This window comes from Pedobacter sp. Bi27 (assembly GCF_918698255.1).
Taxonomy (GTDB): domain Bacteria; phylum Bacteroidota; class Bacteroidia; order Sphingobacteriales; family Sphingobacteriaceae; genus Pedobacter.
On record NZ_CAKKMW010000003.1, the window covers coordinates 807,400 to 908,772 of the forward strand.

Genomic DNA, 101,373 nt, shown 5'->3' on the forward strand with positions numbered 1-101,373 from the left:
ACTTTTAATAAGGCACAAGATGCATTGCCAAAAATGTGGAGTAGTAAACAGGCCATAAGCATTGCTGATTTTGATAAGGATGGAGATTTGGATGTTTTTGTTGGCGGTATGAGTAAACCGGGATCTTTCCCCCTCTGCAGTAAAAGTTATTTATTACGTAACGAATCAAAAGGTGGAGCGGTAAAGTTTATTGATGTAACCAAAGAACTCGCTCCTGAATTGGAGTACGCGGGTATGGTTGCTACCGCTTTGTGGCAGGATTTGAACACTGATGGATACCCAGAGCTGTTAATTGGCGGTGATTGGATGCCATTAAAGAAATTCAAAAATGATAAGGGGGCTTTAAAATATGATAAAGATTCTGGACTAGAAAACTCAGATGGTATGTGGAGTAAAATTGTACCAATGGATGTAAACAAGGACGGGGCAATGGATTTTATTGTTGGCAACTGTGGTTTAAACAATCAATTTAAAGCCAATAGTAAGCAGCCGGTAACAGTTTATGCAGGTGATTTTAATAATGATGGCGTATTAGATCCAGTGATGTGTTATTACATTCAAGGGCAAAATTATCCGATGGCTTCTAGAGATGAACTACTTGATCAGATGGTTCAATTAAAAAAACGGTTTTTAAATTATGCCTCTTATGCTGATATCACAATAGAACAATTATTTACACCAGAGCAGTTGAGTAAAAGTCAAAAATTTTATTGTAAGCAATTGGAAACCTCCATTTTATTGAATGATGGAACTGGAAAATTTACAATTAAGGTACTTCCAATTGAAGCACAATTTTCGAGAACATGGGGCGTGGTTGTAGATGATTTTAATAAGGACGGGAAAGAGGATATTCTTTTGTCGGGAAATTTTTATCCATATCGGGTTCAGCTTGGTCAGACAGATGCAGGTTTGGGCTTACTTTTGGTCGGAAATGGAAAGGGCGATTTTAAAGCGGTGTCCCCTTATGATTCAGGATTGTATATAGATGGCGACGTTAGGAATATGATTGAGATTAAGGGAGCAATCAAAAAAATTATAGTTGTTAAAAATAATGATAAGGTCCAGCTTTTAAAAACTACTAATTAAAACCAGCATCATGAAGATATATCTGTTTTTGTTTATTTTCTGTATTTCAATCAGTGCTAGTGCTCAGTGGCGTAAAAGCGAAAATGATCCTTTACCACTGCACAGATCGCAAAAGGTACTTTCTGATATCATTGTGAGTGATATATTTTCTCCGCCGGTTGCGAGTAGAATTTTTGTTTATGCAAACATTGCTGCATACGAGATTCAGGCGAAAGACAATAGTCAGTTTCAATCTCTAAAAGGACAGTTGAATAGCTTTAATGGCATTCCAAATGCAGATAAAAAGCAAATTAGTTATTCTGTCGCCGCAACTTATGCCTATTGGCAGATTGCAAAACGACTTGTTTTCTCTGATCAAGTGGCTTTAGATAGCCTAAACAGTATACTATTATGGTATAAAGTAAAAGGATATCCCGATACTATTGTTCAAAATTCTATTTTATACGGTAAAAAGGTGTCTGATTCTGTTTTAAAATGGGTTGATCAGGATTATTATAAAGAGACGCGTAAATTAAGACGATACAGCATTGTAAAAAAAGAAGGCAACTGGGCACCTACTCCCCCTGGTTATATGGCAACTGTAGAGCCTTATTGGAATAGAATAAGGCCTCTTGTAATGAAAACAGCTGATCAATTTAAACCTTCACCTCCTCCCCCTTACAGTAAAGATAAAAATAGTGCTTTTTATATCAATGCAAATGAAGTTTACACGGTTGGTAAAAATCTAAATCAAAAGCAATTAGATATAGCGAAATTTTGGGATTGTAACCCTTTCTTTTTAAATGTAAATGGGCATATGAACTATGCTACGAAAAAGATATCACCAGGAGCACACTGGATTTCGATAGCTGGCATTGCCTGCAAACTAAAAAGCTTTAACTACGTTCAAAGTAGTCGTGCTTATACATCTACCTGTATTGCATTATTTGATGCCTTTATCAGCTGTTGGGATGAGAAATACAGGAGCAATTATATTCGCCCGGAAACATTTATTGATGCAAATATCGATGAAAATTGGCGGCCAATTTTGCAAACACCTCCATTTCCCGAATACCCGAGTGGGCATAGCGTTGCTTCAACATCTGCAGCCTATGTGTTAACCAAAATATTTGGCGATAATTTTAAGTTTCAAGACAATACTGAGACTGATTTCGGATTACCGGTGCGAAGCTTCACTTCTTTTAATCAAGCTGCTAACGAAGCCGCTCTTAGTAGACTTTACGGCGGTATACATTACAGACCAGCCATTGAAAATGGTCAGATTCAAGGTAGGAATATCGGAGCATATCAGACCGAAAAAATTATAATGAAAAAAGATTAAGTTAAAAACAGAATAACAATGAAAATAAAATACCTCCTAGTACTTGTTTTAATTGCTTTGGCTAAGTTTTCAAGTGCCCAAAGAAACGACATACTAAAAGAATCATCAGATTACGAGTGGCCAACAGATCTAACTGTTAAGCAAAAACTCGATACCTGGCAGGATAAAAAGTTTGGAATGATTATCCATTGGGGGCTTTATGCTGTTCCAGGGATTATCGAATCTTGGTCAATCTGTTCTGAAGATTGGATCGATAGAGACAGTACCATTAAATACGAAGACTATAAAAAATGGTATTGGGGCCTTAATGAAAAATTTAACCCAACAAAATTCAATCCTGAGCAATGGGCCAAAGCAGGTAAAAGTGCAGGAATGAAATATTTGGTGTTTACCACCAAACATCACGATGGCTTTGCTATGTTCGATACCAAACAATCTGATTTTAGCATTGCAAAAGGTCCTTTTTCAACCAATGCCAAAAAAGACGTAGCTAAATATGTGTTCGATGCTTTCCGTAAGGAAAATTTTATGATCGGTGCTTATTTTTCTAAACCCGATTGGCATTCTCAATACTATTGGTGGGATAAATATGCCACTGCAGATAGAAATAACAATTACGACATCAGAAAGAATGAATGGCGGTGGAATATGTTCAAAAGTTATACCCAGAACCAGATTGGAGAGTTAATGAACAATTACGGAAGCATTGATATTTTATGGTTAGATGGTGGATGGGTCCGTCCACGGGCTAGCGTAAATAAAGAAGTACTTTCTTGGGGAGCACCTATTCCTGATTGGAGTCAGGATATTGATATGCCGAAAATTGCAGCTGATGCTAGAAAAGCACAACCTGGTTTAATTGTAGTGGATAGAACGGTACACGGCCAGTTTGAAAACTACCAAACCCCTGAACAAAAAATCCCTGAAAATCAGTTGGAGTATCCATGGGAAAGCTGTATGACGTTAGGCGGAGCCTGGGGTTTTGTACCCAACGATCAGTATAAATCGGCAGGAGAAGTGGTTCATAAATTAGTAGAAATAGTAGCCAAAGGCGGAAGTTTGCTTTTAGGTATTGGGCCTAAAGCTGATGGAACGCTGCCTGATCATGTGATTACAAGATTGGATGAAATTGGTAAGTGGACCAGTAAGAATGGTGTTGCCATATACGGAACAAGGATTACCAAAAACTACCATGATGGACAGAACTGGTTTACGCAAAGTAAAGACGGTAAAACTATTTACGGCATCAGTTTAATCGGCAATACGCCAAACAAAGAAATTTCATGGCAGGGGAGTATTCCTAAAAAAGGAAGTCTCATTACCATTTTAAGTACCAACCAAAAGGTAAAATGGACATTGAAAGATGGCAAAGCACACTTCGATTTTCCTAAAACAGAGGAGAAAATAGCCCTGACTTTTTCTTTTACGCCCGAAACTAAATAGCAATGCCGAAACCGAGAAGACACCTATATTTATTGCCTGCATTATTTTTCTGTAGTAGCCTTTTTGCTCAAGTTAAAGGGCAATCTTTACCCTATAAAAATCCGAAATTAAGTGTCGATTTGAGGGTAAAAGACCTCATTTCGAGAATGACACCGGAAGAGAAATTCTGGCAGTTATTTATGATTCCTGGAGATGTTACAACTGAAAATAAGACACAATTTAAAAACGGTATTTTTGGTTTGCAGGTAAGTGCTGCTGCCCAGGGAAGTGGTAATGCACAACAAATGTTAACCTATAATACCTCTGAAGATGGACTTTCTCTGGCTAAAAAAGTAAATGAAATTCAAAAATTTTTTGTTGAGGAAACCCGTTTGGGCATTCCCATCATTCCATTTGATGAGGCTTTACACGGTTTGGTTAGGCAAGGTGCTACTGCTTTTCCACAATCAATTGGTTTAGCTGCAAGTTTCGATACTACTTTAGTAGCCAAAATTGGTACCGCTATTGCCAATGAGGCAAGGGCACGCGGTTTGAGAGATCTTTTGGCGCCTGTAATCAATATGGCTACAGATGTAAGATGGGGCAGGGTAGAAGAAACCTATGGAGAAGACCCTTATCTAACAACTGTAATAGGGCATGCTTTTATGAATGCCATAGAAAGGCAGAATATCATTGTTACCCCAAAACATTTTATTGCCAATGTTGGCGATGGCGGGCGGGATAGCTACCCGATAGAGATGGATAAACATTTTTTAGAAGAAATCCACTTTCCAGCATTTAAAGATGGGGTTAAAAATATAGGTATCCGTTCATTAATGACTTCCTATAACAGCGTTTTTGGTACTCCGGCAACCTCAAATAAATGGCTGCTCACCACTAAACTAAAAACAGAATGGGGTTTTAAAGGTTTCGTAATTTCTGATGCAGGTGCAGTTGGAGGTGCCAATGTATTACATTTTACAGCTAAAGATTATAAAGATGCTACGGCGCAATCGATTAATGCCGGCCTTGATGTAATCTTCCAGGTAGATTATAATCATTATAAACTTTTTCTGCCCGCATTTTTAGATGGTGGCATTCCCAAATCGAGAATAGATGATGCATTGTCAAGGGTGCTGAAAGCTAAATTCGAGCTGGGGCTGTTTGAACATCCTTACGTGGATGAAAGTATTGCTGAAAAGATGCTAAGCGATCAAAGTAATCACAATCTCGCCAAAGAGGCCGCTTTAAAATCTTTTGTGCTCCTGAAAAATGATAACAACACGCTTCCTTTAAAAAGTGAAAAGCAGATCTTACTGGTAGGGGAAGATGCAATTGAAGCCAGATTAGGTGGCTACAGCGGTACCGGAAACAATAAGATAAATATATTGGAGGGCTTAAAAAATGCCGTATCCAATAACGTTAAGGTTAATTATGTAAAGGGCAGTAGCCGGGAACTGCAATCTTATATTCCGGTAGATAGCCAGTTTCTTTCTGCCAATCAGAAAGCAGGATTAATAGGAAACTATTACAAAGGGCTTCAGTTCTCAGGGAAACCCGTTAAAGAAGTAAATGATAAGGCGGTTAATTTCAGTTGGACATTGTACCCGCCAGACGAGCAGCTCCAATTGGATGATTATTCGGTAAGGTGGGCCGGTAAAATTAAGGTGCCACAAAATGTTGATGTTAATATCGGATTGGAGGGAAACGATGGTTACCGATTATACCTGGATAACCAGTTACTTATCGATAATTGGGATAAAAAATCATTCAATACGAAAACCGTTCCATTTCATTTCGAGAAAAATAAGGAGTATGCAATTAAGGTCGAATTTTATGAGCCTAAAGGCAATGGTAAAATCAAACTGATCTGGGATTATAATATCAAGAAATCAAACGAAATAGCCGATGCAGTTGCTGCGGCAAAAAATAACGATGCAATTGTATTTGTTGCAGGTATAAAAGAAGGGGAGTTTTTAGATCGGGCGATGTTAAACCTGCCTGGTAATCAAGAAATGCTACTGGAGGAACTCGCAAAAACCGGGAAACCTATTATTGTGGTATTAACCGGTGGAAGTGCCATTAATATGCAGCCTTGGTTAAATAAAGTAAATGCAGTTTTAGATGTTTGGTACCCAGGCGAAGCAGGCGGTAGCGCCATTGCAGATGTACTACTTGGCAAGGTAAATCCATCAGGTAAACTTCCAATTACTTACCCGATAGATGAATCACAGTTACCGTTGGTTTACAACCATAAACCTACGGGAAGAGGCGATGATTATAACAACTTAAGCGGCGAACCACTTTTTCCATTTGGATATGGATTAAGTTATACCAACTTTTCTTACCACAATTTGAAGTTTAACCGTAAAAGTATTGCTAAAAATGAAAACGCTAATTTAAGCTTCGAGCTTAAAAATACGGGCAATTACGATGGTGAAGAAGTGGTGCAGTTGTATATGAGACCTTTGTTGAGCAAATTGGCGCAGCCAGTTCTTGCATTGAGGGCTTTTCAGAGGGTACATTTAAAGGTTGGCGAAACAAAGGTAATTTCATTCAAACTGGATAAAGAGGTGCTGCAAACACTCAATATCAATAATGTATGGGAAGTAGCTCCTGGGGAATATAGGATTATGATCGGATCATCAAGTAAATCACTTTATTTAAAAGATAACTTAACTGTTAAGCCTTAAAAAAATACATCCTATGGTATAAACAATATCATTAATAGTTGCCGCAAATTCTGGTTAAATCTGCGGCTTTTTTTATTCTAATCCGTGTTTTCTTACGTCCGTCCTCCTGAATTTATTTCAGGATCTATTGAAGCGGTAGAATGACGAACTCACCTAAGTGTCTTTGCCGCGGAAACACGGAAAACATGAAATTTTTATTCGGCTGCCATCCTGAGGGTTAATTTATTCTATAAAAATCAATATAAATGACATAGAAGTTCAAGGAGATAGTCTCCCCCTAGTTTTCGTCATTTCGAGCGGAGTGCAACGCAGTCGAGAAATCTGCCTAGATAGATCTCTCCATTTCGCTGCGCTCCAGTCGAGATGACGATCATTCTATTGGAGTCTGCCAAGTAACGTAGCCGAAGGATCTTTAAGGAAAAATAGAATTGCTACATCCAACTCTGCGAACTTCGTGCTTTCTTCTCAGCGCCCTTTGCGGTTAAATGAAGTTATTTTAATTCTTCTATCCCTAACTTCACTGCAAGTTCATTCAGATCCTTCACCACAACATCAATGATCGGAATACCGCTGATTTTCCTTTCCTGCTCAAATTCATGTTCAGGTTCGCCAGGGATGATTACCTTTTTATCAGGATCTATTGTTTTTGCACTTTTAAAGCGTTCTATCCAATTATCTAAATGATCTTTGAAGTCTGCAGCTGGTCTGAAACCATCTACGCGCATAGCGCCTAAAAAGTGGCCAAGTCCTTCGCCAACCGGATTGGCCGATGGTTCTAAGAAAGCCACAAAAGGAGGCACCCAAGGGCCATAATTCGCGCCAGATAACACCGCTGATAAAATATCGACCGTAGCACTCAATCCATAACCTTTATGACTGCCATGATCTTTATCGCTGCCCAAAGGAAGGAGCGAACCGCCGTTTTTTAATTCGTTCGGATCAGTAGAGTTTTCTCCGTTTTTGTCCTGAACCCAGCCATCTGGGATACTTTTATTTGCCCTCTGGGCAATTTCCAGTTTTCCGTTTGCTGCCGCTGCTGTGGCCATATCTACAATTACCGGTGGGTATTTCCCTGCTGGGAAAGCATAACACATGGGGTTTGTACCCAATAAACGTTCGTTAGCATAAGTAGGGGCTACCAAAGGGCTTGCATTGGTCATACTGATTCCGATCATATCCTTTTCTACCGCCATTAAACCATGGTAACCTGCAATACCGAAGTGATTGGAATTTTTAACCGATACCCATCCGCTACCGTATTTTTCTGCTTTTTCTATAGCAACTTTCATGGCAAATGGTGCAACCACTAAGCCTAAACCTGCATCGCCATCTACAGTGGCAGTAGTAGGTGTTTCATGTACGATTTTAATATTGGGTGTCGCATTTATTCTTTTCTTTTCCCAAAGGCGTACATAACCGCTTAAACGGGCAACGCCATGCGAGTCGATTCCACGTAAATCTGAACGGATTAATACATCGGTTGCTAAATCGGCATGCTCATCAGAACAGCCCATTTTTTTAAAAACGCTAAAGGTAAAAGCTCTAAGATTGGTTTCTGTAAAAGTGATGAAGTTCATTTTTTATTTTTTGTCGTCATTGCGAGGCACGAAGCAATCCTACGACTATCGCTAAACTAGGTGCATTAAGATTGCTTCGTGCCTCGCAATGACGGATTATCTAATAATTACGGCAATAAAACAGTAAAATCGCCTCCCAGTGGTTCGAAGTTTTCTATGCATGAGGAAAGAAAATCTTCTCCATAATTTACATACATGGGTGCAATATTTAAGGTTCTTTCCTGAAGTGCTCCATTCGGAAAAAGTCTTTTCTTTACATTATCAATCTGCAGCAATGCCGTTTCATGTTTCCTTTTCTCTCCGCGGAATAGTTTCTTCTCCAGGTTAGCCAATAAATGATTGGTCCGCTGTTTTGCTGTATCTGTTGATACAGAAAGCGTTTTATCTATTTTATAGGCATTTAGCTTAATTTGATCGAAAATGCTGTTAATGGCCCTGGTTTCATCAGCTAAGCTCAATTGGGCAGTTGTATTTCGCTTTACCCAAATGTTTTTTAACGCTTCAACTGGTAAAAATATATCTTCTAAAGAAAAACCTAAGTGGTATAAATTCTGCGCACTGCGTTTATCAATCAATAAAGCTGAGTTACGAAGCAATAAAACCGGGAAATCAACTTTATAAAAGTCGAAATTTGCCTTTAACTGCATCCAGTAAGCTACTTCTGCACCGCCACCTATGTAAGCAATGTTTGGCAAAATCACTTCCTGGTACATGGGCCGCATTACTACATTCGGACTAAAACGCTCGGGATATGATTCGATTTCGGCTTTTAGTTCCGTTTCCGTAAAACTAATGTCTGTATGATTTACAATGTATTTTCCTTTTTCGAAGATCAAACGCTCACGCAGATTGTCGATAAGGTAAAAGAAATTAATATCACGGCCATTCACCTGGGTTTTATAGCCTAAGTCCTCCAGATTTTTCGAACTATTTTCAATATTTTTTGCACTATTATGCTGAATGATATCTTCGGTAATGATATCCGCGAATTGCTTTTTTAGTTGTGTATCATCAGCATTCACAATCACCAGGCCATATTTCTCGAACAAGTTATTTACTAGGAACCTGGTGGCATCGGCTAAATTATCGTGTTGTAAATAGGCCTGTTCTACCAATTTGGCAATTCGTTTTCCGTTTTTAGAGATCCCAAGGTATCCTTTATAAGCCGTTACTGCTGCGGCAACGGTTTTGGTGCTTAGTCTTCCGGTGGCGCCATTGGTTTGCTGTATCCAACTGATGTTCTTTTCATCAACACTTACATGGTTAATTTCATCAAAATCGTGATCCTCTGTTGCCATCCAATAAACCGGAACAAAATTTTTATCGGGATGTGCCATTTTTAACTCGATGGCTAAATTAATGGTGGTTACAATTTTGTAAATAAAATAAAGTGGACCAGTAAATAAATTCAATTGGTGGCCCGTTGTAACCGTAAAGGTGTTCGCTGAACCTAAAAGTTCTATGTTTTTGGTAACCGATTTATTGGGCTGTAAATGTTGGTATTGATCTTGTAAAACCTGAACTAAAGTTTCTCTATTGCCTAAAAAATTTCTATGCTCAATTGCTTTGGCTAAGCCCTCCATATCAGGACGATAGCTATAAAAAGCTTTAAGCTGATTTTCGTCGTTAATATAATCTAAAACCAGTTTTGAAAATGATCCGGTTTCCTGATATGAGATATATTTTGCCTGCATGATGTGCGAAAGTAATGCAATTTAAGGATAATCGTAAAGTCGCGCCACTATTTTACAATTGTTAAATAATTTTTTGCCACGCCCACCTTGCCATCAAGGTCATTAAGTTAAGAGTTTTTAACCACAGATGGACACAAATAAACACAGATGTTTATATCTGTGTGCATCCTAATTTATCTGTGGTTAAATTGTGTTTACCCATGAGCATGGCATAACTAAGGACATTGGCCTTGCTCTTCGGGCACGGAAGCACAGAAACTCCATATGGTTGCCCTCCTGAGCGGAGTCGAAGGATCTTTAGGATACAAAATAATTAAAGATTGCTTTCTATCGCGCCAACTTTTTCGCGGTACAAATCAATCGGGCTATCTAAAAGTACTGCAATTACGGTTAATTCGGGATCTAGTTTGTCTTTAGGCACCGGAATGTAAACAATGCCCGGTATTTTGCTCCAATACAGTTTGTTATAAATTTCGTGTGGTAGCATGGTACCTTCACCCACAATCCTGATCCTGCTGATGTTGTTTTTTAAACCTTTAATGGCAATTGGCCCGGTTGGCGTGCCTTCTACAAATAAGTAAAGGGTTTGTTTATCTGCAGAAAGGACCGTATTGCCTTGGTAATGTCCTGACGGAATTCCCCCCGTTGTTTTGTATAGCGCCTCTGCATTTTTGATTACCCAGTTGCTAATATTTTGATCTGCGTTTTTAATTCCAGGGTTAAAGTCTAAGCCATCAGCAGTTAAACCTGTATTTTGAAATACATTTATACCTGCATTTAAGTTAATGGCCAGCCTGTTCAGATTTAAGTTGGTTAAACCCCGTTGTTTGGGCGCAGCATATAAGTCTGCCAGCGAAAGGGTTTTCTGTTTGTCTTCAACGAGCTGAATAGGGCCGTTTAATGATACTTTTAGAACGGTTACATCGCTGTCAAAATCTGCTTCCTTAAAATTAAGGAGATAATCTGTTTCATTTAGCTTAATTGTATATGGCTGTGCTTTGCTGCCAACTACTTCAATGTTGTTTATTTTTGATTTTATACCTGATAGTAAAATCCCGTTTTCGGTTTTGTAATCGAGATACAGGTACAGTACATCTTTGTTTTTGGATAAGGTAGTTTTACCGATAATATGCCCATCTGGGATCCCTGCCTGTGTATCATAAATGGCCTCTGCATGTTTCTTGGTCCAGCGGCCTAAATCTTTTAAAATTTTAACCTGTTCTGGCGCAATGGTTCCATCTGCTTTTGGTCCAATATCAAGCAATAAGTTACCGCCCATGCTGAAACAATCAACCAGGGTGCGGATGATCATGTTTGATGATTTATAATGATTGTCATAAGGCTGATAGCCCCACGAATCATTCATGGTGTAACAAAGTTCCCATTCTGGTGAGTTTGGTTTTACAACGGGAACACCTTGCTCCGGTGTATCATAATCGCCATGTCCGTTTAAGCGAGAGTTGATAATGATATTTTGATTTACCTTGCGTAAGTTCGATAGTATATTTTTGGCCTGCCATTCTTCTCCCGTATGCTCCCAATCGCCATCAAACCATACCAGATCAGGATTATATTTGGCCGAAAGTTCGTTTAACTGCCCTTGAAAATAATTTTGGAATTTTTTAAAGCGTAAAGGATCCTGTTTATAATCATAACGTTTCCTGTCGCGGGTAAAACCATCATAATCCGGGTAGCTCCAATCAGGTAAAGAAAAATATAGCCCTGTTTTAAGCCCCGATTTTTTAAGTTCGGCCACAAATGGAGTGATTAAATCTTTTTTAGCAGTACTATTTTTTAATGTGGTAGTGGCTAAGGGAGCTTTACTATCCCAAAGGGCCACGCCGTCATGGTGTTTGGTCGTAATTACCGCATATTTAGCACCGCTTTCTTTAATTAAGTTTACCCATTCTTCCGGTTTGTACTTTGCAGCGGTAAAACCATCAAGCTGTTTCATGTATGCATCATGATTGATGTAGTTGTTAAAAAACGACCACGATTCGGAAATTCCATTAACTGAATAAATACCCCAATGGATGAAAATACCCAGTTTGGCATCAGCAAACCATTGCATTTTTTGATCAGAAATTTTTTGTTGAGCAGAAAGCCTGCTGTTGATGAATAGTGAAAATAAAATGATGAAAAACTTTAAATAACGCATGATCGTGTTTAGTATATCTAAACGTTAAATATAATGTTTTATAGCTGTTTTTTAAACAAAAATTGGCTGTGAAGTCAGATGTTACCATCTGACTGGAGATTGATTTAGTAAGAAAATTTGTAAATAAGTATTATCATCTGAGTGAAAGGTAACTATAGAAGCACTAAATTAAGAATTCGGTTAGAGGTCAGCTGGTAACATCTGACATCACATATATCTGTTGATGCGACACCGGACAGATATACTAATAGATTTCCCGACTGCGTTGCACTTCTATCATTGACGTTGTTTAACAAGACGCTATTAATCAGCGTTTTAATCGATTTTGCGTTTCCGTCCAGCTAGGCCATAGCACCGTATCCCCGTTCTACTTAAATCCGGCATAACAAATTTTTCGGACTGCACTGTTCTAGCTGTACAACTGACTTCAAAAGAAAAATTTTCAGCCGGCATTTTTTGTTTCTTTTTGATGCCAAAAAGAAAGAGCCCTTCGGCGGCGGCGAGCCGAGGCAAGACCACGCCTTAGGGCAAAAGAAATCAATTAAACGTCACTCATATTGATTTTTATATAATAAATTATCCCTCAAAATGACGTCACCCCTTCACAACAAAATTTACCCATAAAAAAAGCCGCCCTGAATAATCAGAACGGCTGTAAAATATTTGGTTTAGTGATTTACCATTTTTTTCTTCGTTCGCCACTGCCACCTTCACGGTTTCCGCCTTCTCTGCGTGGACCTCCGGTGTTGCCACCTTTGTCATCACGGCTACGTCCAGAGAAATCTCTGAAACCGCCACCACTGTTCCCACCTTCACGTCTTCCGCTACCACCGCCAGATTTTCTATCACCTCCGCCACGATAACCGCCGCCGCCGCCGCTTCTGCGTTCACCGCCGAAACCACCGCTACGTCTTTCACCGCCACCGCGTCTTTCGCCAGCACCTTCACCACGACCGCCGTCTCCGCTTTTCTCGATCCGTACCTGACGACCGTTAAACTCAACAGATTTAAAGCCTTCAAAAACTTTGTCAGCTACATCGTCTTCCACTTCAAAGAAAGAGAAAACACCTTTTAAATCGATTTTACCAACGCTTTTGCCACCAATTTTACCGTTGTTACAGATAAATGATAACATATCGCCACGGGTAAACTCATCTACAGAACCTAAGTTGATGAACAAACGGGTGTAACCTTCGCTACCACGTCCACGTCCGGCACCTCTTTCGCCTCTGTCTGCACCACGATCATCGCCAACTGCAGCATTTAAATCAGGAGCTTTAGAGTAGTAATCCAAGAAACGGTTAAATTCTAATGAAGCAAAACGTTTAATTACATCTTCTTTTGATAAATCAGCAAATTCATCCATAATACGTGGAATGTACTGATCAATTTGTTCGTTGTTAACTTCTACATTGTGTACTTTATGTACCAAAGAGAACAATTGTTTTTCACAAACATCAAATCCTGTAGGAAGCTCAGCTTTGGTAAATTGTTTACCAATAATGCGCTCTAACTGACGGATTTTTCCAACTTCTTTAGAGTTGATGATACAGATAGAGATACCAGTTTTACCAGCACGGCCTGTACGGCCAGAACGGTGGGTATAACTTTCAATTTCATCAGGTAAAGAATAGTTGATTACGTGTGTTACATTGTTTACATCGATACCACGTGCGGCAACATCAGTAGCAATTAACAACTGCATGTTACGCTCACGGAAACGTTGCATTACTTTATCACGTTGTTGTTGCGATAAATCGCCGTGCAAAGCATCAGCATTGTAACCATCTTTAATTAAGTGCTCGGCAACATCTTGTGTATCCAATTTGGTTTTACAAAATACTACGGCAAAAATTTCAGGGTTAAAATCTACAATACGTTTTAAGGCAGCATATTTATCACGTGCACGAACAATGTAATATTCGTGTTCGATGTTTACGTTACCTGTATTTTTTGTGCCCATGGTTAATTCAACAGGGTTATCCATATAGTTTTTAGCTATACGGCGAACTTCTGCAGGCATAGTAGCCGAGAATAACCAGGTTTTTTTGTCATCAGGAGTAGTTGATAAAATGTCGTTAATGTCGTCCTGGAAACCCATGTTCAACATCTCGTCAGCTTCATCAAGCACAACATATTTAACTGAAGAAAAATCAATGGCTTTACGGCCAATGATGTCCAACATACGGCCGGGCGTGGCCACTACGATCTGAACGCCTTGGCGTATTTCGCGTAGTTGTTGCATAATGTTCGCACCACCGTAAACGGCAACAACGTGGGCATTAGCAACGTTTTTAGAAAAGTTTTTAAGGTCGTTAGCGATTTGCAAGCATAACTCACGGGTAGGGCATAAAATCAATGCCTGTGGTTTATTAACTTTAAAATCGATTAGTTCTAACAGCGGCAAACCAAATGCGGCTGTTTTTCCTGTTCCTGTTTGGGCCAAACCAACAAAATCATTAGTGCCTTCTAACAGTACAGGAATACTTTGCTCCTGAATAGGTGTTGGAGTTTCAAATCCAAGATCCTTTACGGCATTAACGACGTCATCACTTATCCCCAATAATTGAAATGGGTTTGTCATTCGTCTTTTTATTTTTAATTGAGCCGCAAAGGTAAGGTTAATATTTCGTATTTCACAGATAATCAAGTAAATAGTTTTTTAAGCTAAATATTTGAAAATAAGGAAGTAACAGTAGATGTAAGATGGATGATGGAAAAGGTAGGATGTAGCAGGTTTAAATTGAGGTCGTGATTGCAATAAGAACATGTGTTTTTTGTTTTGAAAGCGGCTGCAGTTGTGCTTAGGTTACCTCAGTCCCGTTTTCTGTTTCAATCTTTTTCAAACCTTTCAGGTTTTAAAAAGGATTTTCACGCCAACCGGGTTTAGGTTGCTGGGGTAATGCAGCTATTTACGTTTGTATTTAAACAGCCAATGGGGCAGTTCGTCAGTTAAAATTGCAGGAGCGAAAATATCGTTGTGAGCCAGATCGTCGAACTCCCAGAACCTGATCTTGTTGTTATGGCTTAGTTCTTTAAAAAACTGCTCATCGCTGTTGAAGGGGTTTTCAGTATCCATATTTCCGTGGATCAACCAAATTGGAATGTTCGTGAGTGTTTTTACTTTGTCGAATTGCGGTATGCCGGAAATGCTTATACCTGCAGCGAATAAATCAGGCTTTAACGATAAGGCATTGATCACCGAAGATGCCCCCATCGAAAAACCGATGAGGTAAATCCTTTTCTCATCAATATTTAAAGTGTTTTTTAAGCTATCAATCAGCTGTAATGCGGTTGTTAAACACGGCTGTGGTACAGAGGTAAGTACATTTCTGCTTTGGTCCATCATGTAATTTGACGATCGCGAAGGGAACTGCGGTGCCAAAATAAAAGCTTGGTATTTCGCCTGTATCTCATCCGTAGCAAATAATTTTGCTAAAATACCCAGTTGGCTGCTATTGTCGTTTCCAACCGCGTTTGATCCATGAAATACAATTACCAATGGAAGTTTTCTGTTCGTACTTTTTGGTTTTAGTAAGCGGTATACAATTGGTGTATTACCAGCGCCTTTGAATGATCCTTTCGTAAAAATATCGGTATTTAAACCTTTTATTTCGGCTATTCTCTGTTTAAGGGAGATCGAATCGACACTTTTAGCGATTTTGGTTTTTCCGAAAGTACGGATGCTTTTATTGCACGATAAGATTCCGCAAAGCAAAACCACCGAACAGATGTAGTTAACCGCATAATTTATTTTAATCGGCATAGAGAGAGGTAATTTTCTGTTAAAATTAAAGAACTAGCGCAACCTTTCAGCCGAGCATATCAATCTTTCATCCTTGTTAATGCCGAAGATGGCAAGAATCAAAAATAAAATAGCGAGTGCGGGCATAGCAGTTACACCAAATACAAAACCGGCAATTAGTAATAATGGTCAGCTTGCAATCCTCTTTTGAGCACTTCTACTTTTAAGTTGAAAATGTTTGCAAAGCAGATTAGTGCCGAAAAATATTTAAAATTAATATTAGATAAATAGCTTTAATCAAACTATTTTGTTTTAGGAGGCGTTAACGAGCCATAATCAGTGCGGTTTCTAAATAGGCCAGGGTATCCTGAGCTGTCAATTTGGAAACTATATCATCTGCAATATCGTTAAATGCAATCCCCGATTGTTTTGAAGTGGCTCCGCGTTTTAGCAAAAAAACTGTTCTCGAAAATGAAAATTTATCGTAATCCCCACGGGCAACCTTTACTTCCTGCGTAATAAAGTTGTATCCATTCTGAGCTGTGATAGGAGTTACTGGAGCCCGGTATTTAAAAATCTGATCAATGAGTTCATTGTTGGTTAATACGGTTTTTGGAGAGTAGAACAAAATTAAATCTCCGTCTTTTACTACCGAATAGTTTACATTTCCGCCAATTGTTGCCATATCGTTAGTTGAAAAAAACAAACTGCTGCCATCTGCAACGTAATGATCTGGTACAATAAAGTTGCTTTCGTTTTTAATAAACTGCTTAATTATATTTTGATCTTTTATTTCACCGTTCGCCGTAAATAAACGTGTTTCTGATTTTTTAACCAGATTTTCTGTTTGTAGCATTAATGGGAAATTTATTTCAGATTTGCTTCCGCCTTTTTTGCACGAAAAGAGTAAACAGATAAAAAGAACGGTAAATGTATTTCTGTAAGTCATAAGCGAATTATCTTAACCTTTCGGCCGAGCGGATTAATCTTTCATCTTTATTGATGCCAAAGATAGCCAGTACAACGAATAAAATAGCTAAGGCAGGCAAATATGCTCCAACACCAAAACTAGCACCTTCAATACCGCCAGGTAGTTTTTTAGCATAAACACTGCACCAAAAAGCAAAACCTCCAATTAGTATGATCGAAATAACGGCAATCCGTTTTTGAAAACTTCTCTTTTTATAGTTGAAGATATTCATTAAACAAATAAATGCAACAGCTATGTTGGTAATAATTAAAGGTAGAAAAGATTGAACTTTAAGACTTATGCCTGCTTTAATAGTTAAAGTTTGGTATAGCCCGGTAGTGTATACCGCTGATTCTGTTCCTGCAGCATCTTTTGTGGCGATAGGTAAAAATAACATTAAAGTCAAAGTTAATGCCGCTAAAAAAAACCAGATCGATTGTATTCTTTGTATCATGAATGTAAATGTATAGGAACAAATCTAGCCTTTTTTGAGAAAAGAAAGAAAGATTAAAGTTTCCAGATAGGAGCAGAAATTGATAAGGAGCATGAATTACAATTTTCATCAATATTTTCCGTCGAACCCGAAACCCCTAACTCCAAACGCTCAGCGCCAAACGCGCTATTCACCCCTTTGCCCTTAAATAGTACTTATATGTCGCTTTGGGTAAAAAAGGTATTACATCCAACTGTTCTGCGATGGTGGTCTTTTAAATCGGTTAACTTTGATAAACCATACCAATAAAACGATTTATGCCAAAAAACTTACTTTTTCTAATTTTCCTGCTTGCTGCAACAAACACCTTTGCGCAAGATACCCTTAAATTTGAGCAGGCATTAACGGTAGCCAGTGGTAGCCGTTATGGCCGCGAAGCTGTTTATACCGATTTACTGGCCTGGCAAATGGCAAATGGAAAATTGCAGAGGCCGACGGAAAATGGTGCGTTTTCAGCAGGCAAAGATGGTCAAAAAGTATTATGGAAAGCAATTAAAGCAGATGCTAATGGCCGTTTTAGTGCATTCTCCAGAAGATCTTTTCAGACTACAAATAATCCTTTCCTAAATCCAGGGAGCATAGATAGAGGTTCTGATTATATCTATATTACTTACACTTCCCCAAAAGAACAGACGGCAATTTTAAATGTAATTGGAGGCAATAGTTTGTTTTTCAATGGTACCCCACATATGGGCGATCCCTATGCATCGGCTTATATGAATATTCCGGTTCAATTAAAAAAAGGTGTAAACGAACTTTTTGTAAGAGGTGCCAGCATATTGCCTATGATCATTATTAATGCTAAAAAGTTACTCATCCATACAGACGACGTTACTTTACCGAACATTGTGATCAATCGGGCAAATGGTGTACTAAAAGGGGCATTAACGGTAAGTAATTCTTCTTTGAAAGATGTTAACGGTTTGCATATCAAAACTGTTTTAAATGGTAAACAGCAGGAAGTGGCCATTTCGCGCATCGCCAAACTGAGCATGAGGAAGGTGATTTTTGAGTTAGATGCAAGTACCATAACCACACCAGGTAATTATAATCTCGAAATACAACTCTTACAGAACAAAACAAATGTGGAACAGAAAACGATTGTAATTGAAGCTTTAGCCAATTCATCAAGCTATAAACAGACTTTTATCAGTAAAATTGATGGCAGCTTGCAGTATTTCGCAGTTACCCCACAGCTTAACGGCTGGAAACCAAATTCAGCATTGTTTCTGTCGGTCCACGGTGCCGGTGTAGAAGCCATTGGTCAGGCAAAAGCCTATAAATCTAAAGATTGGGGAACGGTAGTTGCAGCCACTAACCGCAGGCCACGTGGTTTTAATTGGGAAGATTGGGGTAGACAGGATGCTTTAGAAGCGTTGGCGTTGGCAAAGGATCAGTTTAAACCAAACGATAAACAGATTTACCTGACCGGCCATTCTATGGGTGGACATGGTACCTGGTTTTTAGGTGCCACTTACCCCGATAAATGGGCTGCTATTGCACCTGCCGCAGGTTATGCTTCGCTTAAAGATTACGGTTCTGCCGATGGGAAAATCCCTGATAGTAGTAAAAATATGGTCGAAAGGATGTTGTTAAGGGCTGGCAACCAGAGCGATGTTCCGAAATTAGTGACTAATTACACACCATTAGGCGTTTATGTTTTGCATGGCGATGCGGATAGGGTAGTGCCTGTTAGTTATGCAAGGCAAATGAAGAAATTACTTGCTGGTTTTCATGCCGATTTTAGTTATTATGAATATCCAGGCGGCGAGCACTGGTTCGGTGACCAAAGTGTAGACTGGCCACCTATTTTTAGTTTTTTTAAGTGGCATACTATTGCTGCCGATTCTGCTGTAAACCGCATCGATTTTACCACATCTAGTCCCGGAATTTCGTCTACTTATCGCTGGGCTACTATTTATCAGCAAACGCAGCCTTTACAATATAGTCGCATCATTTTAACAAGAGACAGGAAGCTATCAACCATTGTTGGTAAAACCGAGAACGTTGCGCTTTTAAAATTGGCTTTAACAGATTTTGCTGTAAAAACACCCATAAAAATTACTTTAGATAGTTTAACAGTTATTAATTATACCACACAAAGCGTTAATGATACCCTGTTTTTAGAGAAAAATAACGATGCGTGGCAAATCATCACTAAAATTGATAAAAGAGATAAAAACCCTTTACGATATGGCACATTTAAAGAAGCTTTTAATCATAAAATGGTTTTTGTGGTTGGAACAAACGGTTCTGCTGAAGTCAATCTGGCTAATTTAAATAAAGCCAAATACGATGCTGAAAGTTGGTATTACCGGGGTAATGGAGCTATTGATACCATTATGGATAAAGAATTTTCAGCATCAAAATACCAGGGGCGTAATATTATTTTATATGGAAACTCCGAAAATAATACAGCCTGGAATAAATTACTTAAAGATTGTCCTATACAAGTAAGCAATTCGCAAATAACAACGAAACAACATGTGTTGAAAGGCGATGATTTAGCCGCATATTACATTTGGCCTCAACACGACAATAAATTATTGATAGGCGTAGTAGCCAGTACTGGAGTAAAAGGGATGAAAGCGGCTTATGCCAACCAGTATTTTGCCGGAGGTAGTGGTTTCCCTGATTTTATGATTTTTTCATCTGAGTTACCAAAAGAAGGAAGCAAAGGCATTAAGCTGGCCGGTTTTTACAATAATAAATGGCAGTTTGACGAGAAAAATACCGCTACACCTTAGTTATGGCTACTTATAATAAATGTAGAGCGCTTTCCTTCTAAATAAAAGGAAAAAAGTATTTTTGCATCGCTTTGAGTAAAAAAAGGTATTTCATCCAATTGGCTTATGATGGCAGCTTATACCATGGCTGGCAAACACAACCTAATGCAATTACCGTTCAGGAATTGTTAGATAAGGCTATGTCTGTTTTTTTTAGACAGCCCATCGAAACATTGGGCTGTGGAAGAACGGATGCAGGCGTGCATGCTACTGATTTTTATGCACATTTTGATGTTGAAGGTGTAGAAGAGGCTAAGGTTTTAAGTGCGGTAACCGGTATTAATGCCATGCTGCCTTATCAAATTGCAGCAAAACGGATTATACCTGTACATGATGATGCCCATGCCCGCTTTGATGCCACTGCCCGTGCTTATAAATATTACCTTCACTTCGAAAAAAATCCTTTCAAACTTAACCGATCGTGGTTGGTTAAAGATAAACTGGATGTAGATGCAATGAACGAGGCAGCGGCACTGTTATTAAATTATACCGATTTTTCGTGTTTTAGCAAATCAAACACGCAAACTTTTACCAATAACTGTAAAATAAGCAAAGCTGTTTTCGAGCAGCAGGAAGATGGATTGGTTTTTACCATTCAGGCCGACCGTTTTCTACGCAATATGGTAAGAGCCATTATGGGTACTTTGGTAGAGATCGGTAAAAAAGAAATAAATTTAACAGATTTTAAAGCAATAATAGAAAGTAAAAACCGCAGTAAGGCCGGGCAATCGGTGCCTGCTTGTGGCTTATACTTAGTGAGAATAGAATACGATTATATAAAATGATTGAATGAGAGCAGGATTGAATGAGGGAATGAAAAAGTATCTCTAACATTCAATATTCGAAACTCTCTCATTCAAAATTAAAAAAAAATGGCAGTTACAGGCGACGTATACAACACTGGATTACTGAAACGTATTTTTCAATACGTAAAGCCTTACCGTGCCGTTTTTGTATGGTCGGTTATTTTAACCATTCTGCTTGCGGCCATTTCTCCGGTCCGTCCGTTTTTAATTAAGTATACACTCGATCATTATATTTTAACCGGAAATTATTCTGGCCTGGTGAATATGACCATGTTGATGATCTTTATGTTGATCTTACAAACTTTGATTCAATATAACCACACGCTTTTAACCAATACGTTAGGTCAATCGGTTATCCGCGATCTTCGGATCAATGTTTTTAACCACATTACAAAACTCCGCCTAAAATTCTTCGATAAAACGCCTATCGGACAATTAATTACCAGAACTGTTTCCGATTTGGAAACTATTGCCGATATCTTTTCGGAAGGTTTAATCTCGATGATAGGCGATAGTTTGCAGGTGGTGGTGATTGTGTGCGTCATGTTATATACCGATTGGCAATTGAGTTTAGTGGTGCTTTTGCCCATTCCATTGTTGATTATTGCTACCCGGAAATTCCAGAAAGCGATTAAAGTGGCTTTCCAGGAAATCAGGAATGAGGTTTCTAACCTGAATACTTTTTTGCAGGAACACATTACGGGTGTATCTATTGTGCAGTATTTTGCCAGGGAGAAACAGGAATACAGAAAATTTTACGCCATTAATAAGCGCTATCGTGATGCCAATATCCGTTCTAACTGGTATTACTCTATCTTTTTTCCTGTGGTGGAGTTAATCTCGGCCATGTCGCTGGGTTTGTTGGTGTGGTACGGCGCAAAAAGTATTCTTTCCAAACCGTTGGATGTAACGCCTGGAACCATCACACAGTTTATTATGTACCTGGGTATGGTATTTACACCGATCCGCCAGTTGGCCGATAAGTTTAATACGCTGCAGATGGGAATGGTGGGTGCCGAACGTGTTTTTAAAGTTTTAGATACTGATGAAACTACGCCAAATATGGGGACGCAAAAGCCAGCCAAATTAGACGGGAATATTAAATTCGAAAAGGTTTGGTTTGCCTATAACGACGAAAACTACGTGCTGAAAGACCTTACATTCGAAGTGAAGGCTGGCGAAACTGTGGCCTTGGTAGGGGCAACAGGTGCTGGTAAATCTTCTACCATTAATATCCTGAACCGTTTTTACGAAGTGAAAAAGGGTGATATCACCGTAGATGACATTCATATCGAAGATTTTGATCTGGATTACTTAAGGAGTAATATTGCTACTGTACTTCAGGATGTTTTCTTGTTTTCGGATACCATTTTAAACAACATTACACTAAATAACCCCCAAATTACCATCGAAGAAGTGGTGAATGCTGCCAAAAAAGTTGGTGCTCACGACTTTATAGAACGTTTACCGGGTGGCTATCAATATAATGTGATGGAAAGAGGTGCTACACTCTCAGCTGGTCAGGCCCAGTTGATTTCGTTTATCCGTGCCCTTGTGCATAATCCGGCTATTTTGGTTTTAGATGAAGCCACTTCATCAGTGGATACCGAAACAGAATTATTGATCCAGAAGGCTATTGATAACTTAATGGAAGGTCGTACCTCAATTGTAATTGCCCACCGTTTATCGACCATTCAAAAGGCCGATCAGATTATTGTGCTCGATAAAGGTGAGATTAAAGAAAAAGGCACGCATCAACAGCTGTTAAAATTAAATGGCTACTATAAAAAGCTTTATGATCTGCAGTTCTCATCCAAAGGGATAGCTAAAGTTTAAACTTATTTATTCTCAAGGATTTTCTTAATTTAACGGCTTCTTAAACCCAATAGGAAGATGAAACGGTTAAAATTACTTGCCTTATTCTTGTTTTCGGCTTTAGCCTTGCAGGTTTCTGCACAGCAGAAAAAATATGTAATGGTGATTCACGGTGGTGCTGGTACTATTCTCAAAAAGAACATGAGTCCCGAAAAGGAGGCTGCTTATATCGCTGCCTTAACAAAAGCACTAAATGCAGGTTATGCAGAAATTAAAGCAGGTAAATCGAGCCTCGATGCCGTTGAAGCAACCATTCATGTTTTAGAAAATGATCCGCATTTTAATGCTGGCAAAGGTGCTGTTTTTACACATGATGGCAGAAATGAGCTTGATGCCGCAATAATGGATGGAAAAACCTTAATGGCGGGATCTGTTGCTGGGGTAACTACCATAAAAAATCCAATTTCTGCAGCACGGGCTGTGATGGAAAAATCGGAACATGTAATGATGGTTGGCGCAGGTGCCGATCAGTTTGCAAAAGAGGTCGGATTGGAAATCGTAGATCCTAAATATTTCTGGACTAAGGAACGTTGGGATGGCTTAAAACAGGCCATTAAAGAAGATTCTACCAAAGCGGTTTTAGATCATGGAAGTAAAAAATCGGAATTATTTGGAATTAAAAACCACGATTACAAATTCGGCACGGTGGGTTGTGTAGCTTTAGATCAGGCTGGAAACCTGGCAGCGGGAACCTCAACCGGTGGTATGACGAACAAAAAATATGGACGTGTGGGCGATGCACCAATTATAGGGGCGGGTACCTACTGTAATAATGAAACAGCAGGTATTTCCTGTACTGGTTGGGGCGAGTTTTATATCCGTAATGTGGTGGCCAAAACGATTTCCGATTTAATGGAATATAAGGGCTTATCTGTTGCAGAGGCATCGAAAATTGCTTTAGATAAAGTAGGTAAAATGGGGGGCGACGGTGGTTTAATTGCTTTGGATAAAAAAGGAAATATGACTATGCCATTTAATACCGAGGGAATGTATAGAGGCGCAATTACTGCCGACGGGAAAATTGAGGTCAGTATTTATAAATAAAATTATTTTAAGCTTACTGTCTGTTCATTATTCAATAGCAAGCCAAAACACCTAAAAAAATAAAGATGACATTTATAGAATTTATAAAAAAAGTATTCTCCAATTTAACCTTTCAGGTCATCCTTGCCATCATAATAGGAATTAATGTTGGGATTTTCTTCCCCGGTTTTGCGCCTACAGCTAAATTGATCAGTCAGGGTTTTATCAACCTGATTAGCATGTTAATTGCACCAATTATATTCTTTACCATTGTTTTAGGTATTGCTCACATGGGCGATATGAAAAAAGTAGGTAGGGTGGGTGGCAAAGCATTGTTATATTTCGAAATTGTAAGCACAGTAGCTATTGCAATTGGTTTAGTGGTAGCGAATGTTTTAAAGCCTGGTGCCGGAATGATAACTAAGGCTAGCGATGCTACAAAAATTGTTGGTTATGCCGAGCAGGCAAAAGATATGAACTGGGCAGAATTCTTTCTGCATATTATTCCGCATAATGTGATTGCCGCTTTTGCTGAGGGAAACATTTTACAGATTTTGCTATTTGCCATTCTTTTCGGTTATGGTTTGAATAAATTAGGAGGAGAGGGAACAAGCGTTTTAAATGCCTTCGATAAAATATCGAAAGTACTCTTCAAAATTATGAAGGTAATTATGCGTTTAGCGCCAATTGGGGCTTTCGGAGGAATGGCCTTCAGCATTGGTACGCATGGTTTGGAAAGTATAGTGGGTATGGCTAAACTAATGGGCTCAGTTTATTTAACCTGCATCCTGTTCATTTTTATTGTTTTAAATGGGATTTGCCGCTATTATAACTTTAGCTTGTGGGCTTACCTGAAGTATATCCGACAGGAAATTTTAATTGTACTGGGTACTTCTTCTTCCGAATCGGCATTGCCAAGCATGATGCAGAAAATGGAAGCTATTGGGTGCGATAAATCGGTTGTTGGTTTGGTTATCCCTACCGGCTATTCTTTTAATCTTGATGGAACGGCAATTTACCTGGCCATGGCCGTAATATTTCTTTGTCAGGTTTTTCATGTCGATTTATCCTTGGGTCAGCAGATTACAGTTTTAGGCGTGCTTATGGTTACTTCTAAAGGTGCAGCTGGGGTAACGGGGAGCGGCTTTATCGTTTTGGTATCAACCTTAACCGCTTTGAAAATTATGCCGATAGAACATATCTCCATATTAATTGGTGTAGACCGTTTTATGAGCGAAGCAAGGGCTATAACCAATGTAATCGGAAACGGCGTGGCCACCATAGTAATTGCTAAAAGTGAAAACCAGTTCGATGAGGCAAAGTATCAGAAAGCTATTCAGCCTGCAATGATAGAAAAAGCAGAGGAGGTATAGTTGTGAGTTTTCAGTCTGGGTGCAGATAATTTAGCCACGGAAGCACAGAAATCACGGAAAATTTCTTGTATTTATGTTATAGTAAATCTTTGTTTTTATAGCACATGCAAAAGCCTTCTACCTTCAGCCTTCACACCTTCAACCTTTTTATGTACCTTTGTGTTAGAAACATGCACACAGCTTGTTTAATTAATCCATAGCACATTGGCTCAAGAAGAACAAAATAACCGCAAGGAAAAAAGCGAGTTACACCCACGCAACAAACACCGTTCGCGTTACAATTTCAAACAACTTATAGCAACCTCAAAAGAATTAAAACGTTTCGTTTTTAAAAACGAACACAATGATGATTCTATCGATTTTGCAGATCAAAGTGCCGTTAAAGCACTTAATAGGGCATTGTTGAAATATTTTTATAACATTTCACAATGGGACATTCCCCAGGATTTTCTTTGTCCGCCTATTCCGGGCCGGGCCGATTATATTCACTATGTTGCCGATCTATTGGGTTCAAGCAATAAAGGTAAAAACCCTAAAGGAGCCAATATTAATGTATTGGATATTGGTGTAGGTGCAAACTGTATTTACCCCATCATTGGTCACCAGGAATATGGCTGGAGTTTCGTAGGTTCTGAGATCGATCCACTTTCGGTCGATTCGGCTAAGCGCATTATCGAAGCCAATAAGCCATTACAAGGGGCAGTGGAAATCCGTCAGCAATCTTCAAAAATGGGTATTTTTAGGGGTGTTGTAGGTGGTAAAGAAAGGTTCGATGCGGTGGTTTGTAATCCACCGTTTCATGCCTCTTTAAAAGAAGCTGAGCAAGGTACCCGTCAGAAATGGCGTAATCTGGGCGGAAATGAGAAGGAAGTAAAACATGTATTAAACTTTGGTGGTAACAAGGCCGAGCTTTGGTGCCCGGGTGGTGAACGTGCTTTTGTAGAGCAAATGATTATCCAGAGTGAGCAGATCAAAAACCAGGTTTTATGGTTTACCTCATTGGTATCAAAAAGTGCTAACTTAAAAAGCATCTACAGCGCATTGGTTAAAGCAAATGCTTTTGAGGTAACCACCGTTCAAATGAGCCAGGGACAAAAAATAAGCCGTTTCGTAGCATGGACTTTCCATGACGAAGCTGCACAGGCCGAATGGGTAAAAGCCTGGAAAACTGAGCCAAAACCAAAGGTAGAAAAGCCTAAGTCTGAAGCCGAAAATCTTTAGTCTAATAAATAGTAAAACATAGCCGGATCAATGATTAAAGTTGGTTCGGCTTTTCGTTTTTATCTTTTTTGGCAATTGTTTCCGGATCGAAATTATTCTTTATCTGTTCGTCACCCTGTCCCGAATGTTCGGGATCAGGGTCTATTTTGATTAGAATAGCATTTAAGATTCTGAAATAAATTCAGAATGACGAATTACGAGAGATAAGTAAAGCAAAGCCGGATTAACGATTAAAGTTAGTCCGGCTTTTCGTTTTTAGGATTATGATACCGGGAAAAGCCAAGCTACATTCTGCGTTTGTCATCTAAAATCAGCGGGAATAAATACGTTTAAATGGTTCCCACAGATTACAAGGATGCTCGCAGATTTTGCAAAATAGAACCGTCAACCGAGAACTGTAAACTGCCTATTGATTAACTGGTCCTGGCCTCGAAAATATACCCAGCCAAAGCAGTTACTACCATGGCCACCGTTCCCCAGAAACAGATCCGTAATACCCCTTTAATCATGTTAGAGCCTCCTGCTTTTGCTGCAATTGCACCTGATAAGGCCAAAAACACGATAGCAAAACCATATTGATAAAACACCATCGATTTTATTGGAGCAAGAAAAGCAACTAAAAAAGGTAAAATACCACCGCTTATAAAGGAGGCTCCAGATGCAAAAGCCGCTTGAAGCGGTTTGGGTTGTGTAATTTCGTTAATACCCAGTTCATCTCTGGCATGTGTGCCTAAGGCATCTTTCTCGGTCAATTTTATGGCTACCTGCATGGCCAGATCTTCATCTAAGCCCTGCGCAACATATATCTTAGCGAGCTCTTTCAGCTCTAATTCGGGCATGGTTTCGAGTTCTATTTTCTCGCGTGCAAGATCTGCTTTTTCAATATCAGCCTGAGAACTTACTGAAACATATTCTCCAGCTGCCATGGATAATGCTCCGGCAACCAAACCGGCCAGTGCCGCTAATACAATCGGACTTCTGGTATCGCTCGCTGCGGCAATACCAATAACTAAACTGGCTGTAGAAATAATGCCGTCGTTGGCACCAAGCACTGCCGCCCTTAGCCAACCCGTTCTGTTGGTATAATGTTTTTCCAGTTCCATTGTTTGGTATTTGTTCTCTAATGTAGTGTATTAAAGTCCCCTTTGAAGGGGGGCTGGGGGATGAAAAACTAATGCAACTCCCAAATCGTAGCATCTCGTAAAGAACCGAATATCATCATTTCTTCTCGTAAACAATCATAATAGTCAAATCATTACCGGCATTTGGGGCAATACCATGCGAACTGCCTGGGCGGGTTAAAATGGCATCACCAGGTTTAACCGCAAAAGTTTTTCCGTTCATCTGCATGGTTCCGTTTCCGCTGAGTACGTAATAAATCTCATCTTCTTTTTGCAAATGGTAGCCGATGGAGGAGCCTGATTTCAAAATCCTTTTTTTAAATACCGTTTTCAGGCTTTTGGCATCACTAAAAAAGTTAAAGCCAATGGTTTTGCCTCCGCCGTTATGCGTACCGGGTTCCTCTTTGGCTACTTCAATATCGTTTTGGAGGATGTATTTGCTGGTATCGGTACTTTGTGCGCTGGCCTTAACTGAAATAAAGGTTGCAGCAAAAATGGTTGCGATTGGGATTAGTTTCTTGATCATATGCGTTTTATAATTGGCTTAAGTTTGTCTGGATTTTTAGTCTTTCTGCTTTGGTCTTTCCGATCAAAAGGTAAATTTAGGCGTTTTGCCTGGATGTTGCCACAAGCACCAGCACTTTGTTACTAAACCAGATCGAAGTGGTTCTGGTTCTTCACCAGAAGTAACGGAGAGTGGGACTAGACTCCTCCAAAAGCGCTTAACTGCTCATTTCCCAATCCTAAATGTTGATATTTTAATTTGAAAACGTATGGTTTGCCGTTCTTAGGTGGGGTTCCGTCCTGCCATCCACTGTAGCTCCGATAGAAAAAATCGGAGGCTGCCGTTCCTGTCAGGTTTATAATGAAAGGCTTGCTCCAGACATGTTGCCATAAGCACCAGCACTTTGTTACTAAACCCGATCACAGTGGCTCTGGTTTTTACAAGAAGTAACGGAGAGCGGGAGTGCAGCCCTCCAAAAGCACAGGACTGCTCATTTCCTAATCCTAAATGTTGATATTTTAATTTGAAAACGAACGGTTTGTTTTTACTTCTGAATAAAGCCTATGATTGGCTACGGCGGCTATAAACCATTTCCTTACATTTTCCTGAAAAAACGGACTAAATAATATGGTTTTAGATTTGAATTCCAGTTCAATAATATTAGCTTTGCACAAAAAAAATATTGATACATGAGCGTTTTAGTAAATAAAGATTCTAAGGTTATCGTTCAGGGTTTTACCGGAAACGAAGGAACTTACCACGCTGAGCAGATGCTGGCCTATGGTACAAACGTAGTTGGTGGTGTAACGCCTGGCAAAGGTGGGCAATTGCATTTAGATAAGCCTGTTTTTAATACTGTTAAAGATGCCGTTGATAAAACGGGTGCAAATGTATCTATCATTTTTGTGCCACCAGCTTTTGCTGCTGATGCAATTATGGAAGCTGCCGAAGGTGGTATTAAAGTTATTGTTTGTATTACTGAAGGTATCCCAACTAAGGATATGATTCAGGTTAAAGAATATATTACTGACCGCGATGTTACACTTATCGGCCCTAACTGCCCGGGTGTAATTACGGCTGACGAAGCTAAAATTGGTATCATGCCAGGTTTTATCTTCAAAAAAGGTCATGTAGGTGTGGTTTCTAAATCAGGAACTTTAACTTACGAAGCGGTAGATCAGGTTGTTAAAGCTGGTTTAGGTATTACAACGGCTATCGGTATTGGTGGTGACCCAATTATTGGAACACCTACTGTAGAAGCAGTTAAATTATTAATGAACGATCCTGAAACTCATGGTATCATCATGATTGGTGAAATTGGTGGTGGAATGGAAGCAGAAGCTGCCCGCTGGATCAAAGAACATGGTACTAAACCAGTTGTTGGTTTCATCGCTGGTCAAACTGCGCCTCCAGGACGTAGAATGGGCCACGCTGGTGCTATTGTTGGCGGTGCTGATGATACTGCAGCTGCTAAAATGAAAATCATGCGCGAGTGTGGTATCCGTGTAGTAGAAAGTCCTGCTGAAATCGGTGCTGCAATGGCAGAAGAATTAGCAAAATAAGATTTAAAAATCTCTTTATAGAAAAGCGTTTCGATTAGGTTCGGGACGCTTTTTTTGTTTTTTTACCGCAAAGTTCGCGAAGAATGTGTTCGACCACTAAGGCGCAAAGTACACGAAGTTGGCGTGTTATGGCCATCTTTCTTCTTATGGCGTTATTCCCGCGCAGGCTGGAATCTTTAATGCTTAAGGTTAAAACCACCAGCCCTCGTTTCCCTCTCCTGGAGGAGAGGGACGGAACGAAAGGAACATACCACCTAAACTTTGTCAGGGTGAGGTTCTGCACCCAAAACTGAAAACTCCCTACTGAAAACTCCAAACTCCCCGCTCATTTATCATCGCTTTGTAAACACTACCCCATTCTCTTAAACCTGCAAACCAAAACAGAATCTATAGCGTATATTGAGGTATGAAAACGATGTTAAATAAACTATTTTTGGTTTCTGCTGTTGTTTTAATAACAGGTATTTCTGCTTGTGCCCAAAAGCAAGATAAGAAAGCCGTAAAACAATCGAAGGAAACAGAACAAATCATACCAAAAAAGAAAATGAACTGGAATCCATTAACACCCGAAGAAGAAAGAGTAATTGTAAATAAAGGTACAGAATACCCTGGTACAGGTAAATATGAACATACAACAGATAAAGGGACTTATACCTGTAAGCGTTGTAATGCGGCCTTGTACCGTTCGGAAAGTAAGTTCGATGCACACTGCGGCTGGCCTGCTTTCGATGACGAAATTAAAGGCGCTGTAAAGCGTATCCCTGATGCTGATGGCTCGCGTACAGAAATTGTTTGCGCCAATTGTGGCGCGCATTTAGGGCACGTATTTTTGGGCGAAGGATTTACCAATAAAGACACCCGTCATTGCGTAAATTCGATCTCAATGAATTTCGTGCCAGATCAAAAATAAGGTGGATGTAGAAGGGTTAGGTAAGGGCGTACAGCGATAAGTTGTACGCCTTTTTTAATGCGCAAAATCGGGCTGTTTTTCCACAAATTATTGATTATAAACTAAATGCTTATATTTGCAGGCTCGATAAAGAAAATTTAGCCTATGAAGTGTCTGTTGTTATTAAGTTTTTGTTTCCTGTTTTTACAAGGTAAAGCACAAGATTCTGATTCATCAAACGAACCAGATAGTATTAAAAAAACAGTTCTCGCCACTTATTATCACAGAAAATTTGAAGGTCGCCGTACCACCAGCGGCGCCAAATACAGGGCAAAAAAGCTAACAGCTGCCCATCGTACGCTGCCATTCGGCACCTTGGTTACGGTAACCAATCCAGATAACGGAAAATCAGTTGTGGTAAAGGTAAATGACCGTGGTCCTTTCTCTAAAAGATTGGCTATAGATCTATCTGAACGTGCTGCAAAACAGATCGGTATCTTCCGTAAAGGCATAGCTAAAGTAAGCCTCAGTTATACGACTGGGTAATACTCCTTTTGGCTCTATTTAGTAGTTGTTATACCCCTCAAATTTAAGTTATTAACACTCATTTTGGTTTGCTAAGCCCTTGAAAAGAAACGATTAGCTTTTTTTTCGCTTGAAAATGATATTCGACTGATCGTTTTTCCCCAGCAATTGAACAGGGTGTTAACAACTTTGGTTCACAAAAAAGGGCCGCCGTATATATATTTGTTATAACAAAGTTCTTTAACTTCTTGCGCTTGAAAACAAATATAAAAGCTTAGTTTTTAGTAATTTATACGTATATCACCTGATTGCAATTTTAAATTTTCCCTAACTAAAAACTCAGTTGTTTGTCGGGCAATAGAGTTAGCACTTTCACAACAGCGTTTTGATAAAAGACATTACAATCATCATTTAAAATTGATGGATGCGTGCCTTTGTCGGCTCTGTTAAAAAAATAGAATTAAAAACATCAGCGTATGGAACAGGAATTATTACTACAAGAAAACAAAGATAGATTTGTGCTTTTGCCGATTAAGTATCCGGCAATCTGGGAAATGTATAAAAAGACCGAAGCTAGTTTTTGGACTGCAGAAGAGATTGATCTCTCTGACGACCAGAAACACTGGGACAATTTAAACGATGGCGAAAGACATTTCATTTCGCACATCCTTGCTTTCTTTTCTGCTAGTGATGGTATTGTGAACGAAAATCTTGCGGTAAACTTCATGAGTGAGGTTCAATTGCCAGAAGCACGTTGTTTTTATGGTTTCCAGATTATGATGGAAAATATCCATGCCGAAACCTACGCCCTGTTAATCGATACTTATATTAAAGATCCAGAAGAAAAAGACCGTTTGTTCCACGCCATTGATACCGTACCTGCGGTGAAAAGAAAAGCAGAATGGGCTTTACGCTGGATCGAAAATGGAACTTTTGCCGAGCGTTTAGTGGCATTTGCTGCGGTTGAAGGTATTTTCTTCAGCGGAAGTTTCTGCTCTATTTTCTGGTTAAAGAAACGTGGTTTAATGCCGGGATTAACTTTCAGTAACGAGCTGATCTCGAGAGACGAAGGTTCACATTGCGAATTTGCTTGTTTACTTTACAGCATGTTGAGCAATAAATTGAGCGAAGAAGCAGTTCATGGCATTATTAGTGATGCTGTAGAAATTGAAAAAGAATTTATTACTGATGCCTTACCAGTTGCGCTAATTGGTATGAATGCAAAATTAATGAGCCAGTATATCGAATTTGTAGCCGATAGATGGTTACAGGAGCTGGGTTACAAAAAAATCTACAATGCAACCAATCCATTCGATTTTATGGAAATGATTTCATTGCAGGGTAAAACCAATTTCTTCGAAAAACGTGTTGGCGATTATCAGAAAAGTGGTGTATTAACCTCTGCTGATAATAACAAACAGGCGTTTTCTTTAGATGAAGACTTTTAAGGTAGAGGGCGAAAGGTTTTAATCTCGCTACTTGATACTTGTTACCCGCTACTCGATACTAATAAATAAATAACAAAAAATACAAAGTGATGATTAGGTCTTGATACTTGATACTCACGGCTTAATAATAAAACTTAAATCTCATAAAATATGTTCGTACTAAAAAGAGATGGCCGCAAAGAAGCGGTGCAATTTGACAAAATCACAGCCCGCATTCAAAAGTTGTGCTATAGTTTAAATTCAGATCTGGTCGATCCAATCGATGTAGCCAAAAAGGTTATCGAAGGTTTATACGATGGTGTAACAACATCTGAGCTGGATAACCTTGCTGCAGAAACTGCTGCCTCGTTAACAACAAAACACCCTGATTACGCTTTGTTGGCATCGCGTATTGCGGTTTCCAACCTACATAAAAACACCACTAAATCATTCTCGGGTACGATGAAAATGTTGTACGAATATTTCGACCCGAAAGCGCAGAAAGATGCTCCTCTTATCGCTGATGATGTTTATGAGATTATAGAAAAAAACAAGGATATTTTAGATAGTTCTATCATTTACGACCGCGATTTCGGTTTCGATTATTTCGGTTTTAAAACTTTAGAAAAATCTTACCTTTTAAAAGTTAACGGTCAGATTGTAGAGCGTCCTCAACATTTGTTTATGCGTGTTTCTGTTGGTATCCACAAAGAAGATATCGATAGCGCAATCAAAACCTATAACTTAATGAGCGAGCGTTGGTTTACACATGCTACACCAACTTTGTTTAACGCAGCTACACCAAAACCTCAAATGTCGTCATGTTTCTTGTTAACCATGCAGGATGATAGCATCGAAGGTATTTACGATACTTTAAAACAAACGGCTAAAATTTCGCAAAGTGCAGGCGGCATTGGTTTGAGTATCCACAACATCCGTGCAACAGGATCGTATATTGGTGGTACAAACGGTACAAGTAACGGTATTATTCCAATGTTACGTGTATTTAACGATACTGCACGTTACGTAGATCAGGGTGGAGGTAAACGTAAAGGTGCTTTTGCTATTTATTTAGAACCTTGGCATGCAGATGTTTTCGAATTTTTAGACCTTCGTAAAAACCACGGTAAAGAAGAAATGCGTGCGCGCGATTTGTTTTATGCCCTTTGGATTAACGATTTGTTTATGCAACGTGTTAAAGATAATGGCGATTGGACATTATTCTGCCCGCACGAAGCACCAGGTTTGGCAGATTGTTTCGGTAAGGAATTCGAAGAATTATACGCTAAATATGAAGCAGAAGGCCGTGGCCGTAAAACCATTAAAGCACAAGAACTTTGGTTTGCTATCTTAGATTCGCAAATTGAAACCGGTACGCCTTACATGTTGTTTAAAGATGCAGCGAACAGCAAATCTAACCAACAGAATTTAGGTACCATCAAAAGTTCTAACTTGTGTACCGAAATTATCGAGTATACCTCTAAAGATGAAGTTGCGGTTTGTAACTTAGCATCATTGGCATTACCTCGTTTCGTAATCAACGGTGCTTTCGATCACCAGAAATTATACGATGTAACTTATCAGGCTACTTTAAACCTGAACAAAATCATCGACCATAACTATTATCCGGTGCCAGAAGCCGAAAACTCAAACATGCGCCATCGTCCCGTTGGTTTAGGTGTACAAGGTTTGGCTGATGCCTTTATCTTATTGCGTTTACCTTTCGAAAGTGATGAGGCTAAACGTTTAAATAAAGATATTTTCGAGACGATCTATTTCGCTTCGATGACGGCTTCGCACGATTTGGCTGTGAAAAATGGTCCTTATCAAACATTTAAAGGTTCGCCATTATCAAAAGGTAAATTCCAGTTCGATTTATGGAATGTTACACCAGATAGCGGCCGTTGGGACTGGAATGCATTGCGCAAAAAAGTAGTTAAAGATGGTGTGTACAACTCACTATTGGTTGCACCAATGCCAACTGCATCTACTTCTCAGATTTTAGGTAACAATGAATGTTTCGAACCATATACTTCTAACATTTACACCCGCCGTGTATTAAGTGGAGAGTTTGTAGTGGTAAACAAACACTTATTGAAAGATTTAGTAGCATTAGGTTTATGGAACAACGATATGAAAAATCAGATCATATTGGCTAACGGTTCAATCCAGGCTATTGATTCGATTCCTGATTATATTAAAGAATTGTATAAAACCGTTTGGGAGATCAAGATGCGTAATATCATCGATATGGCTGCAGATCGCGGTGCCTATATCTGCCAGTCGCAATCGTTAAACTTGTTCGTAAACGCACCAAATACATCAAAATTAACTTCAATGCACTTCTATGCATGGGAGAAAGGTTTAAAAACCGGTATGTATTACTTGCGTACACAAGCAGCTTCTCAGGCCGTTAAATTTACGGTAGAGAACCAAGGTGGTAAAGCAATTGAAGCGGTTATTCCAGCTGAAATGACACAAGATCAGGTTGCAGAAGAAATCGTTGACGGACCAGTTTGTTCAATGGAAGAAGGCTGTATCAGCTGCTCAGGCTAGTCCTAACGAGTCGTCATCCTAAGGTTGTTTCAAGGTCTGACGCAAGATAGAATTTTAAAGGAGATTATTTAAAACAGCCTCCAATACAAAAGCCCGATACATTGTATCGGGCTTTTTTTATCGTTGATTTTTAGTAATCGCAATCCAATCTTTGTAATGGGTTTCGCCGAGAAAAACAGCTGCTTCGGGCACCAGCGTGTCAGCGGTTAACAATGCTCCCGAGTACGAAGCCTGAACATCAGATGTTACCTCATAGTTTTTGTGAGTTGCCTGCAAATATTTTCTTATCCATATTGCCATATCAAATTTTTCAGGTCCGCCAATTTCAAGAATTTGGTTAGCGGGCTTTTCCAAAGCTATTTTGGCCATAAAAGCAGCTACATCTTTACTTGCGATAGGTTGAATGTTGGCTGCAGGTAGGATTACTTTTCCATCGGTCATGCTCATTTGAACAATGCTTCCTGCAAATTCAAAAAACTGGGTAGCATGAACAAGAGTATAGGGAATGCCTGATGCTTTGATCAGGCTTTCCTGCATCTGTTTCGCACGAAAATAACCGCTGGCTTGGAGTTTTTGGGTACCCACTACAGATAAGGCAATATGATGCTGTACCCCAGCTGCCGTTGCCATAGGCAACAGGTTTTCGTTGGAGGTTTTGAAGAAGTTCATCACAGCAGCGTCTTCAAAAGATGGCGAGTTAGATACATCTACCACTACTTGTGCCCCTTGCAATACTTCTTTTAAACCTTCGCCAGTAAGTGTGTTCACTCCGTTATTGGGCGAGGCAGCGATCACTTCATGTCCGCTGTTTTGTAATTGATTTACGATTTGGTTACCAATAAGGCCGGTACCGCCGATAACTACTATTTTCATAATCTTTGCTAGGATAAATTGTACTATACAAAGATGAACAGTACCTTGCAAGAAAAACTTAAACTAGTTTAAGAAAGGTAAATGTAGCTATAGTTCCTTAAAAGCAATTATAAAGTAAAGGTTTTGGGCAAACGCTCAAAACCTTATTTTTTGTTTATACTTTTGTGTGGTTCAGTAGTTCATTAGCCATTGGTTCATTAGTTTCTAAAGCGCCAAATACAAGTGAACTAATGACCAGTGAACATATGAATAATACCTTAAAACATAGCGCCAAACACGAAATCATCCCTTGCGAGCGATGTAATGGCGTCATTGAGTGCAAGGCAAATTCTTATACCAAATGCCAGTGCAGCGTGGTGCAGTTAAGCATTAACGAGGTACAATACATCTCCGAACTGTACGATGGCTGCCTCTGCGCCAAATGCCTGTTTGAGTTGCAGCAAGAGTATCGTGTAGAAGTAGGCATTTAATCTTTGTGTTTTGTAGTCGAAATAGTTTGAAAAGCAAGTTCCTGTGCTTTTAGGTTGGTTCCTGTCCCGCTTTTCCTTCTGCCCCGATAAAAAAACCGGGGGCATTCGTGCAATCGGGTTTAGTTTACATGGGGTTCCAATCCATTCTGGTAAAAATGTTAACGATAGGTAATCCACTCAATCCCTAATAGGCCGGGGTGTTTTTCTATTATTATATAACTACCTATGTTAAATTTATCGTACACTTCTCCTTTTATTTTTTTTCGCTCGTAATCTAAATCATGCTGCAACAAGAAATAATAACGCAAACGCGTTCTTGGTAATAGAAATGTGTTATATTTTCTTTTTATGGTATCAGTTACTTTCTTCTTGGCAAATATTCTATAGGGTTTGCCATTCCATAATAAAAACTTAGTGCTAAAAACACCACGAAACGTACTATCAGTTTTTTCACTCACTTCTATCCATTTAGGTGGATCTACATTCTTATTTATGGGTACCAGATCTAAGTAATAGTGATGTGTCTCAAAATCTTCAGGGCCATTTCCTCCGGTAACGATTTCGTTTTTAGAAATAACATAATATCTTTTATCAATAGTTTTTGCGGTATCAAAGGCAAAATTTACAGCAAACAAAAACTGTAAGACGTAGAAACATAAGGTAGTTAAAAATTTTATCCGATTATCGGGATAAAGGCGTTCAGCAATAAAAAAGGCGTAATATATGGCCATTGGGATAAACAATATCAACAATGCCAGCAGTGTCGGAAAATTGTATAGATATAAGATATGGGAATTTGCGAAAGGGTATAATACGGGAAAAACACATGAAGTAAACATATTTGAACCATCTGGCATATCGGTTTTGGTAACCGAATGGAAAATATACCTCAAAATTGGAATACAGAATATAATAACAACGAGATATTTAAATTCCACTGAAAGAGGATCGCTAAAGACCAAATAAACGCATAAGGCAATACGCGTATAAATAGAGAAAGTAACAAGTACGATCAGTTCTCCGAAAGGCTTTATATAGTCGTCCGTAAAATCTTCGAAAAAGCCCATGTCTGATAATACTTTGAATAAATGTAATAATATCTCTAATATATTGTAATGTTTCTATCCGTATATTATTTAAGATCACGCTCATTTGAGGCTTCTGGTATTAAAGCTTATCAATTAGTGTAGGCCAATTGGGTCATTTGTATAGGTCTAAAAAAGGACACATTTTTTTCGATTAATTGTAATTTATACAATTAAAATTTCTGCAACTATTTCGGTAAACCTAAATGGTTAGTTTTTAGCGTTTATAAGCATTTAGTCAGGCTATTCTATAAAATGTCATCTGCAGATGACATTTCGCTCTAAATCGATCCTGAGTCATCTTTTAGGCCTTAAAATCAATAAAAAATAGTTTAAAAATAAGTGTCAAAAATGGTAACAAAGCACGGCGTTTGATATCTATATCGTGCTTGATAAATGGTTTATCAGGTTAAAAAAAGAAAAAATAATAACATTATGGAAGCGCTCATTTCTAATTACTGGTGGGTTTTAGTGGCACTGTTGTGCATAGTTTTATACAAATATATTTTACGTTTCTTATTCGGGATGGTCATCGTACCCGAAGATAGGATCGGATTGATTACCAAAAAATTCGTGCTCTTCGGTTCCGACCGGGAGCTGCCCGATGGCCGCATCATCGCGGTTAAAGGCGAAGCTGGTTTCCAGGGAAAAACCTTAGCCCCAGGGTTGTATTTCGGAATGTGGTTCTGGCAGTACAGCGTAACGATGGAACAGTTTACCATTATTCCGGAGGGTAAAATCGGACTGATTATGGCCAAAGATGGTTCGGAAATTCCAACGGGTAATATCCTTGGGCAAAGGGTAGAGTCTGATAATTTTCAGGATGCAGTGAAGTTTCTCGAAAATGGCGGTCAGCGAGGCCGGCAAACCTCTTATATTACCTCGGGTTCTTATCGTATCAATACGATGCTGTTTCAGGTTTCTGTTACGGATATGATCCGAATCCAGGAAAGCATGGTGGGCATTGTAACCACTTTAGATGGTTTACCGATTGAGGCCAATCAGATTGCGGGCAAGCTTGTTGATGGACACAACAATTTCCAGGATTTCGATGCCTTTATAAAACAAGGTGGTAACCGTGGTTTGCAACCCCAGGTAATTTTGGCAGGTTCTTATAACCTTAACCCCTGGGCAATTCAATTGGAGGAAATCCCTATGACTGAAATCGCGATCGGTTATGTAGGCGTTGTAATCTCATTTATTGGTACTGATGGGAACGACCTGACCGGTGCAGACTTTAAACATGGTAATATTGTTGGTAAAGGTTCTAAAGGTGTTTGGCTCGAACCGCTTGGGCCAGGTAAATATCCGATTAACAAATACATTATGAAGGTAGAGTTGGTACCAACAACTAATTTGGTGTTAAACTGGGCATCGGCACGTAGTGAGGCACATAATCTGGATAAAAACCTGTCAACCATTACTGTACGTTCTAAAGATGGTTTCCCCTTTAATTTAGATGTCGCGCAGATTATTCACGTACCAACTACGGAAGCTCCTAAAGTTATTGCACGTTTTGGTAATATGGTGAATCTGGTTTCGCAGGTTTTAGAACCCACCATTGGTAACTATTTCCGTAACTCGGCACAGGGAAGTGATGTGATTGCTTTCTTAAGTACCCGTAAAGAGCGTCAGGAATCGGCTAAAGAACATATCCGTAAAGTGCTTGATGAATATAACGTAAATGCGGTTGATACGCTGATCGGAGACATTGTTCCGCCAGAATCGTTAATGAAAACCTTAACCGACCGTAAAATTGCGGAAGAGCAAAAGGTTACTTACGAAACCCAAAAACAGGCACAGGAAACGCGCCAGGGGATGGAGAAAGAAACTGCGATTGCTGATATGCAGAAAGATATTGTGAAGGCACAACAAAGTGTGGAGATTGCCGAACGTACCGCAAGTGCAACCGTGAAAAAATCGGAAGGCGATGCGGCTGGTGTAAAACTCGCAGTGGGAGCAGAGGCTGAGGCCACTAAAATGAGGGCGCATGCAGAGGCTGAGGCAACCAAAGCAAGAGCACAGGCTGATTCTGAAGCGATAAAGTTAAGGGCATCAGCAGAGGCTGAGCAGATTTCTTTAACCGGTAGTGCAGAAGCAGGTAAAATCTTAGCGGTAGGTAAATCAACCGCCGAAGCTTACGAGCTTGCCGTGAAAGCTTTGGGAGGCGAAAACTTTACCCGTTACAAAATTACCGAGGAGTTATCAAAAGGTAATGTGAAACTGATTCCTGATGTATTGATTGGTGGTAGTGGAGGTAACCACGGCGGTTCAGCAATGGATGGTCTGTTGGGATTGAAGTTGATGGAGTTGATGGACCCAGCGCAACGCAAAGAAGTGGTAGCGGTTGCAGAAATTGTAGAAACAAAAGCCAAACCTAAAAAGGATAATATAAATCCTTAATTTGGTTTTAAAGTAAGACAGAAAGCCTCGATGAGAATCGGGGCTTTTTCATTTTATCTTCCTCTAAATTTTATTACTTTAAGCATAATTGTCAGTCTGAGCCAGCCTGTACTGAACTTGGCCGAAGTAAAGACCTTTTATAATCGAAAAAAAACATTTGCCTTCGACAAGCTACCATTGACGTTATTTTGTAATTATTTAAATATGAATGGTTTATGCCGATTGTGTATTTCCATCCAACTAGGCCGCGGCACTGTATCACCGTTCTACTTAAACCCGGCCTAACAAATTTTTCGGGCTGCACTGTCCAAGCCAACGTACTCGCTTCAAAAGAAAAATTTTCAGCCGGCATTTTTTGTTTCTTTTTGATGCCAAAAAGAAAGAGCCCTTCGGCGGCGGCGAGCCGAGGCAAGACTGCGCCATAGACCAAGAAAAAACAATTGTACGTCACTCATATTGATTTTAAACAATTAATTAACCCTCAGGATGACAATGTTTTTTCCATTCAAAATAATAACATAGCGGGGAATTGCTTCCGTCAGGTGGGTTAACCTCAAATAGCAGCACTATCTTATCCCATCTAAACGGGATAGGAATGGCAGCCTCCGATTTTCTTCGGAGCTATAATGGATAGCCCGACTGGCAAACGTTTGAAATGCTGACTTTGCTTTTCAGAAAAACAATTACATTATTATGCCGTTCTACTTTTAAACAAAATAGTAACTTTGACGAAAATTTGAATGAATGAATTTTGAATGAGTGAATGTGGCTTATAAGCACAATAACATTCTCTCAATTAATCATTCTCTCATTCTCTCATTTCAAAAAAACATGAAGAAAGTAAAAGTTGGCTTGGTACAAATGAGTTGTACTAAAGATAAACAAGAAAATTTAGATAAAGCGATTGCTAAAGTAAGGGAAGCAGCTGCAAAAGGTGCACAGATTGTGTGTTTGCAAGAGCTTTTTACTTCTTTGTATTTCTGCGATGTTGAAGATTACGATAATTTCGATTTAGCTGAAGCTATCCCTGGACCGTCTACTGATGCTTTACAAGTGGTAGCCAAAGAATTGGGGGTGGTAATTATCGCTTCTTTGTTTGAGAAACGTGCTGAAGGTTTATACCACAATACAACTGCAGTTTTAGATGCTGATGGTTCATATTTAGGTAAATACCGTAAAATGCATATTCCTGATGATCCAGCTTATTATGAAAAGTTTTATTTCACCCCTGGCGACTTAGGCTACAAAGTTTTTCAAACCAAATTTGCTAAAATTGGTATTCTGATCTGTTGGGATCAATGGTATCCGGAAGCTTCACGTATTACAGCATTAATGGGTGCAGATATCATGTTTTATCCGACTGCAATTGGCTGGGCTACGGATCAGGATGAAGAAACCAATCAAGATCAATACAATGCTTGGCAAACCATCCAACGTTCACATGCGGTTGCAAATGGTGTGCCTGTTGTGAGTGTAAACCGCGTAGGTTTTGAGCAAGATGGCGCCATGAAATTCTGGGGTGGAAGTTTCGCCACAAACGCACAAGGCAAAATACTTTATTTAGGTTCTCACGATCAGGAAGAAACCGAGGTAGTTGAACTGGATTTATCAGAATCTGATTTCTTCCGTAAACATTGGCCTTTTTTAAGAGACAGAAGAATTGATTCTTACCAGCCGATTACAAAAAGATATATTGACGGGGATTAAGCAGAAAGGTTAAAGACCAAAGCTTAAAGTGAAAACCCATAAACAAAAATCCATGGTTCGTGTCCTCACGGACCATTCATTTTATAAATTAAAATTAGATGTCAAATTTCCCTCCAAGAAAAGATTTAAATATCAATCAATTCGATTATTCACCGAAGAAGCAAGGTTATGTTTTCCCTGCAGAGTGGGTAAAACATGAGGCAACTTGGTTAAGCTGGCCGCATAAAGAGGAGAGCTGGCCTGGTAAAATCGAAACCATTTACGAACCATATTGCCTGTTTATTAAAGCTGTTGCGGAAGGCGAGAAAGTGCGTATTAATGTTAAGGATGAAGAAATGAAAGCTTTTGCTGTTTCTGAATTAACAAAAATAGATGTCGATTTAAGCCAGATCGAATTTTATTTTAATGAAACCAACGATGCCTGGTGCCGCGATCACGGTCCTGCATTTTTGCTGAAAGGAAATGAAAAGGCTGTTGTAGATTGGGGATACAATGCATGGGGTGGGAAATACCCTCCGTTTGATCTGGATGATGTGGTTCCGACAAAAATTGCCAAACATTTCGGTTTACCTTTGTTTACACCAGATATTGTGATGGAAGGAGGTTCGGTAGAATTTAATGGCGCTGGAACGGTTTTAACCACAACTGCCTGTTTATTGAACGAAAACCGTAATCCGCATTTAACCAAAGCGCAGATTGAACAATATTTGCTAGAATATTATGGTCAAGATCAGGTATTATGGTTGGGAGATGGAATCGTTGGCGACGATACAGACGGCCACATTGATGATATTACGCGTTTTGTAAACGAGGATACGGTTTTAACTGTTGTAGAAAGCAATCCACTGGATGAAAATTATATCTTGTTACAAGAGAATCTAGAGGCCTTAAAAGCCATGAAGCTGAAAGATGGTAGAGCATTGAATATTGTTCAATTGCCAATGCCATCGCCGGTTATTCATGAAGATACTCGCCTGCCTGCATCTTATGCAAATTTTTACATTGCCAATGCGGCGGTAATTGTGCCAATTTTTGATGATGTAAATGATGAAAAAGCACTTAAAATTCTTCAAAGCTGTTTCCCTGATCGAAAAGTGATCGGTATAAACTCTGTTGATATTATTTGGGGATTGGGAAGCTTTCATTGTTTGAGCCAGCAGGAACCTGCGGTTTAAATATGAAATTCGATAATGAATTGTTATTGGAAATGATAACTTCCCAAAGGTTAAAACTTAGTTTTTGGGATAAAATTTCTCATTATTGGATTGTAGTTCTAACATTTTTTGGAGCCATTTTTTGGTGGTACCAGGTAATTAAAATCAATATAACAAAGTTAGAAACAACATTCCCAACCTTAGAAAGATCTATTATGCTTGGGGTTGGATTTCTAGTAATTTCTATAGTTTTTTTTATTATCCAGTATCGCAGATTAATTTTTAAACAGGTAGTTATTGATTGTACAAAAAAGCAATGCAAAAAAGCAATAGTTAAAACGACTCAAGAGCTCGAATGGATTATTATTGAAAAAAGTGATAGCTATATCTGTGCTGTTCACAATACAAGAACTTATTTAAATTGGGGAGAATTAATTACAATTATTAAAACTGATAAGGGAATCTTGATAAATAGCATTTGTGCCCCAGCTGCTAAAACAGCTTTGTTTTCTTTCGGGTGGAATAGAAAAAATAGAAATACTTTTATTAGAAACTTAAAACAGATAGTTTTAGATAAATGAACTTAAAATAAAAAGAGTTAGTTTTTGGATTAATATTAACTTTACAACATTAAACATTTCAACTTTACAACATTTCATAATGAAATTATTAGAAGGAAAAACAGCATTAATTACAGGCGCATCTAAAGGAATCGGTCGTAAAATAGCTGAAAAATTTGCCGAACAGGGCGCTAATGTAGCTTTTACATATTTATCATCAGTAGAAAAAGGTGAAGCTTTGGAGCAAGAATTACAAAGCTTTGGAACAAAGGTTAAAGGTTATCGTTCTGATGCATCTAAATTTGCTGAAGCTGAACAATTGATCAATGATATCGTAGCTGAGTTTGGTACTATTGATATTGTAGTAAACAATGCAGGTATTACCAAAGATGGTTTATTGATGCGTATGAGCGAAGAAAACTGGGATGATGTGATCAATATTAACTTAAAATCGATTTTCAACGTAACCAAAGCGGCTTCTAAAGTAATGATGAAAGCCCGTAAAGGTGTTTTTATCAATATGGGGTCTATTGTGGGTACTACAGGTAATGCCGGACAAGCAAATTACGCTGCATCTAAAGCTGGTATCATCGGTTTTACCAAATCAATTGCTAAAGAATTAGGTTCGAGAAATATCCGTGCCAACGTAGTTGCACCAGGCTTTATCCGTACCGAGATGACAGATATTCTTGATCCAAAAGTTGTTGAAGGGTGGGAAAAAGATATCCCCTTAAAACGTGCCGGAGAAACTGAAGATATTGCCAATGTTTGCGTGTTTTTAGCCTCAGATATGAGTGCTTACGTAACTGGCCAAACTTTATCTGTTTGCGGCGGGATGCTGTAGGGAGGTAGAAGGGATGAAGGTTTAAGGTAGAGGGTTTCTTTCCAAAACCATAGAAATATTAAGAAGTCAAGTTTTTAAAACTTGACTTCTTTTGTTACTTCACAACATATTTCCCATTTACCTCACTTACATTAGCTTGGTTTTTATTTTTCTCAAAAGCTGAATACCCTGGCTGCAACGATTTCCAAAAACTGGCTTGTGCCGGGAATTGAGCAATATATTTCTTCATATTTCCATCTGTCATTTTAAAAGGATAGATGTTAACAGGAATCTTTTCCTGGCCTGCATTCCTGGCTTCAACACCCAAAATATACACCTCTTTAATTTTTTCGTCGGTTAATGGAATGCATCCAACAGTAACGCAATTACCATGGATGTAAATATCGCTTCCAGGTTTTCTGCCCTTTCCAGTTCGGGCATAATCTGTAGCGTTTGGATAATTCACGCCTAACGATAGATGGAAATTACTCATCGGGTTAAAAACATTAATGTAATAAAAACCTTCTGGTGTTTGCCCATCTCCTTCAATCACTTTTGGGCCAATGGTACCAGAGTGTGCACAGAAATCGTAAGTTCTAAATAACGAATAGGTTTTAGCTGAATTATTCTTTAACCATACTTCCAGTTTTCCTTCTGTTTTGTAGGCATTGATTACCATAGAGAACCGATCGCCATAGCCACCTGCCAGAACAAACTTTCTCAGTGTTTCCCATTTTTCATCATAGGCCTTTTCTACTCTTTCGAATTTAATTTGAGTGGCTTTAAAATTATTTTGGGCATTTACCATAAGGCTTAGAGACAGTAGAAACGTTAAACAGATTAATTTCATAAATTTTGATTTGGTTTAAAAATAGGGATTTAACCACAGAGCGCATAACATTCTTTTTTTACCACAAAGGTCACCGAGAAAAGGCACGAAGTAGACGGAGTTGGGTGCTTAAAGACAGTTTGGGTAATCTGTATTCCTCGGTGTAAACTCAGTGGTTAAATGAATGTGTATTTTTAGCCTTAGCATAAATTCTTTATGGATAATAATCTTGAAAATTTCCTCAAAATTACCATCTTTATAAAAGTATGAACAGTTTTTTTTCGGGTACATCTATTTTGTTTTTTCTCGGTTGCCTGGCGTTGGGCGTGCTGTATGCCTGGTTGCTATATCGTGGCAACAAAAATTTGGATAAAAAACTTCAGTATGGCTTAACTGCCTTGCGAATTATCGTAGTGACTACCATTGCGTGGTTAATATTTGCACCGCTCATCAAAACATTAAATTATACTTTAGATAAACCCGTAATCATTATCGGACAAGATAATTCTCTTTCTGTAGGGCAGGTTAAAGCAGCTGGTTTCGACCAAAAATTATACGAAAATAACCTTAAAGCTCTACAAGATAAACTAACAGACAAGTACGAGGTAAAAACGCTTCACTTTGGCGATCAGGTTGCAGATGGTTTCGATTTTAAAAATCAGGGGAAATTAACGGATGCCTCGGCTTTTTTTCAGAAAGTTAGAGATGAGTATACGAACAGAAATGTTGGCGCCATTATTTTAGCCACCGATGGGATTTTTAATCATGGTGGAAATCCGCTGTACAGCGTAAATCAGATTAATGCACCGGTTTATACCATTGCCCTGGGTGATAGTATCCCAAAGCGCGATGTTTTAATTTCGAATGTAAATTACAATAACATTGTGTACCTGGATGATGATTTTACGATCGAAGTTCAGGTTCAGGCTTTTCAAAGTGAGGGCGAAAGTACTTCTTTAACGGTTAGCCAAAATGGTGCAAAGGTAGAACAGCAAAACATATCGATTAATGGAGGTTCCTTTGTTAAAACGATCCCTGTCAAGATTCATGCGGGTAAAATTGGTGTTCAGAAATATACCGTTCAGCTTGGTGCTTTACAAAATGAAATTACAACCAGAAATAATGTTCAAACCTTTTATATAGAAGTTATTGATGGCAGGCAGAAAGTATTGCTTGCTGCGGTTGCTCCACATCCCGATTTAGGCGTTTTAAAGGAGGCCATTTCGTTAAATAAACACTACGAGGCTAAACTTGCCCTTGCTGATGATTTAAATACAATAGATCCGTCTAAATTCGATCTAATCATATTGTATCAATTACCCGACGTGCAAAACATTTCGTCAACATTTTTAAAGAAATTAACTGGATTAAAGAAACCGATCTGGTATATTTTGGGCGCACAGAGCAATATAAATGCTTTTAATCAAATGCAAAATCAGGTCAATTTGGGTTCTGCAAATGGCTCCATTCAGGAAGTGTATGCCGATTTTGCAAATGGATTTACAAGCTTCAATCTTACTGAAGATGACAAGAAGCAGTTTTCATCTTTCGATCCTTTGTTAAGTCCGTTTGGAAGGTTAACCGTAAATGCAGGCGCAATACCTGTTTTTAATCAGCGTATCGGCAAAGTAAGCACACAACAGCCATTGCTGTTCTTTGCCAATGAAAATGGCTTAAAGATAGGTTATTTAATGGGAGAGGGGCTTTGGAGATGGAAACTTTCGGAAGCTGAAAATGAAAGCAATCAATCGGTTTTAAACGATCTGATTTCAAAAACGGTTCAATACCTATCTGTTAAAGATGATAAGAGAAGGTTTAAGGTATTTACTTCAAAGTCTGCTTATGATGAAAATGAAACCATCCAGTTTAACGGCACCCTTTATAACGATAGCTATCAGCCTGTAAATGAGTCGGAAGTTAATCTTCAGGTTAAAAACGAAGCGGGCAAAGTGTTTAATTATATTTTTTCTAAAACCGAAAATGCTTATCAGCTAGATGCAGGAACCATGCCTGCAGGGAATTATTCTTATGTCGCGAATACCGAACTTGGCGGAAAGAAATTCACGGCTACAGGTAGTTTCTATGTAAATGCGTTGATTGCAGAATTTCAGCAGACAACAGCTAATCACCAGCTTTTAAATACCATATCTAAGCAAAGCAATGGTAAGCTGTTTATGCCCGAAAACCTGCTGAAAATAGCCGATGAGATTGCCAAAAACGAAAATATTAAAACCATCAGTTACGAAGACCGCAAATACGACGAATTGATTAGCATGAAATGGCTGTTCGGCTTAATTTTGATTTTGCTGGGCGTAGAGTGGTTTTTGAGAAAGCGGAACGGGGAACTTTAAGTTAGAAGTTGGGGGGTGGAGACTCAAAACTCTAAACTGAAAACTCCCGAACTGAATCAATGCCATTCATCCCTGTAAACAAACTTGGGCATATGCCATTCGAAGCGGATAGAAAGTAATCTTAGTGCTAATCCAATAACAGCGGCTGTAATGGTAGCCAGCATCTCGCTTCCGTGAAAATGCTCTATGCCGATGTAAACCGCGCCGGTAACTATCGCTGCGCTGGCATAAATCTCTTTTCTAAAAAGAAATGGAACTTCATTGCAGAGCACATCTCGAAGTACCCCACCGGCACAGCCGGTAATCATTCCGCTAAAAAGTACAATTAGATAAGGTAAATGGATTTCTTGTGCAACCTGACAACCAATAATGGTGAAAACCACCAAACCTAAAGCATCAAGGTAAAGGAAAAGTTTTTTGAGTTTAGTCATAATGGAGGCAATAAATGCCGCGAGTAAGGCTGCTACTGCGGTAATTACCAAATATTCAGGATGTTCTACCCAGCTCATTGGATAATGGCCAAATAATACATTTCTAACCGTTCCACCACCTAATGCGGTTACCCAGGCAATAATACAAACGCCAACCCAATCCATATCACGTCTGCCTGCAGAAAGTGCAGCAGTCATGGCTTCAGCGGTTATGGCAATAATGTAGAGGATATGGAGCATTAGATAGGTTAACTGTTTGATTGCTTAATCGGTTAACTGGAATATAAATTGTTTTATGGTTTGATTGTTAACTCAAAACTGTAAACTTTTAACTGAAAACTAATCCTTTTTCTCTTCCTGAATAATCACGAAAACATCTTCATTGTCTTTTTTCATGAAGTATTTTTCGCGGGCAAATTTTTCAGCCGTATTCAGATTGGTATTCAGTTCGTTTAGATCTTTTTTAACCTGCGCGGTTTCTTTCTCGAAATATTCTTTTTCTTCCTGCAGTTTATTGGCCTGACTGCGGTACTCGTATTGCGACATCATATCGTTTTTGTCGAAAAATAGCATCCACATCGCAAAAGCGACAGTAGCAAGGAAATATTTATTTCGGAAAAGATCTATTAAACGTTTCATATATTGATATGAGATTTTAGATGTGAGATTTGAGAAAACCCAAATCCGACAAACAAATATAGTATTAAAATAAAAACATCCGAAGATTTAAAATCTCCGGATGTTCTGCAAATAAGTTTTTCAACTTGTTAACATTATAGGATTGGGTTTAAACCCAATCCTATACATTATTTTTTAGCGTATTTAAATTTTGAACCGATGAAACGAGCGTTTTCACCCAATTCCTCTTCAATACGTAATAATTGATTGTATTTTGCAATCCTGTCTGAACGTGATGCAGAACCGGTTTTAATCTGTCCGCAATTTAAAGCAACAGCTAAATCGGCAATCGTAACATCTTCAGTTTCGCCAGAACGGTGACTCATTACCGAAGTATAGCCATTGTTTTGTGCTAAAGTTACTGCATTGATGGTTTCAGTTAAAGAACCGATCTGGTTTACTTTTACCAGGATCGAGTTAGCAGTAGCCTCATCAATACCACGTTGTAAACGCGTAACGTTAGTTACAAATAAATCATCACCAACCAATTGAACATGGTCACCAATTTTATCGGTTAAGCTTTTCCAGCCAGTCCAATCGTTTTCATCCATACCATCTTCAATAGAGATAATTGGATATTTTGCAGAAAGATCAGCTAAATATTGTGCCTGCTCTTCGCTAGAACGAATTACGCCGGTAGCGCCTTCAAATTTAGTATAGTCGTATTTACCATCTTTGTAAAACTCAGATGATGCACAATCTAGCGCTAAACAGATTTGAGAACCTGGTTTGTAACCAGCAGTTTCAATTGCTTTTAATACCGTTTCAATTGCATCTTCAGTACCGTCAAAAGTTGGTGCAAAACCACCTTCGTCACCTACTGCAGTAGATAAACCTCTATCGTGAAGAATTTTTTTCAAGCTATGGAAAACTTCAGTTCCCCAACGTAAAGCCTCAGAGAAAGAAGGTGCACCAACTGGCATAATCATAAATTCCTGGAAAGCGATAGGCGCATCAGAGTGTGAGCCACCGTTAATGATGTTCATCATCGGAATTGGTAAAGTGTTGGCGTTAACACCACCAATGTAACGGTATAATGGTTGACCGATTTCATCAGCAGCAGCTTTAGCAGCAGCCAAAGAAACACCTAAAATTGCGTTAGCACCTAAGTTACCTTTGTTTTCGGTACCATCTAGATCTAACATGATTTTATCAATTGTATTTTGCTCAAAAACATCAATACCTCTTAATGCATCAGCAATTTTAGTATTTACATTTTCTACAGCTTTTAAAACACCTTTACCTAAATATGTAGATTTATCACCATCACGTAATTCAACAGCCTCATATTGTCCAGTAGATGCACCGCTTGGTACAGCTGCACGGCCAAAAGCACCTGCTTCTGTTACAACTTCTACTTCTACTGTTGGATTGCCTCTCGAATCGAGAATTTGTCTGGCATGGACATTAACGATTATGCTCATTTTTATTTGATTTTTTATTGATTTTTTAACCTGCTTAGTGTATAAAGTACAATTACTAAGCGCAACATCAAAGTTAGTATTATTTTTAAATAAATAAAGCGTTTTAAGGGTTAATGTTACGATAGCTGTTCAAGTTAATCAACGGTTAATTTTAAGTTAATATTGGTATTCTGTCATGCTGAGGTACGAAGCATCTGCAAGCTATGGAACAGATGATTCGCGCCTCAGCATGACAATGTAATTTATAACCTCATAAAAAAACCGTTGAATCAACTCCAACGGTTTTATAAAATTTCCTATCGGTCGGTGTCACACCGACCGAAATAAAATATCTCTATTTTTTAGCTTCGGCCAAAAGTTCAGAATTGAGGCGTACATATTCATCAATCTTTTGTGCCTTTGCAGCGTCTATACCTTGCTGCGCAGTAGCTGATGCCCCCGCTTTATCGCCCATTTTCAATTGGATACGGCCTTTCCATAGTTTAAACCATGGTGCTTTAGGGTCTGATTTTTCTGCTTCCGTCATCCATTCTAAAGCTGTTTTTAAATCTTTTCCATTTTGATAATAATACAATGCCGAATTAAAGTAAGGTTTTTTTTCGCCCTTCATCGCTTCAGCAATATTTGCCATTACTTTTTCATCGATAGAAGTTGTAATATTGATGGCATAAGCACTATTCTCCCACATCATATTTAACTGCGCCGAAGTTTCGTTAACAGCCGAAAACTGCATGCTAAGGGTTTCTACTTTATCTTTTAAAGCCGTGGTTTTTACTTTTACACGAAGCACATCATCACTTTCCTTATATTCGTAAGCACCCCATTGATCGGGCGTTTTGCTGAAAATAACCGTCCATTCGTTTTTACCTGGGATGCTGAACAGGCCATATTCGCCGGCAGGTAAATCTTTGCCTTCAATTTTAACGGCATCGGTAAATTTAATGCGTGTGGCCGCGTTTGCCCCGTTACGCCAAACTACGCCCATTGGCTCCATGCCGCCAAAAATTTTGCGACCTTTAACATTCGGACGAGAGTAGGTTAAAGTTATTTTGCCTAATCCAAAATCCTGGATAATGGTTTGTCCGCTACTCGGTTGGGGAAACTTGGCTCCCTGGGCATTTGCGAAATCTGCTGCACCTAAAAGTGCAACAAACAGCATTACTGATTTGATCGATAATTTCATTGCTTTGTTGTTTTTGGTTTGCACGAATTTACGCAATAAGCTTCGAGTTTAACAAATGTTTTAATTCTGTTCTTTGCTTAGCTGGCGTTTCCTAAATCCAAAAATCAATTCATCAAAATATTCGCCATTTTTAAAAATAGTATCTTTTAGCGATGCCTCGAAAACAAAGCCCGATTTCTTTAAAACCTGCTGCGAGGCCAGGTTCGTATGTGTAGTCCGTGCGAAAATTCTTTCAATATCAAATGTTTCGAAACCATAGTTCAACATTTCTTGTATGGCAAGCGGAACAATGCCTTTACCCCAATAATCTTCAGCAATCCAATAACCCATTTCTGCACTCTTGCTGTAAATATCGGCCAGTTGATGCACGCCTATGGATCCAATTACTTCACCGTCTAACACAATAGCCTTGATTTGCAAAGGTTCGTGGCTTAAGGCTAGCCGAATAAAAGCTTCACCATCTTTTTTCTCGTAAGGAAAAGGGAATTTATTGGTTAAATATTTCGAAATATTGAAATTGTTGGCATGTTTAACCAAACTTTCAACATCACTTGGTTGGTAAGTTCGTAAAATTAATTGCATTACGTATGATTTTATCAAGATGAATGTGCTTTGTAACTTTTCATTAAAACTAAAGTCAGAAACAAAAATGCTTTTATGTTACACTTCAATCAATTTGAAAAATCTTATTTCAATCATCTTGTTTTAAAGATAGATAATATTAAAATTCCCGAAGGCATTTTCTGGATAAAAGGAAGTAACGGCTCAGGGAAAAGTACCCTGCTGAAAGCAATTGCAGGAATATTGTCTTTCGAAGGTGATATCGCATTAAGTACTGTTTATTTAAAAGATCATGGTGTTTCCTATAGAAAACTTGTAAATTTTGCCGATGCCGAACCACTGTACCCCGAATTTTTAACCGGATTTGAAATGGTTGATCTTTTCGCTAAAGCCAAGGGGGCTGTTTCTGATCAAGAAAAGACCTTAATTGCTGAAATGGGTATGGAGCCTTACATTCATAACCCGTTAGGTTCATATTCCAGTGGTATGTTAAAAAAGTTGTCGTTGGTCTTGGCTTTTTTAGGAAAACCTAAATTGATCTTATTAGACGAGCCTTTAAATACGATCGATGTAGAATCTTTGGAGATATTATACCGCTGGATTAAAGAAAAGTACCAAAATGAAAAAATCAGTTTTTTACTGTCCTCACATCAGCCATTGGATGAGTTAAAACTGCCCGGACTTAAACAGATTAACATTCAAGATAAAAAAATAATACTGAATTTTTAATGTCGTTGCTTTCAAACACTGCCTTAAAGAAAATATTTGTTGATGGTTTTTACCGTACCCATGCAGCTATGTTGGTATTCATCTTTGTGATGTTGATCAGTTACTGCTTCTTTATCAATACTTTGGGCACTGTTCGGCCAGACCAGATTGATTTCTGGCAGTTTTTCTTTACCATTAGTTTGGTGAGTAATCCACTAATGATGATTTTGTATCTTATAGGAAGCACATTATATGCTTACAAAAGCTTAAAATACGTCTTAAGTCAGCTTGCTTTGCCCCAGCAAGAGTTTCTGTATTATAGTTTCACCGCATTAAACAAAAAACAACAGTTTACGACCTGGTGTATAGTGCAGACCTGCATATTTATCCCTGTATTGTGTTATACTTTATATGCCATAAGCATTGGAATTGTATTTGGATATTATCTTATTTCTATCGGGATTTTATTTTTTCAATTGCTTCTGGTTTTAGCAGGCGCTTATATATATCTTAAAGAAAGTAACCGTTTAATAGAGGTTAACAAGCCAAATTGGTTACTTAGGGTAAGCAGGAAATGGAGCAAACCTGTTTTTTTGTTATATAGTTTTCAGGTTTTCAATCAATCGAAATTGGCTTATACGCTCACCAAACTGCTTTCGTGGGTGCTGATTTCAAGTGTGTTGGTCGTTTTTGCTGATCTTAAAGATGATTCAAGATTATTGATGCTCGTTACCTCGTGTATTGTTGTGGCACATGTGGTGCTCATTTATCAGGAGAAGGTTTTTAATAATAGATACTTATCTTTCTTGCCAAATTTTCCTTTTACTAAAAAGAAAGTATTTTTTAGTTTTTGTTTAAACTATCTTGTTTTATTGCTGCCCGAAATCTGTTGGATATTTACCAATTTTGATATTTTAACATCGTTTGGGTTAATCGCATTTGCCTTTTCTACAGTGCTGTTATTTAGAAGCCTGCTTTTGTTAAATGCGATACAGATTAAGGGATTTTTGATATGGATTTTTTGCTTGTTTTTCCTTTTTTATCTATTTATCATGTTTGGCTTCGGATTAATCCTTATTCCGTTGAATTTTATTGTGGCTTGGATAGTGTTTAGGAGAAATTACTTGAATAACAATTGTATCGGTATTTGATGAAAAGGTTTACCTACAACGATCGCCGTGCTGATCCGATAGCTATTGGATCAAGATGACTGCACGGATGTATATGTAGCCAAATGACATATTTTAATCGAAGTTTTTTCTATTACTTCAATTCATCTAATACCCTGAACAGCTTTTTGTTAATCCCGCTTCCGCTATAGTTATTGATGTTAATAACGATTATGTATTTATTGCCTGCAGCATCGGTATGATAGCCTGCAAATGCCGAAACATCATTTATTGTCCCACTTTTAATTTTCATACCATTGTATTCTGGTAAGGCTTTGTAATAATCGGGAAACCAGTTCTCCTTTTGGATCTGGAAAAGTATATTCGCCATTGCCGAAGTTGTTATTCTATCTCCCGGAGAAAGCCCACTGCCATCAATAATGTTTAATGCCGTTTTATCAATGCCTTTATCGGCCCAGAAATTGATTTCGGTTTCCGCTCCTTTACTTGTTGTACCTGCTTTGCCTGATTTTATCGCAATGGCTTTTAACAGTGATTCGCCATATAAATTGATGCTTTTCTTTAAAAACCAGTAAGTCATCTCGCTTAAACTAGGCGAACTGATGATGCTTATTTTCTGTGTAACCGAAGGAATGACTTGATTGTTCAAGGTCATTAATCTTGCCGTTGTGGCTTGCTGGCCAGTCGAAATACCTAATCTTTTCAAAGTATCCTGTAAGCGGTAAGCGCAATCAAAAGCAGGGTCGGGGAGGGCTACAGAAATGCCTGTTTTGGCAATGCCTATTCCCCAGCCTCCGCGGAGGTAAGCAACATTACTGTAAGGTGGAAGAAAAGCATAACTTCTATCGCCAGAACCTGGACTTCCGGTTTTTAGTTCATTTATGAGCTGCACATAAGGCGTTGCCGGAACTGTTTTTATTACCTTAACTTCATCTGCTGTACTACTTCCAGGTTTCAAATGAATATCAAATTGATTTTCGCGCCAGGCTAAGCCAGAAGTCCCGGCACCATAGTAATTGCCAATATCCTGCCAAACCCAACCCTCAGGTGTTGTTTGTGTGCCAAAAATGCGATCGTCGCCAATTATTGTGCCTTCAATTTTTTTGATTCCGGCAGATTTTATTGCAGTAACCCATTGTGTTAAAACAGCATTCTCTTTATTTTGATAGCGCCAGGAGCCCAAAGTTGGGTCGCCACTGCCAATAATGATCAGGTTTCCTTTTAATATTCCATCTGTAGTAATTGTTCCGGTATAGGCCAATGTAGTTTGGAATTGAAAATCCTTCCCTAAAATACTGAAAGCCGTGGCTGCAGTTATGGTTTTTAAGGTTGAGGCCGTAGCCAGGCCGATTTGCTCATTTTTGACATAAAGCGTTTTACCTGTATTGGCATCTAAAACGCAAAGAGAAACAATAGCATGTTTTGCCTGTTCATCATTTAATAAATTATTGAAGGCCTTTTCGAGGTTCTGAATTCGGTTTTGGGCAATTGCGGTTATACCTGAGAAAAGAAATAAGGTTAATATTTTGAAAAATTTCATGTAAGGCAAAGATTATTTTATATCAGAAAACTCGTATAGTTAGACTTGTTTATAACGTTTGTATTATTTGTAGGGTATGCATCTAAAAACGTTGATGGAAACCTCACTTTTTTATTCTCGTTCCACTTTATCTCTATGGCATTTGTTTTTCCATCAATTTCTTCGATTAAATCAATTTCCTGTTGCTGAAAGCTTCGCCAGAAATAATATTTAGCATGCTTTCTCTTGTTATTACTGGCTTTGATATATTCTGAAATAATATAATTTTCAAAGAGCTGACCAGCATCCTGCCTCAGCGCAAGCATACTAAAGTTTTCGATCACGGCATTGCGGATGCCGGTATCATAGAAATATATTTTTTTGCTCTTTTTTATTTCATTCCGCAGATTACTGCTGTATGCACCTAATCTGAATACAACAAAACACTGCTCTAATAAATCGATATAACGCTCAACTGTTAGTTTATCGGCTTCAATCATCTGGCCAAGCTCGGTATACGAAACCTCATTACCAATTTGCAAGGCTAAGGCCTGCACTAATTTTTCGAGCTGTAAAGGTTTTCTGATGCCTGTAAGTGATAAAATATCTTTAAAAAGATAACTATTGGCCAAGTTCATTAAGAGTTCTTTTTCTTCTCCTGGATAATTAATTGCATCGGGATAAGAGCCATAGATCAATCTTTTTTCCAATGCCTGTTCTTCAGTAAGGATATTGGTATCATCAACAAGTTCTGCTACCGAAAAAGGAAAAAGATGATATTCAAATTTTCTTCCCGTTAGCGATTCTTTTATACCAACAGCCAGATCTAATGATGAAGAGCCTGTAACCAAAAGTTGCACATCGGTAAAATTATCTACGATCAATTTTAATGTTAAGCCGATATTCGTAACCCGTTGGGCTTTGTCGATAAAAATAAATTTGTTTGAGCCGATAATTGATTTTAGCCGCTCAATACTGATGTCTGTCAATGTGGTTCGAACATTGGCTTCATCACAATTAAGAAAAACAAAAGGCAATCCTGTTTTATTTACCAATTGCTTTAACATGGTGGTTTTGCCTACCTGCCTTGCACCGGTAACTATAATTGCTTTTTGTTTAAAAAACTTTGATTCTATGTGCGTTTGCAGACTTCTAATTATCATTTCATTATATCATATTTAATAACAAATGTAATGAAAATTTAAACGAAATCTCTTTTTTATATATAATTTAGTGATTACAATCTCTTTTTTGTATATAATTTAGTGATTACGATCTCTAAATTTATATTTTTTGGGTTAATACACTTTAGCCATTAAACAGTTTATTGCGTTTAATTTCCTTCCCCTGTCTCAATTTTACTGCATGATAAATGGTTGGTACATCGTTGGTCCATTTTTTTAGCGTGAAAACGATGGCAAGTATTTCTATTCGGGTTGCCAATCCGAGCCAAAAGCAAATTTCAAATAATACAACCGAGTCGCAATGCACTATAATTTCGACCAAAGTGGCGAATATAGTCAACGTCCAGATTTTAGCGCCGATAGAATGTGTAGCGATTTCTTTTCTGAATTTGATATAGCTTAATGCATAGGTTGAAGCTTCGAAAGCACCAAGGACAATCAGTTTTACCAAGTTGACTTTGAAGAAATCAGGACATTGGATATAAGTAGCAACCGCAACCGAGATAAAAAATACCTGATCAATACTGGAATCTAAACGTCTTAATTTTTCGGAGGAGATGTTGAGTTTTCTGGCTATTATTCCATCAAATACATCTGTTAATAAACCGATCGATAATAATGTGATTGCAAGAAAAGAATAGTGATTGACGTGGAAAAAGCTTAATAGAATTATTATAAAACCAATCAGTAACCTGGAATATATTAAAGCGATTGGAATATGTATCATGGTGGAGAGCGGGTATAAAAAAAGTCCCCCGATTTTACACCGGGGGACTTCTCTTGAGGTTATTGATTAAACTAATTCTTTCTGAATTAGATATTCGGCAATCTGAACGGCATTGGTTGCAGCGCCTTTGCGCAAGTTATCTGCAACAATCCAAAGATTTAAAGCTTTAGGTGCCGATTCGTCTCTACGGATACGGCCTACAAAAACTTCATCTTTTTCATGAGCATCTTTTGGCATTGGGTATTTTAAGTTGGCAACATCATCAACAACGATTATGCCTGGTGCTTTTTCTAAAATACTGCGCACTTCAGCTAAATCGAAGTCATTTTCGAACTCGATGTTTACTGATTCTGAGTGACCACCCATTACCGGGATACGAACTGTAGTAGCGGTAACTTTTATGCTATCATCACTCATGATTTTGTTCGTTTCCTTAACCATTTTCATTTCTTCTTTGGTATATCCGTTATCTGTGAAAACATCAATATGTGGAAGAACATTCAAATCAATTTCGTATGGATAAGCTTTAGGGCCATCAATGCCTTTACGCTCGTTCATTAATTGCTCAACGGCTTTAACACCTGTACCCGTAACCGATTGGTAAGTAGAAACGATTACACGTTTAATTTTGTATTTATCGTGCAAAGGTTTTAAAACCACTACCATTTGAATGGTAGAACAGTTCGGGTTGGCGATAATTTTGTTATCGATAGAAAGTTCGTGTGCATTAACTTCTGGTACAATTAATTTAATTGCAGGATCCATTCTCCATGCAGAAGAGTTGTCGATAACGGTTGTTCCAGCTTCTTTAAAGCGTGGAGCATGCTCCAATGAAGTATTTCCACCTGCTGAAAACAAAGCAATATCTGGTTTCATGCTGATTGCAGTATCCATGCTAACAATTGGGAACTTCTTACCCTTAAAAGTAATTTCCTTGCCAACACTCTTTTCTGATGCTACGGGAATCAACTCTGTTAAAGGGAAATTTCTTTCCTCCAATACTTTTAACATGACAGTGCCTACCAATCCGGTGGCACCTACTACTGCTACTTTCATTTTAAATTTTAATTATATATTATTAAACATTTGATATAAGTCCAAATATGCTAAAAATTAAGCTTATATCCCCATTGTTACCAATTAAATTTGCTTTTAATATTTAAAATCTTACTTTTTCAGTAGAAAATAAGGTTAAAAAGATTAGGCATAATTCGATTTAGGAAGGGCTCGTAGGTATTAATGCCGTTTGCGCTCGTTTCCTAACGAGTGCATTAATAGCTATACGATTTTATCGTTTGTAAACGACAACCTATTCAACACTCCGTTAGCGGATTGCTTGATGTTTTTGTTTTGGAAAGCATGTTACTGTGTATATTGGTTCCGAAAGTCCTGCTATCCACTTCAAGCCTCCACTGCGTTAAGGGCTTTCCGTTACTATCAGGTTTAAATAACTCAGATCAGCAGTTCTAACCTAAAATATATTGTTGAAGAATTGAAGGTTTGCTGTTTTGGAGATAGATCTCTCCATTCCGCTATGCTTCAGTCGAGATGACGATAAGTGCAGAAAACCTCGCAAGTTTTCGAAACCTGCGAGGTTTGGATGAATTTAAATCAAATTGGCTTTGATATAATCACAGCTTGTTTTGATTGAACCAAGTGGATCAGGTTGGTAATTGGTTTCGTGCTCTACAAAGAAATGTTGCATGCCTGAAAGTTTTGCCTGAGCAAAAATGCTTTTAAAGTCAATAGAACCTTTACCTACCTCGGTATTCCATTCAGGTTTGGCTTTGTCCATATCTTTAACGTGCCACATTGGGAAACGGCCAGGATATTTTTTAAACAAAGCTAACGGATCGTTACCTGAGCGTACCACCCAGTATAAATCCAATTCGAAATTTACCAGATTTTTATCGGTTTCGCTTAAGTAAACATCGTAACCAGTGGTATCACCTAATTTTTTAAATTCGAAATCGTGGTTGTGGTAGGCGAATTTTAATCCGGATGCTTTTGCAATTTCGGCAACCTTATTAAAATCATCAGCGGTTTTCTTAAAGCCATCTACACCTTTGCTCATATCTACATGCGCACCGGCAATGGTAAAATATTTACCGCCAATGGCAGCTGAAGATTCGACATCGGCTTTTAATCTGTCTGTTTTTCCGGTTTTTACAAAATCATCCATATGATAATGGCCGCTTGGTGCTTTTAAACCATTCGCATTTAACAAGGCTTTAAATTCTTTAGGGGTTAAGCCCCAAAATTTTCCATTAGAAAAACCATAGGTTTCTACTTCTTTATATCCCGCCTGTGCTACCTTTTCGATAATACCTTTTACATCCTTAGGTAGTTCATTACGTAAGGAGTACAATTGCAAACCAACATTTTTACTTGCTTTATCAAAGGCAAACGACGGGACTAATAATGCCGCTCCTGCGGCTAATCCTGCCTGTTTTAAGAAAGTTCTTCTTGAATTCATCATTTAAAATTTAAATAATTTCTTTTTTAATGTATGCACAGCTAGCTGCAACAGATTCCATTGGGTTTGGCTTGTAATTGGTTTCATGTTCTATAAAGAAGTGTTTCATGCCCGAAAGTTTGGCATCAGCAAAAATAGGTTTGAAGTTGATAGAACCTGTTCCTACCTCAGCATTTAACGCTGGATTTGCTTTATCCATATCTTTAACATGCCACATGGTAAAACGACCTGGATTTTCTTTAAATAGTTTGATCGGATCGTTTCCTGAACGTACTACCCAATATAAATCAAGTTCAAAATCAACAAGATTTTTATCGGTTCCTTTTAGCAGGATTTCGTAACCAGTGGTATCACCTTGTTTGTCGAATTCGAAATTGTGGTTGTGGTAAGCTAACCTGATACCCGCTTCTTTTGCCAATTTTCCGGCTTCATTAATTTTAACCGCAATTTTTTTGTAGTCGTCTGCACTTTTTCTAATGCTTTCATCTAACCAGGGAATGGTTACATATTCGCTTCCAAGCACTTTAGCAGCAGCAATTGCCGCTTTTAATTCTTCAGTGTTTCCATCAGTTAAATAGCTGCCTAAACCATAGTGACCGCTTGGTGCAGTTAATCCGTTATCATCAAGCAATTTTTTGAATTCGGCTGGTGTTAAGCCCCAAAATTGATCCTTTATCGAAAAACCATAGGTTTCAACTTCTTTAAAGCCGGCTTTTGCCACTTTAGCTATGGTTCCTTTTACATCTTTCGGAAGTTCATCTCTTAAAGAATATAACTGCAGACCAACTGATTTTTTATCGGAAGCCACACAAGCAAATGATGGAACCAAAAGTGCTGCAGCTGCAGCCATACTACTGTTTAAAATAAAACTTCTTCTTGATAACATAGGTATATTTTTAGATGTCGCAAATGGAAACTGCCTTTTTTAGCGAGGCTATTTTATCTGCATTTTTAGGTATAAATTCTTGTGCAACGAAACCTTTAAAGCCAGTTTCGGCAATGGCTTTCATTATTGCAGGATAGTATAACTCCTGCGTATCATCGATTTCATTTCTGCCCGGAACACCAGCGGTGTGGTAGTGGGCTATGTATTGATGGTTATCTCTAATGTTTCTAATTACATCGCCCTCATCAATCTGCATATGGTAGATATCGTATAACAATTTGAAATTTTCAGATCCTAAGCGTTTGCAAAGTTCCGCTCCCCATGAAGTTCTATCGCATTGATAATCTTTATGGTTAATTTTGCTGTTTAACAACTCCATTACCAACACAACATTGTGTTTTTCAGCCAATGGGATTAATTGCTTCAACCCTTTAACGCAATTGTTCCAGCCTGTTTCGTCATCTTTACCCCGGCGGTTTCCACTAAAACAGATTAAGTTTTTGTAACCTGCCTCGGCAACAAGCGGAATCATTGCGGTATAGTTCTGAATTAACTTTTCGTGGAATTTTTCGTCGTTAAAACCATCCACTAAATTAATCTCCGCACCATTACACATGGTCGATTCTAAGCCATGTTTTTTTAAAGTCGGCCAATCTTTTGGTCCAACTAAATCAATGCCTTTAATGCCGATTTTTTTAGCTTCAACACAAAGCCTTTCTACATCTAAACCGCTAAAACACCAACGGCAAACGGCATGATTGATATTTCCTTTTAGCCTTAGTGGCTGATCTGATTCTGATTTATCCATTGCTAATGCTGAAAATCCTGAAGAAACACCAATCGCAGCAGTTCCTGCGATGATGTTCTTTAAAGCATTTCTTCTATCCAGTTTTGTAGACATAATTATATCGGGTTAGCTTCAGTAACTGGTTTATTTTTATCGCTGAAGAATAATAAGAATAGTAGCGCAACTAATCCTGCTATAGCTGCTGGGATAATCCATATGCTTTGCCAAATATGGCCACCTTCTACAACATATTTATTAACTACCATACCTGAGATGATCGAACCAATTAACATACCAACGCCATAGGTTGCCAAAGTAATAAAGCCTTGAGCAGCACTTTTGAATTTTTCTCCAGCCAATCTATCAGTATAAATTTGTCCGGTAACAAAGAAAAAATCATAGCAAATGCCATGTAGAACAATTCCACCGATCAGCATCCAATAGTTTGAATCTGCATTTCCAAATGCAAAGAAAAGGTAACGAACAACCCATGCAATCATACCAATTGCAAGCATTTTTTTTACACCAAGACGAGCAAAGAATAGAGGCATTAATAACATAAATAGGGTTTCAGATACCTGCCCTAATGATTGAACCCCTGCCGCGCCTTTCATGCCAACTTCATTAAGAAAGGGATTGGTGAAATTGTAATAAAATGCTAGTGGAATACAGATAGCAACGGATGCTAAGAAGAATAAAAGATATGATTTGTTTTTTAACAAGCCAATAGCATCTAAGCCAATGATCTCGCCAAAAGTTGTTTTTTCTCCTTTTTTAACTGGAGGAGTGTTTGGTAAAAAGAAACTTAACAATCCTAAAATGATTGAAGCAACGGATGCCATTTTGAATGTAAATACTAAGTTACCGCTCTGTTCCCAGTTTAACCATCCAATTACTAACCCTGCAATAATCCATCCAATTGTTCCGAATACCCTGATGGAAGGAAATTCTTTCCCTGGATCTTGCATTTGTTTGAAGGATATTGAATTCACTAATGCTAAAGTAGGCATGTAAGCAATCATATATCCTAATATGAAAGGGAAGAAACTATCAAAATTTAAAGACGTTCCAGCAACCCATAAGAGTACACCTCCAACTAAATGTAATACGCCTAACACTTTTTGCGCAGAGAAAAATTTGTCTGCAATTAATCCGATAATAAATGGTGCAATAATAGCACCTAGTGATTGTGTACTATAGGCTGAACCAATTTGTACATCATTTGCTAAAAGATTTTTACCAAGGTAAGTTCCCATGGTTACAAACCAGGCGCCCCAGATAAAAAATTCCAGGAACATCATGGCAGAGAGTTTAAAGCGAGTAGTGCTATTCATTTGGCTTATATAAGGTTGTATTAAGGTATAAGGTTAAAGGTATAAGGTTAATGCGAAAGCGGATAAACGTTATGCTTTCCCGCTTTCTAACTCAAATGTCTGGTTTAAGCGAAAGAAAAGAAACCTTTAGCTTCTACCTTACGCCTTAAACCTCTATTATAGTTCTTTAATAGAGATGTTTTTGTACCAAACTTCATCTCCGTGATCTTGTAAGGCAATTTTGCCTGTTTTAAAAGTTCCCCAATTTTCCCATGTTGCAAATTTGCTGCCTGCAACAATCTTTTTCCAGTTATCATCCCAAAGGCTGGTTTTCACTACTTCAACACCATTTAAAACTAGTGTTAGTTTACCCTTTTTACTGATGATTTCTGCTTTGTTCCATTCGCCAACAGCTTTAACTGGCTCTGATGAACTTTTTACCAGATCATATAAATCGCCGGCACGGTGTTTAGTGATTTTTCCATCTGGGTGACCATCATTATCAATAACCTGCATTTCTAAGCCAGTAGAATAGGTGGCATGGTATTTAGGTTCTTCGTGAACATAAAAAATTAAACCGCTATTTGCTTTTGGAGCCACTTTCCATTCATATTTTAAATGGAAATCGCCGTATTCCTTATCGGTAACCAAATCGCCGCCACCGTCTTTACCTTTGGTAGCCAAATCTAAATGAAGGGCACCATCCTGAACCTGCCAGGCGCTACCAACCGTAGTTTTGTTGTAAGTATGCCAGCCTGTTGTTGTTTTACCATCAAAAAGTGGCTTAAAGCCCTTTTGAGCCTTTGATATTTGTGTTAAGCTTAACAAAATGCAAGCAGAAAGAAAGATTTTTTTCATTTTTTTGAATTTAAACCTCGCAGGTTTTTAAAACCTGCGAGGTTTGTAGATGTGTTTTTATTAAAGCGTTAAATTGTTCCAGCCTTTGCGGTATTCGCGTTTTACAAACTGGTTGGCTTCGTCAAAATTGGTAACTTTCATATTGTCGTTATCCCAAAGCATTTTAGTGTACCTGCCTGGGTAAGTAGTTTTACCGTTTACCGTTTTTTGGATATCGAAACTTCTGATTGCCAGATTTGCCATCAGTAAAGCTTCTGTTAATGGACCGGCAATTTCGAAAGGCGAACTTACTTCTTGCTTGCCATAACCCGCAATTGCGGCTTCAACCCATTGTTTATAGTGCCCGTTTGCGCCATCTGGTACACGAGTGTATTTTGGTGCTACCTTAATGTCTTTGTTTTTACTTAAAGGCAATAATTTGGGGTTTGCACTATAGGTTTCAGACATCATTTTACCTTTAGTTCCAATAAACAAGGTACCATTACCACCATCGCCAAAAGTTTCGTTTGCTTCTAATTCTTCAGGGCGTTCTGGTTGGATGCCACCGTCCATCCAGTGTAAAGTAACATCACCTTTGGTTTTGTCCGTTTTAGGGAATTTCAAGGTAACATGGCTTGATGGAGGGCAGCTTTCAGGGAAATAACCACGTTTAAATTCATCAACATAAACAGAACCTACACTGGCCTGAACTTCTTTTGCATATTTTAAGTTTAATACGCTAAAGGGGGCTTCGATTAAGTGACAGCCCATATCGCCCAAGGCACCAGTGCCATAATCCCACCAGCCACGCCAGTTAAAAGGAACCAGTTTGTCAATGTAATCTTTTTCAGGCGCAGTACCTAGCCATAAATTCCAATCCAATTCGGCAGGGATTTCGGCTTTTTTTGTTGGGCGAGGAATGCCTTGTGGCCAAACCGGTCTATCAGTCCATGCATAAACCGTGTGTACATCGCCAATTAAACCAGCTTCGTACCATTCTTTCATTTGGCGTGGACCATCGTTTGATGCACCTTGATTTCCCATTTGGGTTACCACTTTATATTTTTTTGCGGCAGCAGTTAGAATCCGCGCCTCATAAATATCATGTGTTAAAGGTTTCTGCACATAAACGTGTTTGCCCAATTGCATAGCTGCTAAAGCCTGGATAGCATGATTATGATCAGGAGTAGAAACAGACACAGCGTCAAAATTTTTATGTTCCTTATCTAACATTTCGCGCCAATCTTTATAGTATTTTGCTTTAGGAAAAGCTTTAACACTATTTGCCGCACGGCGATCATCTACATCGCATAAAAAAGCAATGTCTGCTTTTCCGCTTTTGTAAAACATGCTTAAATCGCTTTGGCCTTTTCCGCCAACACCAATACCGGCAACCAATAAACGATCGCTTGGTGCCAGATAACCGGGGCCACCTAAAACATGGCGGGGCACGATCATAAACGCAGCAGCGGCAATAGCTGTGGTCTTAATAAAATCACGGCGGTTACTCGTGTTTTTATTTTCTTGCTCTGTTTTCATATAAGTAAATCGATTTGCTAACTCGGGTCGATTATTTTTTCTTTAAAGATAAGATATACTTTACCATTAATTTTGCATCGTCTTTTTTAAGGGTAGCATGAGCAGTCATCGGCATATTGCCCCAAACCCCTGTTCCACCTTTAATAATCTTATCGGCTAACATGTTGATGTTTTTCTCGGTAGCCGGATATTTTTTTGCGATTTCTACGTATGCAGGACCAATAATTTTGTTGGTCTTGTTATGGCAACCCAGGCAGTCTGATTTGTTGATCAGTTTTTCGCCTGGATTTGATTGAAAAGCCGCATGGCTTGTTACTGTTGCAGCTGCAACCACGGTTTTCTCCTTCGCTAAATCGGCTTTTGAAAACGACGCCATAAAAATGACTATTGCGCCTAAAGCTAAAAATGTTTTTTTCATCTTGTGTGTGTTTTGTGTTTTGTTATTCTTGTAATCCTAATATTCTTTTATTGAAAGTGCTATCACTACCCGATGCTGCAAAATCATCAAATGCTTTATCGGTTACGTTAATGATATTCTTTTTAATAAATTCTGCGCCTTCGCGGGCACCATCTTGCTGGTTTTTGATACAGCATTCCCATTCCATAACGGCCCAACCTTTAAAATCATATTGCGCCAATTTACTAAAAATGGTTTTAAAATCAACTTGACCATCACCTGGTGAGCGGTAACGACCGGCTCGGTTTGCCCAACTCTGGTATCCACCAAAAGTGCCTTGTTTGCCTGTAGGGTTAAATTCTGCATCTTTAACATGGAACGCTTTTATGCGTTCATGGTAAAAATCGATGTATTGAATGTAATCCAATTGTTGCAACACAAAGTGCGATGGATCATACAATAAGCATGCCCGAGGATGATTATTTACCGCAGCGAGGAACATTTCGTAGGTTTCGCCATCAAATAAATCTTCACCAGGGTGTATTTCGTAGCAAACATCAACGCCACATTGGTCGAATTCGTTTAAGATGGGTGTCCAGCGTTTTGCCAGTTCTGCAAAACCCTCTTCAACCAATCCTGCCGGGCGTTGTGGCCAGGGGTGGAAATATTGCCACAATAATGAGCCGCTAAATGTGGCATGCGCATTTAAACCTAAGTTTTGAGAGGCTTTAGCAGCATATTTCATTTGTTGTACAGCCCATTCTGTTCTTGCTTTTGGATTCTTATGTACTTCTTTTGGTGCAAAAGCATCAAACAGATCATCGTAAGCAGGGTGTACCGCAACCAATTGACCTTGTAAGTGTGTAGAAAGTTCCGTAATTTCTAAGCCATAAGAAGCAATTTTTCCTTTCAGTTCATCGGCATAGGTTTTGCTTTCGGCAGCCTTTTGAAGATCAATAAATCTTGTATCTAAGGTTGGCATCTGAATGCCTTTAAAACCTAAACCTGCTGCCCATTTACAAATACTGTCCAGGGAGTTAAATGGGGCTTCGTCGCTTATAAATTGTGCTAAAAATACTGCTGGTCCTTTTATCGTTGTCATGCTTGATTGTTATAATTTATAATCTAACCACTTTTGGTCCGATTGGCTGGAAGCCACAACATTTTCGATAAATGCCATTCCTCTAATTCCATCTTCAGTACTTGGAAAGTCTAACATTGCAGCAGTAGGTTGCTCGTTATTCAACTTTGCATCTACTGTTAATGCAAAGTTTTTATAAATATTTGCAAATGCTTCTAAGTAACCTTCTGGGTGACCACCAGGTGTTCGGGTGTTGTGCTGTGCGAAACTGCCCATATAACCGTTGCCTGTTCTGTAAATTTGAGCAGGGGCATTTAACCATTTCACAATTAAGGTATTCGGTTCCATTTGGTGCCATTCCATGCCACCTTTTTCGCCATATACTTTAATTTTTAATGCATTTTCTTCTCCGGCAGCAATTTGCGAAGCCACAAGAACACCGTTGGCACCATTATCGAATTTTAACAATACGTTTCCATCATCATCAATAGCTCTACCCGGAACAACAATACTTAAATCAGCACAGATTTTAGTAATTTTTAAACCAGAAATATACTCTGCTAAATGAGCGGCATGCGTACCGATATCGCCCATGCTACCGCTTTTCCCAGTTTTAGATGGATCAGTACGCCAGGCTGCCTGTGCATTTCCTTCACGCTCTGATAAGGTGCTTAACCAACCTTGAGGATATTCGACCATGATTTTTCTGATTGCGCCTAAAGCACCTTCGCTAACCATTTGTTTGGCCTGTTTAACCATTGGGTAACCAGAGTAGGTATGTGTTAAACATAGTGTTAAGCCAGTTTCTTCTACTTTAGCTTTTAGCTGTTTTGCTTCTTCCAAAGTTAAAGTCATTGGTTTTTCAATCACCACGTTAAAACCCTTATCCAAAGCCATCATTGCAGGAGCAAAGTGAGCAAAGTTTGGGGTAACGATAGTTACAAAGTCAATTCTTTCATCTGCTGGCAATTCACTTTCCTTTGTCAGCATTTCTTCGTAATTGGTGTAGATTCTGTTATCCGGAAGAAAAAGTAGTTTTCCAGATTCGTATCCAATTTCAGGATTTACACTTAAAGCTCCGGCAGATAATTCAATAAGGCCATCCATATTGGCAGCCAAACGGTGTACGGCACCGATAAAAGCGTCTTTTCCACCGCCTATCATGCCCATTCTTAATTTTCTTTTCATTTTTATAAAAGGTGTGAGGCGTAAAGTGTAAGGCTTAGGGCAATTTCCCTTATACCTTAAACCCTACGCCTTTTACCTTGTCTAGATGTTCTTTTTCTTTAATTCTTTTACAGCGTAATCGCAGGCACGGGCAGTTAAAGCCATAAATGTTAACGATGGGTTTTGGCAAGCGATTGATGGCATACAAGATCCATCAGTTACAAAAACATTGTTTACTTCGTGCATTTGGTTCCATTTATTCAGTACAGAAGTTTTTGGATCGTTACCCATTCTTGCGGTACCCATTTCGTGGATCGCCATACCTGGATAACAACCATTATCGAATGTTTTGATGTTTTTCATGCCAGCCTTTTCTAACATTTCGGCAGCATCATTCATCATATCCACACGCATTTTTTTCTCGTTCTCTTTATACTCACAGTCGATAGCCAGTACGGGTTGTCCCCATTTATCTTTTTTGGTTTTATCGATGTATACCTTGTTTTCGTAATAAGGTAACATCTCTCCAAAACCGCCCAAGCCCATAGACCATTTGCCTGGAGTGGTCATTTTTTGTTTTAAATCTGCTCCGAAAGACAATTCAGCAACATCATCTTGCCAATTTGCTCTGCTTGCACCACCCTGATAACCGAAACCGCGCAGATAATCGCGTTTATCGTTGCCGATATTCTGATACCTAGGTACATAGATTCCGTTTGCACGGCGGCCGTAAGTGTATTTGTCATCAAAACCTTCAGCCTCTCCAGATGCTCCGCAACGGAAATGGTGGTCCATTAAATTGTGTCCTAGCTGACCACTTCCATTACCCAATCCATTTGGATGTGCTTCTGATGTAGAGTTTAACAAAACGAAGGTTGAACCTAATGTAGAACCATTTACAAAAACGATTTTAGCATAAAATTCCATTGTTTTGTTGGTTTCGGCATCAATAACCATTACACCTTTGGCTTTTTTAGTGTCTTTATCATAAATAATATGATTTACGATAGAGTACGGCCTTAAAGTTAAACGTTTAGTTGCCATAGCTGCGGGCAGCGTAGAAGACTGAGTACTGAAATATGCACCAAACGGACAGCCGCGGCTACATAAATTTCTGTACTGGCAATTGCCACGGCCTTTATGTGGCACAGTTAGATTGGCAACACGGCCAATCATCATAATCCGTTCTCTTTTATAGTGCTCTTCAATACGTGCTTTAACGGATTTTTCTACGATATTTAAATCCATTGGCGGTAAAAATTGCCCGTCAGGGCAGGTAGACCAGTTTTCTTTTGAACCACTGATCCCTGCAAAACGTTCTGCATAATCGTACCATGGAGAAAGTTCTGCATAACGAATAGGCCAATCGGCTCCGTGTCCATCTTTTGCATTGTCTTCAAAATTATGATCGCTAAATCTATAACTTTGGCGGCCCCACATTAACGATTTTCCACCCACGTGGAAACCACGGTACCAATCGAAACGTTTATCTTCCGTATACGGGCATTCTAAATCGTTTACCCACCATTTTTCATTTGCTTCTTGGTAAGGATAATCTCTTTTTTGTACCGGGTGCGTACGTTTTTGCTCTTCGGTAAGTTTTCCGGCATGTTTAAAATCCCATGGATTTTTCATTGCCGTTTCGTAACCGGTAATGTGCTCAATGTTCATTCCTCTTTCGAGCATCAACACGCGTAAGCCCTTTTCTGTTAGTTCTTTGGCAGCCCAGCCACCGCTAATTCCCGATCCTATAACAATAGCATCGTAAGTATTTTCTGCTTTTAAATTTGTATTTAAATTCATGATGTTTTGTTGTTGTTTAGAAATTAGGTTGCCCAAGATTTTTGACCTGGTTTTAATGGCGCATTGCCATCATATCGGCCTGGAATAAGCACATATTCGCGTGCTTTGGTACAACCAATTTCTGAAGAATAATAACCAAGTAGGGTTAAATCTCTTGCAGTAATAAAAAAGTAAGCTAAATCTTTATTCTCTTCTGATTTGCTCGCTTTTTGGGCAAGTGCGATTGCCCTTAAATCGATCATTAGTTTTTTACGGTCGGCTGGTGTTAAAGTGATATAACTTTTTCCAAAATCTTTCATCGATTTAGCCTGAAGATCTTTAAACCCTTGCGCAAATGAGGTTTGCATGGTGGCAGGGTAACAATCTTTCATCATCATCGGGATAAATTTCCCTAAACCTGCAGCTTTGGCGCCAGCAGATGATTTGGTAGTGGGAACAATAATATCAGCGAATTCAGCAAAAATTTTTTCGTCTTCCAGTGAATAGAGGACAAAGTTCTTTTCGTTTTCCGGTAGCGTAAAACTTTCAAATAAAACGCCCATTGTGCTTGCTGAGATTGCTCCACCCAGCAAAAATGCAACGTTTTTGAGTGCTTCTCTTCTGTGCATCGTCTTTATGATTTTATATATTGGTTACTTATGTGTTGAATTAGTAATATTAGAAAAAATATAACGGAAAGAATAACTTTTTTAAGTTAAATTATCGGTATGCAATGTGATTGTTACTGAGTAGAATTGTTCTAAATAAATTACTTTTTATTGCTTTATTGTAGCTTAAACGATGTTTTTATGTCGATTTTACTTGGTGTAAAAAGTACATTTAGTATAGGTAAGCATATTATTTACTAATAAATCTAAAAACACCGGTTTTTTAAGGAGAAAATCTGCTTAAAGTAGGTTTTTTTTGACGTAGTTGTAGCTTTCTGCTATACTCTCATAAGGTGCTTTCCTGATGATGTCCTGTTCCGTGAAAATATAATCTACTCCAGCTAATTTAGAAGCAGCAAAAATGCGTTTGAAATCTATCCTGCCAGAACCCACCTCCACGAAAACTGTTTTGTCAGTTTTATCCATATCCTTAACATGGAACATTTTATAGCGGCCTGGATTTTTCTTGAACATATCAACAGGATTTAAACCTGCATTTACCGCCCAAAAGATATCGAGTTCAAAGCCGACCAGTTTGGCATCGGTTTCGGCGAGCAGGATTTCGTAGCCTGTAACTCCATTGCCCTGATCTTTAAATTCGAAGTTATGGTTGTGGTAAGCTAATTTCAATCCTGACTTTTGGCAAAGCTCGGCCGCTTGGTTAAATTTTGAGGCCATGCGCTTGTAATCATCTAATGTTCCATTGGCCCTGATATTGGTAGGCAAAGCTGGGATAACGAAATATTTCTGGCCAACGGTGGCTGCGGTTTCGATGTGCGATTTTAGTACTTTATCGTCGCCTGAGGATAAAAACTCAGTTAGGTTATAATGGCCGCTGGGAGAAGTAAGGCCATTTGCTTTTAATAAGGTATTAAAGTCTTGGGGTTCCAAACCCCAAAAACCTTTCACTTCGTATTTGCCAGGATAACCATAATAGGTTTCTACCTGGTTGTAACCGATTTTAGCCACCTGTTCTATTGTGGCTTTTACATCTGCAGTTAACTGCTCCCTTAAAGTGAAAAGTCCGATTCCGATTTTTGAAACTTTAGCAGACTCAGCTAAGGCTGTTGTAACTAATGATGGACTTAAAAAAGCTGCTGCACCAGCAAGGCTTACCTTTTGTAAAAATGATCTTCTTGTTGTCATGATGTTTAGAATTAAAAAACCGGAGCGTAAACTCCGGTTTTATTTGTTAGAATGAATAAGCTAATGATCCCCAGAAAGTACGTTGAAGTAATGTTCTGCCAATCATTAATGTGCCAGGGGTTATGGTTGAGAAATCTCTGAACTGATCTCCTCGAACATCGCCCTCTGTCAACACTTTTGCATTTAACAAGTTGTCTGCCCAAAATCTTATTGAAATCTTTTTAGTAAAATTATATCCTGCCCCAGCTTTCATTACTACATAAGCAGGTAGTTTATAGCTATCGCTAGGAGAGGTGAAGCGGCTGCCTACGTAATTTGCTGCAATATATAAGTTAAAGTTTTTGTAGTCGTAATTGGCGCCAAGTTCGGTGTTGAGTACAGGAACACGTTCGGTCCTTTTGCCGGTGAAGCTATAGATCCGATTGCCGAATTCGGCTGCAACAGCAGCATTGTTACTCGTGTTTGCTTCGTAATCGGTGTATTTGGAGTCTTGCAATGTTCCGGTTAAACGTAAGCTTAGTGGTTTAGCGATTTTGTAAGAAACCTCATACTCGGCACTCCAAGTACGTGTAGAGCCAAATGCCACCAATGCCTGTAAACCTGAAGCAACTGTTGGCACATTAATGGTTAATGATGTGTTTTTAATTGCCGAATAACTTCCAGATGCAAAAATGGCCAAGTTGTTTTTAGCATATTTAAAACCTACTTCACCTAAATAAACCGGGCGTTTTTTAATGTTTACGGCGTTATAGGCTGATGCATTATAGTCGCCAATGTTTGGTGCGTTATAAGCTTTTGTAGCCCTTGCAAAAATACTTGATGTAGTGTTTATTTTGTAATTTGCTCCTACTGAAGCTGCCCAGTTGGTTAAAGTTTCATCATAATGCGTGTAGCCTAAGATATTCGGGTTTGCACTGGCGGTTGTATTAACCGTACCATTTGCATTTAATGCATAATAAGGTCTGTCGCCTTTAACATTTTGATTATCAATCCGGGCACCAATATCTAAACGCCATTTTTCAGATATTTTAATCTCATCTCCGGCATACAAGGATAGGGTTCTCGTATCGCCAATAAAAGTGTTTTTGGTCTGGATGGTACGCTCTGCAGCCGTTGGTGATTGTAATAAAATGCTAGGGTGTTCTTTAAATTCAGTAAATGAACGGAAAGCATAACGTAAATCATCCCGGTTATACTGGTGGATGCCCAATCCGATGTTAAGACTATGGTTTTTTACTTTCTTTCTTAAATCCAGGTAATCAACAATCTGAACATCACTATTAATTTGTCCTTGTGCATTAGAGGTAATTACATAATCTCCAGCTACAAAAGGTGCCACTGAACCACCAGGGTAGTAATAAGGCGTTGCTGCTGTTCTCGCTACAATTCCTGCAGGGGCAGTATAGGTAGAATTGGTATGGGTATTTTGATAACGGAAATTGTTAACAATCTGCCAGCCACTGTCGGTTAGGTAGTTGAACTGAAAACCGCCCGATCCTAATTTGGTGTGAATTCCATCTGTTAAACTAAAATTATGGCTTCCTGCTGCCGGATCGTTATAACTCCATTCTGTTTGAGTTGGCGTAATCGATTGAGAAGCCATATCATAATCGCGGTAAGTAGTTGGTTTCCCGGTACCATCGTAAGGGTAATAACTCGTTAGTAAGAACTGAACTTTATCATTCAGGTATTTACCATACACCCTAAAAAATCCTTTATTGTTCTTAAAATTAAAAGTCATGTTCCCTTTAATCTGTCCACCCTCATTAGCTGGCTTAAAACCCTGATCTACCACACCGTTATCGGTACGGTAAAAACCACCGATATTGTATTTAATCTGGTCATTTATTTTGCCTCCGGTGTTGCCGTCAACACGGTACAAACCTTGCGAAAAGCCTGTTGTAAGCTTAAATTGACCATATTGTTTATCTGCACCAACATAGCTGATGTTATTTACCACCGCACCTGGTGTGTTGGCCTGAACAATTGAGGCGTTACCCCCTCTGATGGCTTCTATGTTCTGGATAGTCAGATCTGTTTTATAATATTGATCTACAGATGGGTTGGTGTTGAAACCTGTTGGCAAAAGTGGTAAACCATCTTCCTGTATACCCAGGAAGATATATCCGCCCTGCTGCGGAAAACCCCTTACCCAAACATTTCCCGGACCATCGCCACCTGTACTTTCTACCGTTAAACCTGGTATGGCTTTTAATAAATCGGTACTGTTTAAAGGTGCCCGGTTGGTGATATCTTTATTACTCACTGAAGTTAAGGCCACACTGCTTTCTAATTTTTTCTTAGGATTACCGCCGGTTACCATCACACTTTCCAATTGTAGGTTATCTTCTGATAAGCTGATACTCAGGTTTTCGTCGGCATTGCCAGGTGATAGGTTTACTTCTTTGGAAATGAAACCTACGTATCTTACCACGATTACACGGCTGTCGACAGTTAAGCCTTTTAGTGCAAAAGCACCATTTTCGTCGGTTGTGGTCCCGATTGATTTTCCTTTAACGGTAACTGATACGCCAGGGATAGCATTGCCTTTACTGTCGGTTACTTTTCCAGTAACAATGCCTTCAAAGGTTTTTAGTAGTTCGAGGTTGTTATTGGCGGGAATAGAATAGAGCAGAATCTGATCTTTAACTATCCTATATCCCACGTCATAACGTTTTAGCGAATTCTCAAGAAAGTATTTAAGCTTTTGGTTAACCACATTAATAGAAACTTTACGGTTGGAGTTTATTAATTGTGGGCTGTAAACAAATTTAACATTGGCTAAGTGTTCTGTTTTTTCTATAATGGTTTTAATATCTGTTTGATCAGCTTTGATCGAAATTGATTTATTCAGAAAATCTTGTGCGTCGACATTTTTGGCAAAAGCACCACAAGTAAAAATTATTATTGCAAGTATTTGGTAAATCGAAACTCTCATTGCATATATCGCCAGCGAAATAAGTTGATTTTTTTTCATAAATTTGGTTATTGTTCATTAAATGATTGGATTTATTGGACATAGAAATACCATGAATACATTTCTAATGTATTTAACTCGCCGGCAATGCCCCACATTGTCGGCTTTGTTTTTTAGAAAAATATTATGGAAAATGGCGCCGCGGTTACGGGCTGTTGGTGTTGTGGTTCTTCTTCATCATGTTTATATATTTGGTTAGTTTTTATTCGAAACCACAATGGTGGTTCCTTGGATGTAATATTTGCTTGATATGGTTCCACAGATCAGGTCGAGCTGCTCATATAGCCCTTTTTTGCTTAAATCTCCGGTAAAAGTATAGGTCGAAATCTGCTCATTATCCGATTTTATCTCTATCCCATATGCTTCAGATAAAGTTTTGAAAATTTCTTTAATGCTTTCTTCCTTAAAATTGTAGCTCAAGCTTGAGGGTATGTTATAAGCTTCGGCCAATGGAATAGGCTTGCTTACCAATGTTTTATTTAATTTGTGGTTGGAAAAAACACCTTTTTGATTTGGCGTAAGCAGAATTGGTTTAGCCGGTTTTTCTTTAACGAAAGTAAATAACGAATTTTTTTGATTTTCTTCTACCTGAACTTTTCCAGTCCTTACGGCAACCTGGGCGGGAAGTTTATCTGTTGACGATTTTACCCAAAAGCTGGTACCCAAAACACGTATAACCAGTTTTTGATTATATACATAAAACGGCCGCTTTGGGTTTTTGCTTACCGAAAAGAAGGCTGTTCCTTTTAAATAAACCATTCTTTTGTTGACAGCAAAAACTTTTGGATAAATAATATTGGCTTGTGGTTTAAGTGTTACCGTGCTTTCATCGCTAAGCGCTATAATGATGGGACGATCAGTATCATTGGTTTTGCTGATTAAGCTTAAATTGCTGTTTTCATCAATAAAAGATTGTTCAGCATGGTTGTAGTTCGTTAGGTACAATCCCCCGATAAAAAAGGCAACCAATATAGCTGCTGCGATTGCAAATTTTGGCCAAAGCCTTTTAACCTTTAATGTTGGTGCTGGTTTGCGTTCAATATTATTGATGTTTAGCCAGGTATTGGCCTGCATTTCCTCCAGTGCGGTTGAAGATAGATCTTTAAAATTCCTGCTATTTAAGTTATGATACCATTTATCTACCCAAAGCTTTTCGGCTTCGGTACAATTTCCGTTTTCGTAACGGCTTAGTAAATCGTAAAATGATTTCTGGTCCATAAGAAAGAATATTTGGCTTTATACTATACAAGTAACACAATGAATGCAAACCCCTAAAGGTAGGAGGTAAAAAAAACTAAAATAATTTGTAATTATCTGATAGTCAGCTATAAAAAGATATAGAAATTTTTAATATATTCTTTAATCCTTTTAATTGAGCGGGTAATGTGATATTCTACCGCTTTTTCGGAGATATTTAGACCAGCAGAAATATCTTTAGTAGATTGGTGCTGGTAGCGGCTCAGCCTGAAAACCTCCTGTGTTTTTTCTGGAAGGGAGTTGATACCTTCTTCAATGATGGAAGATAGATCGTGAAGATCGACCAGATTCGTAGTATCCTGATGGTTTTCTGAATAGGTTAGGCTTTGGTACTCCATGTACTTATTCTCCATAACCAGGCTCCTGATGTGGTTAATCACACTTAACTTCAAGGCTCCGAACAAATAAGCCTGGAGGTTATTAATCACTGCTTCCTGCCGCTTTTCCCAAAGGGAGATAAAGATGTTCTGCACCAGTTCTTCAGCAATTACCTTGTCGCCTGTTTTTTTGTAGGCTGCCAATAAAAGCTCATTACTATAAGTGAAATATATTTTTTCGTAAGCCTGCTTATCGCCCAGTTGTAAGCGATCAAGTAAATCATCAGATTTTTCAGGCTCAGCGTGAGTCATTTGTTATTTGGTTATGCAGGTAAGTGTAGTAAATGTAATAAAATTAATGTTGAAATGTAATCAAGTTTGATTGTTGTATGATCTCATTGTTGAAAGGTTCAAATACCTGAGATATCAGTTAACAGTTTTCAGTTGGCAATTTGCAGTTAGCAATGCAACAATTAAACAATCCGGTTAACAGTTAACTAGTTTATACAATTAACCACTATTCTATACACTAAGTATAAATATTTTATCGCCTTTTATCTCATTTTTTTACCTTTGCTCAATCTCAAAAAAATTATGCAAGAAAAAATTGTTGTTTTAGGCTCTAACGGGCAAATTGGTACCGAGTTGGTAACCATGTTACGTAAAATATATGGTGATGATCATGTGGTTGCATGCGATATTCGCAGACCAGATTATGATATCAAAAACTCTGCACCGTTTGAATTTGTGAATGTGCTTGATAAAGAAATGATCAATGGTATTTTTCACAAATACAAACCAACACAGGTTTACCTTTTAGCAGCTTTATTATCGGCTACAGGTGAGCAGAATCCAAAATTAGCCTGGGATTTAAATATGAACGGCTTGCTGAATGTTTTAGATTTAGCTTTAGAATATAAAACCGCTAAGGTATATTGGCCAAGTTCTATTGCTGTATTTGGCCCGAATTCGCCAAAAGATAATACCTCGCAATATTGTGTAATGGATCCGAATACCGTTTATGGAATCAGTAAACTGGCAGGCGAGCGCTGGTGCGAATATTATAACCAAAAATACGGATTAGATGTGAGGAGTATCCGTTATCCAGGATTAATCAGCTGGAAAGCTGCTCCAGGTGGTGGTACAACAGATTATGCAATCCATATTTTTCACGATGCATTGAAAAAAGGCAGTTATCAGAGTTTCTTAAATGCAGAAACGGAGTTGCCAATGATGTATATGGATGATGCGATCCGCGGAACAATTGAACTGATGGATGCACCGGCAGATCAGATTTCGGTGCGTAGCAGCTATAATTTTGGTGGGGTAAGTTTTACACCTGAGGTTTTAGCAGCCGAAATCAGAAAACATATTCCAGATTTTACATTATCTTACGCTGCTAATGATCCCCGTCAGCAAATTGCAAATAGCTGGCCACGTTCTATCGACGATAACTACGCTGCAAAAGATTGGGGATGGAAACCAGAATTCGATTTATCGAAACTGACAATTGATATGTTGAATAATTTAAAAAAATAATATAAAGGTAGAGGGTTGAAAGGTTGAAGGCATAAGGTCTCCTATCTCAAATCTTATATCTCAATACTCGAAAAATGGGAAGAGCATTCGAATTTAGAAAAGAGAGAAAATTTAAGCGTTGGGCCAAAATGGCGGTTCAGTTTACGCGTATTGGTAAAGATATTGTAATGGCAGTTAAGGAATCCGGACCTCATCCGGAAACCAACTCGCGCTTACGTACGGCGATGCAAAATGCGAAAGCGGTAAACATGCCAAAAGATAGGGTAGAGGCAGCTATTAAGCGTGCATCTGATAAATCGATGGCCAATTACGAAGAAATTGTATACGAAGGTTATGCACCACACGGCGTAGCAGTTTTAATTGAAACAGCTACAGATAATACCAACCGTACCGTAGCAAACGTTCGTAGTTATTTTAACAAAACGGATGGTTCTTTGGGTAAAACCGGATCGTTAGATTTCGTTTTTAGCCGCAAATCTGTTTTCCGTTTTGTACCGGCTGAAGGTTTAGACTTAGAAGAGTTAGAGTTTGAACTCATTGATGCTGGTTTAGAAGAATTGTACGTAGAGGCTGATGAAGAAGGCAACGATATCGCTGTTGCTCAAGGTGCTTTCGAAAACTTTGGTTCTTTACAAAAAGCTTTAGAAGAAAAAGGCATTGAGTTAAAGAGCTCAAAACTAGAGCGTATTGCTTTGTCTCACCATGAGGTTACAGAAGAACAAGCTGCTGACGTTTTGAAATTGATCGATAAGTTAGAGGAAGATGATGATGTGCAGGCTGTTTACCATAATATGGCGGAGTAATATCAATTGGAATATTTTACAAGAGCCTGAAGATTTTTTCTTCAGGCTTTTTTATGGTTTTTATTTTTTTGAAGAGCAAAACCTGTGTATTTCGGTTACAGCAGTCCCGCCATCATTTCAAGTCTTCGGTCTCGTTCCTCAACCTCCGGGCTTTTCATTTTGTCGGGTCTAGGTTACTCCTCTCGTCTTAGCGAGACGCTAAGACGAGAGGAAGATAGATACTGAAACAAGTTCAGTAAGGCGGATCGTTCTACTATTTCTTATGTGAAAATAGCCAGGTTAACAATTCTGGCTCTGCAAAGGCGCTGTCCCAGCTATTGTGGTTGGCATTTGGATACAGCGTAAACTTCACCTCATCACCAACCGTTTTCAAACGTTCGGCAATGGCAATCGAAAAAGCCGGATCAACTACATCATCTTTTGCACCATGGAAAATCCAAAGCGGTATTTTTTGATATTTTTTAATATTGTTGGTGTTATCGCCACCACAGATGGCAATGGCAGCGGCAAATTTGTGGCGTTCCCTTCTTAACAGCTCATAAGTACCCATTGCCCCCATTGATAAACCGCCCACATACACCTGATCTTTGTTTATATAAGGTTTATTAAGGAAGTTTTTAACCATGCCTTGTAACGCATGCATAATTTTGGTTGGCTTGCCACCTTCCACAAAACTGATTCTCCTTTTACCTTTTGCATCTTTCTCAAAATTGGCATTTGCCCAAAAGTCGTTTGATGGGCATTGTGGGAAAACAACAATAGCAGGGAAATTTTTGCGTAAATCATTTTTTAAAAACAATTTTCCACCATGTACCAATTGACTGGTATTGTCATTCCCCCTTTCGCCGCTTCCATGGAGGAAGAAGATGATCGGATATTTTTGGTCGGGATTAAAATTCTCGGGAAACAGGATTCTGTAATAAATAGAGTCCTTCCCTTTGATATAGCTTCCCTTGTCGTATTTTTTAAAGTCTTGAGCGTTTAAAAAGAGTACAGAAAAAAGAATGCAGATGGTAAAAAAAATCTTTTTCATCCGTTTTATATTATTTTAAAGTTGATGGAGCTATCATGATTTGTTATTTCAAGGTGTGTTTTGATAAATTATGATGGTTTCATTTAACAAAAATAGAAAACCCTGGCTACTTTACAATAGCACAGGGTTCATAACCAAACCTAATTGTCTTTATTTCAGTGTAAAAGATGCTTCTTTTACATCGCGTGAGTTTGTGCCAATGAATACTTTAAAATCGCCAGGTTCAGCCACGAATTTTAGATCAGCATTGTAAAACTTAAGATCATTTTCGGAAATGTTGAAAGTGACGGTTTTACTTTCTCCGGCTTTTAAATTAATCTTTTGGAAACCTTTTAGCTCTTTAACCGGACGGGTAATACTTCCCACAAGATCCTGGATATACAATTGAACAACCTCTTTGCCATCATATTTGCCCGTATTGCTTAGCGTAACCGATGCGGTGATCGATTTTCCTTTGGTTAAGGTGTTTGAACTTAATTTAACATCGCTGTAATTAAACGTGGTATAGCTCAGGCCAAAACCGAATGGATATAAAGGATCGTTGCTTACATCTAAATAGTTGGAACGGAATTTTTCGAACCACTTACCCTCTGCCAACGGTCGACCAGTGTTTTTATGTGCATAATACAAAGGCACCTGACCTACATTTTGAGGGAAAGTTGCACTCAGTTTACCTGAAGGATTAACATCGCCAAAAAGTACATCGGCAATTGCATTTCCTGCTTCACTACCCGGAAACCAAACATTTAAAATGGAAGGAATATTTTCCTGCTCCCAGTTTAATGCCAACGGACGGCCTGTAAACAACACCAGTACCACTGGTTTGCCAGTTTTAGCCAGTGCTTTTAACAGGTTTTTTTGCGTTTTAGGAATCTGGATATCGGTTACACTGCTGCTTTCGCCTGTAAATTCAGAACCTTCGCCAATGGTAGCCACAATAACGTCCGATTTTTTAGCAACTTCTAGTGCTTCCTTGATCATTTCTGCCTCGGTTCGTGGATCGCGTTTGTAAGTAGGATTATGGATGTTTACGTAACGGTGCTCCATAGCAGAATCTGCTAAAAAATTAGCGCCGCGTGCGGTTAAAATTTTCGCTTTATCACCCAAAACATTTTTTAATCCTTGAAGTACTGTTACCGATTTATCAAAAAGTGCAGCAACACTCCAGGTACCGTACATGTTGGCGGTATTATCTGCCAGTGGGCCGATTAAGCCGATAGTACCTGATTTTTTTAATGGAAGTATATTATTGTTGTTTTTTAGTAACACGAAGCTTTCAGCTGCAATTTCACGTGCAACCTGACGGTTAGCTGGACTAAAAACCTCTTTTTCTGCTCTTTCTGCATTACAGAATTTATAAGGATCAGCAAATAAACCCAATTTATATTTTGCCTGAAGCACTAATCGGCATGCCCTGTCTATTTGTGCCATGCCAACTTTTTTCTCTGCCAATGATTTTTTTAAAGTACCTAAAAAGCCTTCGCCCACCATATCCATATCAATGCCAGCATTTAAAGCCAGGGCAGAAACAGTTTGTAAATCGCCCATGCCGTGGGCAATCATTTCAGGGATGCCCGTATAATCAGTTACCACGAACCCTTTAAAGCCCCATTGGTTACGTAAAACATCGGTCATTAACCATTTACTTCCTGTAGCCGGAATGCCATCAACTTCGTTAAAAGAGGCCATAATACTGGCTGCTCCTGCATCAACAGCGGCTTTGTAAGGAGGGAAATATTCATTGTACATGCGCACTTTGCTCATATCGGTAGTATTATAGTCTCTGCCAGCTTCAGCAGCGCCATAAAGTGCATAATGTTTTACACAGGCTAAAATTTCGTTATTGGCCTGAAGTTTACCTTGATAACCTTTCACCATGGCTGCGGCAATCTGCGACCCTAAATAAGCATCTTCGCCACTTCCTTCCGAAATGCGGCCCCAACGCGGGTCTCTGGAAATATCAACCATAGGAGAGAAGGTCCAGTTAATTCCACTTGCACTGGCTTCTATTGCAGCAACCCTTGCCGATTTTTGTACTGCATTCATGTCCCAAACGCAACTCATTCCCAAAGGAATGGGGAAAACGGTATTGTAGCCATGGATTACATCCATTCCAAAAAGCAATGGGATTTTCATGCGGCTGTTTTCTACTGCAATCTTTTGAACTGCCTTTATCTTATCTACTCCTTTAATGTTAAATAAACCACCAACTTGCCCATCTCTAATTTTTTTAGAAATGTCGCTGCTGTTAGCCTGTCCCGTGGTGATATCGCCAGAACTTGGCAGGTTCAATTGACCAATTTTTTCCTCAACTGTCATTTTCGCCATCAGATTGCTGATGAAGGTATTCATCTTTGCATCTGCTGCCGAAACAGTTTTTTTTGTTTGTGCTGATCCGTTCAGTACAAGCAAGGTTAAAAAAACAACCAGGATATTCGCTCTCTTCATTATATGTGTGTTTTATTCTTTTTATTAGCTGGCGCTCGTTCGCAACGAGTGCTAAATAGCTTTACGATTTTATCGTGTTTTAACATTAATCGCTAAAAGCGATTGGTTTATTTTCACACTCGTCACAAACGAGCACGAACATTATTCTAATCAACTTTCTTTATTTCCGTTTTTGTGGATACACCATTCTCATTTATCGCTTCAATGGCAAAATAATAGGCTTTTTGGCTGTCCATTGCTTTGAACCAGTACTCGTTAAAATCATGGATCATGATGCAATTGTATAGCTTATCTGGCGCGGTACCGTAGTAAAGATTATAGGCAAATGCATTATCAACAGGCTCCCATTTAATATAGGCGCTGCGTTTATCTTTTTCTGTCCTCAATACAATCAAGTTTTTAACATTTGTTGGTTTTTCTCCATTTCCATTGCCGAAAACACGTAAGCCGCTAATGGCAAATTTTCCGGTTGGCATGTGGATGTTTACCATTTTGATGAACCTGGTTTTTACCGGTTTCTGCAGTTCAATATAATCGTGCGGTACATCGGTTTTGTTCTGGCTTTTATCAACCAGGATAGTCCATTTTTTACCGTCTGTTGATGATAGAATCTTATATTGATGGTAAATTCCGATCTGTTTACCAATAAATTCTGCATCCTGATCAGCATAATTAATCTGGATGGCATTAACGGTTGCCAGGCTGCCCAGATCGGTCTGGATCCATTCTCCATTGTTTGCGGTTTTTGCACTCCAATAAGTCTTAATGCTTTCATCAACAGCATTATTGGCATTAAAGCTTCCTAAAGTTGAAGAAACCGTAACGGGTTTTTTATAGTTAATGAGCATCCAACCTGGACCTGCCGGACCATCTTCTTTTCTTTCAGAAGGTAGATAGAGGGGATAGTCTCCAAAAGCAGTATTGGTCCACATCACATCGTCTTTATCAAAACCGGTTGGCCAGATACCCATTCTGCGCTCCCAGGTGTTTTTTACACAGATAATGCTCGTAGAAATGTGCCAGTAATTTTTACTGTTATCCTGAAAGGTTGCACCATGCCCTGCACCACGCGAAAATCCACCGCCTTTATAACTTAAAGGATCAGATTGAGGAGTGAATGGACTATCGTAAAACAAAGGTTTGGTTCCAACCACCACTCCATCAGAATAACCACTAAATTCGGTTCCTGGTGCTCCGTATTGAAAGTAATATTTACCATTATGTTTGGTCATCCATGCACCTTCGGCAAAAGGATCAAGAAATGTATTGTCCATATATTCGCCAAAACGCTGCCAGCCATACCGCCAGCTTTCAAGCAGGTACATTGGTGTGCGGGTGCCTTTAGGTTGAAAAGTTTTGCGGTCTAATTCTACGCCGTACATGGGGTAATTATTACTGCTTCCGTTATACATGTAAAATTTGCCATCGTCATCGGTAAAAAAGGCCGGATCCCAGCCACCAATTTCTAGCGAATCCACCAATGGAAACCATTTGTTCCCTTTGGGATCGGTACTTCCCCATAAAGTGAAGTTTTTAGTATAAGTACTCCCGAAAACGACCATGGTATCGCCAACAATGCCTACCCCAGGTGCACAGAGTTCATCTTTTGTTTTGTTCCATGGACGGAGAAATTTTCTCTCATGGAATTTCCAGTTCAGCATATCGGCACTATGCCAATAACCCCATTGGTTGGTGCTGAAAAGATAGAAATCGCCCTTATAATTTACAATCACCGGATCGGCGGTGGCACGGTGTTTCCCCCATTCGGTAAAAGATTCGAATGGTGTATAACCATAATCTATATTGATTGGGTTGCAATACGTTTTTTGCTGAGCGTATGCAGCATAAGTACCGCAGAATAGCAATGAAATTAGAAATATTTTGAATAAATGTTTAGCCATTATTCTTATGGGGATTAATTAAAAATGTTTATTCGTGCACAACTCGAACAGCCAATTGCCATTCCGCTAACGCTTAATCCGGTAACGTGCGATTGATGCTCCCAGTAAACCCACATATCATGTGCGCCACCTGTTGAAGTTAATTTTACAGTGTAAATGTCTCCGTTTTCTGGTATTTGCCCGATTACTGTTCCGCTTGGCGAGTTTGGCGGGATAAAGAAAGAATAAACACCACCACTGGTATTGTTTTCTAGTGTAACATACACGCCATCGCTGGTAGAATTTGTTGCGGTTACATTTACGGTTGCAAACTTTGATTTTATGGTTTTATGTTTTGCGCCCGGTACGGTAGTGAAGCTCGAATTTAGGATTACAAGCCCTATCATTGCTGTTAATATTAAAATTATTCTTTTCATGGTTCTGTAGATTTAATTTGAAATATATGATGGCTAAACATTTATATACTACTGAATACTATGGCTTAAATTGGAAATCCAGTTTTTTTAATCCATCTTGAACATCTTTGTTTCCCATAAAAAGCTTCCAAAGTAGGCCTGATCTATAATTTTCGATCATCACTACCATTGGTCCTTGGTCGATGCCCAAATATCTTTTCGGATACCAGTTATCGGTTTCAGAAAAAGCATCATAGAAACCATATTTGCCCCAAACTTTATCGCCTAGATCCTCATAAAGATGTCTGATTACTTTCATCGATTCTTTTGGCGTGTATGGGATTGATGATATAGCTGCAGTAGGAGAGATTACGCCAAAATCTTCCTGAGGATTGTGTGCTGCATAACCTTTTACCGAATAACTGGCTGTTAAACCCCAGTTGTTTTCTCCATAACCTTTAAATTTCTTTGGATTGGCTACACAGTAATCGTGTATGGCAAGTGTGTGGTTTACGTTATTTTCCCAATAATCGGCATAACGGTCTTTTAATCCTTTCGGATTTAGACCTAAATAGGAGTAATGTGCCCAAAATAATGGTCCTACTGAATTTTTCTGGCCTTGATAATCAAGTGTAAAAGGATGTCCGTAAAATTTGAAATTGGTTTTAATCTGCCCGTTTCTTGCCCAACCTTCGTGATACACCTCTGCAGGGACACCATGCGTAGGGGATGAAGCGGCCATTACATACATAACCAAACATTCATTATAACCTTTAACCGGAAAATTCATTTCCCATTTATATGCTGGCGACCAATGCCAGTACAATACATTTTGGCCATTGCGGTACCAGTTAAAATCAATTCCTTTCCAAAGTTCATCAGCTTTTTTAGCTAATGCTTTTTCACCACCCGTTCCATTTTTATAATATTCGTTAATACAGATTAAGGCCTGTGCAACAAAAGAAGTTTCTACGAGATCGCCTCCGTTATCTTTTTGCCCAAATGGACGTACTTTCCCTGTTTCACCATTTATCCAATGCGACCATGCGCCATGAAAACGATCGGCTTTGGATAGAAAATCCAATATTTTGTTTAATCTGTCTAATCCCTCTTTTTTTGTTACATAACCTCTATCAATACCACTTAAAATGGCCATCAAGCCAAAACCAGTTGCACCAGTTGCCACTGTGTTCTTATCATTTTCTGGGTATACGTTATCCACATGAAAGCGTTCTCTACCTGCGCCTGAGGTAGGTTCGGCACCATCCCAAAAATATTGAAAGGTTTGCTTTTGAACCAGATCTAATAGTTCAATATCTGATAGGTTCTTTTTAATGGAGAGATCGGGGTTATACTTGCCGTTTTTATTTTTTGTACAAGCGCTAACAAGCAAAAAGGAGCAGAGTGTGGCTACCAGTATAAGTGTAATTTTCTTTAGATCTGTTTTCAACATAGTACGGAGCAAAGGAAAGAAAGGTTGTCAGTATTAACCGACAACCTTTATTAAAAGATTTAAATTTTAGTAACCTGGATTTTGTTTTAACAGATTTCCACTTAACTCAATTTCATTCTGAGGAATTGGCCAAACTTCATTTTTGTTGGCTTTCCAACCTTTAGGACCAAAAACTGTTGCGGCTCTTCCTTGACGGATAACGTCGAAGTAACGATCATTTTCCATAGCAAGTTCTACTTGTCTTTCTTTCCAGATCGCTTGACGTAATGCATCCTTATCTGTGGTGATAACATTTGGAAGGATATTATTATTTCCACCTCTTGCACGTGCACGAACCCTATTTAGTGAGGTTAATGCTTGCGAAGGATTGCCCAATTCGTTAGCAGCTTCTGCGTTCATTAAAAGAATATCAGCAAACCTTAACACCCTAAAATTCTGCTGCGCACCTTCGTTAAATCCAGATACCCGCATTGCAAATGGGACATAAGATTTTTGATTGTATCTTTCGTTTGGTACACTATTAGGAATTAAATCGCCTTGTGGAGTAGTTTCACCTTTAAACAAAATTGTAGCATCTTTACGTGGATCTCCGGCCTCAAAAGCATTAGCTAATACCTCTGATGGTGTGTTAAAGCCCCAGCCCATTATCCCGGCTACGCCTTGAACCTGGCTGTATTGCGATGTTGAGGCATCAGGATTACCAGGAACTAACTCTGCCTGTACTTCAAATAAAGATTCGATGTTATTTTCATTCTGAGTTCTGAAACCTTTTTCAAAGTCTGGGAATAAATCATATCCCATTGTCATTACCTGATTGGTTAATGAGAGTACATCTGCCCATTTGTTTTGATACATGGCAACTTTAGCGTGTAGGCCAATAGCAGCACCTTTAGTTGCTCTACCTAGATCTGCTGCGCCATAAGATTGAGGTAAAACTGCAGCAGCTTCATTCAAATCTTTTTCGATTTGGGCATAAACAGTAGCTTTATCCGATTGAGGTAGATTATATTCGCTATTATCTTTAGGTACGTGTAACCTTAGTACCACGTTGCCATAGGCACGAACCAACCTGAAATAAGAATATGCCCTAACAAATTTGGCCTCTGCAAGGTATCTGTTTCTAAGACTCTCATCCATACTGATATTAGGGATATTATCAAGAACCTGATTACAAAGGTTGATATTTTGATATTGACCTGTCCAGAAATCTAGAAGTGTGCCATGAGTGGATGTAACCGTGAATTGATCGTAAAGATTGAAGAAGGTAGCATCTGTAGGTGTACTCCCTTTATCTGCCTCATCAGAACCCGTACTTTCAATGGCTATTGCATTAAAAGCAACATTGTTCCAGCTGCGCAAGTTAGCATAAATTGCGTTTACACCTTTTAAAGCATCTTCTGGAGTTTTCCAAAAGGTTACTGATGGTTGCTGAGCTTGAGGCGGAACATTTAGAAAATCTTTTTTGCACGATGCAGTTAAAAGTACTGCACTAATTGCAGCTGCAGCAAAAAATGATTGTGTATTTATATATTTTTTCATTTTAAGTCGATTAGAAAGTTACGTTAACTCCAAAGTTGTAGGTAGCGAACAAAGGGTATACATTAGTATCAATACCTGCATTAGTTGGTGTTCCACCTACCTCTGGGCTAAATCCTTTGTATCCAAAAATGTTAACCGCATTTTGTGCGTTTAAGAATACTCTTAAGCGTTGCATTTTCCATTTATTAACAATTGCTGATGGTAAGCTATAGCCGAGCTGGATATTTCTTAATCTGATATAATCGCCTTTTTCTACATAAAATGAGTTTGGCGCATTGTTAAGGCCTCCAGCTAAATCTGCAGAAGGATAGGTATTTGAAGTACCAGGACCGGTCCAACGGTGATCAAAGAAATCCTTAGTGTAGTTTTCGTTACCAAATCTGCTACTTAGATTAGCATTAAATACATCTACATCGGCTACACCTTGAATATCTAATGTTAAATCGAAGTTTTTGTAAGCGAAGTTGGTATTTAATCCATAAGTGAATTTAGGATTTGGATTACCAAGAACAACCCTGTCTCTTAAATCGATCAATCCATCACCGTTAATATCTGCATATTTAAAATCACCTTTTTTAAATCCAGGCCATGCTGCGGCCTCTGCATCCGTTTGGAATATACCGGCAACCTGATAGCCATAGAATTCCCCAATAGGTCTATTGTTAACAGTTCTCGTAGATACATATCCACTGGTTAAGCCAGCACCACCTTTATAAATGGGATTTGCTCCAGAAGTAACGTTTAATACTTTATTGTCATTTATTCCTAAGTTTCCACTTATCGAATAGGTTAACCCACCTGATGTTTTATCAGCCCATGTTGCTAAAAACTCGAAACCACGATTTTGAATGTCGGCCTGATTTGCAATGATAGAACTGTTTACTGTTCCTAAACTTCCTAGAACCGGGATATCAAATATCGCCTGTTCTGTTTTTCTGTTGTAATAATCCAATTCAACATTTAACCTGTTTTTTAAGAAACCCATTTCAAGGCCAATGTCAGTTCCTGCACTTCTTTCCCAAAATAAGGTTGGAGGTACAAGGGTTCTAATACTCGCACCTGTGTAAGGAATACCTCCAAAAATTGCGATTAAAGCGGCAGTTTGATCAACAGTTTGGGTTGACGGATTAAATGGAACTCCCGCATTACCCACTTTACCCCAGCTTCCTCTTAGTTTTAAATTACTGAAAATGTTCTGGTTTTTCATGAATTCTTCGTTGCTGATTACCCAGCCTGCTCCGATTGAAGGGAAGTTACCCCAAACATTATCAGATCCAAAAAATTGAGATGCACCGTCTCTTCTGATTGAAGCATTTAATAAATATTTGTTTTTGTAACCATAATTAACCCTTGCAAAGTAAGATGAAAATGTACTTAATTCCCCTTTGTCGATAATACTTCTACTTGCTGCATCACCTAAAGCCAGGTAAAGGTCTCCCTCTGAAGTGTAAGGAACGTTTTGTGCGTCAGCATTTATAGTGTACATCTTATTCCGTTGTGCAGTTTGGCCTGCTAATACGGTTAAACTATGGTCATTCCACTTTTTATCAAACGTTAACGTATTCTCAACAAGCCAGTTTCTATTCTCAATCCGGTCTATATCAAGTTTACTTATAGTGCTCAGCTGCGTGTTTGTAGCTTTATACTTTGGTACATAACCCCTTACTTCTTCCTGCCCAAAATCTCCACCAATACTGGTTTTGAAGGTAAAGTTTTTTAGGAATTTTAACTCTGCATATACATTACCGTTAATTTTATATTTGGTGGTGTTTTGATTAAAGAAATCTAATGTGGCCTGGGGATTCATATTGCTGCCATTCCCCAAATTAAAGGCATTTGGATCACCATAGCTGCCATCTGTATTAAATACAGGCACAACAGGCGATGCCGCATACATGGCCCTGAAAATAGTTGTAGGAGCATCTTTTGACTTACTATATGTTCCTGCAACATTATAGCCGATTTTTAATGGCTCAAAAATTTGGAAATCATTAGCCAACCTTGCGGTATACCGTTTATAATTATTGTTTTTAACAATTCCATCCTGATCAAGATAGCCCAAAGAGAAATTGTACGTTGATTTTTCTGCACCTCCACTTATAGATAACTGGTGATTATTTACCATCGCGGTTCTAAGTACCTGATTGTACCAGTCGGTTCCGGCACCTAAATTTGTATTGGCAAATAAGGGTGCTGCAGGAGGGGTTTGAAGACTGTATGCCTCATTTACAGCAGTTGCATATTCACTTGCATTGGCCATTTCTACCTGATTGGTTACTTTTTGAACGCCCACAGATCCATTGTAATTGATTACTGCATTTCCCTTTTTACCTTTTACGGTAGTTACCAGAACAACACCATTTGCTGCACGGATACCATAGATCGATTGTGACGATGCATCTTTTAGAATACTGATATTAGCAATGTCTGCCGGATTTAAAAAATTGATGTCATCATACCACACACCATCTACTACGTATAATGGTCCTGTTTTTCCATATATTGTACTTGTACCACGTATAGTAATTTGTGGAGAAGAACCTGGAGTACCATTATTGGTAATCGATACCCCGGCAACTTTGCCCTGTAATGCACTTACCGGGTTTACTGAGGCCTGTTTTGAAATATCTTCACCTTTTACTGTTCCTACCGATCCCGTTACATCAATTTTCCTTTGCGTACCATACCCCACAACCACAACCTGCTCTAGTTGTTGTGTTGATGAAGCTAAGGATACATTAAGTGTAGTTTGATTATTTACAGCTTGCTCTAATGCTGTGTAGCCTACAAAGTTAAATACTAATGTGGCATTTGCCGGCGCACTAATGGAGTAGTTGCCGTTCTCATCTGTTTGCGTACCATTTTGTGTTCCTTTAATTAAGATAGTTACGCCAGGTAAAGGTGTTTTGTCACCTCCATCAATTACTTTACCTTTTACGGTAATGTTTTGCGCTAATGCTACGTTAATTGTTAGCAAACAAAATGCAGCGAGAACAGAAATTCTTGTAAAGATTCTTTTCATGCTTTATTATAAATTTAGTTTAATTGTTAGTTAAATGTGAGGTTGTTTTTGCTGATGTGCAAGCGTTTTTACCTCTACATTAATACATCATGAAAGACCATTTGGTTTAATTATTGAATAAACCAAATGCCATTTTAGGCTAAAAACGCAGTTTTTGAGATTTTAACATCATATTAACAGATACAAAAGTGTAGAAAATACACTAAGTGTTTTGTGGGGCGTAGAAAGAGGCTATGAGAGGTAATGATGTAGTGCCCGATTTGAGTGTGAATAGAAAATAATCTTAAAATTCGGTTTTTATGCAATCGTTCCCGAAACTATTTGCCTCCGGTTTTTACTGTGGTAAGTTGAAATATTTTGAAGAAGGTTTGATTTTAAAGTTCCATTAAAAACTCTGTCAGGTTTTTATCGTGGGGTACTTCGAGTTTTTTGCGCAAGCGATACCTGCGTATTTCAACCCCCCTTAAACTAATGTTCAACAGTGATGACATTTCTTTGCTACTCATGTTCATCCTGAGGTAGGCGCAGAGTTTCAAATCATTCGGAACAAGATCGGGATGTTGTGCCTTTAATTTTTTAAAGAAACTTTCGTGTGCCTCATTAAAACTATTCTCAAATAAATGCCAATCACGCTCATCATTCATACCATCATTAATTACTTTCTGGATTTTTCGTGTTTGATCATCTGAGAGTTTTTTTCCATTCTCATCCTTTAATTTGGTGATCTCATCACTCAGCTTTTGGAGCAGTTCGTTTTTATAAACAAGGGTCATGGCTGAGTTGGCCAGTTCTCTATTTTTCGAGGCGAGTTCTGCCTGTAATTTTTCTGTTTGCAGCTTGATGATCTGCTTTTCGTTGATCTCCGTTTCCTGTTTCAGGATCTCTTCTTGCTCGGCCTGTAATCGGTCGCTGATTTTTTGACTGTCCCGCTGTAGTTTTCTTTCGTAGATTTTCTTACCCAGAATCAATACCACCACAAATAGAATTACATAACACAAAATGGCCCAATTATTTAAATACCATGGACGCAAAATAGTAAACGAATAAACGGTTTCCCCGCTTACTGAAGTATCATCGATTTTTGCCCTAACTTTAAAAACATAGTTCCCGGCACTTAAATTGGTAAAATCTTTTTGTGTAGCATAACTCCAATCAGACCAGGCCTTAGAGTATCCTTCTAAATAAAACTGATATTTAACCTTAGCCTGTCGGTAATAGGGTAATGCATAAGAAATGCGGATATTGTTGCGGCTATTTTCAATCTCGGTTGCTTCTTCACCATTTCCAGCTTCGCTAATGAGCGAAAATTTATCGGTAATATCTTCTACACGCCTGATCAGTACGGCGGGCAATTTTTGTTTCTGCAAACTCAGTTGAGCCGTAGGATTGTAGATTACAAACCCATCATCAACGCTGATCAGGTAAATGGAATTGCTGATTCGGCTGATATTCTCATAATATTGCACCATCCGGCCATCTAAAATGCTGAATTGATTCGAATCTATTTCTACTTTACCAGGTTCGCTAAAGTTAACCAGTGCTGTTTTGCCGTGATTAATAAACCAATATTTTTTGCCACCAGCGCTAATAATTTTATTGGAGGATTCGAAAGAACCGAGTTCTTTATTAAGTGCTTCGTACTTGGTAAATTTATTGCTCAATTCATCATAAGTATAAAAACCTGCATCAGAAGAAAAGACAATTTTGTTTTCTAAGTTAAATATATTGATGTTGTAATTGCCGGGCAGACCGTTTCTTTCATCAAAATATTTGGTGCTGGTTACACTCGTGTAGTTAGGGCTTAAGCTTAGTTTATACAGCCCCTTATAAGCATGTGCTACCCAAATATCCCCCTTGTTATCCTGTTCTACATATCTGGACGGAGCATCAAAGCCTGCAATTTTTGTAGCAAACTTTAATCCTGCTGCCGGAGATCCTGTAAAAAGCGAAAGACCGGTATAAGTACCCTGAACAAGGTAATTCGGATTTGAGTTTAGCTTTTTAATTGTCCAGCCACCAGATGATCTCGATAACCAATCGATTTTATCGCCGTTTACTTTAAATGTGCCGCTATTGTGTCCACAGATCAACTCATTATCAATAATGGTGAGTTCCCATACCTGCCCTTGCGAGTTAGAGATTAACCGAAAATTAAAGGGTAAGAGGTTATCTGGCGACCACTCGCTATAAAATAAGCCCTGATTGGTGCCAAGATAAATTTTATTATTAAAGATAATGCTGGAGTAAACAGTACCAAACTGACCTGTTTTATCAAAATAAAAATATAAGGGAGAGTTAAGTTCTATACGGTCGATCCCATTATCAAGACCTGTCCAAAGATTTTGTTCATTATCGGCATATAAACTTAAAACAGTATTGTTCTGTAAACCGCTCGATTTATTGATCCGTTGCACGACCCTTCCATTTTCATCAATAATGATGAGGCCATTAAGAATAGTGCCGTAAGCAAAATATTTACCCAATAAACTTACTCCATTATTAAGTTGGTAGGTTTTAAGATAGCCATTTGCTGGTGTGTTTAGCGGCGTAAAATCTTTTCCGTCATAAGTAAATAATCCGTTTTTACTGGTGCCAATAATGAGGCCATTGGTTTTATAAGGAAGGATAGAAAGAATTCCCTCTTTGCCAAGCTTTTCACTGCTTGGGATATGGATTAACTTGTTGCCAATGAGCTCGAACAAACCTTTTTCCAGCACTTCAATTATGTACCTTTTGTTCACCTTATGAAGAAACAGAAAGGAAGATGGCGATTTTACAACCTCGATTTTGTTGTTTTTATAGAGAAATATTTTCGAAAAGGATTGAAAGATTACCCTATCCTGATCTACATAGATTTTCCAGACTTCATCATTGATTTTTATTCCTTTTGGCAAAAGATTGGTAAGTGAGCTATAGGTTAACCTGTTGCTTTTAATCGACCAAAAGCCAAATTCACCAAAGCTACCGGTATAAATTCTTCCTTTATCATCTGTTGCGACCGATCTAACAATTTGCCTGTTGGGCATCTGATATTTCTGCCAGTAGCGGCCATCGAAAGTTAAAAGTCCTTCAGCATTGCCAAAGTACATCACACCATTTTTATCTTTTGCTATACTCCAGTTCTGGTTTCCTGACGAATAAACCGATTTTGGATAATTTTCTATATATGGAACGCCTATGCTTTTAATTTCTGATGCATGGGCATTTATTGCGAAGCAGGATAATAATAATAGGAACCGGAAATAGTTTAGCATAAAATGGTTAATAGGTAAAGCCATTAATACACAAAGTAAATGAAAAATTGTTTAATAAGGTGGTTAATAGGTAATGATCGAGATCTGTTTGTTGATAGTCAATGGTTCATAGTTAATGGCTATTTGCCATTTCCGTTAGATATTGACTTAATCTCACAATGAATTTTTTAACTTCGAAATCATCTTACAAAGTTGTTCGTATTCAGCATAAAGTCTTTTAAACTCAGTCTCTGTAATGTAATCTCTGGAGAAAGCCATAAATAGGCAACTCACCACCTCCAATCCAGAACGGACAGAATAAGTTAAGAATCTTGAAAATTCAGCTTTTGATTGTCCCATGCAACCTTCGGCAATATTAAGGTTGACTGAATCAGCTGCTTTCTTAATTTGATTAGCTAAACTGAAAAGTTCTATCCTAGGAAAGCTTTTTGCTATAATATCTATTTCGTTACTGAGTTTAAATGAAACCTGCCAACCTTTAATTCTTCAAATTTGAAAGCCATAATGTTAAATTTGAAATAAATATAATTATCTCTCTCAACTTTATGTCTTTAATTTTATAGTTATTAACTCTTTGACTATTAACGAATATGCTGCGAAATATGGCTATTGACCATTAGACTACTAACCATCAACTAATAGGCAATAAGCACGGTTTAACTTTTCACTGCTACCGGCTGCGGAACCTTCACATAATAGCCTGTGCCATCGTAAGGGCGCTTGCGTGGATTGGTAGTGCACTCCACCGAGCAACAGCCCTGAAGCTGATCGCCGCATTCATCGCATTGCGTAATGTGCTCATTACATTCTGGGTTGGCGCAGTTGATCATTTTAGGGGTAGTTTTACCACAGTTATAACAAACTGAAACAATGGTAGGGTTTACCTTATTTACATCAACAGCAATGCGGTTGTCGAAAACATAACACTTACCTTCAAAATCCTTTCCACCCGCTTCTTTTCCATATTTAATAATGCCACCATGTAATTGGTAAACATCGTTAAAGCCATGGTGTAAAAGCAAAGCAGAAGCTTTTTCGCATTTAATACCTCCGGTACAATAGGTTAATATTTTCTTGTCTTTATATTGGGCAAGTTGATTAATCTGTTCAGGGAAATCGCGGAAATTCTCGATATCGAGTGTTAATGCATTTTTAAATTTACCAAGATTGTGCTCATAATTGGAGCGGACATCCAGAATAATTACATCCTCATCATCTTTCATTTTCATGAAATCTACAGGCTCTAAATGTTTACCCGTTTTTTCGTTCGGATTAATGATCGAGGTATCTCTTAAACCAGAATGAACAATTTCGGATTTATAACGGCAGTGCATTTTCAGGAACGAGGGCTCCTCAACATCATCTATTTTAAACTCTGTTTTTGCAAACCTTTCATCGGCATGTACGGCTTTCATGTAAGCGTCGCAAGCCTCAACCGTACCAGAAACAGTGCCGTTTAAACCTTCATCGGCAACGATAATACGGCCAACTAAACCTAATGATTTACAAAATTTAAGGTGATCGGCAGCAAATTGTTCTGCCTCTGCTATGTAACTATAGCAATAGTAAAGTAGTGTTTGATATTTTTCCATAACGCTGTTGATACCGTTGCAAACGGCGTTTAAAGCGGGGCAAAGATAATAAAAAAAGGTAGAACGTAGAAGGCAGGGTGGAAGGTTTTTAACTCCCGATTTCAGAATCTTCCCTCTTTAGGAAAACATCTAAAATTGGTTCAGTAAACCTTACGCCTAATACCCTACACCCTAAACCTTATTATAAGGTGTAAGCTATTCTAAATCCTTGTGTTAATTTGCGGGCACCGTCGTAAGCAAAGCCATAACTGGCCCTTAGTACCAGACGCTGGAAGCCGAAATAAAATTCTTTATAATTTCTTTTTTCTGGAGAAGACAAATAACCACCTCCAATAAATTCTTCCAATTTAGCTTTACGCAGTAACGGCACTTTATTTGTGAAAAAGCCTGCAAAGTTATGCTCTAAATGCGCTTCGAAGTATTGCTGGTTGGTGCTAAACTGATAAAAATCTAAAAATTGAAACTTCCTTATGTTAGGAGGGAAGATGGTAGAAATGTTACCTGAAAAATGTTTGAAATCAGGATAGTACATCTTTGCATTATTAAGAAACTTTCCTGCCCCAACCAAAAATGAACTATAGCCCAATAACCCTAAGCTAATTCTGTCCTGATAAACTTCTGCTTTTACAAAATCGTAATCAACATCGCTATTTAAAACGTTGTTAAATCCTTTTTTATATAATACCGTAATTCTAGGAAAGTGAGATTCGGTATAAAACTTGCCATCTGGACGGGTAATGTATTTCTGGCCAATGGTGTAGGTTAAACTTACAGTTGCACTTAGGGAGTTGTACGTAGGGAAAAGTGGCGTTTCTACAGTTGGACTGAAAGGATTGTTCGATGTAAATTCCCTATCCTTGGCATCGATAAACTTAAATGTGGAGTTATTGATTAAATTTTTGTTCCTGCTGTAATCTACACTTGCACTTCCCTGCAATCCTGTTGCCAGTTCTCTGGTTGTGTTAATGTTAATGAAGCTTTTCTCGTAAAATTTCGAGAAGTTTTTTTCGTAAAGCAATGAGTTAATGGTATTGCCTAACGCAGTCATTGAGCCCAGATTATTTAGGTCAAAAATGCCATTTCCGAACGATGCACCTATACTGGCCCTTTTAAGCGGATTGTAATAGTAACTTCCGGTTAAACTTCCGGTAAGTTTTTGGTTGGCAAAACCATACCTCAGTTCAGGCCGGATAGAGTAAGATCTTCTATTCTCGAAATCCTTTCTGTAGGTACCCCCATATTTTACTGCAAAACCTTCTACGGTATTGTAAAATATAGCTTTAAGTACCGGATCGAAAGACCAATATTCCTTATCATAGCGATCGTTAACACTATATCCTCTAAGCAGCAATTTGCCAATGCCAAATTTATTGTTGTCTTTTTCTAGTGAGTCGAGATACTTTTTCGATTCCTTTAATTTAGCAATACTATCTTTTTTGACGTAATTAAGCTTTTCATCACCTGTTAAAGGAATCGGCCTGTTGTTTGTCCAGTAGGTAGAGTCTTTTTTGTTCACCATTTCAGTTATTTTCAATATTTCGCCATTGAAAAAGTTTTTAGGAAACTTAGGGTCAACATTGTAATTGCTATAAATACCAACAAAATAGCCTGCGATTTTAAAGCCCAATACATTACCCGCAAATTGAAAATTGATGGCGGTAGGCATATAAACCTCCTTAACCTTGGTAAATTGTTGGCTGATGTTTAAGGTATCGATAAAGTTGATCCCCGATTTTTTAGTTAAATAAACATCGGTATTGTAAATTCTCCAGCTGCCATCAATAATGTAAATAATTCCCCTAAACACAGGGTCATTTTCACGACGGGGGATGACCTCGATTTTGTGGATCAGTTCTCCATTCTCTTTGGTTTCGCCAAGCAACTTGTATTTATAGTAAAACAGGGCATTGTCTGCAATTGGTGAAATGAAGCCCCTGGTGCTTAATTTGTTTTCGAGCAGGTAATTATCATAAAAATTAATAATGAGATCAGATGCTTTATTAAAACTGAAAGCATTGTTTCTTCCGGCAACTTTTGATGAAATCATTTCTTCGTGCACATCATTAGGCCTTCTGAAATTAAACTTACTCTGCGATTCTGATAAATAAATGATGCCTTTTCGATTGGTATCGAGCTCCAGAACTTTTTGGATATCCCGACCGAAAAACTTTTTAGGGGCACCCCTTAAACGTTGTACGCCTTTAATGTAAACATCACAACTAAATTCCTTAACTTCATCTAGATGGGTTTTTCTCTGTTTGATGGTTTTGCGGATAATGGCATAAGCCGGATCTTCGGCATTTGCCCTGATGTTTACATTTTCTAAAGTATAACTTTCAGATGTTAGGGTTACATTGAGCGAAATATCGTCGGTAAGGTTGATGATGTGTTCCTGCTGTTTATAGCCCACTGCCCTGAAATTTAACGTGTATTCTCCCGTTTTTAGCTTCATCGAATATCTTCCGTCAACATTTGCAGACGTGCCGGTAGTGGTGTTTTTTAAATAAACTGATGCAAAAGGAACAGGCTGTCCGTTGGTATCTTTAACTACACCTGTAATGGTAAATTGTTGAGCAAAAACAAAATTGGTGAGGCCACAAAAAAATAGGAGCGCGCAAATTCTTATCATAAATTGGATTAGTAAGCTATAAATATCGAATAACTTTTAAGACTATACATACAGGGGGGTGTTAAAGTTTGTTAAGATTGAAAAAAATAATAACAGTTGATTATTATAAGAAGTTGTTTTCATTTATTTAAAAGCTATTCTAATCGGTATCCCTTAGAAATAATTTTGAATTCACTTCCCGTGGATGAAGTTTTAATCACATAACAGGATAAATCGGTATCAATTAATCCACGCCATTTTCCCTTAAATCTGATAAGATCGACATCTTCCGCCGAAGATATAAATGCATCATCAATACAATCATCCGCTACTATCCCAAAATTCATATCAATGCGCATCCAATATACATCTTCAAACAAAAGTTTTCCTATTCCACTGTCGTACCAATCAATTTCAAAGCTGATAGTATCTTGTTTTCCTGGTTTAGTTCTATCTATTTCGACTCTCTTTATTACTGAGTCGTGCCAGTATAATTCATCAAATTTCATATTGGATAGTAATTAGTTTTTGCGACCATAACTAGTAGCACCATTCGATAAGATATGGGTTTTGTTGGATTTGGAAATAATAGTAGTGCTAATTTTTTTAAAATCTATAAATCTTGTGTTAATTAATTAATTGATCAAACGTTTGTCTGCAATATATAGGTATAAAATTGCCTTTTTAGGTCTGTAAAGACTTTTTTTTATAACTTTGGGCGTAAAATCAACCATATCAAAAGGCCATGTATAAAACATTACAACCTGTTCTTCAGAAAGAACTTGAAGAAATCGAAAACGCTGGATTATTTAAACGCGAAAGAATTATTATTACCCCTCAGGGTGCCGACATTAAAGTAAGTGGCGGTGCTGAAGTAGTTAACTTTTGCGCAAATAATTATTTAGGGCTCTCTTCTCATCCAAAGGTGATAGAAGCGGCTAAAAAAGCGATCGACGATCATGGTTATGGAATGTCTTCGGTACGTTTTATCTGTGGTACACAAGATGTACACAAAGAATTGGAGGCTAAAATTTCTAAATTTTTAGGCACAGAAGATACCATTTTGTATGCTGCTGCATTTGATGCCAATGGTGGTGTTTTTGAACCATTATTTAATGCAGAAGATGCCATTATTTCTGATGAATTAAATCATGCATCAATTATCGACGGTGTTAGATTGTGTAAAGCACAACGTTTCCGTTATAAAAATGCAGATATGGAAGATTTGGAAAAACAGTTAATCGCGGCTAAAGATTGCAGACATAGAATTATTGTTACCGATGGTGCTTTCTCGATGGACGGATCAGTTGCTCCGCTGGATAAAATTGCAGATCTGGCTGATAAATACGAGGCCTTGGTTATGATCGATGAATCGCACTGTACAGGTTTTATCGGTAAAAATGGCCGCGGAACACATGAGCACTTCAATGTAATGGACCGTATCGATATCATTACCGGTACTTTAGGTAAAGCTTTAGGTGGTGCATCTGGCGGTTTTACCTCAGGTAAAAAAGAAATTATCGATATGTTGCGTCAGCGTTCACGTCCTTATTTGTTCTCTAATACTTTAGCACCAGCAATTGCAGGTGCATCTATCGCAGTATTAGATATGTTAAGCGAAACCACATCATTAAGAGATAAACTAGAAAACAATACGAAGTATTTCCGTGAGAAAATGACTGAGGCTGGTTTCGATATTAAACCAGGTTTCCATCCAATTGTTCCGGTAATGTTGTACGATGCAAAAATTGCACAACAATTTGCTGCTAAAATGTTAGAAGAAGGTATTTATGTAATCGGGTTCTTTTATCCGGTTGTGCCTCAGGGCAAAGCGAGGATCCGTGTACAGTTATCAGCAGGACATGAGCAACATCACTTAGATAAAGCGATTGCCGCATTTACTAAGGTAGGGAAAGAATTGGGTGTAATTTAAAACCTATATATCTACGATAACTATAAAAGCCGCTTAAGCGGCTTTTATAGTTTATGGGTTCATTTTCTTTTATAATGGTATTGTAAACAGATTATTTGAACCCATCAACCCTAAAATTATTGGATAATTTGACGTATATTTGAAGCCATGTTACAGGACAAAATAACACAATATACCGATAAAATTAATGCTTTCGTAACTGAAAAAGCAGACGAGTTGGAGCAATTCCGCATCAAGTATTTAGGAAGCAAAGGCATCATTAAAGAGATTTTCGACGAATTCAAATCTGTTTCTGTTGAAGAAAAAAGATCGTTAGGTAAAGTTTTAAATGAGTTTAAGCAACTTGCCGAATCAAAATACCTCACCTTAAAAGAATCTACAGAAAGTGCTGATGTAAAAACGGAAAGTTCACAACAAGACTTAACTTTACCGGGTGAAGGTTTCGAGATTGGTTCGCGCCACCCTTTAGCCTTAGTGCGTAGAGAAATTGTAGAGATTTTTGCTAAGCTTGGTTTTACAGTAGCAGAAGGTCCTGAAATTGAAGATGATTGGCATAACTTCTCTGCACTGAACTTCCCTGAAGAGCATCCTGCAAGAGATATGCAAGATACTTTCTTCATTAAAAAAGGTGGAGAAAAAGGCGATATTGCACTGCGTACGCATACTTCTTCCGTGCAGGTGCGCATGATGGAACAGGGCCAGCCACCATTCAGGGCAATTATGCCAGGCCGTGTTTACCGTAATGAGGCCATTTCTGCACGTGCACACTGCTTTTTTCATCAGGTAGAAGGTTTGTATGTTGATGAAAATGTTTCATTCGCCGATTTAAAGCAAACTTTATTTTATTTCGTTCAGGAATTATACGGAGAAGGTACAAAAGTGCGTTTCCGCCCATCATATTTCCCTTTTACTGAGCCATCTGCAGAGATGGATATTTCATGTACCATTTGTAAAGGAGTAGGCTGCCAGTTTTGTAAATACAGTGGTTGGGTAGAAATTTTGGGCTGCGGTATGGTAGATCCCAATGTTTTGGAAAACTGTGGTATCGATTCGAAAAAATATAGCGGTTTTGCATTTGGAATGGGAATAGAACGCATTACCAATCTGAAATACGAAATTAAAGATCTGCGTTTATTCTCTGAAAACGACGTACGTTTCTTGAAGCAATTTAAATCTGCTTTAATTTAATGATGAAGTATTTATATAGCATATTGTTTGTACTCTTGATTGCCACAGGCTGTGGTAAAGATGAAGGTTACATTCCTGATGTGCCGGTAAATTATAATGTAACACTTCAAGAGTTTTCCATTAAGCAAAAAGATAATGTTATGCTAGTTGCTGATCGGGGTGTTGGCGGTTTAATTATTGTGAGAATATCATCTAACAGTTATGTCGTATTTGATCGTTGTAGTACTGTAAATCCAGAGAAAATTTGTAAAGTAGTGCCCGATGATAGTGGATTTACCGCAACCGATCCGTGTTCTGGCGCAAAATTTTCACTGCTTGATGGAAGTCCACAAAAAGCACCCGCAGAAAGAAGTTTGAAAGCATATAATATTTCGTTGCAGGGCAATACACTATTACACGTAAGCAATTAAAATGGAAGCTGAAAAAATAAAAGAAACAGTAAAAAAGGCTGCCAAAGAACTATTTAGAAAATACGGTTATCATAAAACCAGTGTAAACGAAATTGCCAAAAAGGCACGCATTGCCAAAGCAACAATTTACAAATATTTCGAAAGTAAAGAACAGGTGCTGGATAGTATCCTGATGGATTACCTTGATCAGAATCTTCACGAAATCCTGCATAATAAATTAAGCTATGCATCAGAAGAAGAACATTTAAAAGCATTGGTGATGAAAACCAGCCGTTTATCTTTTACTGCGTGTAACGAATTTATCGGGTGGGATTTTGTTCGTGAAAATGCAAACTCTCAGGAATTCTTAAAACACTTATCAGATCAGCTAGAGGCTTTGTTGTTAGCTGCTTACCTGCAATTGGATAACTTTAAGAATAACCCTGCCAGAAGGGAAGGATTGGCCTTTCTGTTAAAAGCCAGTAAGAGCATCGTATTTTCATTTGCATTTACCTCTGTTAGCGATTCTGACGTTCGTAAGAACTTTGTAAGTTTCCAGAAAGAAATATTGCCATTTTTAGTAAAAGCTGCACTTTAAATAGAAAAGTCTTTAATAACAGGTTCGTCATCTCGACCGGAGCATGGCGGAGCGGAGAGATCTAATCAAATTGCCCTCCAGGTAGATTTAGCTTAGCTGAGCACTTCGTGGTTCTCAGCTGCGTTGCACTTCGCTCGAAATGATGATATGTCGCATACTATCACAATCTGGTCTTAGCATCCCCAATGCTATTAAGTTAAGCTATTTATATGCTTGGTGCAACCTGCTTTTATTTTGCCGAACTTTAATTTTGGGAAAGCTTCTTGTTGGCTTTACCGCAACTACAGTTTTAGAAATTTGCTCTATTAGCTGTTTAATTATTGTTTTCAGTTTTGATCCCATTACTAACTCAATTAGGCTGTTCCTAACAAATCTGAATGCATTTTGCCAGTTGAAGATATAACCGTATCTTCTTTTATC

Annotated in this window: 79 protein-coding genes (1 of these 79 only partly in view); 30 read left to right on the forward strand and 49 right to left on the reverse strand. The window is 38.5% G+C overall.

All coding sequences use genetic code 11. The annotated features are described in order from the left end of the window. The 4 genes in view from LQ227_RS13540 to LQ227_RS13555 are tightly spaced (at most 28 nt apart) and all read left to right on the forward strand, a layout consistent with a single transcriptional unit that may run on beyond the window. Positions 1-1,086: the final stretch of a VCBS repeat-containing protein gene (locus LQ227_RS13540; RefSeq protein WP_230149656.1), read on the forward strand. 2,265 nt of this gene lie to the left of the window's left edge; the window shows 1,086 of its 3,351 coding nt (coding positions 2,266-3,351); its start codon lies beyond the left edge, outside the window; its stop codon occupies positions 1,084-1,086. A 28-nt stretch (positions 1,087-1,114) separates the two neighbouring features. Continuing rightward, on the forward strand, positions 1,115-2,407 hold the full coding sequence (locus tag LQ227_RS13545; protein WP_230149658.1) for a vanadium-dependent haloperoxidase: 1,293 nt from the start codon (positions 1,115-1,117) through the stop codon (positions 2,405-2,407). Positions 2,408-2,425: 18 nt separating this feature from the next. Beyond that, entirely contained in the window at positions 2,426-3,850 is a 1,425-nt protein-coding gene (locus LQ227_RS13550) for an alpha-L-fucosidase (RefSeq protein WP_230146264.1), read from the forward strand. Between the two features lie 2 nt (positions 3,851-3,852). Further along, complete coding sequence (locus LQ227_RS13555) at positions 3,853-6,522, forward strand: glycoside hydrolase family 3 C-terminal domain-containing protein (RefSeq protein WP_230146265.1); 2,670 nt, start codon at positions 3,853-3,855, stop codon at positions 6,520-6,522. Positions 6,523-7,013: 491 nt separating this feature from the next. On the opposite strand, the gene LQ227_RS13560 is transcribed toward LQ227_RS13555, so the two are convergent. From LQ227_RS13560 to LQ227_RS13590, 8 genes are all read right to left on the reverse strand, one after another. Continuing rightward, positions 7,014-8,099: an Ldh family oxidoreductase gene (locus LQ227_RS13560; protein ID WP_230149660.1), complete on the reverse strand. Its 1,086-nt coding sequence runs from the start codon at positions 8,097-8,099 to the stop codon at positions 7,014-7,016. Between the two features lie 107 nt (positions 8,100-8,206). Continuing rightward, the gene (gene bshC, locus LQ227_RS13565; protein WP_230146267.1) at positions 8,207-9,793 is read right to left on the reverse strand and encodes a bacillithiol biosynthesis cysteine-adding enzyme BshC; all 1,587 of its coding nucleotides are present in this window, start codon (positions 9,791-9,793) and stop codon (positions 8,207-8,209) included. Positions 9,794-10,106: 313 nt separating this feature from the next. Further along, positions 10,107-11,951, reverse strand: coding sequence for an alpha-L-fucosidase (locus tag LQ227_RS13570; RefSeq protein ID WP_230146268.1), 1,845 nt, complete (start codon positions 11,949-11,951; stop codon positions 10,107-10,109). A gap of 676 nt (positions 11,952-12,627) precedes the next feature. Beyond that, positions 12,628-14,535 (reverse strand): DEAD/DEAH box helicase, encoded by a 1,908-nt coding sequence (locus tag LQ227_RS13575; protein ID WP_230149661.1) that lies wholly within the window; start codon positions 14,533-14,535, stop codon positions 12,628-12,630. 324 nt (positions 14,536-14,859) lie between these two features. Continuing rightward, on the reverse strand, positions 14,860-15,717 hold the full coding sequence (locus LQ227_RS13580; RefSeq protein WP_230146270.1) for an acetylxylan esterase: 858 nt from the start codon (positions 15,715-15,717) through the stop codon (positions 14,860-14,862). A gap of 33 nt (positions 15,718-15,750) precedes the next feature. Beyond that, a complete protein-coding gene (locus LQ227_RS25640) occupies positions 15,751-15,843 on the reverse strand; it encodes a DUF4293 family protein (protein ID WP_371823053.1) in 93 nt (30 codons plus the stop codon). Positions 15,844-16,018: 175 nt separating this feature from the next. Then, entirely contained in the window at positions 16,019-16,552 is a 534-nt protein-coding gene (locus LQ227_RS13585) for a hypothetical protein (protein ID WP_230146271.1), read from the reverse strand. A 100-nt stretch (positions 16,553-16,652) separates the two neighbouring features. After that, complete coding sequence (locus LQ227_RS13590) at positions 16,653-17,120, reverse strand: DUF4293 domain-containing protein (RefSeq protein ID WP_230146272.1); 468 nt, start codon at positions 17,118-17,120, stop codon at positions 16,653-16,655. A gap of 296 nt (positions 17,121-17,416) precedes the next feature. Between LQ227_RS13590 and LQ227_RS13595 the strand changes: the two genes are divergently transcribed. From LQ227_RS13595 to rlmF, 6 genes are all read left to right on the forward strand, one after another. Then, positions 17,417-19,906, forward strand: coding sequence for a prolyl oligopeptidase family serine peptidase (locus LQ227_RS13595; protein WP_230149662.1), 2,490 nt, complete (start codon positions 17,417-17,419; stop codon positions 19,904-19,906). A 71-nt stretch (positions 19,907-19,977) separates the two neighbouring features. Continuing rightward, complete coding sequence (gene truA, locus LQ227_RS13600) at positions 19,978-20,730, forward strand: tRNA pseudouridine(38-40) synthase TruA (RefSeq protein ID WP_230146274.1); 753 nt, start codon at positions 19,978-19,980, stop codon at positions 20,728-20,730. Between the two features lie 87 nt (positions 20,731-20,817). Next, entirely contained in the window at positions 20,818-22,587 is a 1,770-nt protein-coding gene (locus LQ227_RS13605; protein WP_230146275.1) for an ABC transporter ATP-binding protein, read from the forward strand. A 57-nt stretch (positions 22,588-22,644) separates the two neighbouring features. Then, on the forward strand, positions 22,645-23,670 hold the full coding sequence (locus LQ227_RS13610) for an isoaspartyl peptidase/L-asparaginase family protein (RefSeq protein ID WP_230149663.1): 1,026 nt from the start codon (positions 22,645-22,647) through the stop codon (positions 23,668-23,670). Between the two features lie 65 nt (positions 23,671-23,735). Further along, positions 23,736-25,022 carry a C4-dicarboxylate transporter DctA gene (dctA, locus tag LQ227_RS13615; protein ID WP_230146277.1) on the forward strand — a complete coding sequence of 429 codons (1,287 nt, stop codon included), beginning with the start codon at positions 23,736-23,738 and terminating at the stop codon, positions 25,020-25,022. 204 nt (positions 25,023-25,226) lie between these two features. Then, the gene (gene rlmF, locus LQ227_RS13620; RefSeq protein ID WP_230146278.1) at positions 25,227-26,243 is read left to right on the forward strand and encodes a 23S rRNA (adenine(1618)-N(6))-methyltransferase RlmF; all 1,017 of its coding nucleotides are present in this window, start codon (positions 25,227-25,229) and stop codon (positions 26,241-26,243) included. Between the two features lie 413 nt (positions 26,244-26,656). Here rlmF and LQ227_RS13625 read toward each other — a convergent pair whose 3' ends face one another. Both LQ227_RS13625 and LQ227_RS13630 read right to left on the reverse strand, forming a co-directional pair. Next, positions 26,657-27,346, reverse strand: a complete 690-nt coding sequence (locus LQ227_RS13625; RefSeq protein WP_230149664.1) for a VIT family protein — start codon at positions 27,344-27,346, stop codon at positions 26,657-26,659. 115 nt (positions 27,347-27,461) lie between these two features. Continuing rightward, positions 27,462-27,890 carry a cupin domain-containing protein gene (locus tag LQ227_RS13630; RefSeq protein ID WP_230149665.1) on the reverse strand — a complete coding sequence of 143 codons (429 nt, stop codon included), beginning with the start codon at positions 27,888-27,890 and terminating at the stop codon, positions 27,462-27,464. Positions 27,891-28,558: 668 nt separating this feature from the next. On the opposite strand from LQ227_RS13630, the gene sucD reads away from it, so the two are divergent. From sucD to LQ227_RS13655, 5 genes are all read left to right on the forward strand, one after another. Then, positions 28,559-29,431 (forward strand): succinate--CoA ligase subunit alpha, encoded by an 873-nt coding sequence (gene sucD, locus LQ227_RS13635; RefSeq protein WP_230146281.1) that lies wholly within the window; start codon positions 28,559-28,561, stop codon positions 29,429-29,431. Between the two features lie 406 nt (positions 29,432-29,837). Beyond that, positions 29,838-30,341, forward strand: coding sequence for a methionine-R-sulfoxide reductase (locus LQ227_RS13640; RefSeq protein ID WP_215131388.1), 504 nt, complete (start codon positions 29,838-29,840; stop codon positions 30,339-30,341). A gap of 144 nt (positions 30,342-30,485) precedes the next feature. Next, positions 30,486-30,866 carry a septal ring lytic transglycosylase RlpA family protein gene (locus tag LQ227_RS13645; RefSeq protein WP_230146282.1) on the forward strand — a complete coding sequence of 127 codons (381 nt, stop codon included), beginning with the start codon at positions 30,486-30,488 and terminating at the stop codon, positions 30,864-30,866. 455 nt (positions 30,867-31,321) lie between these two features. Beyond that, positions 31,322-32,293: a ribonucleoside-diphosphate reductase small subunit gene (locus LQ227_RS13650; protein ID WP_025145778.1), complete on the forward strand. Its 972-nt coding sequence runs from the start codon at positions 31,322-31,324 to the stop codon at positions 32,291-32,293. Between the two features lie 150 nt (positions 32,294-32,443). After that, a complete protein-coding gene (locus tag LQ227_RS13655) occupies positions 32,444-34,828 on the forward strand; it encodes a ribonucleoside-diphosphate reductase subunit alpha (protein ID WP_131029987.1) in 2,385 nt (794 codons plus the stop codon). A 117-nt stretch (positions 34,829-34,945) separates the two neighbouring features. Here LQ227_RS13655 and LQ227_RS13660 read toward each other — a convergent pair whose 3' ends face one another. Then, positions 34,946-35,701 (reverse strand): SDR family oxidoreductase, encoded by a 756-nt coding sequence (locus LQ227_RS13660; RefSeq protein WP_230146283.1) that lies wholly within the window; start codon positions 35,699-35,701, stop codon positions 34,946-34,948. A gap of 230 nt (positions 35,702-35,931) precedes the next feature. On the opposite strand from LQ227_RS13660, the gene LQ227_RS13665 reads away from it, so the two are divergent. Next, entirely contained in the window at positions 35,932-36,171 is a 240-nt protein-coding gene (locus tag LQ227_RS13665; RefSeq protein WP_230146284.1) for a cysteine-rich CWC family protein, read from the forward strand. 158 nt (positions 36,172-36,329) lie between these two features. On the opposite strand, the gene LQ227_RS13670 is transcribed toward LQ227_RS13665, so the two are convergent. Continuing rightward, positions 36,330-37,238: a hypothetical protein gene (locus LQ227_RS13670; RefSeq protein ID WP_230146285.1), complete on the reverse strand. Its 909-nt coding sequence runs from the start codon at positions 37,236-37,238 to the stop codon at positions 36,330-36,332. Positions 37,239-37,691: 453 nt separating this feature from the next. Here LQ227_RS13670 and LQ227_RS13675 point away from each other — a divergent pair, with 453 nt between their 5' ends. The 5 genes from LQ227_RS13675 (at position 37,692) to fabG (ending at position 43,924) form a co-directional block, all read left to right on the forward strand. After that, complete coding sequence (locus LQ227_RS13675; RefSeq protein ID WP_230149667.1) at positions 37,692-39,659, forward strand: SPFH domain-containing protein; 1,968 nt, start codon at positions 37,692-37,694, stop codon at positions 39,657-39,659. Positions 39,660-40,490: 831 nt separating this feature from the next. Next, positions 40,491-41,366, forward strand: a complete 876-nt coding sequence (locus tag LQ227_RS13680) for a carbon-nitrogen hydrolase (protein ID WP_230146287.1) — start codon at positions 40,491-40,493, stop codon at positions 41,364-41,366. A 98-nt stretch (positions 41,367-41,464) separates the two neighbouring features. Beyond that, entirely contained in the window at positions 41,465-42,541 is a 1,077-nt protein-coding gene (locus tag LQ227_RS13685) for an agmatine/peptidylarginine deiminase (RefSeq protein ID WP_230146288.1), read from the forward strand. A gap of 2 nt (positions 42,542-42,543) precedes the next feature. After that, on the forward strand, positions 42,544-43,101 hold the full coding sequence (locus LQ227_RS13690; RefSeq protein ID WP_230146289.1) for a hypothetical protein: 558 nt from the start codon (positions 42,544-42,546) through the stop codon (positions 43,099-43,101). A gap of 79 nt (positions 43,102-43,180) precedes the next feature. Further along, complete coding sequence (fabG, locus tag LQ227_RS13695; protein ID WP_057933957.1) at positions 43,181-43,924, forward strand: 3-oxoacyl-[acyl-carrier-protein] reductase; 744 nt, start codon at positions 43,181-43,183, stop codon at positions 43,922-43,924. 94 nt (positions 43,925-44,018) lie between these two features. On the opposite strand, the gene LQ227_RS13700 is transcribed toward fabG, so the two are convergent. Further along, entirely contained in the window at positions 44,019-44,753 is a 735-nt protein-coding gene (locus LQ227_RS13700) for a murein L,D-transpeptidase family protein (protein WP_230146290.1), read from the reverse strand. A gap of 245 nt (positions 44,754-44,998) precedes the next feature. Between LQ227_RS13700 and LQ227_RS13705 the strand changes: the two genes are divergently transcribed. Further along, entirely contained in the window at positions 44,999-47,083 is a 2,085-nt protein-coding gene (locus LQ227_RS13705) for a hypothetical protein (protein ID WP_230149670.1), read from the forward strand. A gap of 56 nt (positions 47,084-47,139) precedes the next feature. On the opposite strand, the gene LQ227_RS13710 is transcribed toward LQ227_RS13705, so the two are convergent. The 5 genes from LQ227_RS13710 to LQ227_RS13730 form a co-directional block, all read right to left on the reverse strand. Beyond that, positions 47,140-47,754 carry a trimeric intracellular cation channel family protein gene (locus LQ227_RS13710; protein WP_230146292.1) on the reverse strand — a complete coding sequence of 205 codons (615 nt, stop codon included), beginning with the start codon at positions 47,752-47,754 and terminating at the stop codon, positions 47,140-47,142. 99 nt (positions 47,755-47,853) lie between these two features. Then, complete coding sequence (locus tag LQ227_RS13715) at positions 47,854-48,153, reverse strand: septum formation initiator family protein (protein WP_025145767.1); 300 nt, start codon at positions 48,151-48,153, stop codon at positions 47,854-47,856. Between the two features lie 167 nt (positions 48,154-48,320). Continuing rightward, complete coding sequence (gene eno / locus LQ227_RS13720; RefSeq protein WP_029278432.1) at positions 48,321-49,616, reverse strand: phosphopyruvate hydratase; 1,296 nt, start codon at positions 49,614-49,616, stop codon at positions 48,321-48,323. A gap of 334 nt (positions 49,617-49,950) precedes the next feature. Continuing rightward, a complete protein-coding gene (locus LQ227_RS13725) occupies positions 49,951-50,799 on the reverse strand; it encodes a DUF2911 domain-containing protein (protein ID WP_230146293.1) in 849 nt (282 codons plus the stop codon). Positions 50,800-50,859: 60 nt separating this feature from the next. Then, positions 50,860-51,381 (reverse strand): GNAT family N-acetyltransferase, encoded by a 522-nt coding sequence (locus LQ227_RS13730; protein WP_230146294.1) that lies wholly within the window; start codon positions 51,379-51,381, stop codon positions 50,860-50,862. 75 nt (positions 51,382-51,456) lie between these two features. Between LQ227_RS13730 and LQ227_RS13735 the strand changes: the two genes are divergently transcribed. Together LQ227_RS13735 and LQ227_RS13740 are read left to right on the forward strand one after the other, a co-directional pair. Continuing rightward, positions 51,457-52,089 carry an ATP-binding cassette domain-containing protein gene (locus LQ227_RS13735; protein ID WP_230146295.1) on the forward strand — a complete coding sequence of 211 codons (633 nt, stop codon included), beginning with the start codon at positions 51,457-51,459 and terminating at the stop codon, positions 52,087-52,089. After that, positions 52,089-53,219 carry a hypothetical protein gene (locus LQ227_RS13740; protein ID WP_230149672.1) on the forward strand — a complete coding sequence of 377 codons (1,131 nt, stop codon included), beginning with the start codon at positions 52,089-52,091 and terminating at the stop codon, positions 53,217-53,219. The genes LQ227_RS13735 and LQ227_RS13740 overlap by 1 nt, the downstream gene beginning before the upstream one ends. A 112-nt stretch (positions 53,220-53,331) precedes the next feature. On the opposite strand, the gene dacB is transcribed toward LQ227_RS13740, so the two are convergent. From dacB to LQ227_RS13835, 19 genes are all read right to left on the reverse strand, one after another. Next, on the reverse strand, positions 53,332-54,738 hold the full coding sequence (dacB, locus tag LQ227_RS13745; protein WP_230149674.1) for a D-alanyl-D-alanine carboxypeptidase/D-alanyl-D-alanine-endopeptidase: 1,407 nt from the start codon (positions 54,736-54,738) through the stop codon (positions 53,332-53,334). Positions 54,739-54,755: 17 nt separating this feature from the next. Beyond that, on the reverse strand, positions 54,756-55,880 hold the full coding sequence (locus LQ227_RS13750) for an ATP-binding protein (protein ID WP_230146298.1): 1,125 nt from the start codon (positions 55,878-55,880) through the stop codon (positions 54,756-54,758). 145 nt (positions 55,881-56,025) lie between these two features. Next, positions 56,026-56,628, reverse strand: a complete 603-nt coding sequence (locus LQ227_RS13755; protein WP_230146299.1) for a CDP-alcohol phosphatidyltransferase family protein — start codon at positions 56,626-56,628, stop codon at positions 56,026-56,028. Between the two features lie 66 nt (positions 56,629-56,694). Beyond that, positions 56,695-57,684 (reverse strand): aspartate-semialdehyde dehydrogenase, encoded by a 990-nt coding sequence (locus LQ227_RS13760; protein ID WP_029274013.1) that lies wholly within the window; start codon positions 57,682-57,684, stop codon positions 56,695-56,697. A gap of 550 nt (positions 57,685-58,234) precedes the next feature. Then, positions 58,235-59,107: a sugar phosphate isomerase/epimerase gene (locus LQ227_RS13765; protein ID WP_230146300.1), complete on the reverse strand. Its 873-nt coding sequence runs from the start codon at positions 59,105-59,107 to the stop codon at positions 58,235-58,237. Positions 59,108-59,114: 7 nt separating this feature from the next. Beyond that, on the reverse strand, positions 59,115-59,990 hold the full coding sequence (locus tag LQ227_RS13770) for a sugar phosphate isomerase/epimerase (RefSeq protein WP_230146301.1): 876 nt from the start codon (positions 59,988-59,990) through the stop codon (positions 59,115-59,117). Positions 59,991-60,000: 10 nt separating this feature from the next. Further along, a complete protein-coding gene (locus LQ227_RS13775; RefSeq protein WP_230146302.1) occupies positions 60,001-60,891 on the reverse strand; it encodes a hydroxypyruvate isomerase family protein in 891 nt (296 codons plus the stop codon). Positions 60,892-60,893: 2 nt separating this feature from the next. After that, a complete protein-coding gene (locus LQ227_RS13780) occupies positions 60,894-62,111 on the reverse strand; it encodes a nucleoside permease (protein ID WP_230146303.1) in 1,218 nt (405 codons plus the stop codon). A 156-nt stretch (positions 62,112-62,267) separates the two neighbouring features. After that, entirely contained in the window at positions 62,268-62,948 is a 681-nt protein-coding gene (locus tag LQ227_RS13785; protein WP_230146304.1) for a DUF1080 domain-containing protein, read from the reverse strand. 60 nt (positions 62,949-63,008) lie between these two features. Continuing rightward, positions 63,009-64,466, reverse strand: coding sequence for a Gfo/Idh/MocA family protein (locus tag LQ227_RS13790; protein WP_230146305.1), 1,458 nt, complete (start codon positions 64,464-64,466; stop codon positions 63,009-63,011). 31 nt (positions 64,467-64,497) lie between these two features. Next, positions 64,498-64,884 (reverse strand): c-type cytochrome, encoded by a 387-nt coding sequence (locus tag LQ227_RS13795; protein WP_230146306.1) that lies wholly within the window; start codon positions 64,882-64,884, stop codon positions 64,498-64,500. Positions 64,885-64,906: 22 nt separating this feature from the next. Beyond that, positions 64,907-65,965 carry a sugar phosphate isomerase/epimerase gene (locus LQ227_RS13800; RefSeq protein ID WP_230146307.1) on the reverse strand — a complete coding sequence of 353 codons (1,059 nt, stop codon included), beginning with the start codon at positions 65,963-65,965 and terminating at the stop codon, positions 64,907-64,909. A 9-nt stretch (positions 65,966-65,974) separates the two neighbouring features. Beyond that, a complete protein-coding gene (locus LQ227_RS13805; RefSeq protein WP_230149676.1) occupies positions 65,975-67,132 on the reverse strand; it encodes a Gfo/Idh/MocA family protein in 1,158 nt (385 codons plus the stop codon). Between the two features lie 81 nt (positions 67,133-67,213). Beyond that, positions 67,214-68,914 carry a GMC oxidoreductase gene (locus LQ227_RS13810; protein WP_230146309.1) on the reverse strand — a complete coding sequence of 567 codons (1,701 nt, stop codon included), beginning with the start codon at positions 68,912-68,914 and terminating at the stop codon, positions 67,214-67,216. A gap of 23 nt (positions 68,915-68,937) precedes the next feature. Continuing rightward, complete coding sequence (locus LQ227_RS13815; RefSeq protein WP_029274024.1) at positions 68,938-69,522, reverse strand: gluconate 2-dehydrogenase subunit 3 family protein; 585 nt, start codon at positions 69,520-69,522, stop codon at positions 68,938-68,940. Positions 69,523-69,801: 279 nt separating this feature from the next. Further along, positions 69,802-70,707, reverse strand: coding sequence for a TIM barrel protein (locus LQ227_RS13820; protein ID WP_230146310.1), 906 nt, complete (start codon positions 70,705-70,707; stop codon positions 69,802-69,804). 46 nt (positions 70,708-70,753) lie between these two features. Then, positions 70,754-73,684 (reverse strand): TonB-dependent receptor domain-containing protein, encoded by a 2,931-nt coding sequence (locus LQ227_RS13825; protein ID WP_230146311.1) that lies wholly within the window; start codon positions 73,682-73,684, stop codon positions 70,754-70,756. A 195-nt stretch (positions 73,685-73,879) separates the two neighbouring features. Then, positions 73,880-74,902, reverse strand: a complete 1,023-nt coding sequence (locus LQ227_RS13830) for a FecR family protein (RefSeq protein WP_230146312.1) — start codon at positions 74,900-74,902, stop codon at positions 73,880-73,882. Between the two features lie 107 nt (positions 74,903-75,009). Then, positions 75,010-75,570 carry a sigma-70 family RNA polymerase sigma factor gene (locus LQ227_RS13835; protein WP_230146313.1) on the reverse strand — a complete coding sequence of 187 codons (561 nt, stop codon included), beginning with the start codon at positions 75,568-75,570 and terminating at the stop codon, positions 75,010-75,012. 282 nt (positions 75,571-75,852) lie between these two features. On the opposite strand from LQ227_RS13835, the gene LQ227_RS13840 reads away from it, so the two are divergent. Together LQ227_RS13840 and LQ227_RS13845 are read left to right on the forward strand one after the other, a co-directional pair. Next, the gene (locus LQ227_RS13840) at positions 75,853-76,797 is read left to right on the forward strand and encodes an NAD-dependent epimerase/dehydratase family protein (protein WP_057933983.1); all 945 of its coding nucleotides are present in this window, start codon (positions 75,853-75,855) and stop codon (positions 76,795-76,797) included. A gap of 74 nt (positions 76,798-76,871) precedes the next feature. Beyond that, a complete protein-coding gene (locus tag LQ227_RS13845) occupies positions 76,872-77,600 on the forward strand; it encodes a YebC/PmpR family DNA-binding transcriptional regulator (RefSeq protein WP_088299327.1) in 729 nt (242 codons plus the stop codon). A gap of 253 nt (positions 77,601-77,853) precedes the next feature. Here LQ227_RS13845 and LQ227_RS13850 read toward each other — a convergent pair whose 3' ends face one another. The 12 genes from LQ227_RS13850 to LQ227_RS13905 all read right to left on the reverse strand — a co-directional run bounded on the left by LQ227_RS13850 (position 77,854) and on the right by LQ227_RS13905 (position 97,354). Next, positions 77,854-78,633 carry a prolyl oligopeptidase family serine peptidase gene (locus LQ227_RS13850; protein ID WP_230146314.1) on the reverse strand — a complete coding sequence of 260 codons (780 nt, stop codon included), beginning with the start codon at positions 78,631-78,633 and terminating at the stop codon, positions 77,854-77,856. A 150-nt stretch (positions 78,634-78,783) separates the two neighbouring features. Further along, the gene (gene bglX, locus LQ227_RS13855; protein ID WP_230149678.1) at positions 78,784-81,081 is read right to left on the reverse strand and encodes a beta-glucosidase BglX; all 2,298 of its coding nucleotides are present in this window, start codon (positions 81,079-81,081) and stop codon (positions 78,784-78,786) included. A 146-nt stretch (positions 81,082-81,227) separates the two neighbouring features. Next, positions 81,228-82,982: a discoidin domain-containing protein gene (locus LQ227_RS13860; protein WP_230146316.1), complete on the reverse strand. Its 1,755-nt coding sequence runs from the start codon at positions 82,980-82,982 to the stop codon at positions 81,228-81,230. A gap of 14 nt (positions 82,983-82,996) precedes the next feature. After that, a complete protein-coding gene (locus tag LQ227_RS13865) occupies positions 82,997-83,398 on the reverse strand; it encodes a lactonase family protein (RefSeq protein ID WP_230146317.1) in 402 nt (133 codons plus the stop codon). Positions 83,399-83,456: 58 nt separating this feature from the next. Further along, entirely contained in the window at positions 83,457-84,830 is a 1,374-nt protein-coding gene (locus LQ227_RS13870; RefSeq protein WP_230146318.1) for a glucoamylase family protein, read from the reverse strand. A gap of 66 nt (positions 84,831-84,896) precedes the next feature. Further along, positions 84,897-86,369 (reverse strand): RagB/SusD family nutrient uptake outer membrane protein, encoded by a 1,473-nt coding sequence (locus tag LQ227_RS13875; RefSeq protein ID WP_230146319.1) that lies wholly within the window; start codon positions 86,367-86,369, stop codon positions 84,897-84,899. A gap of 10 nt (positions 86,370-86,379) precedes the next feature. Then, positions 86,380-89,391 (reverse strand): TonB-dependent receptor, encoded by a 3,012-nt coding sequence (locus LQ227_RS13880; RefSeq protein WP_230146320.1) that lies wholly within the window; start codon positions 89,389-89,391, stop codon positions 86,380-86,382. A 374-nt stretch (positions 89,392-89,765) separates the two neighbouring features. Next, a complete protein-coding gene (locus LQ227_RS13885; protein ID WP_230149680.1) occupies positions 89,766-92,645 on the reverse strand; it encodes a triple tyrosine motif-containing protein in 2,880 nt (959 codons plus the stop codon). Positions 92,646-92,798: 153 nt separating this feature from the next. Continuing rightward, positions 92,799-93,128, reverse strand: a complete 330-nt coding sequence (locus LQ227_RS13890; RefSeq protein WP_371823056.1) for a four helix bundle protein — start codon at positions 93,126-93,128, stop codon at positions 92,799-92,801. A 173-nt stretch (positions 93,129-93,301) separates the two neighbouring features. Next, a complete protein-coding gene (locus LQ227_RS13895; RefSeq protein WP_230146322.1) occupies positions 93,302-94,237 on the reverse strand; it encodes a rhodanese-related sulfurtransferase in 936 nt (311 codons plus the stop codon). Between the two features lie 181 nt (positions 94,238-94,418). After that, complete coding sequence (locus tag LQ227_RS13900; protein ID WP_230149682.1) at positions 94,419-96,866, reverse strand: DUF5686 and carboxypeptidase regulatory-like domain-containing protein; 2,448 nt, start codon at positions 96,864-96,866, stop codon at positions 94,419-94,421. A 134-nt stretch (positions 96,867-97,000) separates the two neighbouring features. Continuing rightward, complete coding sequence (locus LQ227_RS13905) at positions 97,001-97,354, reverse strand: hypothetical protein (protein ID WP_230146324.1); 354 nt, start codon at positions 97,352-97,354, stop codon at positions 97,001-97,003. A 236-nt stretch (positions 97,355-97,590) separates the two neighbouring features. Here LQ227_RS13905 and kbl point away from each other — a divergent pair, with 236 nt between their 5' ends. The 4 genes from kbl to LQ227_RS13925 all read left to right on the forward strand — a co-directional run bounded on the left by kbl (position 97,591) and on the right by LQ227_RS13925 (position 100,953). After that, positions 97,591-98,778: a glycine C-acetyltransferase gene (gene kbl, locus LQ227_RS13910; protein WP_230149683.1), complete on the forward strand. Its 1,188-nt coding sequence runs from the start codon at positions 97,591-97,593 to the stop codon at positions 98,776-98,778. Between the two features lie 147 nt (positions 98,779-98,925). After that, positions 98,926-99,966, forward strand: coding sequence for a phenylalanine--tRNA ligase subunit alpha (gene pheS / locus LQ227_RS13915; protein WP_230146326.1), 1,041 nt, complete (start codon positions 98,926-98,928; stop codon positions 99,964-99,966). Then, positions 99,966-100,376 (forward strand): hypothetical protein, encoded by a 411-nt coding sequence (locus tag LQ227_RS13920; protein ID WP_230146327.1) that lies wholly within the window; start codon positions 99,966-99,968, stop codon positions 100,374-100,376. The genes pheS and LQ227_RS13920 overlap by 1 nt, the downstream gene beginning before the upstream one ends. Before the next feature lies 1 nt (position 100,377). Further along, entirely contained in the window at positions 100,378-100,953 is a 576-nt protein-coding gene (locus tag LQ227_RS13925; RefSeq protein ID WP_029274048.1) for a TetR/AcrR family transcriptional regulator, read from the forward strand. Positions 100,954-101,373 lie beyond the last annotated feature (420 nt).

Coding starts and splice junctions, on each gene's coding strand:
- LQ227_RS13690 (WP_230146289.1), top strand. CDS start 42,544: ATGAAATTCGATAATGAATTGTTATTGGAAATGATAACTTCCCAAAGG.
- LQ227_RS13710 (WP_230146292.1), bottom strand. CDS start 47,754: ATGCTCCATATCCTCTACATTATTGCCATAACCGCTGAAGCCATGACT.
- LQ227_RS13590 (WP_230146272.1), bottom strand. CDS start 17,120: ATGATACAAAGAATACAATCGATCTGGTTTTTTTTAGCGGCATTAACT.
- LQ227_RS13810 (WP_230146309.1), bottom strand. CDS start 68,914: ATGAATTTAAATACAAATTTAAAAGCAGAAAATACTTACGATGCTATT.
- LQ227_RS13885 (WP_230149680.1), bottom strand. CDS start 92,645: ATGCTAAACTATTTCCGGTTCCTATTATTATTATCCTGCTTCGCAATA.
- LQ227_RS13900 (WP_230149682.1), bottom strand. CDS start 96,866: ATGATAAGAATTTGCGCGCTCCTATTTTTTTGTGGCCTCACCAATTTT.
- LQ227_RS13920 (WP_230146327.1), top strand. CDS start 99,966: ATGATGAAGTATTTATATAGCATATTGTTTGTACTCTTGATTGCCACA.
- LQ227_RS13795 (WP_230146306.1), bottom strand. CDS start 64,884: ATGAAAAAAACATTTTTAGCTTTAGGCGCAATAGTCATTTTTATGGCG.
- LQ227_RS13640 (WP_215131388.1), top strand. CDS start 29,838: ATGAAAACGATGTTAAATAAACTATTTTTGGTTTCTGCTGTTGTTTTA.
- LQ227_RS13665 (WP_230146284.1), top strand. CDS start 35,932: ATGACCAGTGAACATATGAATAATACCTTAAAACATAGCGCCAAACAC.
- LQ227_RS13700 (WP_230146290.1), bottom strand. CDS start 44,753: ATGAAATTAATCTGTTTAACGTTTCTACTGTCTCTAAGCCTTATGGTA.
- LQ227_RS13670 (WP_230146285.1), bottom strand. CDS start 37,238: ATGGGCTTTTTCGAAGATTTTACGGACGACTATATAAAGCCTTTCGGA.
- LQ227_RS13655 (WP_131029987.1), top strand. CDS start 32,444: ATGTTCGTACTAAAAAGAGATGGCCGCAAAGAAGCGGTGCAATTTGAC.
- LQ227_RS13860 (WP_230146316.1), bottom strand. CDS start 82,982: ATGGCTAAACATTTATTCAAAATATTTCTAATTTCATTGCTATTCTGC.
- pheS (WP_230146326.1), top strand. CDS start 98,926: ATGTTACAGGACAAAATAACACAATATACCGATAAAATTAATGCTTTC.
- LQ227_RS13740 (WP_230149672.1), top strand. CDS start 52,089: ATGTCGTTGCTTTCAAACACTGCCTTAAAGAAAATATTTGTTGATGGT.
- dctA (WP_230146277.1), top strand. CDS start 23,736: ATGACATTTATAGAATTTATAAAAAAAGTATTCTCCAATTTAACCTTT.
- LQ227_RS13925 (WP_029274048.1), top strand. CDS start 100,378: ATGGAAGCTGAAAAAATAAAAGAAACAGTAAAAAAGGCTGCCAAAGAA.
- LQ227_RS13735 (WP_230146295.1), top strand. CDS start 51,457: ATGTTACACTTCAATCAATTTGAAAAATCTTATTTCAATCATCTTGTT.
- LQ227_RS13820 (WP_230146310.1), bottom strand. CDS start 70,707: ATGACAACAAGAAGATCATTTTTACAAAAGGTAAGCCTTGCTGGTGCA.
- LQ227_RS13550 (WP_230146264.1), top strand. CDS start 2,426: ATGAAAATAAAATACCTCCTAGTACTTGTTTTAATTGCTTTGGCTAAG.
- LQ227_RS13815 (WP_029274024.1), bottom strand. CDS start 69,522: ATGCACAGAAGAGAAGCACTCAAAAACGTTGCATTTTTGCTGGGTGGA.
- LQ227_RS13790 (WP_230146305.1), bottom strand. CDS start 64,466: ATGAAAACAGAGCAAGAAAATAAAAACACGAGTAACCGCCGTGATTTT.
- dacB (WP_230149674.1), bottom strand. CDS start 54,738: ATGAAATTTTTCAAAATATTAACCTTATTTCTTTTCTCAGGTATAACC.
- LQ227_RS13845 (WP_088299327.1), top strand. CDS start 76,872: ATGGGAAGAGCATTCGAATTTAGAAAAGAGAGAAAATTTAAGCGTTGG.
- bglX (WP_230149678.1), bottom strand. CDS start 81,081: ATGAAGAGAGCGAATATCCTGGTTGTTTTTTTAACCTTGCTTGTACTG.
- LQ227_RS25640 (WP_371823053.1), bottom strand. CDS start 15,843: ATGCCCGCACTCGCTATTTTATTTTTGATTCTTGCCATCTTCGGCATT.
- LQ227_RS13605 (WP_230146275.1), top strand. CDS start 20,818: ATGGCAGTTACAGGCGACGTATACAACACTGGATTACTGAAACGTATT.
- LQ227_RS13835 (WP_230146313.1), bottom strand. CDS start 75,570: ATGACTCACGCTGAGCCTGAAAAATCTGATGATTTACTTGATCGCTTA.
- LQ227_RS13830 (WP_230146312.1), bottom strand. CDS start 74,902: ATGGACCAGAAATCATTTTACGATTTACTAAGCCGTTACGAAAACGGA.
- LQ227_RS13610 (WP_230149663.1), top strand. CDS start 22,645: ATGAAACGGTTAAAATTACTTGCCTTATTCTTGTTTTCGGCTTTAGCC.
- LQ227_RS13575 (WP_230149661.1), bottom strand. CDS start 14,535: ATGACAAACCCATTTCAATTATTGGGGATAAGTGATGACGTCGTTAAT.
- LQ227_RS13755 (WP_230146299.1), bottom strand. CDS start 56,628: ATGATACATATTCCAATCGCTTTAATATATTCCAGGTTACTGATTGGT.
- eno (WP_029278432.1), bottom strand. CDS start 49,616: ATGAGCATAATCGTTAATGTCCATGCCAGACAAATTCTCGATTCGAGA.
- LQ227_RS13560 (WP_230149660.1), bottom strand. CDS start 8,099: ATGAACTTCATCACTTTTACAGAAACCAATCTTAGAGCTTTTACCTTT.
- LQ227_RS13870 (WP_230146318.1), bottom strand. CDS start 84,830: ATGTTGAAAACAGATCTAAAGAAAATTACACTTATACTGGTAGCCACA.
- LQ227_RS13680 (WP_230146287.1), top strand. CDS start 40,491: ATGAAGAAAGTAAAAGTTGGCTTGGTACAAATGAGTTGTACTAAAGAT.
- LQ227_RS13625 (WP_230149664.1), bottom strand. CDS start 27,346: ATGGAACTGGAAAAACATTATACCAACAGAACGGGTTGGCTAAGGGCG.
- LQ227_RS13645 (WP_230146282.1), top strand. CDS start 30,486: ATGAAGTGTCTGTTGTTATTAAGTTTTTGTTTCCTGTTTTTACAAGGT.
- LQ227_RS13895 (WP_230146322.1), bottom strand. CDS start 94,237: ATGGAAAAATATCAAACACTACTTTACTATTGCTATAGTTACATAGCA.
- LQ227_RS13775 (WP_230146302.1), bottom strand. CDS start 60,891: ATGTCTACAAAACTGGATAGAAGAAATGCTTTAAAGAACATCATCGCA.
- LQ227_RS13880 (WP_230146320.1), bottom strand. CDS start 89,391: ATGAAAAGAATCTTTACAAGAATTTCTGTTCTCGCTGCATTTTGTTTG.
- LQ227_RS13595 (WP_230149662.1), top strand. CDS start 17,417: ATGCCAAAAAACTTACTTTTTCTAATTTTCCTGCTTGCTGCAACAAAC.
- LQ227_RS13715 (WP_025145767.1), bottom strand. CDS start 48,153: ATGAAACGTTTAATAGATCTTTTCCGAAATAAATATTTCCTTGCTACT.
- LQ227_RS13685 (WP_230146288.1), top strand. CDS start 41,465: ATGTCAAATTTCCCTCCAAGAAAAGATTTAAATATCAATCAATTCGAT.
- LQ227_RS13585 (WP_230146271.1), bottom strand. CDS start 16,552: ATGCTACAAACAGAAAATCTGGTTAAAAAATCAGAAACACGTTTATTT.
- LQ227_RS13750 (WP_230146298.1), bottom strand. CDS start 55,880: ATGATAATTAGAAGTCTGCAAACGCACATAGAATCAAAGTTTTTTAAA.
- sucD (WP_230146281.1), top strand. CDS start 28,559: ATGAGCGTTTTAGTAAATAAAGATTCTAAGGTTATCGTTCAGGGTTTT.
- LQ227_RS13650 (WP_025145778.1), top strand. CDS start 31,322: ATGGAACAGGAATTATTACTACAAGAAAACAAAGATAGATTTGTGCTT.
- LQ227_RS13765 (WP_230146300.1), bottom strand. CDS start 59,107: ATGATGAATTCAAGAAGAACTTTCTTAAAACAGGCAGGATTAGCCGCA.
- kbl (WP_230149683.1), top strand. CDS start 97,591: ATGTATAAAACATTACAACCTGTTCTTCAGAAAGAACTTGAAGAAATC.
- LQ227_RS13730 (WP_230146294.1), bottom strand. CDS start 51,381: ATGCAATTAATTTTACGAACTTACCAACCAAGTGATGTTGAAAGTTTG.
- bshC (WP_230146267.1), bottom strand. CDS start 9,793: ATGCAGGCAAAATATATCTCATATCAGGAAACCGGATCATTTTCAAAA.
- LQ227_RS13675 (WP_230149667.1), top strand. CDS start 37,692: ATGGAAGCGCTCATTTCTAATTACTGGTGGGTTTTAGTGGCACTGTTG.
- LQ227_RS13660 (WP_230146283.1), bottom strand. CDS start 35,701: ATGAAAATAGTAGTTATCGGCGGTACCGGCCTTATTGGTAACCAAATC.
- LQ227_RS13705 (WP_230149670.1), top strand. CDS start 44,999: ATGAACAGTTTTTTTTCGGGTACATCTATTTTGTTTTTTCTCGGTTGC.
- LQ227_RS13780 (WP_230146303.1), bottom strand. CDS start 62,111: ATGAATAGCACTACTCGCTTTAAACTCTCTGCCATGATGTTCCTGGAA.
- LQ227_RS13840 (WP_057933983.1), top strand. CDS start 75,853: ATGCAAGAAAAAATTGTTGTTTTAGGCTCTAACGGGCAAATTGGTACC.
- LQ227_RS13725 (WP_230146293.1), bottom strand. CDS start 50,799: ATGAAATTATCGATCAAATCAGTAATGCTGTTTGTTGCACTTTTAGGT.
- LQ227_RS13760 (WP_029274013.1), bottom strand. CDS start 57,684: ATGAAAGTAGCAGTAGTAGGTGCCACCGGATTGGTAGGCACTGTCATG.
- LQ227_RS13630 (WP_230149665.1), bottom strand. CDS start 27,890: ATGATCAAGAAACTAATCCCAATCGCAACCATTTTTGCTGCAACCTTT.
- LQ227_RS13555 (WP_230146265.1), top strand. CDS start 3,853: ATGCCGAAACCGAGAAGACACCTATATTTATTGCCTGCATTATTTTTC.
- LQ227_RS13875 (WP_230146319.1), bottom strand. CDS start 86,369: ATGAAAAAATATATAAATACACAATCATTTTTTGCTGCAGCTGCAATT.
- LQ227_RS13770 (WP_230146301.1), bottom strand. CDS start 59,990: ATGTTATCAAGAAGAAGTTTTATTTTAAACAGTAGTATGGCTGCAGCT.
- LQ227_RS13865 (WP_230146317.1), bottom strand. CDS start 83,398: ATGAAAAGAATAATTTTAATATTAACAGCAATGATAGGGCTTGTAATC.
- LQ227_RS13805 (WP_230149676.1), bottom strand. CDS start 67,132: ATGAAAAGAAAATTAAGAATGGGCATGATAGGCGGTGGAAAAGACGCT.
- LQ227_RS13570 (WP_230146268.1), bottom strand. CDS start 11,951: ATGCGTTATTTAAAGTTTTTCATCATTTTATTTTCACTATTCATCAAC.
- LQ227_RS13580 (WP_230146270.1), bottom strand. CDS start 15,717: ATGCCGATTAAAATAAATTATGCGGTTAACTACATCTGTTCGGTGGTT.
- LQ227_RS13785 (WP_230146304.1), bottom strand. CDS start 62,948: ATGAAAAAAATCTTTCTTTCTGCTTGCATTTTGTTAAGCTTAACACAA.
- LQ227_RS13825 (WP_230146311.1), bottom strand. CDS start 73,684: ATGAAAAAAAATCAACTTATTTCGCTGGCGATATATGCAATGAGAGTT.
- LQ227_RS13850 (WP_230146314.1), bottom strand. CDS start 78,633: ATGAAAAAGATTTTTTTTACCATCTGCATTCTTTTTTCTGTACTCTTT.
- LQ227_RS13905 (WP_230146324.1), bottom strand. CDS start 97,354: ATGAAATTTGATGAATTATACTGGCACGACTCAGTAATAAAGAGAGTC.
- LQ227_RS13800 (WP_230146307.1), bottom strand. CDS start 65,965: ATGACAACGATAAAAGGACCAGCAGTATTTTTAGCACAATTTATAAGC.
- fabG (WP_057933957.1), top strand. CDS start 43,181: ATGAAATTATTAGAAGGAAAAACAGCATTAATTACAGGCGCATCTAAA.